111 protein-coding genes, 2 tRNA genes and 4 pseudogenes (2 of these 117 only partly in view) are annotated in these 115,343 nt (G+C 39.9%); 66 read left to right on the forward strand and 51 right to left on the reverse strand.

The window, feature by feature from the left end:
• Together BG00_RS10355 and BG00_RS10360 are read right to left on the reverse strand one after the other, a co-directional pair.
• A protein-coding gene (locus BG00_RS10355; protein WP_036982411.1) for a 2-hydroxyacid dehydrogenase crosses the window boundary here: on the reverse strand, positions 1-970 show its 5' portion. 11 nt of this gene lie to the left of the window's left edge; only the first 970 of its 981 coding nucleotides appear in the window; the start codon lies at positions 968-970; its stop codon lies beyond the left edge, outside the window.
• 88 nt (positions 971-1,058) lie between these two features.
• The gene (locus BG00_RS10360; protein WP_036982413.1) at positions 1,059-1,601 is read right to left on the reverse strand and encodes a glutathione peroxidase; all 543 of its coding nucleotides are present in this window, start codon (positions 1,599-1,601) and stop codon (positions 1,059-1,061) included.
• Positions 1,602-1,721: 120 nt separating this feature from the next.
• Between BG00_RS10360 and BG00_RS10365 the strand changes: the two genes are divergently transcribed.
• A complete protein-coding gene (locus BG00_RS10365; protein ID WP_036982416.1) occupies positions 1,722-2,603 on the forward strand; it encodes an NAD(P)-dependent oxidoreductase in 882 nt (293 codons plus the stop codon).
• Positions 2,604-2,815: 212 nt separating this feature from the next.
• Here the strand turns inward: BG00_RS10365 and sbcB are convergent, their stop codons facing one another.
• Entirely contained in the window at positions 2,816-4,261 is a 1,446-nt protein-coding gene (gene sbcB, locus BG00_RS10370) for an exodeoxyribonuclease I (RefSeq protein ID WP_036982417.1), read from the reverse strand.
• A gap of 249 nt (positions 4,262-4,510) precedes the next feature.
• Between sbcB and BG00_RS10375 the strand changes: the two are divergent.
• Positions 4,511-5,323: pseudogene (locus BG00_RS10375) on the forward strand (alpha/beta fold hydrolase).
• Positions 5,324-5,475: 152 nt separating this feature from the next.
• Here BG00_RS10375 and BG00_RS10380 read toward each other — a convergent pair.
• Complete coding sequence (locus BG00_RS10380; protein ID WP_036982419.1) at positions 5,476-5,721, reverse strand: hypothetical protein; 246 nt, start codon at positions 5,719-5,721, stop codon at positions 5,476-5,478.
• Positions 5,722-6,057: 336 nt separating this feature from the next.
• Here BG00_RS10380 and BG00_RS10385 point away from each other — a divergent pair, with 336 nt between their 5' ends.
• From BG00_RS10385 to BG00_RS10395, 3 genes are all read left to right on the forward strand, one after another.
• Positions 6,058-7,356, forward strand: a complete 1,299-nt coding sequence (locus BG00_RS10385) for a porin (protein WP_036982420.1) — start codon at positions 6,058-6,060, stop codon at positions 7,354-7,356.
• A 182-nt stretch (positions 7,357-7,538) separates the two neighbouring features.
• Positions 7,539-8,135 carry an HDOD domain-containing protein gene (locus BG00_RS10390; RefSeq protein ID WP_249929874.1) on the forward strand — a complete coding sequence of 199 codons (597 nt, stop codon included), beginning with the start codon at positions 7,539-7,541 and terminating at the stop codon, positions 8,133-8,135.
• Positions 8,136-8,547: 412 nt separating this feature from the next.
• On the forward strand, positions 8,548-8,958 hold the full coding sequence (locus BG00_RS10395) for a hypothetical protein (protein WP_013465125.1): 411 nt from the start codon (positions 8,548-8,550) through the stop codon (positions 8,956-8,958).
• Between the two features lie 74 nt (positions 8,959-9,032).
• On the opposite strand, the gene BG00_RS10400 is transcribed toward BG00_RS10395, so the two are convergent.
• On the reverse strand, positions 9,033-9,932 hold the full coding sequence (locus BG00_RS10400) for a LysR substrate-binding domain-containing protein (protein WP_036982422.1): 900 nt from the start codon (positions 9,930-9,932) through the stop codon (positions 9,033-9,035).
• Between the two features lie 124 nt (positions 9,933-10,056).
• Here BG00_RS10400 and BG00_RS10405 point away from each other — a divergent pair.
• The 3 genes and pseudogenes from BG00_RS10405 (at position 10,057) to BG00_RS10415 (ending at position 12,274) form a co-directional block, all read left to right on the forward strand.
• Positions 10,057-10,508, forward strand: a pseudogene (locus tag BG00_RS10405) (DoxX family protein).
• Positions 10,509-10,586: 78 nt separating this feature from the next.
• Positions 10,587-11,537 carry a glutathione S-transferase family protein gene (locus BG00_RS10410; protein ID WP_036982424.1) on the forward strand — a complete coding sequence of 317 codons (951 nt, stop codon included), beginning with the start codon at positions 10,587-10,589 and terminating at the stop codon, positions 11,535-11,537.
• A 29-nt stretch (positions 11,538-11,566) separates the two neighbouring features.
• On the forward strand, positions 11,567-12,274 hold the full coding sequence (locus BG00_RS10415; protein ID WP_036982427.1) for a pirin family protein: 708 nt from the start codon (positions 11,567-11,569) through the stop codon (positions 12,272-12,274).
• A 72-nt stretch (positions 12,275-12,346) separates the two neighbouring features.
• Here BG00_RS10415 and BG00_RS17865 read toward each other — a convergent pair.
• Positions 12,347-12,772, reverse strand: a pseudogene (locus tag BG00_RS17865) (methyl-accepting chemotaxis protein); the annotation flags it as partial.
• A 352-nt stretch (positions 12,773-13,124) separates the two neighbouring features.
• Between BG00_RS17865 and helD the strand changes: the two are divergent.
• Positions 13,125-15,257, forward strand: coding sequence for a DNA helicase IV (gene helD, locus BG00_RS10425; protein ID WP_036982431.1), 2,133 nt, complete (start codon positions 13,125-13,127; stop codon positions 15,255-15,257).
• A gap of 37 nt (positions 15,258-15,294) precedes the next feature.
• Here helD and BG00_RS10430 read toward each other — a convergent pair whose 3' ends face one another.
• Both BG00_RS10430 and BG00_RS10435 read right to left on the reverse strand, forming a co-directional pair.
• On the reverse strand, positions 15,295-16,464 hold the full coding sequence (locus BG00_RS10430; RefSeq protein WP_036982433.1) for an MFS transporter: 1,170 nt from the start codon (positions 16,462-16,464) through the stop codon (positions 15,295-15,297).
• Between the two features lie 316 nt (positions 16,465-16,780).
• A complete protein-coding gene (locus tag BG00_RS10435; RefSeq protein WP_036982435.1) occupies positions 16,781-17,728 on the reverse strand; it encodes a sodium-dependent bicarbonate transport family permease in 948 nt (315 codons plus the stop codon).
• 124 nt (positions 17,729-17,852) lie between these two features.
• Between BG00_RS10435 and BG00_RS10440 the strand changes: the two genes are divergently transcribed.
• Entirely contained in the window at positions 17,853-18,797 is a 945-nt protein-coding gene (locus tag BG00_RS10440; protein ID WP_036982436.1) for a LysR family transcriptional regulator, read from the forward strand.
• Between the two features lie 124 nt (positions 18,798-18,921).
• The gene (locus BG00_RS10445) at positions 18,922-19,338 is read left to right on the forward strand and encodes a hypothetical protein (protein WP_036982437.1); all 417 of its coding nucleotides are present in this window, start codon (positions 18,922-18,924) and stop codon (positions 19,336-19,338) included.
• 340 nt (positions 19,339-19,678) lie between these two features.
• On the opposite strand, the gene BG00_RS18110 is transcribed toward BG00_RS10445, so the two are convergent.
• Positions 19,679-19,837 (reverse strand): hypothetical protein, encoded by a 159-nt coding sequence (locus tag BG00_RS18110; protein WP_253861377.1) that lies wholly within the window; start codon positions 19,835-19,837, stop codon positions 19,679-19,681.
• A 181-nt stretch (positions 19,838-20,018) separates the two neighbouring features.
• On the opposite strand from BG00_RS18110, the gene BG00_RS10455 reads away from it, so the two are divergent.
• Together BG00_RS10455 and BG00_RS10460 are read left to right on the forward strand one after the other, a co-directional pair.
• Positions 20,019-20,522 carry an Mpo1 family 2-hydroxy fatty acid dioxygenase gene (locus BG00_RS10455; protein ID WP_036982438.1) on the forward strand — a complete coding sequence of 168 codons (504 nt, stop codon included), beginning with the start codon at positions 20,019-20,021 and terminating at the stop codon, positions 20,520-20,522.
• A gap of 25 nt (positions 20,523-20,547) precedes the next feature.
• On the forward strand, positions 20,548-21,339 hold the full coding sequence (locus BG00_RS10460; protein WP_036982439.1) for an SDR family oxidoreductase: 792 nt from the start codon (positions 20,548-20,550) through the stop codon (positions 21,337-21,339).
• 155 nt (positions 21,340-21,494) lie between these two features.
• On the opposite strand, the gene BG00_RS10465 is transcribed toward BG00_RS10460, so the two are convergent.
• From BG00_RS10465 to BG00_RS10475, 3 genes are all read right to left on the reverse strand, one after another.
• Entirely contained in the window at positions 21,495-22,040 is a 546-nt protein-coding gene (locus tag BG00_RS10465; RefSeq protein WP_036982440.1) for a DUF7010 family protein, read from the reverse strand.
• 317 nt (positions 22,041-22,357) lie between these two features.
• Complete coding sequence (locus tag BG00_RS10470) at positions 22,358-22,537, reverse strand: DUF6435 family protein (protein ID WP_036982442.1); 180 nt, start codon at positions 22,535-22,537, stop codon at positions 22,358-22,360.
• A 92-nt stretch (positions 22,538-22,629) separates the two neighbouring features.
• A complete protein-coding gene (locus BG00_RS10475; protein WP_036982443.1) occupies positions 22,630-23,790 on the reverse strand; it encodes a PQQ-dependent sugar dehydrogenase in 1,161 nt (386 codons plus the stop codon).
• 294 nt (positions 23,791-24,084) lie between these two features.
• Here BG00_RS10475 and BG00_RS10480 point away from each other — a divergent pair, with 294 nt between their 5' ends.
• The 3 genes from BG00_RS10480 to BG00_RS10490 all read left to right on the forward strand — a co-directional run bounded on the left by BG00_RS10480 (position 24,085) and on the right by BG00_RS10490 (position 27,404).
• A complete protein-coding gene (locus tag BG00_RS10480; RefSeq protein WP_036982445.1) occupies positions 24,085-25,128 on the forward strand; it encodes a flavin reductase family protein in 1,044 nt (347 codons plus the stop codon).
• Entirely contained in the window at positions 25,125-26,177 is a 1,053-nt protein-coding gene (locus BG00_RS10485; RefSeq protein ID WP_036982447.1) for a fatty acid desaturase family protein, read from the forward strand. The genes BG00_RS10480 and BG00_RS10485 overlap by 4 nt, the downstream gene beginning before the upstream one ends.
• A gap of 225 nt (positions 26,178-26,402) precedes the next feature.
• Positions 26,403-27,404: a branched-chain amino acid aminotransferase gene (locus BG00_RS10490; protein ID WP_301336084.1), complete on the forward strand. Its 1,002-nt coding sequence runs from the start codon at positions 26,403-26,405 to the stop codon at positions 27,402-27,404.
• 375 nt (positions 27,405-27,779) lie between these two features.
• Here the strand turns inward: BG00_RS10490 and BG00_RS10495 are convergent, their stop codons facing one another.
• Positions 27,780-30,335: a TonB-dependent receptor plug domain-containing protein gene (locus BG00_RS10495; RefSeq protein ID WP_036982450.1), complete on the reverse strand. Its 2,556-nt coding sequence runs from the start codon at positions 30,333-30,335 to the stop codon at positions 27,780-27,782.
• A gap of 177 nt (positions 30,336-30,512) precedes the next feature.
• Positions 30,513-30,824 carry an Mpo1-like protein gene (locus BG00_RS10500; protein WP_036982453.1) on the reverse strand — a complete coding sequence of 104 codons (312 nt, stop codon included), beginning with the start codon at positions 30,822-30,824 and terminating at the stop codon, positions 30,513-30,515.
• Positions 30,825-30,981: 157 nt separating this feature from the next.
• Between BG00_RS10500 and BG00_RS10505 the strand changes: the two genes are divergently transcribed.
• Complete coding sequence (locus BG00_RS10505; protein ID WP_036982456.1) at positions 30,982-33,138, forward strand: prolyl oligopeptidase family serine peptidase; 2,157 nt, start codon at positions 30,982-30,984, stop codon at positions 33,136-33,138.
• Between the two features lie 66 nt (positions 33,139-33,204).
• Here BG00_RS10505 and BG00_RS10510 read toward each other — a convergent pair whose 3' ends face one another.
• Positions 33,205-34,497, reverse strand: a complete 1,293-nt coding sequence (locus tag BG00_RS10510; protein ID WP_036982459.1) for an anti-phage deoxyguanosine triphosphatase — start codon at positions 34,495-34,497, stop codon at positions 33,205-33,207.
• A 181-nt stretch (positions 34,498-34,678) separates the two neighbouring features.
• Here BG00_RS10510 and BG00_RS10515 point away from each other — a divergent pair, with 181 nt between their 5' ends.
• Together BG00_RS10515 and BG00_RS10520 are read left to right on the forward strand one after the other, a co-directional pair.
• Positions 34,679-35,488 (forward strand): glucosaminidase domain-containing protein, encoded by an 810-nt coding sequence (locus BG00_RS10515; RefSeq protein ID WP_036982462.1) that lies wholly within the window; start codon positions 34,679-34,681, stop codon positions 35,486-35,488.
• Positions 35,481-36,149 (forward strand): DUF2987 domain-containing protein, encoded by a 669-nt coding sequence (locus BG00_RS10520; RefSeq protein ID WP_036982463.1) that lies wholly within the window; start codon positions 35,481-35,483, stop codon positions 36,147-36,149. Before BG00_RS10515 ends, BG00_RS10520 begins: the two co-directional genes overlap by 8 nt.
• Before the next feature lie 61 nt (positions 36,150-36,210).
• On the opposite strand, the gene BG00_RS10525 is transcribed toward BG00_RS10520, so the two are convergent.
• Complete coding sequence (locus BG00_RS10525; protein ID WP_036982464.1) at positions 36,211-37,389, reverse strand: GGDEF domain-containing protein; 1,179 nt, start codon at positions 37,387-37,389, stop codon at positions 36,211-36,213.
• Between the two features lie 135 nt (positions 37,390-37,524).
• A complete protein-coding gene (locus BG00_RS10530; protein ID WP_036982465.1) occupies positions 37,525-38,415 on the reverse strand; it encodes a TIGR01777 family oxidoreductase in 891 nt (296 codons plus the stop codon).
• A gap of 433 nt (positions 38,416-38,848) precedes the next feature.
• On the opposite strand from BG00_RS10530, the gene BG00_RS10535 reads away from it, so the two are divergent.
• Positions 38,849-39,892 carry an AI-2E family transporter gene (locus BG00_RS10535; RefSeq protein WP_013465095.1) on the forward strand — a complete coding sequence of 348 codons (1,044 nt, stop codon included), beginning with the start codon at positions 38,849-38,851 and terminating at the stop codon, positions 39,890-39,892.
• A gap of 40 nt (positions 39,893-39,932) precedes the next feature.
• Here BG00_RS10535 and BG00_RS17415 read toward each other — a convergent pair.
• Positions 39,933-40,428, reverse strand: a pseudogene (locus BG00_RS17415) (FAD-dependent oxidoreductase); the annotation flags it as partial.
• Here BG00_RS17415 and BG00_RS10545 point away from each other — a divergent pair.
• Positions 40,385-40,693, forward strand: coding sequence for a VOC family protein (locus BG00_RS10545; protein WP_253861378.1), 309 nt, complete (start codon positions 40,385-40,387; stop codon positions 40,691-40,693). The pseudogene BG00_RS17415 and the gene BG00_RS10545 overlap by 44 nt on opposite strands.
• Before the next feature lie 129 nt (positions 40,694-40,822).
• Here the strand turns inward: BG00_RS10545 and BG00_RS10550 are convergent, their stop codons facing one another.
• The 5 genes from BG00_RS10550 to BG00_RS10570 form a co-directional block, all read right to left on the reverse strand.
• The gene (locus tag BG00_RS10550; RefSeq protein ID WP_036982467.1) at positions 40,823-41,236 is read right to left on the reverse strand and encodes a hypothetical protein; all 414 of its coding nucleotides are present in this window, start codon (positions 41,234-41,236) and stop codon (positions 40,823-40,825) included.
• Positions 41,223-42,560: an ATP-binding protein gene (locus tag BG00_RS10555; RefSeq protein WP_028835133.1), complete on the reverse strand. Its 1,338-nt coding sequence runs from the start codon at positions 42,558-42,560 to the stop codon at positions 41,223-41,225. Before BG00_RS10555 ends, BG00_RS10550 begins: the two co-directional genes overlap by 14 nt.
• Complete coding sequence (locus tag BG00_RS10560; RefSeq protein WP_008109187.1) at positions 42,554-43,228, reverse strand: response regulator transcription factor; 675 nt, start codon at positions 43,226-43,228, stop codon at positions 42,554-42,556. Before BG00_RS10560 ends, BG00_RS10555 begins: the two co-directional genes overlap by 7 nt.
• A 3-nt stretch (positions 43,229-43,231) precedes the next feature.
• The gene (locus BG00_RS10565; RefSeq protein WP_036982469.1) at positions 43,232-43,492 is read right to left on the reverse strand and encodes a PepSY domain-containing protein; all 261 of its coding nucleotides are present in this window, start codon (positions 43,490-43,492) and stop codon (positions 43,232-43,234) included.
• Between the two features lie 161 nt (positions 43,493-43,653).
• Entirely contained in the window at positions 43,654-43,956 is a 303-nt protein-coding gene (locus tag BG00_RS10570; RefSeq protein WP_016900387.1) for a YciI family protein, read from the reverse strand.
• Positions 43,957-44,144: 188 nt separating this feature from the next.
• On the opposite strand from BG00_RS10570, the gene BG00_RS10575 reads away from it, so the two are divergent.
• Positions 44,145-45,569: a sodium-dependent transporter gene (locus tag BG00_RS10575; protein WP_036982471.1), complete on the forward strand. Its 1,425-nt coding sequence runs from the start codon at positions 44,145-44,147 to the stop codon at positions 45,567-45,569.
• Positions 45,570-45,622: 53 nt separating this feature from the next.
• Here BG00_RS10575 and BG00_RS10580 read toward each other — a convergent pair whose 3' ends face one another.
• Entirely contained in the window at positions 45,623-46,264 is a 642-nt protein-coding gene (locus tag BG00_RS10580) for a CPBP family intramembrane glutamic endopeptidase (protein ID WP_036982473.1), read from the reverse strand.
• A 231-nt stretch (positions 46,265-46,495) separates the two neighbouring features.
• On the opposite strand from BG00_RS10580, the gene BG00_RS10585 reads away from it, so the two are divergent.
• The 3 genes from BG00_RS10585 (at position 46,496) to BG00_RS10595 (ending at position 49,012) form a co-directional block, all read left to right on the forward strand.
• On the forward strand, positions 46,496-46,765 hold the full coding sequence (locus BG00_RS10585) for an HU family DNA-binding protein (protein WP_036954530.1): 270 nt from the start codon (positions 46,496-46,498) through the stop codon (positions 46,763-46,765).
• A gap of 221 nt (positions 46,766-46,986) precedes the next feature.
• Positions 46,987-47,565: a type 1 glutamine amidotransferase domain-containing protein gene (locus BG00_RS10590; RefSeq protein ID WP_036982475.1), complete on the forward strand. Its 579-nt coding sequence runs from the start codon at positions 46,987-46,989 to the stop codon at positions 47,563-47,565.
• Positions 47,566-47,680: 115 nt separating this feature from the next.
• A complete protein-coding gene (locus tag BG00_RS10595; RefSeq protein WP_036979639.1) occupies positions 47,681-49,012 on the forward strand; it encodes an IS4 family transposase in 1,332 nt (443 codons plus the stop codon).
• 61 nt (positions 49,013-49,073) lie between these two features.
• On the opposite strand, the gene trpA is transcribed toward BG00_RS10595, so the two are convergent.
• The 6 genes from trpA to BG00_RS10625 are packed head-to-tail and all read right to left on the reverse strand — an operon-like array spanning position 49,074 to position 55,661.
• Positions 49,074-49,895, reverse strand: coding sequence for a tryptophan synthase subunit alpha (trpA, locus tag BG00_RS10600; RefSeq protein ID WP_036982477.1), 822 nt, complete (start codon positions 49,893-49,895; stop codon positions 49,074-49,076).
• Positions 49,892-51,076, reverse strand: coding sequence for a tryptophan synthase subunit beta (gene trpB / locus BG00_RS10605; RefSeq protein ID WP_036983443.1), 1,185 nt, complete (start codon positions 51,074-51,076; stop codon positions 49,892-49,894). The genes trpA and trpB overlap by 4 nt, the downstream gene beginning before the upstream one ends.
• Positions 51,077-51,083: 7 nt before the next feature.
• Complete coding sequence (gene trpCF / locus BG00_RS10610; RefSeq protein ID WP_036982478.1) at positions 51,084-52,448, reverse strand: bifunctional indole-3-glycerol-phosphate synthase TrpC/phosphoribosylanthranilate isomerase TrpF; 1,365 nt, start codon at positions 52,446-52,448, stop codon at positions 51,084-51,086.
• Complete coding sequence (trpD, locus tag BG00_RS10615; protein WP_036982479.1) at positions 52,441-53,478, reverse strand: anthranilate phosphoribosyltransferase; 1,038 nt, start codon at positions 53,476-53,478, stop codon at positions 52,441-52,443. Before trpD ends, trpCF begins: the two co-directional genes overlap by 8 nt.
• Before the next feature lie 10 nt (positions 53,479-53,488).
• Complete coding sequence (locus BG00_RS10620) at positions 53,489-54,091, reverse strand: aminodeoxychorismate/anthranilate synthase component II (RefSeq protein WP_036982480.1); 603 nt, start codon at positions 54,089-54,091, stop codon at positions 53,489-53,491.
• Position 54,092: 1 nt separating this feature from the next.
• Positions 54,093-55,661 carry an anthranilate synthase component 1 gene (locus BG00_RS10625; RefSeq protein ID WP_036982482.1) on the reverse strand — a complete coding sequence of 523 codons (1,569 nt, stop codon included), beginning with the start codon at positions 55,659-55,661 and terminating at the stop codon, positions 54,093-54,095.
• A 444-nt stretch (positions 55,662-56,105) separates the two neighbouring features.
• Here BG00_RS10625 and rnm point away from each other — a divergent pair, with 444 nt between their 5' ends.
• From rnm to BG00_RS10650, 5 genes are all read left to right on the forward strand, one after another.
• Positions 56,106-56,960: an RNase RNM gene (rnm, locus tag BG00_RS10630; protein WP_036982484.1), complete on the forward strand. Its 855-nt coding sequence runs from the start codon at positions 56,106-56,108 to the stop codon at positions 56,958-56,960.
• Positions 56,957-57,577, forward strand: a complete 621-nt coding sequence (locus BG00_RS10635; RefSeq protein WP_013465078.1) for an L-threonylcarbamoyladenylate synthase — start codon at positions 56,957-56,959, stop codon at positions 57,575-57,577. The genes rnm and BG00_RS10635 overlap by 4 nt, the downstream gene beginning before the upstream one ends.
• 2 nt (positions 57,578-57,579) lie before the next feature.
• The gene (locus tag BG00_RS10640; protein ID WP_036982487.1) at positions 57,580-58,422 is read left to right on the forward strand and encodes a segregation and condensation protein A; all 843 of its coding nucleotides are present in this window, start codon (positions 57,580-57,582) and stop codon (positions 58,420-58,422) included.
• Between the two features lie 147 nt (positions 58,423-58,569).
• Positions 58,570-59,121, forward strand: a complete 552-nt coding sequence (locus BG00_RS10645) for a cytochrome b (RefSeq protein ID WP_024603087.1) — start codon at positions 58,570-58,572, stop codon at positions 59,119-59,121.
• A gap of 1 nt (position 59,122) precedes the next feature.
• The gene (locus BG00_RS10650) at positions 59,123-59,704 is read left to right on the forward strand and encodes a YceI family protein (protein WP_036982490.1); all 582 of its coding nucleotides are present in this window, start codon (positions 59,123-59,125) and stop codon (positions 59,702-59,704) included.
• Positions 59,705-59,754: 50 nt separating this feature from the next.
• Here the strand turns inward: BG00_RS10650 and BG00_RS10655 are convergent, their stop codons facing one another.
• Together BG00_RS10655 and BG00_RS17800 are read right to left on the reverse strand one after the other, a co-directional pair.
• Entirely contained in the window at positions 59,755-60,588 is an 834-nt protein-coding gene (locus BG00_RS10655; protein ID WP_036982492.1) for a transporter substrate-binding domain-containing protein, read from the reverse strand.
• A 122-nt stretch (positions 60,589-60,710) separates the two neighbouring features.
• Positions 60,711-60,878, reverse strand: a complete 168-nt coding sequence (locus BG00_RS17800; RefSeq protein WP_007375427.1) for a hypothetical protein — start codon at positions 60,876-60,878, stop codon at positions 60,711-60,713.
• Positions 60,879-61,291: 413 nt separating this feature from the next.
• Here BG00_RS17800 and BG00_RS18115 point away from each other — a divergent pair, with 413 nt between their 5' ends.
• The 4 genes from BG00_RS18115 to icd all read left to right on the forward strand — a co-directional run bounded on the left by BG00_RS18115 (position 61,292) and on the right by icd (position 64,401).
• The gene (locus tag BG00_RS18115; RefSeq protein WP_253861379.1) at positions 61,292-61,699 is read left to right on the forward strand and encodes a hypothetical protein; all 408 of its coding nucleotides are present in this window, start codon (positions 61,292-61,294) and stop codon (positions 61,697-61,699) included.
• 19 nt (positions 61,700-61,718) lie between these two features.
• On the forward strand, positions 61,719-62,093 hold the full coding sequence (locus tag BG00_RS18120) for a hypothetical protein (RefSeq protein WP_253861380.1): 375 nt from the start codon (positions 61,719-61,721) through the stop codon (positions 62,091-62,093).
• 585 nt (positions 62,094-62,678) lie between these two features.
• Positions 62,679-62,897: a hypothetical protein gene (locus BG00_RS17805; RefSeq protein WP_036982493.1), complete on the forward strand. Its 219-nt coding sequence runs from the start codon at positions 62,679-62,681 to the stop codon at positions 62,895-62,897.
• Between the two features lie 253 nt (positions 62,898-63,150).
• Positions 63,151-64,401 carry an NADP-dependent isocitrate dehydrogenase gene (gene icd / locus BG00_RS10675; RefSeq protein ID WP_036982494.1) on the forward strand — a complete coding sequence of 417 codons (1,251 nt, stop codon included), beginning with the start codon at positions 63,151-63,153 and terminating at the stop codon, positions 64,399-64,401.
• A gap of 11 nt (positions 64,402-64,412) precedes the next feature.
• Here icd and BG00_RS10680 read toward each other — a convergent pair whose 3' ends face one another.
• Together BG00_RS10680 and BG00_RS10685 are read right to left on the reverse strand one after the other, a co-directional pair.
• Entirely contained in the window at positions 64,413-64,859 is a 447-nt protein-coding gene (locus BG00_RS10680; protein WP_036982496.1) for a hypothetical protein, read from the reverse strand.
• Positions 64,860-64,968: 109 nt separating this feature from the next.
• Positions 64,969-65,916, reverse strand: coding sequence for a LysR family transcriptional regulator (locus tag BG00_RS10685; RefSeq protein ID WP_036982498.1), 948 nt, complete (start codon positions 65,914-65,916; stop codon positions 64,969-64,971).
• A gap of 117 nt (positions 65,917-66,033) precedes the next feature.
• Between BG00_RS10685 and aceK the strand changes: the two genes are divergently transcribed.
• The 4 genes from aceK to lepB all read left to right on the forward strand — a co-directional run bounded on the left by aceK (position 66,034) and on the right by lepB (position 70,564).
• On the forward strand, positions 66,034-67,815 hold the full coding sequence (gene aceK / locus BG00_RS10690; protein WP_036982500.1) for a bifunctional isocitrate dehydrogenase kinase/phosphatase: 1,782 nt from the start codon (positions 66,034-66,036) through the stop codon (positions 67,813-67,815).
• A gap of 406 nt (positions 67,816-68,221) precedes the next feature.
• Positions 68,222-69,184 carry a zinc-binding dehydrogenase gene (locus BG00_RS10695; RefSeq protein ID WP_036982504.1) on the forward strand — a complete coding sequence of 321 codons (963 nt, stop codon included), beginning with the start codon at positions 68,222-68,224 and terminating at the stop codon, positions 69,182-69,184.
• Between the two features lie 86 nt (positions 69,185-69,270).
• Positions 69,271-69,525: a DUF2999 family protein gene (locus BG00_RS10700; RefSeq protein ID WP_008113615.1), complete on the forward strand. Its 255-nt coding sequence runs from the start codon at positions 69,271-69,273 to the stop codon at positions 69,523-69,525.
• Between the two features lie 430 nt (positions 69,526-69,955).
• Positions 69,956-70,564 (forward strand): signal peptidase I, encoded by a 609-nt coding sequence (gene lepB, locus BG00_RS10705; RefSeq protein WP_081762904.1) that lies wholly within the window; start codon positions 69,956-69,958, stop codon positions 70,562-70,564.
• 74 nt (positions 70,565-70,638) lie between these two features.
• Here the strand turns inward: lepB and BG00_RS10710 are convergent, their stop codons facing one another.
• Both BG00_RS10710 and BG00_RS10715 read right to left on the reverse strand, forming a co-directional pair.
• Entirely contained in the window at positions 70,639-71,352 is a 714-nt protein-coding gene (locus BG00_RS10710; RefSeq protein WP_036982509.1) for a flagellar brake domain-containing protein, read from the reverse strand.
• Between the two features lie 155 nt (positions 71,353-71,507).
• Positions 71,508-72,008, reverse strand: coding sequence for a fasciclin domain-containing protein (locus BG00_RS10715; RefSeq protein ID WP_036982511.1), 501 nt, complete (start codon positions 72,006-72,008; stop codon positions 71,508-71,510).
• 242 nt (positions 72,009-72,250) lie between these two features.
• On the opposite strand from BG00_RS10715, the gene BG00_RS10720 reads away from it, so the two are divergent.
• From BG00_RS10720 to BG00_RS10730, 3 genes are all read left to right on the forward strand, one after another.
• Positions 72,251-72,781, forward strand: coding sequence for a GlcG/HbpS family heme-binding protein (locus BG00_RS10720; protein WP_036982513.1), 531 nt, complete (start codon positions 72,251-72,253; stop codon positions 72,779-72,781).
• Between the two features lie 180 nt (positions 72,782-72,961).
• The gene (locus BG00_RS18425; protein WP_282452041.1) at positions 72,962-73,096 is read left to right on the forward strand and encodes a hypothetical protein; all 135 of its coding nucleotides are present in this window, start codon (positions 72,962-72,964) and stop codon (positions 73,094-73,096) included.
• A 106-nt stretch (positions 73,097-73,202) separates the two neighbouring features.
• Complete coding sequence (locus BG00_RS10730) at positions 73,203-73,724, forward strand: DUF2937 family protein (RefSeq protein WP_036982516.1); 522 nt, start codon at positions 73,203-73,205, stop codon at positions 73,722-73,724.
• A 14-nt stretch (positions 73,725-73,738) separates the two neighbouring features.
• Here the strand turns inward: BG00_RS10730 and BG00_RS10735 are convergent, their stop codons facing one another.
• A complete protein-coding gene (locus BG00_RS10735; protein WP_036982519.1) occupies positions 73,739-74,281 on the reverse strand; it encodes a Tll0287-like domain-containing protein in 543 nt (180 codons plus the stop codon).
• A gap of 136 nt (positions 74,282-74,417) precedes the next feature.
• Here BG00_RS10735 and BG00_RS17810 point away from each other — a divergent pair, with 136 nt between their 5' ends.
• Complete coding sequence (locus BG00_RS17810) at positions 74,418-74,591, forward strand: hypothetical protein (protein WP_190276266.1); 174 nt, start codon at positions 74,418-74,420, stop codon at positions 74,589-74,591.
• A gap of 224 nt (positions 74,592-74,815) precedes the next feature.
• Positions 74,816-75,457, forward strand: coding sequence for a hypothetical protein (locus BG00_RS10740; protein ID WP_253861381.1), 642 nt, complete (start codon positions 74,816-74,818; stop codon positions 75,455-75,457).
• 113 nt (positions 75,458-75,570) lie between these two features.
• Here BG00_RS10740 and metG read toward each other — a convergent pair whose 3' ends face one another.
• Positions 75,571-77,595, reverse strand: coding sequence for a methionine--tRNA ligase (metG, locus tag BG00_RS10745; protein WP_013465054.1), 2,025 nt, complete (start codon positions 77,593-77,595; stop codon positions 75,571-75,573).
• Between the two features lie 177 nt (positions 77,596-77,772).
• Here metG and apbC point away from each other — a divergent pair, with 177 nt between their 5' ends.
• Entirely contained in the window at positions 77,773-78,849 is a 1,077-nt protein-coding gene (apbC, locus tag BG00_RS10750; protein WP_036982522.1) for an iron-sulfur cluster carrier protein ApbC, read from the forward strand.
• A 2-nt stretch (positions 78,850-78,851) separates the two neighbouring features.
• Entirely contained in the window at positions 78,852-79,436 is a 585-nt protein-coding gene (gene dcd / locus BG00_RS10755; protein ID WP_013465052.1) for a dCTP deaminase, read from the forward strand.
• A 17-nt stretch (positions 79,437-79,453) separates the two neighbouring features.
• Here the strand turns inward: dcd and BG00_RS10760 are convergent, their stop codons facing one another.
• Both BG00_RS10760 and BG00_RS10765 read right to left on the reverse strand, forming a co-directional pair.
• Positions 79,454-80,239: a CLCA_X family protein gene (locus BG00_RS10760; RefSeq protein WP_036982525.1), complete on the reverse strand. Its 786-nt coding sequence runs from the start codon at positions 80,237-80,239 to the stop codon at positions 79,454-79,456.
• Positions 80,240-80,260: 21 nt separating this feature from the next.
• Positions 80,261-80,854 carry a tRNA-uridine aminocarboxypropyltransferase gene (locus BG00_RS10765; protein WP_036982528.1) on the reverse strand — a complete coding sequence of 198 codons (594 nt, stop codon included), beginning with the start codon at positions 80,852-80,854 and terminating at the stop codon, positions 80,261-80,263.
• Positions 80,855-80,986: 132 nt separating this feature from the next.
• On the opposite strand from BG00_RS10765, the gene BG00_RS10770 reads away from it, so the two are divergent.
• Together BG00_RS10770 and BG00_RS10775 are read left to right on the forward strand one after the other, a co-directional pair.
• Positions 80,987-81,331, forward strand: coding sequence for an Hpt domain-containing protein (locus BG00_RS10770; RefSeq protein ID WP_036982530.1), 345 nt, complete (start codon positions 80,987-80,989; stop codon positions 81,329-81,331).
• 128 nt (positions 81,332-81,459) lie between these two features.
• The gene (locus BG00_RS10775; protein ID WP_036982532.1) at positions 81,460-82,677 is read left to right on the forward strand and encodes a pyridoxal phosphate-dependent aminotransferase; all 1,218 of its coding nucleotides are present in this window, start codon (positions 81,460-81,462) and stop codon (positions 82,675-82,677) included.
• A gap of 32 nt (positions 82,678-82,709) precedes the next feature.
• Here the strand turns inward: BG00_RS10775 and BG00_RS10780 are convergent, their stop codons facing one another.
• From BG00_RS10780 to mnmA, 5 genes are all read right to left on the reverse strand, one after another.
• Positions 82,710-83,168, reverse strand: a complete 459-nt coding sequence (locus tag BG00_RS10780) for a GNAT family N-acetyltransferase (RefSeq protein ID WP_036982535.1) — start codon at positions 83,166-83,168, stop codon at positions 82,710-82,712.
• 9 nt (positions 83,169-83,177) lie between these two features.
• Entirely contained in the window at positions 83,178-84,320 is a 1,143-nt protein-coding gene (locus BG00_RS10785; RefSeq protein ID WP_036982537.1) for a ribosomal protein uL16 3-hydroxylase, read from the reverse strand.
• An 80-nt stretch (positions 84,321-84,400) separates the two neighbouring features.
• A complete protein-coding gene (purB, locus tag BG00_RS10790; protein WP_036982539.1) occupies positions 84,401-85,771 on the reverse strand; it encodes an adenylosuccinate lyase in 1,371 nt (456 codons plus the stop codon).
• Between the two features lie 31 nt (positions 85,772-85,802).
• Positions 85,803-86,405 carry a high frequency lysogenization protein HflD gene (hflD, locus tag BG00_RS10795; protein WP_008113587.1) on the reverse strand — a complete coding sequence of 201 codons (603 nt, stop codon included), beginning with the start codon at positions 86,403-86,405 and terminating at the stop codon, positions 85,803-85,805.
• Entirely contained in the window at positions 86,405-87,505 is a 1,101-nt protein-coding gene (gene mnmA / locus BG00_RS10800; protein ID WP_036982542.1) for a tRNA 2-thiouridine(34) synthase MnmA, read from the reverse strand. The genes hflD and mnmA overlap by 1 nt, the downstream gene beginning before the upstream one ends.
• A 465-nt stretch (positions 87,506-87,970) precedes the next feature.
• On the opposite strand from mnmA, the gene BG00_RS10805 reads away from it, so the two are divergent.
• Positions 87,971-89,245: a sensor domain-containing diguanylate cyclase gene (locus BG00_RS10805; protein WP_036982544.1), complete on the forward strand. Its 1,275-nt coding sequence runs from the start codon at positions 87,971-87,973 to the stop codon at positions 89,243-89,245.
• A gap of 44 nt (positions 89,246-89,289) precedes the next feature.
• Here the strand turns inward: BG00_RS10805 and BG00_RS10810 are convergent, their stop codons facing one another.
• Genes BG00_RS10810 through BG00_RS10835 form a run of 6 tightly spaced genes read right to left on the reverse strand, consistent with a single transcriptional unit; the run spans position 89,290 to position 92,002 of the window.
• Entirely contained in the window at positions 89,290-89,979 is a 690-nt protein-coding gene (locus BG00_RS10810; protein WP_036982546.1) for an rRNA large subunit pseudouridine synthase E, read from the reverse strand.
• Entirely contained in the window at positions 89,979-90,308 is a 330-nt protein-coding gene (locus BG00_RS10815) for a TusE/DsrC/DsvC family sulfur relay protein (RefSeq protein ID WP_008112024.1), read from the reverse strand. The genes BG00_RS10810 and BG00_RS10815 overlap by 1 nt, the downstream gene beginning before the upstream one ends.
• Positions 90,309-90,311: 3 nt before the next feature.
• The gene (locus BG00_RS10820) at positions 90,312-90,578 is read right to left on the reverse strand and encodes a DsrH/TusB family sulfur metabolism protein (RefSeq protein WP_028835169.1); all 267 of its coding nucleotides are present in this window, start codon (positions 90,576-90,578) and stop codon (positions 90,312-90,314) included.
• Positions 90,575-90,931 (reverse strand): sulfurtransferase complex subunit TusC, encoded by a 357-nt coding sequence (gene tusC, locus BG00_RS10825; RefSeq protein WP_008112028.1) that lies wholly within the window; start codon positions 90,929-90,931, stop codon positions 90,575-90,577. The genes BG00_RS10820 and tusC overlap by 4 nt, the downstream gene beginning before the upstream one ends.
• Complete coding sequence (tusD, locus tag BG00_RS10830) at positions 90,928-91,281, reverse strand: sulfurtransferase complex subunit TusD (RefSeq protein WP_036982547.1); 354 nt, start codon at positions 91,279-91,281, stop codon at positions 90,928-90,930. Before tusD ends, tusC begins: the two co-directional genes overlap by 4 nt.
• Before the next feature lie 55 nt (positions 91,282-91,336).
• Positions 91,337-92,002: a Bax inhibitor-1/YccA family protein gene (locus BG00_RS10835; protein WP_008112034.1), complete on the reverse strand. Its 666-nt coding sequence runs from the start codon at positions 92,000-92,002 to the stop codon at positions 91,337-91,339.
• Between the two features lie 251 nt (positions 92,003-92,253).
• Here BG00_RS10835 and BG00_RS10840 point away from each other — a divergent pair.
• The 18 genes from BG00_RS10840 to rlmKL form a co-directional block, all read left to right on the forward strand.
• Positions 92,254-92,344 (forward strand) — tRNA-Ser (locus tag BG00_RS10840).
• Positions 92,345-92,395: 51 nt separating this feature from the next.
• Positions 92,396-92,486 (forward strand) — tRNA-Ser (locus BG00_RS10845).
• 174 nt (positions 92,487-92,660) lie between these two features.
• Positions 92,661-93,041 (forward strand): hypothetical protein, encoded by a 381-nt coding sequence (locus BG00_RS10850; protein ID WP_036982550.1) that lies wholly within the window; start codon positions 92,661-92,663, stop codon positions 93,039-93,041.
• Between the two features lie 128 nt (positions 93,042-93,169).
• On the forward strand, positions 93,170-93,628 hold the full coding sequence (locus BG00_RS10855; RefSeq protein WP_036982553.1) for a GAF domain-containing protein: 459 nt from the start codon (positions 93,170-93,172) through the stop codon (positions 93,626-93,628).
• Positions 93,628-93,906, forward strand: coding sequence for a hypothetical protein (locus BG00_RS10860; RefSeq protein WP_036982556.1), 279 nt, complete (start codon positions 93,628-93,630; stop codon positions 93,904-93,906). Before BG00_RS10855 ends, BG00_RS10860 begins: the two co-directional genes overlap by 1 nt.
• A 16-nt stretch (positions 93,907-93,922) precedes the next feature.
• Complete coding sequence (gene proQ / locus BG00_RS10865; protein WP_008112041.1) at positions 93,923-94,561, forward strand: RNA chaperone ProQ; 639 nt, start codon at positions 93,923-93,925, stop codon at positions 94,559-94,561.
• A gap of 27 nt (positions 94,562-94,588) precedes the next feature.
• The gene (gene prc / locus BG00_RS10870; protein ID WP_036982559.1) at positions 94,589-96,613 is read left to right on the forward strand and encodes a carboxy terminal-processing peptidase; all 2,025 of its coding nucleotides are present in this window, start codon (positions 94,589-94,591) and stop codon (positions 96,611-96,613) included.
• Between the two features lie 158 nt (positions 96,614-96,771).
• A complete protein-coding gene (gene nhaC, locus BG00_RS10875) occupies positions 96,772-98,256 on the forward strand; it encodes a Na+/H+ antiporter NhaC (protein WP_036982562.1) in 1,485 nt (494 codons plus the stop codon).
• A 50-nt stretch (positions 98,257-98,306) separates the two neighbouring features.
• Positions 98,307-100,901: an aminopeptidase N gene (pepN, locus tag BG00_RS10880; protein ID WP_036982565.1), complete on the forward strand. Its 2,595-nt coding sequence runs from the start codon at positions 98,307-98,309 to the stop codon at positions 100,899-100,901.
• A 3-nt stretch (positions 100,902-100,904) separates the two neighbouring features.
• Positions 100,905-101,126: a DUF2835 family protein gene (locus tag BG00_RS17430; RefSeq protein WP_081762920.1), complete on the forward strand. Its 222-nt coding sequence runs from the start codon at positions 100,905-100,907 to the stop codon at positions 101,124-101,126.
• Between the two features lie 253 nt (positions 101,127-101,379).
• Positions 101,380-103,476, forward strand: coding sequence for a DUF1302 domain-containing protein (locus tag BG00_RS10885; RefSeq protein WP_036982567.1), 2,097 nt, complete (start codon positions 101,380-101,382; stop codon positions 103,474-103,476).
• Positions 103,477-103,489: 13 nt separating this feature from the next.
• Positions 103,490-104,854 carry a DUF1329 domain-containing protein gene (locus BG00_RS10890; RefSeq protein ID WP_036982569.1) on the forward strand — a complete coding sequence of 455 codons (1,365 nt, stop codon included), beginning with the start codon at positions 103,490-103,492 and terminating at the stop codon, positions 104,852-104,854.
• A 124-nt stretch (positions 104,855-104,978) separates the two neighbouring features.
• Complete coding sequence (locus BG00_RS10895) at positions 104,979-105,974, forward strand: WD40/YVTN/BNR-like repeat-containing protein (protein ID WP_036982570.1); 996 nt, start codon at positions 104,979-104,981, stop codon at positions 105,972-105,974.
• Positions 105,974-108,295 carry an efflux RND transporter permease subunit gene (locus BG00_RS10900; RefSeq protein ID WP_036982571.1) on the forward strand — a complete coding sequence of 774 codons (2,322 nt, stop codon included), beginning with the start codon at positions 105,974-105,976 and terminating at the stop codon, positions 108,293-108,295. Before BG00_RS10895 ends, BG00_RS10900 begins: the two co-directional genes overlap by 1 nt.
• A 210-nt stretch (positions 108,296-108,505) precedes the next feature.
• Complete coding sequence (locus tag BG00_RS10905; protein ID WP_036982572.1) at positions 108,506-113,347, forward strand: NAD-glutamate dehydrogenase; 4,842 nt, start codon at positions 108,506-108,508, stop codon at positions 113,345-113,347.
• Positions 113,348-113,453: 106 nt separating this feature from the next.
• The gene (gene pyrD / locus BG00_RS10910; protein WP_033103389.1) at positions 113,454-114,464 is read left to right on the forward strand and encodes a quinone-dependent dihydroorotate dehydrogenase; all 1,011 of its coding nucleotides are present in this window, start codon (positions 113,454-113,456) and stop codon (positions 114,462-114,464) included.
• A 129-nt stretch (positions 114,465-114,593) separates the two neighbouring features.
• The gene (locus tag BG00_RS10915) at positions 114,594-115,124 is read left to right on the forward strand and encodes a cell division protein ZapC (RefSeq protein WP_036982574.1); all 531 of its coding nucleotides are present in this window, start codon (positions 114,594-114,596) and stop codon (positions 115,122-115,124) included.
• A 90-nt stretch (positions 115,125-115,214) separates the two neighbouring features.
• Positions 115,215-115,343: the 5' portion of a bifunctional 23S rRNA (guanine(2069)-N(7))-methyltransferase RlmK/23S rRNA (guanine(2445)-N(2))-methyltransferase RlmL gene (gene rlmKL / locus BG00_RS10920; RefSeq protein WP_036982576.1), read on the forward strand. The gene runs 1,989 nt beyond the window's last position; the window shows 129 of its 2,118 coding nt (coding positions 1-129); it begins with the start codon at positions 115,215-115,217; its stop codon lies off the right edge, out of view.

The raw sequence follows: 115,343 nt of genomic DNA on the forward strand, positions 1-115,343 counted from the left end.
GATTGGTTAGCGTTTGCCCTTGAGCAAGCTCGTTTGCATTTTGTAATGTTATATTAGCGATTTCGGTTAGAGCTTCTTGAGTAAAAAAGCCTTGATGCCCTGTTATTAACACGTTTCTAAAACTCACTAAGCGAGAAAATATATCGTCTTGATTTATTTCTTCACTGTGGTTTTTAAAAAACAGCTCTGATTCTTGTTCGTACACATCAAGCCCTAAATACCCCAGTTTTTGTGATTTAAGTGCTTTAATACACGCTTGGCTGTTTACCAGCGCACCGCGCGAAGTATTAATGAGCATGACCCCGGTTTTCATTTTATTAAATGCAACGTCATCGATTAAATGATGCGTGTCTTCGCTCAGCGGGCAGTGCAGTGAAATTATATCGCTTTGGGCAAGTAGGGTATTTAAATCGGTAATAGTGTAATTGCCTGGTTTTGCAAAAGGGTCACACACTAAAACGTTAGCGCCAAAACCATTTAAAATGTTACACAGTGCAAGGCCTATTTTACCGCAGCCTATAATACCTATGGTCTTGTTATGTAAGTTAAACCCAAGTAAGCCATTTAAATCAAAGTTGTCTTCGCGTACGCGGTTATAAGCTTTGTGTGTTTTACGGCTGAGGGTAAGCATAAGGGCAACACAATGCTCCGCGACTGCCTCAGGGCTGTAGGCGGGTACGCGTAATACGCTTAAGTTATGCTGTTTGGCAACGGGCAAGTCAACGTTATTAAACCCCGCACAGCGTAATAAAATAGCGCTAACACCCAATGTGGCAAGTTGCTCAATTACCGCTTTATCAACAGAATCGTTGACAAATACGCACACAGCGTCAAAGTTTTTAGCTAATATTGCCGTCTGCGCCGATAAACTTTGCTCAAAATAAGTAATAGTGATGTTAGAAAAGCCATTTAAACTTTGCTCAAAAAAAGGGCGCTCATATTTCTGAGCACTAAAAAAAGCAATATCCATTAACTAGCTCCAAGTAATCAATTATTTTATTACCATAAACTATTCTTACTATAGATGCTTCACTCTTGTTGTTTTAATTACGACAGGATTATTTTAATACAGCCGAACGGACTCCTAAACGAGCGGTCGTCGGTTTTATAACGGGCACTGATTCTAAGCAGCTTGTTATTACATTATGTAATGACTCCGGTTTAGTTCGCGGTGCATAGCGAGCAACCAGCTGCCCTTGTGCATTAACTAAAAACTTAGTGAAGTTCCATTTTATTGCTCGGTTTTGTGCAATACCCCGTGTATGAGATTTTAAATAACTAAACAGTGGATGCGTATCTGGGCCATTTACCATGACCTTATTAAACACCTCAAAATTAATTGAAAAATGTTTTTGATAATAGTCTTTAATGGCCATTCCCTCTAATGGCTCATTTTTATCAAATTGATTACACGGAAAGGCTAAAATAGTAAACCCATCGTTTTTGTATTGTTGATATAGCTTTTCTAGCGCGCATAATTGCGCAGAAAAATGACATTTACTGGCGGTATTAACAATAAGAACCGCTTTTCCTTTTAGCTGACTCAAAGAAAAATCATCGTTATTACAAAGTGGTGCGTTAAATTGATAAATACTATCCATAGATTACCTACCTAATTTCCGTATGAGGGAAATTTTAAAAGACTTTCATTCGCTTTTTTTGCGGCCGATTGACATAATCGAGCTTATGTTTCTAAGTTATCAGTTAAATAGGTCATTTTTATGTCAGTTAAAATTGCATTTATAGGTTTAGGCGTAATGGGTTACCCAATGGCAGGGCATCTAGCAAAAGCGGGGCATAGCGTATGTGTTTATAACCGCACAGCAGCTAAAGCACAAAAATGGGTTGAAGATTTTAACGGTAGTTTTGCACCTACCCCGCGTGAAGCTGCAAGTGGTGCCGATATGGTATTTATGTGTGTTGGCAATGACGACGACTTACGGTCAGTGGTATACGGCGATGATGGCGTTTTAGCTGGTATGGAAAAAAACACGATTTTAATCGATCACACAACTACTTCTGCTGAGGTAGCGCGTGAAGTTGCGGCAAAAGCGGCTTTACAGCATATCGACTTTATTGATGCGCCAGTATCAGGCGGTCAAGCAGGTGCTGAAAACGGGGTGTTAACCGTTATGGCCGGTGGCAACGAAACGGTATTTGCTAAAGCACAACCTATCATGGCGGCGTTTAGCCGTTTTAGCCAGTTATTAGGGGAAGTTGGCTCAGGGCAATTATGTAAAATGGTCAACCAAATTTGTATTGCTGGTGTAGTGCAAGGGTTAGCTGAAGGCTTACATTTTGCTAAACAAGTAGGGCTTGATGGCGAAAAAGTAATAGAAACCATTTCTAAAGGCGCAGCTGGTTCGTGGCAAATGGAAAACCGCTACAAAACAATGTGGGCAGGCGAGTACGAGTTTGGTTTTGCTGTAGATTGGATGCGTAAAGATTTAGGTATTGCACTCGATGAAGCTAAAAATAACGGTGCAACGCTGCCAATGACTGCAACGGTCGATCAATACTACGCTGATGTACAGGCACTTGGCGGCGGCAGGTACGATACCTCAAGTTTACTAGCGCGTATTGAAGCACTGCATAAAAAGTAATGTAATTGGTAAAAGTAAACTGTTCACAAAGAGGCTAAGAGGCGCTGCGTTTTTAGAGAAAGTGATACACATAAAAAATGAATGTTGGTTTTATGTTTTCTCATTCACCTCTCTTGTTGAGATAGTTTTTTGGTTTTTTACCTAGTAACAAAAAACGCGACACTTTTTGCTAAAGTGTCGCGTTTTTCATGGGTTATATACACTAAAGCAAATTACATGCTTTGCGCGTAGTTATACAGCGCTTTTAAAATTGTAAGATTTTTTTCGCTGTCGTCATGTTCATGCGCTAGGTTTTCAAGAGTGATCATAAAATCTTGCGCGCTGATTGATGGCTGATCTTCGCCATGCATTAACTTGCTTTGGCAATATTGACGCCATTGATCAAGCTCTTGCTGGTTTAGCGTTTGTGGCCAGTTACGGGCGCGGTATCTAAATAATAAAGTATTGAATTTAGGGTCTTCAAATTCAAGCTTTAAACTTGCCAAGTCTTCAGGTTTTGCATCACGAATAATCGCAAATTTAGCTTTATCAGCATGGCTAGTAAAGCCATCATATAATAAGTAATCCACGTTTGTGGTGGCGCTGTAATCGCCTTGCTCGTTAAATACCTCAGTGACTTTATCGCGAAGCTCAGTATTGGCTTTTAAAATGGCTAAATTAGCCAAGCATTGCTCGCGGTCAATACCCAAGCGAGCAGCGTTTTCAGGCAGTAGCGTTTTAGCTGGCGCTAAAATAGGGCACTTGTTTAAATGCACCAGCTTTAAACCTACGGGTAAATCACCCTCTGCTAAATCTGTACGTTTGGTGTATAAACGCTTGCGTAGCTCTTCTACATTTAAATCAAGTAATACCTGTGGGTTTTGGGTTAAATCAAAACAAATAACTGCGTTTTTATTAACAGGATGAAAGCTCATAGGTGCCACCCACGTGGTACAACCCTGGGTTGCTGGAATACGCGATGAGGTATGCACTAATGGGGTCATGTTAAACACGTCCACCAATTCAACAAGGGCTTTTTTATTGCGCAAACTAAAAAAGAAGTGATATAGCTTAGGTTGCTTTTCTTTTATTAATTTAGCCAGTGCAATGGTAGCCGTTACATCACTTAATGCATCGTGCGCAGCGGCATGTTCAATACCATTAGCGACAGTTAAATGCTCAAGTTTAAAGCTTGGGCTGCCATCTTCTTTTAATGGCCACTCAATACCCTCAGGCCGAAGTGCATAGCAGGCACGCACTAAATCTATAATATCCCAACGACTGTTATTGTTTTTATATTCACGCTCATATGGGTCGTAAAAGTTACGATAAAAGCTATATCGGCTTACTTCATCATCAAAGCGAATACTATTATAACCAGCCACACAGGTATTGGGCACGCTAAATTCGGCATGAATTTTAGCAATAAACTCAGCCTCAACTAAGCCTTTTTGCATCGCCACTTGTGGGGTAATACCAGTAATTAAACACGCCTCAGGATGCGGTAAATAATCCGCTTGAGGCTTACAGTACTCAATAAGCGGCTCGCCAATAATATTTAAATCAAGATCGGTGCGTACACCGGCAAACTGACTCGGCTTATCCTTTTGCGGGCTTGCCCCCCAGGTTTCGTAGTCGTGCCAATAGATTGTTGCTTGATTTTGCTCTTGATAAGCCATTTAAACACCCTATAAGTTAGCTTGAAACGGTTGGTATTCCGCCAAGTTACTAAATTTATGAATTATTTAGATTATGGCATAGGGTCACAGAGGTTTATAGGTTTGAATAAGGAAATCTATCAGCCAAAACATGATTTAAGCATGATTGACGTGATTATTTATTTTTAAGGGTATGCGTTAGAGAATTTATTTATAAACATAGTGCTTAATGTTATAAACTTAAGCTAACTACTAATTTGCTTTAACAATATGAAAATAATACTAAAAACGATTCTATTTTGGGTATTAATCACCTCAAGCGTTGTGTTTGCTGAGCTTGCTAAAGTGCAAGTAAATGGCTTTGATATTGAATATGAAATGGCGGGTAGTGGTAAACACACTGTTTTACTTGAGGCAGGTGGCTCTGCCGGTTTAAGTGATTGGGAACCCATTTATAAAGCGATTACCAAGCATGCAAAAGTAATTCGTTATTCTCGAATTGGCAATGGCGGCTCAGCGCAAATAAAGAAAAACTATAGCTCAGAGGAGTATGCTGCTGAGGCTTTACTATTACTTAAAGCATTAAAAATTGAAGAGCCGGTGATTTATGTGGCGCATTCTTATGGAGCTTATATCGCAAGAGTATTTGCAGCAAGCTAGCCTGATAACATTAAAGCGTTAATGTTAATTGAACCCGCCTCAGAGCATGATGTTGATATTATGCGTAAGATTGATTTATCGCGCACTGAAAAAGAAATTGCCGCTATAAAACGTGATGATATGAAAAACGGTATGTCAAATCAGTATGTAGACTTTTGGTCTAAGCGACCTTTGCCCGATTACCCACAAATAGCTGATATTCCTGTGACGGTTATTGCCTCAGTTAAAAAGTATGAAAATCCGTCGGTGTTATTTTTTACTGATAAAGGGCGTGAAATGTGGGGGGAACTGCATGCAAACTGGGCTAATGCTTTTCCTCAAGGTGTGACAGTGCTAACCGGTAAAAGTTACCACTATCCACAAAATAATGAGCCAAGGATGGTAATCGCGCAAATCCAAAAATTGCTAAAGCGTACTCATTAAATAAAAAGCTAAGGCAGTTTTTTAGATTGTTTAATCAGTTTAATTAAAATGATAGTGAGTACCGCTGCTGGAAGTAACCAAATAAAATCACTCATTGTTGTAACTTCTTATAGTAATTCACTTAAGCTTTAGTGCTTAAAAGTAAAGTTAGATCAAAACTTTGGACATAAAGCGTGGCTAAAGCCTTTTTCGGTTAGCAAAAAAGTGGCGCTGGGCGTCGAAAATATATATTCCTCATGAAGAAGAAACGCGATTGTTCCTTTTATTTGCTCACCTTGATGTTCTGAGGTGTCGCTAATTAATTGTTCAGGATCTAACTGGCTTGGGCTTGGAAAGTTATTATAAAGATGCTTAAAAATTAACGTAGCAATTGTGTTAAAGGTATCGTTATTTTTCATTTTTTGAGAGTCCTTAATTTATATATGTAGCAACAAACTGGCTGTTTTAAATATGATTTTTAAATAATAACACATTAAAAATAGGTACATGATCATCCTGCTATTTTTTAAGCTTTAATTTTGCTAGCTGCTGCTTTCATTTATTAAAATGATGATTAATTGTTATGCTTACCCCGCTAAAAAGTAGTGTGTGTGTTGCGCAAAATCATAAAGTGTAATTGAAGAGTTGTAAAAATACGTTATCATTGTAAAACAACATGTAAAATCAAGCAGGTACTTAGCTCACGCTGACCAAGTTCGAGTTAATAACATCAACAAGGCAAGCAAGGACAAATTATGACACCTATGAAACCTTTAGCACTGGCAGTGGCTATGGTTGTTTTTTCACATCCGGCACATGCAGATACAGATCTTGATAAAGTAAAGCAGCAATTAAGCAGCTTACAAAAACAAGTGGAAATGCTGCAAAAGCAACTTGCAAAAGCAGAGCAAAAAAGTGAAAAATTAATCGAGCGCACCATTGAACAGAAAGAAGATATAGCTGAAGTTAAAGTAGCTAAACATGAACACAAGCCTCAGGGAATTAAAATTGGCGGTGCTGTTCGAACCAACTATAGCCACACCTCGTATGATGACGATAATAAAAATCGCGGTGGCGATTTTGATTTTGATATTTTTCGTCTAAATTTCTCAGGCGATGTGGGTGATGTAAAATTAAACGCTGAAATTCGCTTTTTTGATTATATGACCGCTGTTAAATACGCTTATGCAGCTTACGATTTTGCTGATGATTGGCAAGTTCAAGCAGGTATTACTCAGGTTCCTTTTGGTAACTGGCCATACAACTCACATAACTACTTTTTCAGCACTAACTATTACGTTGGCCTTGAAGACGACCACGATTTAGGGGTGTTATTTAAGCGTAAAATTGCCGATAACTGGCAGCTTGATTTAGGCTTTTTCAAAAATGATGAATTAGGTGGTGTTGATGGTTATGTAGATAACCGCAGCGATCGCTATTCTTACGACATTGTTGGTTTTAGAGAAGCCGGGGATGGTGTTTACGCTGAGCCGACCAATCCAATTGGTGAATATAATACGTTCTCAGGTCGTTACGGCTACCACCTAGAGCATGAGGGTGGTAAAACTGAAATTGGTGTGTCAGCGCTTGCTGGTGGCTTGCATGATGGTGTTGACCGCGCAGGTGATTATAACGCATGGGCATTACATTTAAACAGTAATATGGGCCCTTGGAACTTGCAATTACAACATGGCGAATACAACTACGATATTGATAACGTAAACCGTATTGCTGTAGGCGCTTACTCGTTTTACGATAGCATGGCAGCGGAAGCAACTATGTCGAGTGCAAACATAGCATACAGTGTGCCGGTGCAATGGGGCGCAGTAACAAACTTACAGTTTTATAATGACTACAGCGCTATTTACGACAAATCAGACAACAGCAAAGATACCTGGATGAACGTAACCGGTTTCTCGGTCGCTGCAGGTGGTTTATTTACATACTTTGATTTAGTTCATGGTAAAAACATGCCGTTTGTTGGCGGTTCATTAGCGGGCGATAGCAGCGAAACTGAACGCCGCTTCAACATTAATATTGGCTATTACTTCTAATAAGCTAGTATTCAAAGCACACGTCTATATACCGGGCGTGTGCTGCTCTGGTTTTTAAAAATTATTTTACCCTACCAATTTCAGCACCTACAAATTGATAAATCTCTAATCAACTTCTAGTATAAAAGTTCAAATGGAATTAAATAAATAATCCATATAGCTTAGCTGGAGGCTAGACATCGATGATTGTCGTTAATGAGCAGGTATTATCAGATGTAAATAAAAACTTTATTATTCCCCCAAAACCACAAATTTTAAATGACCTTGAATTATTAGCATCTGCACAAGAGCCCTCGCTTTCAGACGCCGCAGAAATCATTGCTAAAGATGTGGCTATAGCGTCTGCTATTTTAAAAATTGTTAATTCACCCGCTTATGGCTTAGTACGTAGTGTGTCTGATATTAAACAAGCCATCATGTTTTTAGGTTGGAATGGCATAGAAGCACTTATTCCTGCGCTTAAATTAAAGCAAATGTTTTTACAAAAAACATGTTGTATTAGTTTAGAGCGTTTTTGGGATAACGCGTCTGAAATTGCTAATGTAAACATGATTGTTGGACAGCGAGTAAAAAATAAAATTCCAGTTGAATACTTATACACTCTCGGTTTATTTCATGATTGTGGCATAGTTCCGATGGCGATTAAATATGACGACTACGTCAATGTGCTGCATGGTTCAAATAGAAGCAGTAAAGAAAGTTTAGTTGATATTGAAGATCGTGTTTATGGCGCTAACCATGCCATTATCGGCTATTACTTAGCATCGAGTTGGCATTAACCAAGAGATATTTGCCAGCTTATTTTACGCCATCATGATTTAAGTTTACTTGAGGATACATCCGATCCTAATCAACAACTCTGTTTTTGTGTATTAAAGCTCTCTGAAAGCATAGTAAATAGTATTTTACGTGATGAAAAAATTAAAGATTGGGAGCGCCTTGAACCGTTTATACTTAAAAAGTTAAATATGTCTGAAGATGAATATATTGATTTACAAGAAGAAGCTATGTTAAACGAGCGGTTATTTGTCGCTTTTATTAAAACGAATATGCTCAGTTTAATTAGACTAAAGTCTATAGGTTAGTTTTTTTCACTTATTGGTTTGTTTTTAATCGTTTGTCGAGATTAAGTAAACACTCTAAAGTTTAGTTGTCGGCAACAAGCACGACTAACCAAATAGGAAACTAATCATGAAACGCTCACTTATCAAAACCATAGCTCTTGGCTCTTTATTAACTTGCTCAGCTGCTGTAATGGCTGATCAAAGTGACTACAAGTTAATGGTTATTGAAGAGGCTGCAACAGCCCCGCAAGAATTCGAAGTTGCATTTAACAGTTGCGCATTAAATGTAAAATCAAAAAACTACAGCCAAGCTGAAGAAATTTGCTCAAAAGCAATTACATTATTACAGCAAAGTACAGGCCCACGTTTTAAAGTACGTGAGCTGACTTCATTTGCTTTAAGTAACCGCGGTGTTGGCCGTTTAATGGCTAAAAACGAAACCGCAGCGTTATCTGACTTTTACGAAGCACAGCAAATATCAGGTAACGAGTTAGTGTCGCACAACTTAACACGTGCTAAGCAAGATCTTGCTCTATAACATCTATTAGTGATTAAAAAAGCCCATGCTAATTTTGTTAGCATGGGCTTTTGCATTTATGTAGTTGGCTTATTTCATGTCTGTAAATTATTGTCGATTAAAAGTTGAGTCAATTTTTTTAATCCTTTACCTTTGTTGGTTATTTTCCATGCAAGGTATAAGTCTTGAATAGGACGTGGTTCAATGAGCTCCACAACATGAAGTGTTTTAGCTTTAATATGTTCAGCAATAAGGTTTACTGGTAAATAACCAATCCCGATTCCCGATAAAATAGCGGTAATTTTTTGTTTTACGGAGCTTACATAAAAACGTTGACTACCTTCGATTAAATTAGCTGACCACGGAATACTTTGTTTTGCAGAATCATGAACTATCACAGTGGTGTATTGACCAAGAACACTAGGCTTGATTGGTTTTTGCTCTTTTACTAAAGGGTGGGATGGGTGAACCACAAGTACATTTTGAATATCCGTTATTTTCACTGCCCTGATCCCTTTTTGAGCAGGCACGGGGGCGGGTGCACCAATCACTAAGTCAACATTGTCTTCTATTAATGCCTCCCATGTACCGCTCATGACCTCTTCTTTTACATCAATTTCAATGCTTTTATGTTCAATTAAAAATTGTTGCAAAGCAGCAAAAACATTAGTTACGTCAATAATTGAGTCACAAGCAATCCGTATTCTAGGCTCCCAGCCATTAGCTATGGTTTGTGTTTGCTCCGATAAATTATTTATAGCATTGAGCACTTTACGCCCCTCGCTCAGTAAATGTTTACCTGCGGGGGTTAAAACTGCTCGCCGACCTTGGCGCTGAAACAAGGTTACATTTAATTGCTCTTCAAGTTTATTAACAATATACGACAGGGCTGATGGCACTTTATTAAGTTGTTCTGCAGCGGCTGCATAACTGCCACGATGCTCAATGGCGTCTAATACCAGTAAAGCTTCTATGCTAATAGGGGGTGTATTCATCATCATACCAAATATTAACTGTTCAAAATATTTGAACATATAAAGCAAATAATAGGAGTTATTTAATTTTAATTCAACTTATACAATAGCTGCATAATCAACAAAAACAATACAGGTAAACATTATGACGATTAAAAATATCCAGCTGCCATCACAAAAACTGAACAGTCTTTTGCAACACTACCATTAAGGCTTATTGCAGGATTAGTGTTTAGTGCTCATGGGGCACAAAAACTGTTTGCATGGTTTGGTGGCTATGGCTTGGAAGGTACAGGGCAATGGATGGAGTCGATTGGCTTAGCACCGGGCTATTTAATGGCATTAATGGCGGGTGGCGCTGAATTTTTTGGTGGATTACTACTCATCGTTGGTTTGCTGGTGCGTCCTGCGAGTTTTGTACTGGCTATCACTATGGTGGTTGCTATTTTTACCGTACATATAGATAACGGCTTATTTATGAGCAACAACGGTTACGAGTTTGGTTTATCGTTGTTGGCAATTACCTTAGCCTTATTTATTCAAGGAGCTGGAAAGCTATCCCTTGATGGAAAAATTCATAACAAATTAAACCAATAAGCTGATCATATAACTGATTGAATTTTAAGCTGCCAATCTGCGTAAGGTTGGCACATTCTACATACTTAGGAGACGGACATGGGATTACTTGTTAACGGTGAATGGGTCGATAAATGGTACGACACCGAAAAAAGCGACGGTAAATTTGTACGTCAAGACAGCCGTTTTAGGGATACTATTTCATCAGCGCCACAAAGCAAATTCCCCCCTGAGGCGGGGCGTTATCATTTATATGTATCGCTGGCGTGCCCATGGGCGCACAGAACGATTATTTTTCGTAAATTGAAGCAGCTCGAAGATATTATTTCTATGAGCATTGTTGAAGCGCCAATGATGGAAAACGGCTGGGAATTTGGCGAGCAGGGCGATCCACTTTATAACTTAGATTACGCCTATCAATTATATTTAAAAGCCGATCCTAGTTATGAAGGGCGGGTTACTGTGCCGATTTTATGGGATAAAAAAACGCAAACTATTGTAAATAATGAATCAATAGAGATCATTCGTATGCTTAATAGTGCGTTTAATGAGCTAACTGGCAATACTGATGATTATTATCCAGAACCACTTCGTGAAGAAATCGAAGCCGTGAATAACCGTGTCTATAACACCATTAATAATGGCGTATATAAAGCCGGTTTTGCTACTACACAAGAGGCTTACAACGAGGCTTACACCGCACTATTTGATAGTTTAGACTGGCTAGAAGCGCGTTTAGCTAAGCAGCGCTATCTCGTTGGTGATGTTATTACAGAAGCTGATTGGCGTTTATTTACAACCCTTATTCGCTTTGATGCGGTGTATCACGGGCATTTTAAGTGTAACCGTCAAAAATTAAGCGAGTTTCACCATATTAGCAATTACGTTAACGAGCTGTACCAAGTACCGGGTGTTAAAGAAACCGTCGATTTAGAGTACACAAAGGTGCATTACTATGTAAGCCACTTAACGATTAATCCAACACAAATAGTACCGCTGGGTGCAAAGCATCATTTTGATGCTTCACACGACCGTGAACGTCCATATTAATTAATGTTTATTCTTTTTGAGGAAAGACCATGATCAATCATTATCCAAAGAACAGTTTAGGCAGTGCCGATCACGGTTGGCTTAAATCTAAACATCATTTTAGTTTTGCACATTACTATAATCCAGCTCGTATGGGCTTTGGTACATTACGCGTTGTTAATGATGATTGGGTTGCACCTGAAATGGGATTTGGAGCGCATCCACACAAAAATATGGAAATTATTAGTTTCATACGCAGTGGTGCCATTACTCATCAAGATAGTATGGGTAATAAAGGTATAACCGAGCAAGGAGAAGTGCAGGTAATGAGTGCAGGCACAGGCATTGTGCATTCTGAGTATAATCGTACCAATAAGCCTCTTACTTTTTATCAAATTTGGATTCAAAGTAATAAACAAGATGTGCCGCCGCGTTGGGAAAGTAAAAAATTTCCGACCGACGTAGCTAACGAGCTTACGCTTTTAGTGTCGGGTTATGCAGAAGATGCGGGTAACTCCTTATTTATCAATCAACAAACACGCATTTATGGTGGAAAGCTTGCAAAAGGTACCACCATCACTCAGCGTATTGATCATCAAGCTTATGTACTTGCATCTGATGGTGTATTTACTGTAGATGACAAAAACAGTGTAATTACCATGAACAAAGGGGATGGTGCTGAGGTCACTCATGCTGATTTTATCACGCTAACTGCAACAACAGAGTGTGAAATAATTATTATTGATACACTAGCCTAGGCTATTCGGCTTAGTTGGGTTTATCTTAATGGCGCAGTAAACGCTGCGCCATTGTTTTACAAGCTTACAACACTATACCTTAAAGCTATCTACTTGCGATTTCATTTGCTTGTAAAGCGCTGATATATTTTTTGACGGTAGTGTTGTTTGCTCAGAGATTTGTTTCATTTGTGCTGCTTGTGCGGTTTCGGCCGACATTTGCTGCACTTTTTCAAAGGTGTGAGTTAGGTTGCTAAAAATACTAATAACGGCATCAAAATTACTTAGTGTGGCATTAGCATTTGTTTGACTGTTTTTAAAAGAATCTGATGACGCTTTTACATTGTTATTTAATCGTTGGATCATTGTATCTATTTCATCGGTGCTTTGTTGTGTGCGGGTAGCCAACATTCTAATCTCATCAGCGACAACGGCAAACCCTCGGCCTTGCTCACCAGCTCTGGCAGCCTCAATCGCGGCATTTAACGCTAATAAGTTAGTTTGTGAAGCGGTCTTTGACTTGTTCAGCGTTTTATAAAAACTCTGCTTTATTGGTCTCATTATCGCCTGTGGCACTGAGTAGATTTTCCAGTGCAATACGTGCTTGGTATATGTCTCTGTCAGCATTTAAAATAACGGTAACGGCTTCAAAAAAAGGTTTCGGTTTGCCTTTTCATCGCGTTGTCTTGTATGTAGAGTAAACATTAGTCACAGTAGGAAGTTATGCCAAGGAAATAGATAAATTGATTGGTTGTTTTTTGTTCTACTTTAACGCGTTGAAAATTTTACCGCCAGATTTATTATCCTTACAGCGCGTATTACCTTAAAATAGCGTTAATTAGTTCATTTTTATAAAGGAATTCTGCTGTTAATGAATTCTATTTTCCCCAGCGTATTTGGCCGCCTGTTTACCCCACACCTCGCTGTTGATATTAATCAACAAGGTTTAGTCATTAACAACAAAAAGCTCACAGATACACTGAATTGGTGCGATTTAACCTCGCCTATTTGTTATGAATATGGGGTGCTTGGACAAACACTACGTTTTTCAACACAGTCTGGGCAGTATCGAGTGTGGATGAGGGCTTATGGTAGTCACCGAATACTTAAAGCCAAGACGGATCAGCTATGGGTCACTAATAATATTGAACCATTAAATGAGCTGCTAGAAAATATTAACCAATTTGCACATCATCAATTTTTGCGTCAATCCTATGTGGCAGATATAAAACAGCGCGTTAAACAACAATACAACCGCTGGTTACCTTGGATAAAAAAGAGTGAGGCATTGGCAGTCGTTAGCACGCAAATAAAACTACTCGAACAATATAGTCAGTGGAGCGATTCATTAACTCGCTTTTTACAGCATAAATACACACAGACACAGTTGCAGCGTTATGCTGGTTTTTTCGATAACGTTGAAGCAAACCCACTTACTGAAAAGCAAAGACGGGCATGTATTATCGATGACGATAATAACCTCGTATTAGCCGGAGCCGGCACAGGTAAAACCAGTGTAATGGTGGCGCGAGCGGGCTATTTAGTTAACAGTGAGCAAGCTAATTACGATGATATTTTATTACTCGCCTATGGTAAGCAAGCTGCCAGTGAAATGGACGAACGTATTAAAACTAAGCTGAAAACACAGGCTATAAAAACCGCCACTTTTCACAGCTTAGGTTTAACAATTATTGGTGAGGTTGAGAGAAAAACGCCTAAAATATCTAAACTTGCTGAAAACGAAACAGCTAAAATAAAATGGGTTGAAAGGTGTTTTGAATCGCTTGCTAATGCTAAGCCACAGTATGCTAAAGCATTGGTAAACTATATAAATAACAATCTTAATGACGTTAAAAGTGGGTTTGAATTAAGCACTGCAAAGCCTAATCATATAGCGCTTCTAAAAGAGATAAAAGCTGGCGGTTATTTAACCAAATTAGCGACATTATTTAGTCAATTAATTAGCGTGTATAAAACAGCAAATATAACGCTTGAGAACGATTCAAAGCAGATACAGCAGGCTTGGAAATTATTAAAGCCATTATTAGCCAACTATAACCATTATTTAGATACTCAAGGTGAAATAGACTTTGACGATATGATCCTCAAAGCCCTCGATTATGTTAATACAGGAAAGTTTATATCACCTTGGCGTTATATCATGGTTGATGAATTTCAAGATATATCGCCTACGCGTGCGGCGTTGGTTAAAGCGCTGCGCGATAGTAAGCCTGGAAGCTCATTGTTTGTAGTAGGCGATGACTGGCAAGCTATTTACCGTTTTAGTGGTGCTGATATGCGCCTTACCACAGAATTTGCCGCACATTTTGGTTTTACCACACAAACCATATTGGATGTTACTTTTCGTTTTAATAATAAAATTAGTGAGGTTGCTTCATGTTTTATCATGAAAAACCCTGCCCAGTTAGCTAAGCAAATTAACTCGTTATCACAAGTGACAGAGCCCGCTATTAGCGTATTAAAAACAGCGAATGTTGTCTCAAGCAAAAATACAAAAATAGCTGAGCTAAATAATGGGGCACTTGCCCATTTACTCGACACTATCAACAAAAATAAGCCCGCTGTTGTGTATTTACTGGCACGCTATCGCTTTCAGTTACCTACTAAAGCCGATATTAACGCCTTGCAGCACACCTTTGCTTCATTACAAATTGAGTGTGATACCTTTCATGGTTCAAAGGGTAAAGAAGCCGATTATGTAGTTATATTAGGTATGCATGGCGGGCAATTTGGATTTCCAAGCACTAAGCCATCGCCTGCAATGTTAGAAGCTCTCTTACCCGCTAAAGATTTGTATGTCCATAGCGAAGAGCGACGCTTATTTTATGTGGCGCTCACTCGTGCTAAACACAAGGTGTTTATCATAAGTGATGACAACAACCGCAGCTGTTTTGTTGACGAGCTCATAAACGAGCATCAAATTGAGCTAAAAGAGTTAAAAAACATAAGCAGTACAGTGTTAGCGCAGGTAAAAACCGCTTAGTGGCAAACGAATAAGCTTAAGCGGTTTATCGCGTTAGTTAACCTGCAACAGGGGTGTTACCTGTAGGTATTTTTTTCATACTTTTTATGAGCATATAAATACAGGTGGTAATTAAACAACCACCTAAATAAATAAGCACACCATGGCTTGCATCAGAAAAATGCGTTGCCAACAACGGGCCTAATACAGAGCCGACACTGTAGCTGAGCAGCATTATTTCAGTGGCTGACACTATTTTTGCCATAGGTAAGGAGTCACACGCTAAAGTAATTGCAATCGGATAAAGTGCAAAACTACACGCACCTAATACAAAGTAACTTACAACTAATCCGCCAAAGCTATGTGCGTTTAATATTCCCATTACGCTGGCAGCACCAACAAAACAAAAAATAGCCATAAGTAAGCTTTTTATAATACGGGTTGATAAATAACTCACTAAAGGTTGCACCAGCATACCACCTAAAATAATCACCGCCATAAGTAAGCCGGTATATTGGGCTTGATCAGTTTGCGCGGCTATATAAACTGGTAATAACCCGTAAATAGGGCCTAGTAATAATCCCGATACTAAACAGCCTAAAATAGCAGGGCGGCTTAGAGTTTTTAACTCTTTAAGTGGCAGCTTTTGTAATTGCTGAGCATTAGGTTGGCCTGTGGTAATTAATAATGGAGCTAAAATAGCCAACGCCAAAAGGGCTACGACAAATAAATACGGTACGGCACCTTCAGTGCCAAGCGGTGTGATTGCTAATTGCCCCACAGCGCTGCCACCATATAAAGAGGTCATATATAAACCTAAGCGTTTAGCTCGCGCCTTAGGAGTATTTGCCATTAACAACCACGACTCAACCACGACAAATACTCCCGCAACAGCAATACCAGCAATAAAGCGAGCAGTTAACCACATAGTGGCTGTAGGGGAAATGATCTGTGCAATAACACTGATGATCAGCAACATTAAAAATGCGATAAATGCCATACGGTGGCCAATTTTTACTACCACACGCTCAATACACAGCGCGCCAATAAGTAAACCAAAATAAAAGACGCTGGCAAGCCAAGGCGCAAGATCAATACTTAACTTAAAAGCACTCAGTGATAACGGGATCAGGCTCATTAAAAAGCCCGAAGCAATAGCAAAAAAAGATAAACCAATAACAGGGGCTAAAGGATTATTTGATTTACTATTAGCGGCAAGTTCCACCATTAGATTATTCCGATAAAAAGGGTTTAAATAATTGCTGATTTAGGTGTGATAGTGGCGCGATTATTTGAAGCAGATTAATTTGGCTGCGAATTTATGCTGCTTTTTATACCAAGTAAAGTGTTTTTTAGTTGCTCAATCAAAATAATTTTTAAAATGTTTTTTTACGTAAACTAATCGCTTAATTGCAATCTGATTGTAGAAATAAGTTAGCGTTTTTGTTTTATATTTGTTGAGTTTTTAAAAAGGGTAATAACTTAATAATGGCGGGGCATAATTAAAAAATAAAAGCCCATGTTGGGCTTTATTGGTGTTTATTTTAGTGCATGGCAAGCGCAAACTTATGGTACAAACCAATACCAACAATCACATTAAACGGAAACGTTACCCCTAAAGAGCTCAGCATAGCTAGGCCAATATCAGCCTTGGGAACGGCTGCTTTAATCGCCGCAGGGGCTGCAATATAGGACGCACTAGCCACTAAACTACCGAGTATCACCACCGAGCCTAATTCCAATTTTAATAGTGTGCCTACAGTTACGCCGATAGTACCTAAAAATAGCGGAGTGACAATAGTAAATGCAGCGAGTCTCCAATGCTGCCAAGGAAATGGGCGCAGAGTTTGCGCAGCCACTAAACCCATTTCAAGTAAAAATAACGCCAGTACTACTTTAAAACTACTGGTTAAAAGACTGGTTACTTGGCTGCCTTGCTGTGTGCCGTACATCATTCCGATGATCACACCGCCTACCAATAAAATCACGCTTTTGTTAGTGAGTGTTTCGTGCCAAAGCGCTTTGAGCGACAGTGTATTACTTTGGCTATGTTGTTGGTCGAGTTTACGATACAGTATTAAACCGACAATAATGGCAGGTAATTCGAGCATCACTAAATACAGTGTAACCTCAGCACCTACCTCTAATTTAGCCGACTCTGCATAAGCCAATGCAACTGCAAAGGTACCTGCACTTACCGAGCCATAATGCGCGGCAATACTGGCGCTATTGGCCACACTGAGTCTAACAATATATTTTAAAATAGGGTAAAGAGTGAGGGGAATAAGGCCACCGAGTAACATAACCGAGGCCATTTCAGGAAGAAGCTGCCAGCTTAAGTTTCCATGCAGCACCATACCACCTTTTAACCCTATGGTGAGCATTAACAATAGACTTAGTGTGTCATAAGTGGCTTTAGGTATCGCTAAATCAGAACGTAAAATCCCCGCCACTAATCCTAAAATAAAAAACATTACGACGATATCAGGCACACTGTTCTCCTTTTTGTTATTAGTTACTCAATTTGTTAAACGGCGCTATTGTAAACCTATCTTTGTATAGTAAATAATAAAATGAATGATAGTATCTTATAGATAAAAATCTATGAGGTGAATAATGAACACAAGGCAGCTATCATTTAGGCTACTCGAAGTCTTTATGAGTGTAGTTAAAACCGGCTCCATTAGCGAAACAGCTCGGCAATTGCATTTAACCCAGCCTACCGTTTCTTTGCAAATTAAGCGCTTACAAGAAGCCGTTAATGAGCCTTTAATTGTTATGCAACAGCAAAAATTACAGGTTACCGAGGCTGGCTTACAATTATTTAGAACTTGTGAGCAAGTGTTTGGGCACTTTGATGATTACCAAGACTATTTAGCCGAGCTTAAAGGCGGGGAGCGCGGGCGCTGTAAAATTGCCATGGTAAACACTGCACAATATATTTTGCCTAAGTTACTTGGGCCTTACAGTAATGCCCATCCTCATGTAGAGCTGCCATTAGAAATTGGCAACCGCTCTGCAGTATTAGCGCGTTTTGAACGTGGAGAAGACGACATTTATGTGTTTAGCCACCCACCATCACTTGAACATGCCCAAGCTGCGCGTTTTTTACATAACCCCTTGGTCTTTATTGTGCCGCTTGATCATCCGCTTGCCGATGTAAAAGCATTAACATTAGCTGATTTAATGCCATATCGATTTTTATTAAGAGAGCCAGGCTCTGCTACGCGTATGCTTTTTGAAAGCGAATTACAAAGCCGTGGTTTAGTCCTTAGCGATAGCGTGCAAATGGCCAGTAACGAAGCCATACGAGTTGCTGTTTCCTCGGGAATGGGGGTTGCGGTGCTTTCCCATCATGTATTACCAAAAGGTGATAACAGTTTTAAAGTGCTCAATGTAACCGACACCTGCTTAGCAAGCCATTGGTATTTTGTAGTGCGCACAGACAGGCATATTTCTCATGCTGCGCGCAGCTTTTTAAAATTTGCCCAGCTGAATTTAGAGCAATATCTCGATAAGCAATGGGTGCGTAATGAGCTAAATGGGCTTAATTTAAAATAAAGAGTTAAAGCGAAGCGAATAACAAATATAAGTTGGTATTAAAGTTGCTGTAGTTATTCCATACACGTATCTAAGTGAAAATAGTTAAAGATAGATATTTTAACGCAAAAATGGATTTGAGCTGATGACATCAATAACCTTTAAATATCAATATAATACTTATGTTAGTACAATAAATAAACCGGCAAAAGCTGACGAAGTAGCGGCAACTTCTGGCCCTGTGGCAACAGCTAAAACCAGTGATAGCGAACAAACACAAATCGCAAGCACTAAGCCACAAGACAAAAGCTTTTCAGAAAATGCGCAAGAGGCGCTTATTTATCAACGATTAGGGGTTGATAAAGAAAAAATTGCTGAGTTAAAAGCAGCAATCGATGCATTGGCAGAAAAACTTCAAGAGCAAGGTGCTGATATAGAGACCATTAAAGAGCAGCTTGCAGAGTTACAAAAAATGCTAGAGCAAGAATACGAAAAAGGCACTGATCGAATGGTCATGCAACCTACGCATGAAAATGGCAAGCTTGTAACCGCGTTAGCTTAGATAACGACACGTTGCAAGCTCATTTACTTCTGATTTTAAATAGATTTTAAGAATTATGCACAAATAGGGCAAAGAGACGCTGCGCTTTTAGAGAAGTTATCTAAACCATAACTTTCATCTGCAACCAAAAAACCAAGCTTGGGCATATAAAAAGTATCAACATGCCTACACTAAGCAAGTTGCCTTTAAAGAGATTAAAGTCATCAAAAATTCTCTGTCACTTATATTTAAATAAATACCTACCCAAAAAAATATCTAAACTAAGCATTATCATTAGCCACACTAAGCCTAGCTTTAAAGAATCTAGGTAATTTGTAGGGGCAACCCATGGCAGGGCTAACTAAGTTATAGCAAAAATAATGGCGATGCCTGAGAATAAACTAAGTGTTTTAGCGCGTCGTTGCCCATATAATCGATGCAGAACTCGCACCCGAATGTTGCCATTAATTTTCTCGCCTAAAGCAAGTAATAAGCCTATGGCTAGGGCTTTTAATAACATGATGATTTCCTTAAATTACAAAGGCCAACAGTTAAACATTTATTTCAAATAGTTTACATCAATACCCAATTACAGAGCCATTAGTTAGCCTTTTAATTTATAACCATCGGTATTTGTTGTTATTGTGCGCACTTTTTTATAAGGTGAATTTTGCTTATAAAAATAACAACGGGATCAACCGATGAAAACTCTACAACAACAACTTGGCCAGTATGGCTTGTATCATCGTTCAAAGCGTAACGTATTAACTCATTTTTTTGGTATTCCACTCATTGTGTTTGCCGCTTTATGCTTACTCGCCCGAATTGAAATCCCTATTGCTAATTTTAGCATTGATGGCGCGCAAATTTTTGTATTAGCCTCTGTGGTTTACTATTTTATGTTGAGCTTTTCGCTTGGTTTAATCATGGGAATTATTTTCACTTTATTACTGGTAGCTGCACAACCAATTGCTGCTATGGCTTTGGTGCCATGGTTAGCAATTGGAGTTGGGGTGTTTGTATTTGGCTGGGTATTACAATTTATTGGTCATTATTTTGAAGGTAAAAAGCCCGCATTTGTTGATGATTTAGTTGGCTTAATTATTGGCCCTTTGTATGTCACTGTTGAGCTGTTGTTTTTGATGGGCTTTTATAAAAATTTAGAACAGCAAGTGAATGAAATAGCGGGCCCAACTAAAGCATAATCAGTTAATAAATATAAGGTAAACCATGGATTATAATAATAAAACAGTGTGGATAACCGGCGCATCATCAGGTATTGGTGAAGAACTTGCAAAACAATTTGCAGAGCAAGGTGCAAAGGTTATTTTATCAGCGCGAAATACCGATAAACTCAACCAAGTAAAAGACGAGTTAAAAGGCGAGGGGCATCGTATTATCCCGCTTGATTTATCAATGCCTGAAACCGTTTTGCACGATGTTTCAGCACAAATAGACAGTTTAGGCCCGATTGATATTTTAATAAATAACGGCGGTGTATCACAACGTAGCTTATTTTTAGAAAACGACTTTAAAGTGTACCGGCAACTTATGGAAGTAAACTACTTTGGCTTAATTGCACTCACTAAAGCGGTATTACCTTCAATGGTAGCGCGTAAAAGCGGCTCTGTAGTGGCTATTAGTAGTGTGGCAGGCAAAGTAGGATCTAAGTTCAGAACCGGATATTCAGGCAGTAAATACGCTGTAGTAGGCTTTATGGATTGCTTACGAGCAGAAGTGACAGAGCACAACATACATTGCTTAACTATTTGCCCAGGCTCCATTAAAACGGCTATTGCCCATAACTCATTAAACGAGCAGGGAGAGGCACAAAATAAGCCTGAACCCTCTATAGAAAATGGTATGAACGTTAATGTTGCCGCGTCAAAAATGATCACCGCAATTTACAATAAAAAAGATGAAGTAGTGGTTGGCCAAGGGTTAAGTGGTTGGGCACCGTTTATAAAACGGTTTTTCCCTAGTTTATTTAATCGCTTAACCGCCAAGGTAGAATATAAATAGGCTGAGAATTAGTGAACTGTTAGCAAAAATTTAAGTTAAATTTGTGCTGACAGTGTACTTCTATTTTTTAAATAATGGAGACGTTAAAGTTAATGATGCATAGTGTTAAGCTAAGAGTATCTTTATCTGTAACTTTCCTTTTAGATAACAATTCGTTACGAGGCTTTTACTGCTGACTCTTTTGATTTATTGAAGATCACAATAGAAAATATAACTTCTGTTATGCCGCCAACAAAAGCACCAATGACGAAGTTAGCATTTAATAATATACAAACTACTCCCGCTAGCATAAGCACAGCACCTAAAAGCCAATAAACTTTTGCACCATATAAAGTATTAAAAATTAAATAACGCACACCTATTGCCAACAGCATTATTGGATAAAACCATTGCAGATGCAGCTTAGAAACATAGAAGGCGAGGAAAAAACCAACAAATAAAATAACGGTACTTTCTAAAGCAAGTTTGCCTAATGGGTTTGTGGAGTCATGTTGTCCAGGGCGCTTAAGTACTTTTGATAGCAACATAGCCAGCGGGTGTATAAACATACCACCAATAAACAGGGTAAGCATACTCGCTTTAGTTGAGTACAGTACTGCAATTAAACCAGCACAACACCAAACTAACCCAGAAATAACAACACCTGTTGCGCCACCAAAATAGGCGAGATCCATGTCTTTTTGTGCTTGCTTAAATTCCATAAATACCCCGTGACCTAAAAGTGGATATCCCTCAAACAGAGGAAAGTAATTATTGGTTAATAATTCCACTAATTAACTTTAATGTAAACAACTGATTATTCGAGAAATAAAATGGCTTTTGAATGTCGCACCAATAGGGCTGTAATAACGTGATGGGGGAAATGCAAAGTGAACTTATAAGAAGTGTATTTAATTTTACTTAGTTGGGTAAATGTTTATCGAAGTTATTTAGTCGGGGAAATACAAACCCCGCACTGTTAATGCGGGGGATAAATTTAAACTTATTTGTTTAATGTTTAATGTTTAATGTTTAATGTTTACTGGGCCTTTTTGGCTTCGAGCGCTTCTATTTCATTCCAGATTTTTTCAGCCTCATCAGTTAACATCGCATAGCTTTTTATATCGCCTTTTCTTTGCGCTTGCATGCCTTGTTCTAATTTTACGTCGTATTCTTTACGTAATTTTTTGATTGGATCTGGCTTTAAAAATGAAAACATCAACACCCTCGTTGTTAATTAGCTAGTTACAGTAACAATACGCAGTGAAGACGCAAAAAGTTTGCTGTTACTGTAATTAGCGTATTAAAAGATTACTGTGGGTCAAGGCGCACAATGCCTTGGCCGTCTAATCCTAAGTAAATAGTGCCATCATCACTTTGTGCTAGGCTGCGAATTCGGCCAATGCCTTCCAGTAATTTACTTTGTTTAACGACATTGCCATCTGCTATTTCAAGTATGCTAATAAAGGCGTATTTCATTGAAGCGAGTAAAAATTTTCCTTTAAGCTCAGGATATTTGTCACCTTTTACGAGCAGCATGTCAGAAGGGGCAATAGACGGTGTCCACTGCAATGTGGGCGCTTGCATGCCTGATTTTTCGGTTAAATCGGTAAACGAGGTGCCGCTGTAGTTAATACCGTAACTCACCACTGGCCAGCCGTAGTTAGTTTTAGGTTTAATCATATTAAGCTCATCGCCGCCACGTGGGCCGTGTTCGTGTGCCCAAAATACATTATTTTCACCATCGAACCACATGCCTTGTGGATTACGATGCCCGTAAGACCAAATCGCTGGTTTTGCGTCTTTTTGGTTTACAAATGGGTTGTCGGTTGGAATTTTACCATCGTCGTGTAAACGATAAATTTTACCGCCATCGCGGCTTAAATCTTGTGGGTTAATATCTCGCGAGCCGCGATCGCCAATCGAAAAATACACATAGTTTTGGTTATCAAACACAATGCGGCTGCCGTAGTGCTGGCCTTTTTTAGAGTTATGTTCGCCTTTGTATAATTGTTGTGGCTCGCGCAATTGGCTGTGATCGTTAGTTAGCTTTGCACGCATAAGTGCGGTGTTACTGCCAGCACCGTCACCTTCACTGCTTGAGTAAGTGATATACAGCCATTGATTATTAGCAAAATCAGGATGCAGCTCTAAATCAAGTAGGCCGCCTTGGCCGTTGGCATCAATTTTAGGTAGCCCAGTGATTTTAGTTAAGCTGGTGGTATTTTTACGCAATAAATATAAGGTGCCACTGCGCTCGGTTATTAATAAATCACCGTTTGGCAGAGCCTCAATAGCCCACGGAATGGAAACCCCTTGGGCAACAGTGACTGGTTTTACATTAAGCGCTAATTTATCCAGTTCTTTAAAATCAACTGCATGAGCACTAAGGCTGGTAAGCGCCGAAAATGCTAATGCACAACTGGCTGTGGCAAGTATAGAAAATTTTTTACGCGTTGTTACTTTGTTCATAATGGCTTCCAAAATTAACTAAATTTTAACTACCTTAGCACGCTATTTATCATGGTGTTAAGTATTTGGGATAAGTACAAGTGCACGCAATTTAATCGTTCTCCAATAGGTACTTAAGCGTTGTTAACCTTTAAATACCGCTCTAGAGAAATTGAATAATTACTCTAATGGGGTTGAAATTTAAAAATTCGAGCGTACACTTGTGCGCTGAGGTTTGGGCTTACACGTGTATGCTCAAATATAAAGCCCAGCAGAAACTAATGGGTAGTCGATTTAAATAGAGAATTTATAACCATGTTAACTCCGGTATTAGACCAATTTTCAAAATGGTTTTTACACCATCAAAGCTTTGCAGCTTATATTGAGCCAATAATGCAAAAGTTTAAACCTGCGTGGCGCGCTGACCTTTTTCGAGCCAAGGTTGTTGATGTTCAAGCGCTAAGCGGGCGATTTTTAAGTATTTCACTTAAACCAAGTAAAAAGTGGCCTATACATATTGCTGGTCAACACATTAGCTTAACGGTGGAAGCTAATGGACGTTTGCTTACTCGAGTGTTTACTTTGGCATGCAGCCCCGCACAATATAAGGCGACAGGTTTACTTCGTTTATTAGTAAAAACAGATCAGCAAGGTCATTTTACAAGCCAATTGCAAAATGCATTAGCGGTGCAGGCATGGTGTAATATTTCTCCACCAAGTGGCGACTTTGTATTTAAAAGCTGGCACAAACCCAGCACGTTTATTGCTGGTGGTTCGGGAATTACGCCTATGCTTGCTATGCTTGATCAGCAGCTAGGTAATACTGAGCATCAGATAAAATTAATTTACTTTGCTAAAGCAGGTGAGCATCAATGCACTAATGAGTTAAAAATGCTGACACAGCAATATAATCATTTTTCTTACGTACTGCTTACACGGGATCGAAGCCCATATTTAACTACTCATATAAATACGGACGATAATCCTGATATATATTGCTGTGGTCCTGCTGGCTTTATGCAAGAAGTTGCAGATTTTACTCGTCTACTTAATTTAACCTATTACCAAGAATCGTTTGCTCTATCCATGCCTAAATTGACTGACGACAATCATTTTTCAGTAATAATAAATAAAGACACGCATGTAGTGACTAGTAATGAGGTGCTATTAAACCAGTTTGAAGCAAAAAAACTCCCTGTGCAGCGTGGTTGCGGCATTGGTATTTGCCATCAATGCCAGTGCATTAAAAAGTCGGGAGTGGTGCGTAATTTAAAAACTAATCAATTATCAGATATTGGTGAGCAGTTAATTCAACTGTGTGTGAGCCAAGCCGTTAGCGATTTGGAGTTACAGCTATGACAACTATAAATTATCAACAGTTAGCCGATGATTTAGATGAAATTAAAATGTCGACATTAGCTACAGTTGGGCAAAAGGATGCAAACTATATTCGTTCTATTGTGCGTAAGCAGCGGTTTTGCGAAATAGGCGGACGGATTTTATTGATGCTTGGCTTTGTACAGCCATTATTGTGGGTAGCGGGTGTTTTATTACTTGGTTTGGCTAAAATTCTCGACAACATGGAAATTGGCCACAATGTAATGCATGGTCAATACGATTGGATGAACGACAAACAGCTTAACTCTAAAAGCTACGAGTGGGATATAGCCTGCGATGGCCAAAGCTGGAACCGCGTTCATAACTTTGAACATCATACTTACACTAACATTATCGGAAAAGATCGTGACTTTGGTTATGGCTTATTAAGGTTGAGCAATGACTTTAAATGGCGACTAAAAAATACATGGCAGTTTATTACTTATTTAAATCTGAGCGTGCTGTTTCAGTGGGGCGTGTCGTATCACGAGCTCGCAGGCGAGCGAGTCTTTATAGGTAAAAAGAAACCAAACCGTGAAGGTGCTGTGGCGCATAGCACGTTAAAAAAACGCTTTTTTAGTAAAGGGGCGCGCCAACTAATTAAAGACTATGTGTTATTTCCAGTTTTGGCGGGGCCATTATTTTTGTGGGTATTAAGCGGTAATTTGCTGGCAAACTTAATTCGTAACCTATGGACCTCAACCATTATTTTTTGTGGCCATTTTACCGAGCAAACCCATACCTTTTATGAGCAAGACTGCAAAAACGAAAGCCAAGGGCAGTGGTATTATCGCCAAGCGCTGGGGTCGTCAAACATTAAAGGGGCACGTTGGTTTCATATTTTAACTGGGCATTTAAGCTTTCAAATAGAGCATCATTTATTTCCTGATTTGCCATCGTCCCGTTATCAAGAAATTGCGCCTAAAGTACAAGCTGCATTACAAAAGCAGGGCATTGCTTATAATACTGGCGGATTTTTTCATCAATACACCTCAGTGTTAAAGCGTATATTGCGTTATTCATTTAAATAGAGGTTAATAAAATAACCGCTACTATTATGTATGCATTAAATAATCAGCTAACCTTAAATTGTTAGCTGATTATTGCATTAAAGTGTTGGTAAACGCTTTTTTGATTAAATAACCATCAGTGCATGCAAAAAATTCGTCTAATTAATTTAAAAACAGCCTGTTTTGCTATGGTTAAATAGTAGCGGGTTGTCATACAATGGGGAAAAATAGACCACACAAGAGAGAATAAAAATGGCCGCATTTGGTACTGTGTTTATGCCGCAGATGGTTCAAGCTAAGTTTTCTGACAATCAGTGGGGCGAAAGCTCAATCGTTCCTTGCGATAAGCTTGAGTTGCATGCAGGTGCACACGTTCTTCATTATTCAAGTACATGTTTTGAAGGGTTAAAAGCCTTTCGCCATGAAGATGGTTCAGTAAATATTTTTAGAATGGATGCAAACATTGCACGTATGCAGCAAAGTTCTGAATTATTAAGTTTACCAGCGGTTGATGGCGAGATGCTAAAAACAATGATCATCGATATTGTTCGTGAATACGCCGATGAAACGCCGCTTCCTCCTGGTTCTATGTATATTCGCCCAACGCACATTGGTACTGAAGCTGCCATTGGCAAAGCGGCTGCGCCTTCAATGAGTTCACTGCTTTACACTTTATTATCGCCAGTGGGTGATTACTTTTCAGGTGGCGCTACCGCGTTACGTGTTTTATTAGAAGAAGACGGCATGCGCTGTGCCCCGCATATGGGTATGATCAAAAGTGGTGGTAACTACGCCAGTGCATTAGGACCAATTTCAGCAGCGCGCACTAAATACAAAGCGGATCAAATTTTATTTTGCCCAGGTGGCGATGTGCAAGAAACCGGCGCGGCCAACTTTATATTAATTGATGGCAACGAAATAATTACTAAAGCACTCGACAGCACCTTTTTACATGGTGTTACTCGTAATAGTATTTTAACCATTGCGAAAGATTTAGGAATGACGGTAAGCGAGCGTAACTTTACCGTAACTGAGCTTTTAGAGCGTGCAGCAAAACCAGGCACTGAAGCAGCACTTTCAGGCACTGCAGCAGTATTAACACCAGTAGGTACGTTTATCCATAACGATAAAGAATACAAAGTGGGTAATGGTGAACCAGGACCAACAACAGCACGTTTACGTCAAGCATTGAACGATATTCAATGGGGTAAAAGTGAAGATACACACGGTTGGTTAACTAAAATCTAATCGGGTTCTAGGGTCTGTTGACCTTGGCGGATTAAAATTTGTTCAAACTAGGGGCGGTTTAATCGCGGCGCGAGGTTTGTAACCTAGTGGGCTAAGTAAAAACCGAGCAAAGCTTCCGCGTCCTGCTCACGCCCCTTACCTACATCCATGTAGGCAACAAAGAGTAAATCGTCCCTAGGCAGAACCCTTCGGGCAGCGCCTGTTTGGCATTGATGCTGCGTTATCGCCTATTTATGGGGAATAACCACACCACATAGGCTCTGCCTTGCCTAAATACCAAACAGACTGCTGCAAATTTAACCTTGAAAGATCAACAGACCCTAATCTATTAAAAAGCCACACTAAATAGTGTGGCTTTTTGTTTTTAGCTGCAGCTTAAAATTTCATTTCAACTTTGCCGTAAACATAGCGGCCATTAAAACCAAATGGCGAAAAGCCCGAGTAAGAGAACAAACGAGAGAAAGTGGTTACATCGCTCACTAAATCACGAGTTGGATCTGGGTATACATCAAACACATTATTCGCGCCTAAGCTCAGAGTAATGTTGTTATTAAGTGAATAGGCAACATCTAAGTCGGTGATCCACTTTGGCTTGAGCACTTCGTTACGCTCTGGAATTTCTGATGGGTCTTGTGTTTCACCATAGCGAGTGCTGCGAAGTGTGGTACGCCATTCGTTTAGTGTCCATGTCGCGCTTAGGTTGTATTTATTACGCGGGGTACTTACTTCAAAACGGCGTAGTTCATTACCCGAAAACAAATTATCTTGTTCAACACCTACGCTTTGTAGCTCAGCGGGTGGGGCAATAATATTGGTCACTTCGTTTTTGCCGTAGTTATAGCCTAAATTAAACGCTACATCGCCGTAGTTATCGGTCACTAGGTTGTAAGAGGCAACCACATCAACGCCACGGGTTTTGCTATCAATCGCGTTTAAGAAAAACCGCCCTTGGTTAGCCCCTGTGCCCTCAAGTAAGCTTGCTACACCTGCGCCCGACAGGTTATTTGATAACACAATACGGTCATCAATTAATATTTGGTAATAATCAACAGATAAGCTGAAATTAAAGTCGGTTGACCAGGTAAAACCTACCCCGTAGTTGGTGGCTTCTTCTGCATCTAAGCCCGGTGATCCCAATGCAACGGCTACATCACTACTTGGGGCAAACGTCCCTGTTTGTGTTGGAATACCATCAACAAACACGGTCGCTACTGAAGTAAAATATTGTTGTTGCAGAGAGGGCGCTCTAAAGCCGGTTGATACAGAGCCGCGTAATGCTAAATCTTCTGTTAGCGTATAACGGGTAGCAATTTTACCATTAAGCGTATCACCAAAGTCAGAGTAGTCTTCGTAACGCGCTGCGACGGCAACGTTCCAGTTATCTGTAATAAAGGCTTCTAAATCAACGTAAAGGCTAACGTTATGGCGGCTGTTATCACCCGCAGACTCAGGTGTGAAACCGGGGAATACTTGCGAACCTGCAGAGCCAAATGGGCCATTAACTGGATCGGTTACTGCGCCACCAGGGCCAAAAGTGCCTTGTGCGTATGAGGCTTCTTCGCCTGCTTGAATTTCGTAGCCTTCACGACGATACTCAGCGCCCACTGCGACGTTAATTCCACTAGCTAAAAAGTCAGCATCAATCTCGCGGCTAAAATCAAGGTTAATAGTCAGCTGATCGTAAGTAAGTGTACCGGCATCAAAACTGGTTTGACTGCTAGGCCCATATGAGGTGTTTAAGCTATCAATAACACCAAAGTTAAAGGCATCTTGGCCGTATACAGCAGAAGCGTCGTAATTCCATTCATTAGCAAAACCTTTTACGCCAAGTGCTAACGAAAAATCGTCAATATCTGAGGTGATCACCGGTAAAAAGCCATCAGGATAAATATCTGCTATGTTACGGCTGTCTTGTGCGCGACGATAAAAACCTCCGCCCTCGCCTTCACGCTTGCTGTAAGAGCCAAACGAGTAGAGCTCGGCATCGTTAGTTAATTGATAACCAGCATTATAAAACAGCGCGAAGTCTTCAACGGTGCCATTGCCAAAGTTATGATTGTAACGATCCCATGTGAACTCACGCGGATCAAGAGAGCCATCAGGTAGGCGGGCGTAATTTTCGCGCTGGTCATAATCAGAGCGATTCGTTGAGCTACGATCGCGATATTCAGTAGAAATACTTAAAAAGCCGTTATCGCCCAATTCAAACCCCATATTACCTTGCAGGGTTAAGGTTTGGCCGTCGGTCAGCGAGCGGTCGCTGCCTTCATTAAAGGCTAAGTTGCCATTGGCGTCTTCAGAAACGGATTCTAGTTGAGGCACACCCTGCATTTCGGTTATGTTTGCTCCATATACAGCACCTAGGCTGCCGCCACTGCTATTACTTTTAAGGACAATATTAATCACACCGGCAATAGCGTCTGAGCCATATTGCGCTGCGGCACCGTCGCGCAATACTTCTATTCGCTCAATGGCATTGGCTGGAATAGCGTTTAAATCAACCGATGATGACCCACGACCGGTTGAACCGTTTAAATTAAGCAGTGCATTACTATGGCGACGTTTACCATTGACGAGCACTAAGGTGTGATCAGGTGCTAAGCCACGCAGTTGAGCGGGGCGCACATGGTCGCTGCCATCGGTGATTGATGGCTGAGGGAAATTAAAGCTTGGTAATAAAGTGCTCAGTAGTGCATTGGTTTCAGTTTGCCCTGAACTTTTTAGGGCATCACCGCTAATGATATCAATCGGAACTGGGCTGTCTTCAACTGTGCGGCCGAGTCGGCGAGAGCCAATTACACTAATTTGTTCAATATTTTCTTCTGCTTGTGTGTCTTGCTGTGCGGCATTTACCGACCAGGATCCAAGTAGTGCAATGGTAACACTGAGTGTAATGGTTTTTTTTGCTGTAAATAGCTGTTTTAGTTGCATGATTAGTTTCCCTCATTCAATGCTCTACAGGTAATTCAATTATTAATGAACTAATTGAAATTTCTGTTGTCAAGGTAGACCATTTTTACAACCAAGGTCAATTGAATTACATTCAATCTACAATTTATTTACAGTGGCAGGTGGAGTATTTGAGTAGCTTGTAGCGTAAGTCGCCATTTACCATTTGATTTTACCTGTGAGCATATCTTTAAACATTACCCAATCGCCCCATAAACTATACAACGGGTGCTTAAATGTAGCAGGGCGGTTTTTTTCAAAAAAGAAATGCCCAACCCACGCAAAGCCATAACCAATCACTGGTAATAACCATAACAACATAAGTTGTGAGCTAAAAAACGCATAGCCTGTTAGTAACAGTACTAAACTACTGCCTATAAAATGCAATCTACGACAGGTTTGATTACGATGCTCTTTTAAGTAATAAGGGTAAAAGCGTTTAAAGCTTGTAAAGGATTGGGTTTCTGTCATTACTTAGCCTATTGGTGTTTTAACGTTGTTCATTAAAGTATTTAAGCGTAACTAAGCGCAGGTTAACAGCGATAAATGACGTTTACCGCATCTTAATAGACACAAGCAGTAAAAGTTAATAACTTAGAGTGATTATCAACAAGGGAATAAAATAACAATGCTAAAAAAAACACTGACCTGTGCGGTTGTAATCGCACTTGCGGGTTGTTCACAACCTGCAGAAAACACCACTCAAAATGAAGTAAAAACAGCGATGAAAGCAGTTAACTATCTAAATTACCCTGAAACTAAAAAAGGCACAGTGGTTGACACTTACTTTGGTGAAAATGTGGCTGATCCGTATCGTTGGTTAGAAGATGATATGAGTGATGAAACGGCTCAATGGGTTAAAACACAAAATAACCTAACCTTTTCTTATTTAGAGCAAATACCGTACAGAGATACGTTAAAGCAGCGCCTTGAAAAGTTAATGAACTACGAAAAAATCAGCGCGCCGTTCACCGAAGGTGATTACACCTATTTTTACAAAAATGATGGCCTGCAAAATCAGTACGTTTTATACCGCAGTAAAGACGGAGGCGAGGCTGAGATTTTCTTAGATCCTAATACCTTTAGTGAAGATGGTACCACTTCAATGTCGGGCTTATCATTTTCAGAAGACGGCTCATTGTTAGCATACCAAATATCGGAAGGTGGCAGTGATTGGCGTAAAATCATTGTTATAGACACCGAAACCAAAGAGCAAGTAGAGCAAGCACTGGTTGATGTTAAATTTAGTGGCGTAAGTTGGTTGGCAAATGATGGTTTTTATTATTCAAGCTACGACAAACCAGAAGGCAGTGAGCTTTCTGCAAAAACTGATCAACATAAAGTGTACTACCATAAATTAGGCCAAGCCCAAAGCGAGGATACGCTAGTATTTGGCGATACCGCTGAGCAAAAACACCGTTATGTGGGCGCTAAAGCGACCAAAGATGGCCGCTATTTGTTTATTAGTGCTAGCGTATCGACCTCAGGCAATAAATTATTTATTAAAGATTTAACTAAGCCAGATAGCGAGTTTGTTACCGTAGTGGGTAATACCGACTCTGATACCAGCGTGATTGATAACGAAGGCAGCAAGCTATTTTTGGTTACTAACTTAAATGCTCCAAATAAAAAAGTAGTGACGGTTGATGCAAGCAACCCGCAACCTGAAAACTGGCAAGACTTTATTCCAGAAACCGAAAACGTACTTAATGTAACGCTTGGCGGTAACACATTCTTTGCCAACTACATGGTTGATGCTATTTCTAAAGTGAAGCAGTACAACAAGCAGGGCGAATTGATCCGCGATATTAGTTTACCAGGCGTTGGTACGGCGGCTGGCTTTGGCGGTAAAAAAGAGCAAACTACGCTTTATTACTCATTTACTAACTATAAAACCCCTGGCACGACTTACAGCTTTGATGTACAAAGCGGTGAGTCAAAAGTATATCGTAAGTCAGGGATTGATTTTAATAGCGACAACTACACCTCAGAGCAAGTATTTTATACCTCTAAAGACGGCACTAAAGTACCGATGATTATTACTTACAAAAGTGATATTGAATTAGACGGTAGCAACCCAACTATTTTATATGGCTATGGTGGCTTTAATATAAGCTTAACACCTCGCTTTAGCTCTACAACAGCGGCTTGGCTTGAGCAAGGAGGCGTATACGCAGTGGCAAACATTCGTGGCGGCGGTGAGTATGGTAAAGAGTGGCATAAAGCAGGTACGCAATTGCAAAAGCAAAACGTATTTGACGACTTTATTGCCGCCGCACAATACTTACAAGATAAAAAATACACCTCTAAAAAGCGCCTAGCACTGCGAGGTGGTTCAAACGGCGGGTTATTAGTCGGTGCCGTAATGACCCAGCGACCTGACTTATTTCAAGTGGCGCTACCTGCGGTAGGCGTACTGGATATGCTTCGTTATCATACCTTTACAGCGGGTGCTGGCTGGGCATACGATTACGGTACTAGCGACCAAAGTAAAGAAATGTTTGATTACTTAAAAGGCTACTCGCCAATACATAATGTAAAAGCAGGGGTTGAATATCCGGCGACGATGATCACTACAGGCGATCATGATGACCGCGTTGTACCGTCGCATTCATTTAAATTTGCAGCAGAGCTTCAAGCGAAGCAAGCGGGTACTAACCCAACGCTTATTCGTATTGAAACCAATGCAGGCCATGGTGCAGGTACACCAACCAGTAAAATTATTGATCTTTATGCCGACATGTACGGTTTTACGCTTTACAACATGGGCATTAAATCACTTTAATGTGACTTTATAAGCTAACAAAAAGCCGAGTTACTTAAGTGACTCGGCTTTTTTATGCTCACTACTTTATTGTATGGGTGAGAACAACCGTTGATAGGTTTTATAAGCGTATTCGTCACTCATACCGCTTAAGTAGTCACAAATAATTCGCATGCCTTGATGGTGTTTTTCGGCTTCTAGGTAAAGTGCTTGCGTGGTTTCGGGTAATAACCGCATTGGATCGCTGGCAAATGCGGTAAACAGTTCAATAAGCAGATTTTGCCCTTTAAATTCTATTTGTTGCATTTGTGGGTCGCGTATCAAGCGTTGAAATACAAAATGTTTAAGTATTTGTAATACGTTTTGGTATTGCTGATCTAATTTAACGGTGTGCTTTAAAATAGGGCATTCAAAGGCATCGTTTTGTATGTCTAAATGAATATGGATAATAAAGGTATTTACTAATTCACCAATGGCATCTTTGCGCTCATGTTCGTGTTTTGAAAATAATCGCTCTGTAAGTGAGTTAAGTAGCGTATTTAACCAATCATAGTTGAGTGCTAGTAAGTGCGGCAATGCATGGGTTAACCAATCGTCTAGGCTTAATACATCGGTGGCTATGGCATCTTCAAGGTCGTGTACGGCATAGGCAATGTCATCAGCCAGTTCCATAATGGCACTATCAAGAGATTTATAGCGTGTTTTAGCTCGGTATGAATCTACAATATTTTGGCTGGTTAATAATGCTTTATCGTTTTGGCTTAGTGGTTCAATGATCCAATTAAATATAGGTGCATCGTCGTTGTAAATACCTTTAGCAGGTCGCCAGTCGTCGGCTTTTATAAACGCGCGTTGTTTATCTACTTTGGGAATGTTGTACCACAGCTGGTTGATAAAACCAGGGTACTTTATAAACCCTAATAATGTGCGTCTTGTTAAGTTCATGCCATAGCCATTACTGTAAGGCTCTAGTTTGGCAACTATTCGTAGCGTTTGTGCGTTACCTTCAAACCCACCATGATGACGCATCATGTAGTTAAGCGCAATTTCTCCGCCGTGCCCAAAGGGCGGATGGCCGATGTCGTGAGCTAAACACAAGGTTTCGAGTAATCCGGTTGATGGAAAATGTTCAAAACGAGGGTGCTGGGCTTTTAAGTGACGTAATATGCCCGTGCCTATTTGCGATACTTCTAAAGAATGGGTAAGACGTGTGCGATAAAAATCATTTAAACCAATACTCATTATTTGAGTTTTGGCTTGAAGGCGTCTAAATGCTGCAGCATGAATAATTCGAGAGCGGTCTATTTGCCAAGGAGAGCGGTTATCGTTTGGGCGGTGCTTATATTGTTCAATTATTCTATTTTGCCACTGTTTATCCATGTCACAACCTATCTCTATATCTACGACTTTAACGCTTAGTATATTATAAATAACTCACAATAGGCGTATGAATTTTATTCAGTTGTTCGGTATTCGCGTTTATAAAGTGGCTTAGGTATAATGAGCGTTCGTATGTATGTGACTACACCATACATAACTTAGAGTTTAATTGAGATAATACATGTTAAAAACTATTTTTCAGTTGTTGTTAGCCGCCCTTGTTATTTGGGCACTTACTCATCCATTTATACAAACTGATGAGTTTGTTTCAGATGAACAAACACGTGCCGACGACATTAAAAAAGAAAAGAAGAAAGAAAAACCATTGCACAATGTTAAGTTGCCAAAATTCTCAGAATACACCGATGTAAAAGAGAAAAAGCATGCGTTTTTTAACTTCATTAAGCCTCATGTAGAAGCCGAAAACAAAAAGATTTTACAGCAACGTGCAAACATTGAAATTGCGCGCATGATGCTAGAACACGACGAGCCGTTAAGTAAAAAACAAGCGAGCGATATTAAAAAAATACTTAAATTATACCGCTTACCTGAAACCTTAGACACGCTTACACTAACTCAAGCGCTGCGCCGTGTAGATATTATTCCTAAAGAACTTGCGCTAATGCAAGCAGCTAATGAGTCGGCATGGGGTACCTCTCGCTTTGCCCAAATAGGCTTAAATTTTTTTGGCCAATGGTGCTACAAAAAAGGCTGTGGCATGGTGCCAAGAAGACGTAATAATGAAGCCGAGCATGAAGTGGCTGCATTTAAATCGGTTCGCGCTGCAGTAACGTCATATTTTAGAAATATTAATACACATAATGCTTATAAACAATTACGCAGTATACGTGAAGATTTACGCGCACAGCAAAAGCCAATTAAGGCGACTAAGCTAACCCTTGGGCTGATGTCCTACTCAGAGCGTGGTGAAGCGTACATTGAAGAGCTAAATACGATGATCAATCAAAACCGAGCGTACTTTGATGAATAAACCAGTATTAAAATTAGTGACGACTATAGCGACCTGTTTTTTAACAATAGCGGCAAATAACGCCTATGCCAAAGAGTTTGTTATGTCGTATGACGGTTTTTACGACCGGTTAAAAGTAGTAAACAAAGGTGATTTTCAATACGCCCGTGTAAACTTTTATATCAGCGATATTGGTACTAATGAGGTGTGTAGTATTAAAAGCGGCACTATTTTAACTGAAAAAAATGAGTACCCGCTTAATTACACCGACAAAGCGCAATTGTTATTACCGTATGATAAGCAGCTTGATACTGACAAAGCGGTGATTGTGGTTCAGCCTAAAAATCCGGTTCATGATTGTCAGTTAAAGCTTCAAATAGAGGCCAACGAGCTAGAAGGGCTAACCTTTTCAAAGCAATCATTATTAACCATTAATAATGAGCTTGAAGCGCTTTTAACAGACTTGTCGGGCTTTTTTGTTAGCAAGCTAATGTGGTTTTTACTGCCTGAGCAAAAAGGGGTGGTTGTTACTTTTAATGCGCCTAAACAATTTGATGATGAGCACATAACATGCGAAAAATCAGTGTGTTATTTTGAAGTAACAGACAGCTGGCAAAACGACACCAAAGTATTGGCTGATATTAACGAGGTAGTTAAAGTAACACCTTGGATCAGTAAGTAATAAATTAATTGGTTTGATTATAAAGCGGGGTCAGGTTTGCCCCCGCTTTTTTATTACTAAATTAAATAATAGCAGTGGGGCTATTCATGAGTGCGCTTTTTTCATCATGAGTAACAACTTTATTGCGACCCGTTTCTTTGGCAAGATAAAGGCGTTTATCAGCTTGTAATAGCAGCGCTTGCATATTTAAATCGCGAATAAGTGCGCTACTTACTCCGGCACTAACAGACAGTGCAATGCTATTACCATTAAAATAAAAGGGATATTGATCAATACTTTTGCATAGCTTTTGGGCTAACTGCCTTGCTTGAGTAAGATTTTTTTGGTTAAGGAAAATAGCAAACTCTTCTCCGCCAATTCGAGCGGTAATGCCTGCTTCAAAAAACAATTCGTTAATATGTTGTGCAATCCACTTTATTGCTTCGTCGCCAGTTTCATGGCCATATTGGTCGTTCACTTGTTTAAAAAGATCGATATCGAGCATAATTAACGACACTCTGCTGTCAAGCGGTGCAGTGTGGGTTATTTTTTTACACAGGCGGAAAAAGCCTCGCCTGTTTAATAATTGTGTAAGCGGATCGTGATACGCTAAGTTTATTAGTTTTGATTCTTCATTGGCAAAAGCAATAAACGGCAGAATTAATGCACTGGCTGTGGTTAAAAATAAATGCGAGACCAATAATAGTTGTAATCCCGCGGCTAAGTTCGCCTGACTAATTTGGCTAAAGTAGGGTAAAACAAGGAGTACAACTTGCAACAGCATTACTACACTGTGTAGTGAAAAGCAGGCAATTAGTAGTCGTTGCTGTACTTTAGCAACACTGGGGGTTTTGACCATTAAATAGGCCGCGTAGCTAAATAATACGGCAGTAATGATACTGGTAATAATTTGCCCCGCATCAATGAGATACACAGCAAGTAGCAATGTGCAACATATAGCACAGGCATAATATAAAGGCGTTAGCTTTACTGCAGGTACCGTGCTTTGTGGTATTAACCCTAAAATAAGCAGGAGTGGGGTTAAAATAATAAATAGGTAAGCAAAAAAGTAAGTTAAAAGTGGATAGTCAATCAGCCCTCTTGAACCAATTAGGGCAATAGCAGTTATAAACGAGCAGCAGGCAGTAGCAAAAAATAAAAAGCTAGGTTGTTTTTTATATGAATACACAGAAAAAAAGAACACCGCAATAAACAAGTTAAGAATAAAACAGAGGCTAATTAATGTGGGTAAATGAAGCATGTTTTAGTTGCTCTTTTAGCTGAATAAGAAATAACGCTTAACTCATTATTAGGTAGTAACGCTAAAATAGCAAGGGAGTAAAAAGTATTGACTTTATACTCCCTCGCTACAATCTTAACCCTTTAAGACCTCTCGTTAAACTAAACTTTTTAATGCGGCATCGATTTCAGAAAAGTGAAAACGGTAATTATTTTCTAATGCTTTTTTAGGCACCACAAATTGGCCAGTTGTAAGTAGATCTGCCATTTCTCCCATTAAAACATTGAGCACAGCTGCAGGCATGGGCATAAAGGCAGGGCGTGACAATGCTTTACCCAATGATTGGCTAAATTGTTTATTGCTCACCGGATGCGGGGCAGTTGCATTTATAGCACCAGAGATATCTTGGTTACGAATCAAAAATAAAATGAGCTGCACCATGTCATCAATGTGGATCCACGACATACCTTGCTCGCCATTGCCAATTGGCCCGCCTAAACAAAGCTTAAATGCAGGCAACATTTTTCCAAGTGCGCCGCCCTTTTTAGCCAGTACAATACCTGTGCGAAGTAAGCAAACACGAGTATCGTCAGACTCAGCTTTTAATGCAGCGAGTTCCCAATCCTTACAAAGTTGGTGACTAAATTCATCGTGGGGTTCTGTGTTGTTTTCATCAACTTGGGTTTTACCTTGGCGACCATAATAGCCTATTGCACTGCCTGAAATAAACGTATGTGGTGGTGTATGACACTGATTAATTGCATCACTTATGGCTTGAGTAATTATAATTCGGCTATCGCGTATTTTTGCTTTTTGTTTATCACTCCAGCGTTTATTAACGATAGGTTCGCCGGCTAAATTAATGACAATATCGACCGTATTTAAATCGACATCGTCTAAGCTGCTAACAGCATTTACTCTGTGGCCTAACAACACTTTAGCTTTGGTTGGGTTTCTACTCAGTACCGTAATGTCGTGGTGGTGCAACAAGAAAGGGCAAAGGTGCCTACCAATTAAGCCCGTGGCGCCTGTAAAAAATATATGCATTGCAACTCCAAAATTATAAATAAAGCGGGATGTTTAAAATTTATACTCTCCAGCTCAACGATTTGCAAATTTATACGTACTAATCATTATTATGATCACCTAGGGTCTGTTGGTCTTTGCGGATTAATATTTGTTCAAACTAGGGGCGATTTAATCGCGGCGCGAGGTTTGTAACCTAGTGGGCTAAGTCAAAACCGAGCAACAAAGAGTAAATTGCCCCTAGACAGAACCCGAAGGGCAGCGCCTGTTTGGCATTAATGCTGCGTTATCGCCTATTTATGGGGAACAACCACACCACATAGGCTCTGCCTTGCCTTAATACCAAAAAGACGGCTGCAAATCTAATCTTGAAAGGCCAACAGACCCTTTAACATTTCATTCTATTAGCTTTTGCCTTACACTGAAGCCAAATAACAGTAATAGGATAAGAGTATTGGCAAGTTTAACTGGGGTAAATAAAAGCTTAATTATTTTTGCAGCGTTGGTCATTGTATTGGCGGGCATTAAAGCCGCAAGTGCTATTGTTATTCCGTTTATTTTGGCAGCATTTATCGCCATTATTTGTAGCCCACTCATTAATTTTTTTGCTCGCTACCGTATTCCAAAAGGCATAGCGGTTGTGCTTGTGGTGCTTATTATTATGGGCTTAGGTGTCAGCTTAGGCGGTTTAGTGGGGCAGTCGGTTAACGATTTTTCAAAGCAGTTACCTGAATACAAAGCACAGTTAAAAGAAGAATTTGTATGGCTGGTTGATATGGCGTCGCAATACAATATCTTAATTAATAAAGAACAAATTTTGTCTATGTTCGACCCCGGTAAAATGGTTGATGTTGCCACCAATATGTTAACCGGCTTAGGTAGCGTAATGGCCAATATGTTTTTAATTATTTTAACGGTTGTTTTTATGCTGTTTGAAGGGCCCATACTTGGTAAAAAAATACATTTAGCACTAGACGACCCCGACAGTAAAATTAAGCAAATTGACCGCTTTTTAGACTCTATCAACTCTTATTTGGCCATTAAAACCCTAGTAAGTTTAGCCACCGGTGTAATTGCTGGTTTTTACTTGTGGATACTCGATGTTGATTACTTTGTACTTTGGGGCGTACTGGCATTTATGCTTAATTACATTCCTAACATTGGTTCAATCATAGCGGCTGTGCCAGCACTGTTACTGGCGCTTATTACTCAAGGTCCTTTAGTGGCAGGCCTCGTTGGCGCGGGTTATTTAACTATAAATACCGTAATGGGTAATATTGTAGAGCCAAAATACATGGGTAAAGGGTTAGGGCTTTCTACGTTAGTGGTGTTTTTATCGTTAATATTTTGGGGCTGGTTATTAGGCTCTGTGGGAATGTTGTTATCGGTGCCGTTAACCATGATTGTAAAAATAGCGCTAGAAGCCAGTGACGAAGGGCGTTGGTTAGCAACCATGCTTGGCACAGGTGAAGAAACCGTCATTAAATCTGAAGACTAATACCTTACAAAGGCGTGCTTAAGCACGCCTTTGTAAGGTATTAAGTATTTATTAAATTAGCTAAGGCGCTATCTACGGCGTTTATAGCCCCCTCTAAATAGCCAGCCTCCTGTTGTGCAAACTCACTCCCCACAAAATGCACTGTTAGCTGTTTAAGTTGCTCGCTGAGCCCTGAAAAATTAAATTCAGGATGCTGCGATTGCAGAGGCATCATGTATTTCTACCATTGGGCCAACACGGCTAAAACATTGCCCAGATAAGTTTTTATCTCGCCAAAAAGCGTGCTCAAAGGTGGCAACAAACTTTGCTTGGCCTGCCATCCACGTAGGCACCGACGTTAAACGCTGTGTTAAAACATTATCAGCCTATAAATTCGGGGTTAAATGTGTTGGCTGATCATTCTTGGGGGGTAACGCCAACAGTAACTGTTCGCAAGTAAAGTGCTGCGTACTCCCTTGGTAATTAGCGCTTATATGCCAGCCGTTGGAGAGCTTGTTCACTTCGCTAACAACGTGTTCTAATTTAACGGTGTTTGGCTGGTCATTTGTAGATTATGGCCCAGAATATTGTAGTTTTACCGCACAAGGGGTTGATGGTGGTTTCTTTAAATCTGACTTGGTTGTTTCTACTAAAAACGGAAGCCCGTTAATTGTGTTATACAGTAATGACCTTGAAGTGACTCAAAATAAAATTGAAAAAGCTGGAGGCAAAGTAATTAAGCCTACATTTTCATTTCCCGGTGGTAGACGATTTCACTTCAGCGGTCCTAATGGAAATGAATTTGCGGTATGGTCAGAGTAATCACATTGCAAACTATATAACTACTAAAATGAAGTCTTTAAGGCTGCAGTTCCCAAAACACCAATAAACTATTCACTTAATTACCAAATCAAACCAAACCTAAGCACACATCGCTTACCTATAAACTAATTAAAGCCCCATTTTAAGCTGCTGAATAAACTGCTCGGTCATTGCTATTTCACACTCTTTGTAGGTAACAACGGCTTGTTGTGCATTAGGTTGTTTAAGCATGTAGCGCCATTGGCAGCTTCTTTGAATGTAGTTGTCTTTTGCGTTAATACTTAGTTTAAATAATGACAAAATTTGGGTGTTGCCGGTTTCGCTTTCTAATGCCGATAATTCAAAGGTACGCTTTTGGATCCAGCTATCTTGTTCTTGCTGTACTGTATTTAATTTGGCATCTAAACATTGTGTATATGCTTTGATTTGTTCGGGTAGGGCGTTCTTTTCAAGTGTGCATTCTTGCGGCGCTGCAACGCTTGGAACAGCCCAAGCAAATAACAGGGCTAGAGTAAAACAAAGGATATACTTACTTTTTTTCATGGTAATTAAACTCGAGAATAAATTTTGCGCCGCCCAAACGTTGCGACTGAGAAATAGTTAACAACCCGTGATACGACTTCACCAAGTCAGATACAATCGCCATGCCAACACCATGGCCACTCTCGTAAGTATCAAGGCGAGTACCGCGTTGAAGCAATGACTCGCGTTTATCTGGTTGAATACCCGGGCCGTCATCACAAATACTAATGCTGAGCGTTTTAGCTTGTGAAACGTCAATACTTACTTGGGATCGACAGGCTTTGCAGGCATTATCTATTAAGTTACCTAATAACTCCATTAAATCGGTTTTATCGCCTAAAAAGTAATCTTTATCACTCACTTTGCAATTAAATATGATGTCTTTATCGCGATAAACCTTACCCATTGCACTTAAGATAGAGTCGATAACCGGTTTGATGGGGGTTTGCTTTTTCCATGTATCGGAAGCCCCAGTAGCAGCACGTTTTAATTGGTGCTCGATCATCACATTAATTCTGTCGAGTTGTTCTTGTGCGTCGGCATCGTTGGCCAGTGGGCTTGATTTTAATACCGCCAACGGCGTTTTAAGTGCATGTGCTAAATCGCTGAGTGAGGCGCGGTAGCGCTCTTTTTGGCGTTGCTGCGACTCTAACAATAGGTTGAGGTCGGCTTTTATTGTTTGTAGCTCAACGGGGTATAAGCCTTTAATTTCTTGAATATCACCCGATTCAATGGCTTTTATTTCTTTATCTAGGCGCTGCAGCGGCCTTGCACTCCAAATAAAACCAATAGCCATTAACCCTGCAATGGCAATCCCCATTATAAACATCCAATCGACTAAGGTTTGTTTAAACCCGTCCATTAAACGCAGTAGGGCATCGTTGCGTTTTAGTAAAATAAATCGTGCTTGTTCTGATTGGTCAATATTATTAAGAATGACCGTTAAGCTTAACTGCCAATAGGCGGTGTTGTTATAAACCACGCGTCTAAAGTCTGCGGCACCGGCTTTGGGCTCTATATACTGAGGTACAAAATTAACGTTAACCGCAGACTCAGAATGCCAAATAGGCACATCGTCACGGTAAATCATGGCATAAGTATCAGAATTTAAGTTGTTGAGTTCGGGCGTTAAGATAGAGCTGGGCATGATAATACCGCGCTCTGTAAAATCAACCTCGGAGATGAGTGAATACAGGTGCGCTTCGAGGTTTTTTTCGGTGGCATCAACAAGTGACGCGTAATACGCCTTACCTATGGAGTAAAACAAAATAGGTAAGGCGACTAATAAAACAAAGACAAGGATAAATCCTTGCCTTATTTTTAACGAAATCTGCGGTGCTACCACTGGCTTTTAAGCCTGTAACCACGCCCACGCAGCGTTTCTACTGGGTTAAGCACACCGTCTGGGTCGAGCTTTTTACGTAAACGCAGTACAAACACTTCAATGACGTTTGAATCAAGATCGAAATCTTGGTCATAAATATGCTCTGTTAACTCAGACTTTGAAATTACTTTTTGCGGGTTAACCATTAAGTATTCAAGTACTTTATACTCGTATGCGGTTAAGCTCAGCTCTTTGTCATTTACCCACACTTGTTGTGAACGCGTATGAATTTTAATTGGGCCGGCTGTCATTTCTGGGTTTGCTTTACCTGCACTTCGACGAATAAGCGCATTACAGCGAGCAATGAGTTCTTCAACATGAAATGGCTTAGTTAGGTAGTCGTCAGCGCCGGCATCTAGGCCTTCAACTTTGTCTTGCCAGCGATCGCGTGCCGTTAAGATTAAAATAGGGATAGTGATGCCTTGGGCACGGGCTTTGTTAATAAGCTCAATGCCGTCTATTTTAGGCAGACCTAAATCAACCACCGCCATGTCTAAAGGGTATTCTGTTATATGAAAAAGGCCCGCTTCGCCATCGTGACATAAATCAACACTGTAACGCTCTTTTTCTAATGCATTGCGCAGATTGTCTGCCAAATGTAGATCATCTTCTATTACTAAAATTCGCATTGGTTAATCCTTTTTCACTTCGCCAGTTTTTTTGTTTATCTTCAAATCGACGACGTGGCCGTCAGCTTTTAAAATTCGTACTGTATAAAATTGTGTTTCTTCAGAGATTTTTAATGTTGTACCGTCTGTGGTTTGTTTTGCAAGTATTACTGCTTTCTTTTTGCTTATCTCAATTTTATCGGGTGTGCTGTTAGTATTATTTGCATGGGCAAAACTAGCCAAACAAAAAACAGCGATTAAATTGAGTGTTAATAATACACGCATTACGAAACTCCTAGAACATACCTGCTTAGCCTAAAAACTAAGCCACTAAAATTTAAATACTCTACTGGGTATTTAAATTTTATAAGACAAAGTCTAATTAAAAATGAGTGAACAAACCCTGAATTACTGGTTGCAGTTAAACAGGGGATCCCACATTGATATTAAGCAGGGAACACTTTTTTGAATGGCTTAACGATTGAGTTTTCATATACGCCACCCGCAACATAAGGATCATCTGCGGCCCATTCTCTGGCATCTTCTAAAGAGTTAAATTCAGCAATCACTAAAGAGCCAGTAAAGCCTGCATCTTGAGGGTCTTCACTATCAACCGCTGGAAGGGGGCCGGCTGTTAATAGTCGGCCTTCGTTTTCTAGCGTTTGTAAACGTGCTAAATGAGCAGGGCGAGCGGCTTTTCTGTGCTCTAAGCTGTTCTGGACGTCCGTTGAATAAATCATATACAACATAAAAATACTCTCAAAATTTGTTAAATTTAATTAACTGCATACTAGCATAGCGTTGATAATTGGTGAATTAAAAGTGTTTATGGCGATGTTTACAGCAAGAATGTTTTTTTACGCGGTAATTGCTTGAAAAGCGTTGTGTAACACTGGTAGAGTCCCTTGGATAAAATAAATAATAACAAGGTTATTACATGAGTGAAAATAGAGAGCACTTTAGCTCCCGCTTAGGATTTATATTAGCAGCGGCGGGTTCTGCTGTGGGCATTGGTAACTTAGTAGGCTTTCCAGTTTCTGCGACTAAGAATGGCGGTGGTGCATTTTTGCTCGTCTATGCTTTGTTCGTCGCATTCATTTGTTTACCCGTCATGATGGCCGAAATGGCTATGGGTCGCCACGCACAAAAAGATCCTCTTGGTGCATACAAGGCGTTAGCCAATAACGACAAAAAATGGAAGTTTGCTGGCTTTTTAGCCGTGTTAACGCCATTTATGATTGCCGTTTTTTACATGGTGATCACAGTGTGGATTTTTGGTTACTTAAGCCAAACCGCATTTGGTAATTTGGATAAGTTGGCAAACCCTGGGCACTTTGATGAGTTTATTAATAGCTACACGGTGTTTGGCTACATGGCACTGGTTGTGGTGATTGTTAACTTAATATTGGTCGGTGGCGTAAAAGATGGCATAGAAAAAGCGGCTAAATTTTTGATGCCAGCGTTATTTGTCATGCTTATTATATTAGTGGGTTACGTACTCACCCTTGATAACGCAATGGCGGGTGTAAAGTACTATATCATTCCTGATTTTAGTAAAATGAATGCCAGTGTTCTTAATGGCGCATTGAGCCAAGCGTTTTTCTCGTTGTCGTTAGGTATGGGTATTTTAATTACGTATGCCTCTTACATTTCTAAAAAAGATGACATTGTGGGTAGTGCGAAAATGGTTGCCATTACCGACTCATTAGTTGCCTTTGTTGCAGGCTTAATGGTGTTACCGGCTATTTTTAGCTTTGACCCAAATACCGATCCAACAAAGTTATCTGACTCGTCAGTTTCAATGATTTTTGTGTACTTACCAAAAATATTATTAGCGTTACAACACGATATTGGCTACTTTGGTGCCTCTGCCGTGGCGTTTATTTTCTTTTTGCTGGTATTTTTTGCCGCAATTACATCATTGGTATCGATTGTCGAAGTGCCGACTGCCACACTAAGTGACCGTAAAGGTATTAGCCGTAAAAAAGCGCTAGGCATACTTACCTTATCAACCGGTGTGTTAACCATTATGTGTATTATGTCGTTTGGTATGATTGACAGCCTTACAACCCTTACTAGCTACGGCAGTGGTAACAAGAGCTTTTTTGATATTGTATATGACGTGTTCTACGACACTATTTTACCACTCAATGGTTTAATGGTGTGTTTGTTTGTAATGTATAAATGGAAGAAGGTTCGTTTAAGTGAAGAGCTAAGACAAGGTTCGCCTAATTATGCGAATAGCTTTATGGAAAAGTACGTTAACTTTTCACTGCAAACGTTTATTCCAGCGATTTTACTGCTTATTTTTGTAAACACCGTTGCGACCAAGTTTTTTAATATCAGTATTTTTGGTTTTTAATTAAACTTAATTTAATCAAGCCGCGCTTGTCGCGGCTTTTTTGTTGCGGTTAGTTAATTCAGTGCACCCGAATCTAAGTAGTCACCAATCCCTAGGGTAAACATCCAAATACCCCATAAGCTGTGCTCAATAACACAGGCAAAAGTTGAGCGGCTTTGCGCGTAGGTATAGGCAAATAGTAAGCCACCGACAAACGCTAAACTAACAGCTATCCAATTGGCGTATATAATATGTGCCAATGCGAATACACTGGCACTAATAATAATGCGCAACCATTTACTGGGCATAATGCGCTTATAGCGATGAAAAAAATACGTTCTAAATATTAACTCTTGCGGGATCACCGACAACAAAGGGTAGAGCAGCAATAGCATCAGCCAATCGGTGAGGTTTTCACGCGGTAAAGTAAACCAGTGTCCTTGGTAGAGTAGGTTATAAAACACCCCTGAAAATAATGCGCCAATAAAGAAAAAGCTAAACATACGGCGCTTCACAGCAGAAAAGTGCCCCATACTGGTTAATCTAATGCGCTTAAAGTGAATGTCGTTTAGCAGCAGCATACAGCACACACTCATTAAAATGATCAGTGCTGGAATAAGCCAGTTAGATAAATACTGGCGAATATTAAAGCCAATTAAAGGCAGGATGATAAAAATAAAGGTAAATTCAAACCAGCGGTATTGATTAGCGTTCACGTTTGCTCACGGTGATTTTTATTTCATCTTAGCAAGCGATTAAGTCATCTTTATGACTATAAAACAGCCAAACTGATTATATTTAACGCCACTCATTACCCCTTATGCACTTTGGGCTTGGTTAAGGTTGACTTACCCCCTTGTAACCCTTAGCCTGCCTGCTTTTATTTTTACATCATTGTATTGCCACGCTAGTTGGCTAAAGCCAGCGCGTGTATTTAGGAGCAAAAAATGAATAAGGCAGAACTTGTTACAGCCATGGCACACACGAGCGAGTTAACAAAAAAAGACGCACAAGCAGCGTTAACCAGCTTACAAAAGGTGATTACCAAATCATTGTCTGAAGGCGATCAGGTACAAATATCTGGTTTTGGCACTTTTGCATTAAGTTACTACCCAGCCCGTACAGGTCGTAATCCACAAACCGGCGAAGCAATAGAAATAGAAGGGGCTAATAAAGCCGTATTTAAGCCAGCCAAAGCGTTAAAAGACAGCCTTTAATTGTCAATGCCTGTAAGGGAGTTTTGTTATTCAAACAAAGCATGTACCTTGCAGGCTATTTTTATTATTCCTAAGTGGTCGTGTAGTATCTGCAACCACTGTAAATAATTTACATAGCACTCTAATCTCCTTATATAAAACGCCAATATTATCAGTATGTTATTTTTGGTATGTGGTATGCAAACTGCTCTGTGTATCAAAAATAAGATAAGGAGTATTTAATGAGTAATTTACATAGCAGCACCCGTTTACAAGGTAAAAAAATTGCCATTTTAGCCACCGATGGATTTGAACAAAGCGAGCTACTTTCGCCGCAAAGCGCATTACTAAAGGCGGGCGCCGATATAGAGGTGGTGTCTATTAAAGAAGGGCAGATCACTGGTTGGAATAAAGATAATTGGGGTGAAAAAGTAACCGTTGATAAATTAGCATCAGATGCCAATGCCACTGACTATGATGCACTTTTATTGCCAGGTGGTTTGTTTAATCCCGATAGCTTACGTCAAAATAAAGATGCCAAAGCGTTTGTTGATGGCTTTTTTGGAGCTAAGAGAAACAAACCCGTGGCCGCTATTTGCCACGCGCCGTGGTTATTAGCTGAAATTAATAAGCTCAGAGATAAAAAAGTGACTTCTTTCCCTAGTATTAAAAGCGATTTAATTAACGCCGGAGCTCATTGGGTAGATCAAGAGGTGTGTGTTGATAACGGCTTAGTCACTAGCCGCAGCCCTGAAGATTTAGATGCATTTAATGCAAAATTTATTGAAGAAATACTTGAAGGTAAGCACCAAGCGCATTAGCTGTGGGCTTTTAAATAGAAAAGGGCATATTACATTAATGCGGATCGTTTAAGTTAATTGAACGATCTTTCAGAGGCTTCATAATAGGCTACAACAAAAGTTGTGGCCTATTTTTATGTCTGAATTTATTAAAGAATTACACCTTACTACTGAGTTTAGCCAAGATCGTGATATTGATTCGTTTACTAAGCATATTCCCCTTGAGTGGATTGAAGCAGCCGTTACTCAAACAGGGAGAGCCTCTGTGCGTAAACGACGTTTCCCCGCCGAGCAAGCTGCTTGGCTTGTATTAGGGATTGGTTTATTAAGAAACCGCTCAATATCTGAAGTCTGTGACAAACTAGAGCTCGCTTTTCCTGACGCTAAAGGAGAGCTTCCACCATTGGCGACGAGCAGTATTATAAAAGGGAAAGAAAAGCTAGGCGCAGCGCCTATGAAACACCTTTTTAAACATACAGCAACGCAGTGGGAGCAGTCGCAAACTTTTGATGACGTGTGTGGTTTAAAGCTGCTCAGCATTGACGGTACACAATTTAAAACTCAAGATACACCGAGTAACCGTCACTTTGGCTATGCTAAATCGACAACAAACTTCCCCTCAGTACTTGCTGTGACCTTGATGTCGACAAGAACGCATTTAATATCCGATGCAGCGTTTGGCCCCATTACTCAAAGTGAAATTCATTATGCTCAACAGCTTGTTGGCTCAGCACCTGAATATTCATTGACGCTATTTGATAGAGGTTTCTTTTCGGCTGAACTATTTACGAGCTGGCAAGGCGTTAGCGAAAATCATCATTGGCTTACGCCCATCAAAAGCAAAATGCGCTATGAAATAACGGAGTCATTTAGCGATTACGACCACTTAATAACAATGCCTATTTCACCACAAGCTAAGAAATCAGCCCCTTACCTAGGTGATACATGGCAAGCAAGGCTTATTCAAATTCCGACACCTAAAGGGGAAATAAAAGGGTTCATCACCTCATGCGTCTGTCCAGAAAAGTACCCGCTGAAAGCGCTACTCGATGTGTATTGGCAACGATGGGAAATAGAGCGAGGCTATGGTGAGCTCAAGCAATATCAACTATCAAATAAACCAGCATTACGGAGCCTGAAACAGGAAGGTATTTATCAAGAGCTCTGGGGTATTCTGACATCATATAATATCGTGAGACTTGAAATGGCAGAGATGGCTAAAGCCCATAAAGTTGAGCCATTACGCATCAGTTTTATTAACGCATTATACCTCATACAAGACGAGTTTTTATGGTGTTCAGGTCGAAGCCCAGGGACAATCCCTAAAAAGCTAAAAGAACTACGTGAAAACGGTAAACGGCTAATATTACCGGAGAAAAGAAAGCGAAAAGCTTATCCGCGAGCGGTGCTGGCAAAGACACAAAAATATCCGGTTAGATATAAACGAAAAAACACCACTCGCTCTTAAACGAGTGGTGTTACATATTACATGCCCTTTTTTATTGATAATGATAAAACACAGCTTGCTATTAAAGTGCAGTAGCGGCTTTCATATCGCTTACAAATGTTTTTAGCTGCGTGGTCATTGCATCTAAATCATCTAAGTTTGCTTCAATAACTTTTACCACAGCAGAGCCCGAAATAGCCCCCGCAGCACCGGCTTTAAGTGCCGCTTTTACATCTTCAGGCGTTGAAATACCAAAGCCTAATAATGCAGGTGCACTGTGGTACTCTTGTAAGCGCGTAACCACATGGGTTGCTGGCATTTGTGCTTTGGTGTCTGTACCTGTTACCCCAGCACGAGAAAGCAAGTAGGTGTAGCCACGGCCGTATGATGCACATTCACGCAGGGTATCGTCACTGGCGTTCGGTGTAGCGATAAAAATCGGGTCGATACCATTGGCCATGGCGGCTTTTCTAAACATTTTAGACTCATGTAATGGCACATCAGCCACTAAAATAGAGTCAACACCCACTGCTTTTGCATCGGTGTAAAACTTTTCTAAGCCACGTTTAAATATTAAGTTTGAATACAATAACAAACCAATTGGAATGTCGGCGTTATATTCACGGATCTCTTTAATAATATCAAAGCAGTCTTGCGTATTAATATGCACGTTTAAGGCACGAATATTGGCTTTTTGAATGACAGGGCCATCGGCAATCGGGTCGGAAAAAGGAATACCTAATTCAAGCCCGTCAGCACCGCCGTCAATTAAGCTTTTAATAATTTCGATGCTTTGCGCTTTACCTGGATCGCCAATGGTCACAAACGGTACAAAAGCACCCTGGTTTTGCTCTTTAAGCGCGGCAAACATTTGTCCATAACGGTCAGTTTTTACGTGGCTCATAGTTGACCTTCCTCTGATAATACCTTGTGTACGTGGGCTAAGTCTTTGTCGCCACGACCACTTAAATTAATAACAATGATACTGTCTTGCGTTTGCTCTTCTGCATATTCGAGGGCATAGGCTAGCGCATGACTTGATTCAAGCGCAGGAATAATCCCTTCGTGTTTAGCTAATGCTTGAAAGGCATCAAGTGCTTTGGTGTCGGTAATACCGACATATTGAGCACGGCCAGTTTCGTGCAAAAAGGCATGTTGAGGGCCAACTGCGGGGTAATCTAGTCCCGCCGATACAGAGTAAGACTCTTCAATTTGGCCATCTGTATTTTGCATAATATAAGTGTAAGTACCGTGCAAAATACCTTTTGTTCCTTTACAGATAGTTGCGCCATGTTCGTGCGTGTCTAACCCTTTACCTGCAGGTTCAACGCCAATGAGTTTAACGCTTGGCTCATCAATAAAATCGCTAAACATACCAATTGCGTTAGACCCACCACCTACACACGCAATAACCGCATCAGGCAAACGGCCTTCGGCTTTAAGTACTTGTTGTTTTGCTTCTTCACCAATAATTTTTTGATATTCACGTACTATAGTCGGGAATGGGTGAGGACCCGCTGCAGTACCTAAAAGGTAATGAGCTTCTTGATAATTGGCAGACCAATCACGCAGTGCCTCGTTAACCGCATCTTTTAATGTACCCGAGCCTGCGGTTACCGGAATAACTTCAGCGCCCATTAGCTTCATTCTAAATACATTTGGTTGTTGGCGTTCAACATCTTTTGCACCCATATAAATGCGGCATTTTAGTCCAAGTAACGCACAGGCAAGTGCCGTTGCAACGCCGTGCTGGCCGGCGCCTGTTTCAGCAATCACTTCTTTTTTACCCATACGTTTGGTAAGCAGTGCTTGGCCTAAAACTTGGTTTGTTTTGTGCGCACCACCGTGGAGTAAATCTTCACGCTTTAAGTACAATTTTACTTTTGGGTTTTTAACTAAGTTACGCGTTAAAGTAAGCGGGGTAGGACGACCCGCATACTCGTTGAGTAATTTACTTAGCTCTGCCTGAAATTCAGGATCTTTTTGTGCTTTATTAAATTCGTTTTCTAACTGCTTAAGCGCAGGGACAAGCAGTTGGGGTACAAACATACCGCCAAACTCGCCAAAATAAGCTGGATTTTGCATTTTAACCTCAATAATTTCTGATACTTGTAAAAGCATGATGTAGTTTGTTTGCACACTTTTTACCTGGAGACTCTTCAACACCTGAATTTAAATCAAGCCCAAGAGCACCTTGAAAAAGTGCATCGCTAATATTGTCTGGGTTTAAGCCGCCAGCAAGCATAAATGGGGTCGTGGCATCGCGAAGTACAGACCAATCAAATGTTTTGCCTGTGCCGCCAGCCTGTGAATCACTGTGGGTGTCGTATAAATGGCGATCGGCTCCTGTAATCGGTTGAGGCAAAGCACTTTTGATGGCCTGTGCTTTCCATATTTCACAATGACGTGGTAGTTCATTACGTAAGGATGCAATGTAATGTTCATCTTCTTGGCCATGTAATTGAACAGCAGACAGTTTTAGTTGTTTTGCGTGCTCAGCAACCTCTGCTATGGCGGCATTAACAAACACCCCAACAAATTTTAAAGGGGCACTTTGGCTGATTTCTTTGGCGCAATCTAAATTGACAAAGCGCGGTGATTTTGGATAAAAAATTAATCCGCCATAAAGGGCACCGTTGTCGTAAGCCGCAATGGCATCTTGATTACGGGTTAATCCACAGACTTTGTTTTCGCCTAGGATTACGCGGCGGCACGCTTGTAATAAATCAGCCTCAGCCATTAATGAGCTGCCAATTAAGAATCCATTACATAAAGGCGCTAAACGTTTTACATCTTGATGGGTATAAATACCTGACTCTGAAATAACCACTTTATCGTTAGGAATAAGTTTACGTAGTCGTTCGGTTGTGGCTAAGTCGGTGCTTAAATCGCGCAAGTCACGATTATTAATACCTATTATTTGTGCATTGAGTGCCAGTGCACGATGCACTTCTTCTTCGTTACTCACCTCAGTTAGTACCGACATATTTAACGAATCGGCGACGGCATGCAGTGCTTTATACTGCTTATCGTCAAGCACTGATAGCATCAGTAATATAGCGTCACCACCATAAATACGTGCCATATAGACTTGGTATTCATCAATAAAAAAGTCTTTACAAATAAGTGGCTGCTCTACTTGGCTGCGCACAAACTCAAGGTAATCAAAGCTACCCTGAAAGTACTTTTCGTCAGTTAATACACTCATACAAGTGGCATACTGCTTATACGCTTGGGTGATTTCTGTTAAATCAAACGGCTGACGAATTAACCCTTTAGAAGGCGATGCCTTTTTGCACTCTAAAATAAACTGCGTGCCAGGTGCCGCTAACGCTTGATAAAAGCTACGTGTGGTGGGTTTAGCTTGATGCTTAAAGCTCTCAAGTGGGCGCGCTGCTTTGCGTTCAATGAGTTCTATTTTTTTATCGGCAATAATTTTGTCTAATACATTAGCCATGACTTACCTCAATAATTGCATTTAGTGTGTCCATGGCCTTGCCTGAACGTAATAATGAGTGTGTTATTTGTGCACCTTGTTTTAACGATTGTGCTTGGCCAGTTAAGTACAGCAATGCAGCAACGTTAACAATAATAGCGGCGTTATGTGCCTCGCTACCTTTGCCCTGTAAAATGGCAAGGCTGGCGTTTGCATTGTATTGTGGGCCTTCACCGGCTAATTGTTCAAGTGAATAGTTTGCAAGGTCAAAATCACTAGGGTTGAGTGTGTATTGGGTGATTTTGCCGTTATCCAGCTCAACAACCTGTGTTGGGCCATGCAAGGCGATTTCGTCGGTGCCAGAGCCGTGAACTATCATAGCGCGCTTAGTGCCCAGAGTATGAAGAGTTTGCGCCATAGGTAGGCACAAAGATTCATCGTATACCCCCAGTAATTGAACATCAGGGGCCGCAGGGTTAGCTAGCGGCCCAAGAATATTAAAAATAGTACGGGTTTTTAAAGTGGTTCGTACGTTCATCGCATGGCGCACGCCGCTGTGATAGTGCGGTGCAAATAAAAAGGTAAAATTTGTATGTTCAAGGCATTTAGCCGCTTGCGTGGGAGTCATATCAATATTGATCCCCAAGGCTTTGAGTAAATCAGCAGACCCTGAGTTACTCGATACACTGCGATTGCCATGTTTTACCATATTAACACCGGCAGCGGCTGCCACAACTGCCGCGGTTGTACTGATATTAATAGTGTTCGAACCATCGCCACCGGTACCACAGCTATCGGCAAGTTGAGTTTTATTGGTTATAAATGCCACGGCGTTTTCACGCATTGAGGCCGCGGCACCGGCGATTTCATCGCTTATTTCACCTTTCATTTTAAGGCTAATTAACAGTGCAGAGAGCTCAATATCGCTCATATTCCCTTGCATTATTTGATCAAAAAGTGTTTTTGCTTGTGCATAGCTCAATGATTGCTTGGCAATAACGTGCTCAATAGCCTGTTGAACATTAAGCGAGTTTTGTAATTGTGTAGTCATAATGTTCCCTTTATTTGGCACGCGTTAAATAGGCAACGCTTTGCTGCAGCAGCATAGCGCCATTGGGCGTTAAAATAGATTCTGGGTGGAATTGATAACCCAGCGCAGTGTCTTGATGATGATAAATAGCCATTGGAATATTTTGATACTTTGCAATAACCGCTAAGTTATCAGGTACTTTTGTGGCCATTAATGAGTGATAACGCGCCACTGGCATAGTGCTGCCCATTCCGTTAAACACCGGGTGATCGTCTAACTCAATAATTGATGATTTACCATGTACGGTTTCACCAGCATGACCGATTACTCCGCCGTAACTTTGTGTTAGTGCTTGTTGGCCTAAACAAATGCCTAGCATTGGAAATTTACCTTTGCACAAGCTAATTAATTCCATTAGGCAGCCCGCATCACTGGGTGCCCCTGGGCCTGGCGATAAAACCAGTAATACCTGCTTGTGCTCTGCCTGCATTTTGTTGAATATTACTTCAGCGCTAATGTTATTTCTGTAAACAACTAACTCAGCACCTAGCATTGTTAGTTCATCAACAAGGTTATAGCTAAATGAGTCAAAGTTATCTAAAAAGTAAATTTTAATAGGGTGTGCTTCACTCATTTTATACAGCCTCATATGTCGATTTAATCGCGGTGATCACCGCCTGTGCTTTTGCGCGGGTTTCGTTAGCCTCTGACATTGGGTCTGAATCAAACACAACCCCAGCGCCAGCTTGCACATAAGCAATATTATTTTTAACAAAGGCTGCACGAATAACAATACAGCTGTCCATTGCACCATCACCAGTTAAATAGCCAACTGCGCCGCCATAACTGCCGCGGCGCTTTCCTTCGGTTTGGCGCACAAGCTCTGCAGCTCTTACCTTTGGCGCGCCCACTAATGTGCCCATGTTCATACAGGCTTGATAAGCATGCAGGGCATCTAGTTCGGGTTTTAATTTCCCCACCACGCGCGACACTAAGTGCATTACTTGTGAGTAACGGTCTACTTTTAATAGCTCTTTGGCATGGCGCGTACCCGGCATGCTAATGCGCGCCACATCATTACGCGCTAAATCAACCAGCATTAAATGCTCTGCACGTTCTTTTTGATCGTTTCTAAGCTCAAGCTCAATACGGCTATCTAAATCAGGGTTGATTTTTCCATTAGCAAATTTGCCGCGAGGGCGTGTGCCGGCAATCGGATAAACCTCGACCTGTTGGGATTTAACTTCGTATTTAAGCGCGGACTCAGGAGATGCGCCAAATAATGAGAAATCTTCATCGCGCATATAAAACATGTACGGACTAGGGTTTTGTTTTTTTAGCTGGCTGTAGGCATGTAAAGAGTCAGGACAGGGTAGTGAGAAGGTACGAGAGGGCACCACTTGAAAAATATCGCCATCGACTATGTGTCGCTTGAGCTTAATTACTTGCTGGCAGTATTGCTCATCACTAATATCAACACTCACTGGGCAGTCGCCAGTTTGGCTTGGTGCGCTGAAATCAGCAGCATGGTTGCATAATGTATTCAAGCGCTCTAATTGTTTGCCTACTTCAAAGCAGTTTGCATGTACATCAGGGCCATTAAATACGTTACCAATTAATTCCGTTGTTTGTTTTTGATGATCAATAACAACCAGAGTTTCTGCTAAATAAAAAACATAGTCTGGACAGGTGTTTTCCCCGTCGGGTACATAGGTGAGTTGTTCAAAATTAGCCACCATGTCGTAGGCAAATACACCGCCTAAAAACACCGAGAATGGATTGTTAGTGGTACTTTTAATGCTGTTTAAACAGGTGCGTAATGCGCTAAAAGCATTATCTGCAATCAGCTTACTGGCTTGGTCTATTGTGTCATCTGTTGGGTGATACGCCAGTGTTAGTGTGGTATCGGATAACTGTGATGCGCAGTTTTTTACATTAGCTTGTAAATAACTGAGTAACTGCTGCCCGTTATTTGATTGTGCTGTTACGCTCACTTGATTGCCTTGGCAGACAATACGCAGTGCACAATCAACGAGTATTAAGCTTTTTACGCTATCTTTAGAATCTATCTCTGCAGATTCAAGTAATAGTGAGTTAGGTTTATCAAGTGCGGCATACAATGCAAGTGGGCTACTTATGTAGTCTCGTACTTGCGTTATGCTGGTCACTTCACCTGGTGTTGTTGTTATATGACTAAAAATCAAACCTCATCCCCTAAAAAAATAAAACCCCGCAATGCTAAGCAGTGCGGGGTTTGAATAACGATGTCTAAATTATAGATAGACCATTACCGTCCCGCTATGCCAGGCGCCACCACCAATGATGTGTAAGAGTGTTTACGTTATTCATGTTTTTAATTCCTGTTAATTTTGTATTGCAAAATTTAGTTATAAAAAAACCCGCATGGTAGCGGGTTAGAATTTTTTGTTTAGACACGACAATTCATCACCCTTGATTTTAAGAGTGCCACCACCAAATGATGTTGTGAATTGTATTTTTCATTGTTGTTAATTCTTTAATGTCTAAAAGTGGCTACAGTAAAACGTATCAACTGCTTTTGTGTCAAGTGTTTATTTAAAACAATTTAGTTAAAAAACTTGTTATACTGAGTAAAACACCGTTAAACCCTAAATTTAAGTAGTTTTCATTTGATAAAATACGACCTACATAGCCACACCACGCACTCAGACGGCCATTTAACCGTTGAGGAATTATTAGCGCGAGCAGTCGACAAAAATATTGATGTATTTGCTATTACCGATCACGATACGGTGGCTGCTATTGAACCTGCACGGGCTTTTATCAAAAGTGAAAATTTGCCGCTTAAACTTATTAACGGGGTTGAAATATCAACCAAGTGGGAAAGTTTTGAAATTCATATTGTTGGACTAAATATTGATACTAACGATAGTACCTTGCATATATTACTGAGCGAGCAGCAGCAAAAACGCGAAACCCGCGCAATAGAGATTGGCCATCGACTAAATAAAAACGGATTCGATGGTATTTACCAACAAGCTCGCGAGCTGGCCGAAAATGCACAAATTACCCGCGCTCACTTTGCCAGAGCATTGATTGAGCGTGGTGTAGCTAAAAACTTTCCTGGGGTATTTAAAAAGTATTTAGGGCGAGGTAAAACCGGTTACGTGCCAAGTAATTGGTGTAATATGCAAACAGCTATTGCGGCGATTCATGCCGCAGGTGGGGTGGCCGTTTTAGCGCACCCAAGTAGCTATAAAATGTCGAACAAGTGGCTACGTAAATTGTTAGTGGAATTTAAATCAGTAGGCGGAGATGCAATGGAAGTTGCGCAGCCGCAGCAGGCGCCAAGTGAACGTCAGTTTTTAGGGCTATTGAGCCAAGAATACGAGCTACTTTGCTCACAAGGCTCTGATTTTCATTTTCCGACTAGCTATTTAGAACTTGGAAAAAATTTATACTTACCTAAAGATTGCCAAGGGGTTTGGCAAACATGGGAAAAGCACGAAGGAGTTGCATTATGAGTCAATTATTTCATATACATCCAGATAATCCACAGCCTAGATTAATTTCTCAAGCTGTTGATATTATTAAACAAGGCGGCGTAGTTGTGTATCCTACAGATTCAGGATACGCGATAGGCTGTAATTTAGGTAATAAGCAAGCTAAAGAGCGCATTGAACGTATTCGTGGTATTGAAAAACATCACAATTTTACTTTGGTATGCCGTGATTTATCTGAGCTGTCTACTTATGCGCGTGTTGATAACCAAATGTTTAGGCTTATTAAAAATAATACCCCAGGGCCTTACACGTTTATTTTTAAAGGTACAAAAGAAGTGCCTAAGCGGTTATTAAACGACAAGAAAAAAACCATAGGCATACGTGTTATAGAGCACCCAATAGCGTGTGCTTTATTAGCTGAGCTGGGTGAGCCCTTAATGTCGTGCTCACTTATTTTACCGGGCGAAGAGTTTACTCAAGCTGATCCCGATGACATTTTAGAGCGCCTTGATAAACATGTGGACTTAATTATTCATGGTGGGTATTTACCTGAGCAGGCGACCACAGTGATTGATTTATCAGAAGATGATATTCAAATTCTTCGTGTTGGTTGCGGTGATACAACGCCATTTGAATAACAATGAAACAGTCTGAGACGCTATCATCAACGCCAACACCTGATATGCCAGTGCAGCAAAAGCTGCCTCTGGCTTTTTTACATGGTAAAGCCGTTGTTGATAAACCCGAAGATTTATATATCCCGCCTGATGCGCTTGAAGTTATTTTAGAAACCTTTGAAGGGCCTTTGGATCTGCTGCTTTATCTAATTAAAAAGCATAAGCTAGATGTTCTTGAGTTGTCTATTTTTAGCATTACTGAGCAGTATGTAAAATATGTAGAAATGATGAGCGAGTTCCAGCTAGAACTCGCGGGTGAATATTTAGTAATGGCGGCATTGCTGGCCCAAATTAAATCTAGGCTGTTACTGCCTGTTCATGAAGAGTTAGAAGAAGAAGACGATCCCCGCGCCGAACTTATAAAACGCTTACAAGAGTACGAACAATTTAAAAAAGCGGCCGAAAATATAGACAGCCTACCTCGTGTTGGCCGCGATATCTTTATAGCGCAGGCAAGTGTGCCAGAACTAGCAGAAAAAAACCAGCCATTACCTGAACTGGCAATTAAAGATTTATTGTTAGCGCTAAGCGATGTCATGGCGCGTGCAAAAACATTCGAGCATCATTTAATTAGCGCTGAAAGCCTTTCAACGCGTGAGCGCATGAGCTTGATTTTAAATACCTTATCCCAATCAAAAACGCCGGTTGCGTTTACTCAACTATTTACCTTTGAAGAGGGACGCAGTGGGGTTGTTGTTAGTTTTATCGCTATGTTAGAACTAATAAAAGAGGGCCTGATTGCCTGCTTACAGGTTGAACCTAATAGCCAAATATACGTGTCTCTTAACGAGTCAGCTGCTAGCTAATTCCTTCTCAACGTTATTTGCAATTATACTAACCTTATATCATTTACTGTGCGTATACGCACGATAAGTGTTTACATATGCTATTTTAATCACCACTTAATCATTATATCGTATTGTTATTACTAAATAAGAGATTGGCAGTAGGGAATGTTTAAAAACTCAAAAACCAGCTATGGCGTGGTGGCTATATTTTTACACTGGCTAATGGCGCTGACCGTGTTTGGTCTGTTTGGTTTAGGTTTATATATGGTTGAGCTGACTTATTATGATAGTTGGTATAAAGGATCATTAGACCTACACAAAAGCATTGGCCTTAGCTTAGCAGCGGTTTTTGTTTTTAGGCTGTTATGGCGACACTTTAGTGTTAAACCAAGTCCGATTGGCAGTAACAAGCAGTTAAATCAATTAGCCCAAACAGCACATATTTTAATGTATCTGTTTTTACTGATCATTATGGTGTCAGGGTATTTAATTTCGACGGCTGATGGACGACCCATAGAAGTATTTGGCTTTTTTTATGTAAAAGCTATCGACTTTGCGTTTGATTCTCAGGCTGATATAGCTGGGCAAATCCATTTCTATAGCGCATGCTTATTAATTGGATTTGTAGTATTGCACGTGTTAGGTGCGCTAAAACATCACTTTATCGATAAAGATAAAACATTAATTAGAATGATCACATTACAAAAGGATGATTAAAATGAAAAAATTATTTTTAACTTCAGCGTTATCAGCAGCGATGTTTATGACAGCGACCACTGCGAATGCCGCAGATTATGTTATTGACACAAAAGGTGCGCATGCTTTTGTAAACTTTAAGATTAAACATTTAGGCTATAGCTGGCTGCACGGGCGTTTTAATTCCTTTGACGGCAAATTTAACTACGATGCTAAAAATCCAAATGCGTCTCAAATTAGTGTAAATATTGATACGGCAAGCCTAGATTCAAATCACGCAGAACGTGATAAACACTTACGTGGTAGTGACTTTTTAAATGTAAGCAAATACCCACAGGCAAGCTTTAAGAGTACAGCGATTAAGTTTGACGAAGACGGTGAAGAAGCCACAGTAACCGGTGACTTTACTCTACACGGTGTTACGAAGACAATTACCTTTGAAATAGATAAAATTGGTGAAGGTAAAGATCCATGGGGTGGTTACCGTGTTGGTTTTGAAGGAGAAACTAGCTTAAAACTGGCCGACTACGGTATTGACTATAACTTAGGCCCAGCATCTACCCATGTTGATATTGGTTTATTTATTGAAGGTATTCGCCAGTAAGACTATTTTAAAAAAGCTAAGCGCTAATTAGTAACACGCTTAGCTTTTTATTATTGTAAATGCGCTTCTAATTTGGGTTTGAAATGACTTGGTAACCACCGAGTTAATATCTGTTTATAGTCTTCAGTCTGCTTAATCAGTTTGAGTTGTTGATTAAGCGTAGCAATATCCTCTGCACCTTGCTCGTTTTTAGTACAGCCAATGTAACCGTAACTTATTTCTGGTGCTTCAGTGAGCACCCGCTGGGTTAAATTATCAGTAAAGCCCATTGTTTTTGCTAAATAATAATGTTCACTTGGGTAACCTAATAAAATATCAATTCTTTTAAGGTTAAGCATATATGTTAACGTACTGAGGGTATCGCGGGTTGGCCGAATGACCAGATTTATACCGGGTGTGGTGTTGATTATTTTATCAATTTCACTGCCATAGGAGCGATTCATAGATACACCTAAGGTAAGCTTTTTATTAACTAATAAGTTGGTTAATGACACCGGTTTTGCGTCTTCAATCTCAAGCGCACTACTTAGCTTGGTATGCATGGCAATCGATGGCGAAAGCCCTGCTGTAGAGCTTTGATGTGTGAAATAAACACGCTCTTCGCGGTATTTATTCTTATAGAGCGACAAAGCACAGGCATTAGACTGCAGGTTTGCGAGTTCCTGAATCACTTTACCTGAGGGGATGATCACTTTTTCAAAGGTAATATGCGGCAGCTGTTGTTCTAAAAGCGAAATAATACTTTCGTCACGACCTTGGGATTTGTTGGGCCCGCTTATAATGTAGTAGGGCGCAAAATCATGTGTTAACCATTTTATTGTTCTGGCATTACACTTTGTGCTTAAAAATACACAGACTAACAGTATTAACCACGAAAACCGCATTGGCACTACAACGAATAAATAAACAAGGATTTAAGTGTAGTCAATAATACACCAAAAAGTAAAATGCCAGCTTCACGCTGGCATTTAGATTTATTTATAAGTGTTTAACTTATCAATGATAATTAGCTGGCTTTGAGCCACTTTACAAATTGACGTGCATCACTTGCTTTTTGAAACAATGCATTTTTCAAACCTTGTGTATCGCTAAAGATTACACGATGTTTGTTAACCGAAATTGATTGCACTGGATGTGCTATTTGGATCATAGATCCGTTATATTTGTATGACATAATAAAACTCACTTTATTTTTGTTATTTATTCTGGGCTTTTTCTTAAAGCACATTACAGATGATAAATAATCACATTGTGTTTAGCTTCATTACAGTGTTGACGATCTTTATGACACTTTTACGATGATATTAAAAATAAATCATCAAGGTATTAATAGGGGTTCTCGCCGTACAATAACTTAGCTTTTGAATATACGTTTTGCGGGGCTTACTGGATCAGGGTAAAGAGGTTAACCGCTAGGGCTTTTTATAGCCAAGCAGCGATACTACTTCACAACATTTTACTTTGCAAGTAATTTATTAAAATACTTTGAATCGAGTGGAATTCGCATATAGCCATAAATATTAATTTGCAAAGGTCAACAGACCAGAATATATCTGACTATACTCAGTTTTTAACTGAGGGGGTCAAATGAGCTCATTATCTACGCCATATCAACATTTTTTATCTGATCCAATAGCAAAGCCGCCTTGTCGTATGCACATTGCGACTATGTATGGTTTTTTTGCTGAGATAGAATTAGCTAAATCACAAAGATATATTGATTCAACGCTAAACGTAGGCGTTAAAGGGAATATTCGTTTTAAAATACTTGGCGAGTTTGCACTTATTACATTTACAGATATTGAAAAAATAGTCTCAATGACACCGCCTTTCGATCAGCATTGTTGGATGCAAGAAGCAGATATTATCATTTGGTTGCCTATCACTAAAGTTGAAGATGAGGATATAACCTACCTATATTTATATCCTGCATTTATCTGCGTTAATAACATTTATGCACTCATTAATGGTCGCGAAACGTGGGGTTATAATTAAATACTTATGTGATTACATTATGCCCGAGTGTGTAACTGAGCTTTCGAATTTTTCACTATCTTTAGAATGCTTTGATCATTTTTCGCCTGAATCAAAGCTACAAATGCATGAGCTATTTACAATTACAATAAATTCTCAGGGGCACGAAAATGATTTTTTCTCTGTCCTAGATGATTTTGGTGAGCAAGTAGCAAATTTGTTTTCTCGTAAACATTTAGGCATTGATTTGTCATTATTAAAGCAGCTATTGAGTGGGTTTGTTAATCCACAAATGGATCAAATATTGTTTAAGCAATTTCTCGATGGCAGTAGTGATTCAGCGGTATACCAAAGCGTAATGCACTCACCCTCTATGATTAAAAAAATACATCATTTTGAAATTTTTGAAACCTGAGTTTACTTTACATCTTAATAAATTAGATAGTTTCCCCCTTGCCGATATGTTTGGTCTGAAGTTAGGTAGTCAAACGCTGCACTTACCATTTTATGTTCAAATGGATTTTGACCAGTTAGCCACAACTAAAATTTAAATTGCTTAGAAGGATTTATCATGGGCCAAGAAAAAATTGTGATAATTGGTGGTGTATTGGCTATGACTGCTGCACTGTATTTAACTGAGCAGCGTGATTGGCAACAGCATCGAACTATTACTGTATACCAACAAGGTTGACGTTTAGGTGGTAAAGGCGCAAGTGGTCGTAATGCGGCTCGTGGGCAGCGTATTGAAGAGCATGGCTTACATGTTTGGTTTGGTGCTTATGTAAATAGTTTTAAAACAATAGAAACGGTTTACACTAAGTTACAACGCCCAGTCGATTCACCTTTATCTACATGGCAACAAGCATTAAAGCCGCATAGTTTTATAGCACTAGAAGAATATATTAATGATCAATAGCAAACATGGCCAATAGATTTCCTCTTATTACCTGGAAATCCTGCGGAGGATAGTTTAGATATTACGCCATGGGACTTTATCAAAATGACCCTAGCTTGGCTAAAAAAGTGGATACTGGATTTACAATTAGCCGCAAAAAAAGCCAATAAAAATATAAAACTGAGCACAAAAAAATCTCGTGATCAGTCTTTATTACGCCATGTACATCAACAAATTGCTGACTTGGATTTGTTATTGCGGTTATACAAAGCCAATATAGTTTTAATAAATACTTATTTGCCTATTACAAATAATCTCATTTAGCAGGTTAATTTTATAATTATCCGGTGGTTAAAATTAATCTGCACTTATGCTCTACTCAGTAATGTTCTATTTGGTCGGGTGTTAAATAAAATGTCTGATGCCATCTTGATTAAAAAATCGTTCCCTCATTTTTACTAATAGTGAATACCGTGCAGTTATTCGCTGCGGTGATATCAATTATAAAAATGCAATTACAGACACCTATTAACTAACATGCTTTAATGGAAAGAGGATGTTTTTCTAGGTGTTAACAATGCAATATCAACATATTACTGTGCCAGAATATGGTGAAAATATACTTATTGATGAACAAGGACAGTGGCATATACCCGAACACCCTATTATTGCTTATATTGATGGTGATGGCGTTGGGCTGGACGTGATGCCAGTGATGCGAAAAGTAGTGGATGCCGCCATAGAGCATAGTTATGGCGCAAGACGCAAAATTCATTGGATGCAAGTTTACAATGGTGAGCAAGCTGCCAAGCTTTATGACGGTGATTGGTTCCCTCAAGAAACGATTAATGCAGTACGAGAGTGTAAAATCGCGATTAAAGGCCCTTTAACCACACCGCTTGGAGGCGGGTTTCGCTCGCTCAATGTCGCGCTTCGTCATGAAATGGATTTGTATGTAAATATGCGAACCATTAAAGGATTTAGTGCATTACCGTCACCCTTAAAAAACCCATTTACCACGCATATTACTGTGCTGCGTGATAGCAGTGAAGATGTGTACTCAGGAATTGAGTGGCAAGCGGGCAGTGTTGAAAGTGAAAAGATGCTCGATTTTTTATGTGAAGAAATGGGCGTAACACGGCTTCGTTTTACCCAAGAATGTGGTTTAGGTATTAAAAATATCTCTAAAGAGGGATCAGAGCGATTAATACGCTATGCAATTAATTATGCCCTAAAAAATAATAGTGAATCACTCACTTTAGTTCACAAAGGTAATGTACTTAAGTTTACCGATGGCGCATTTAAGCGTTGGGGATTTGCACTGGCCAAACGTGAATATGCTGCCGTTGAGCATCAAAACGGGCGCTGGCTTGAAATACAACGTGCTGATTTACCGCCGCTGGTTATTAAAGAAGTAATTGCCGATAATATGCTTCAGCAGTGTTTAATGGATCCTGCTCAATTTGATGTGGTGGCCACCACTAATCAAAACGGAGACTTTTTGGCCGATATGCTCAGTGCACAAGTCGGTGGAGTAGGGATTATGCCGGCGGCAAACTTAAATACCGAAGTTGCGTTTTTTGAACCCACACATGGTACATTTGAGCGCATAGCAGGGCAAGATAAGGCAAATCCGAGCAGTAGCTTATTGAGTGCGGTGTTAATGCTTAAGTTTATGGGATGGAGTGAGGCTGCTTGTTTAATTGAAAACGCGCTTGAAAGCACATTTGCCAGTGGACAGGTTACATTTGATTTAGCTCAATCAAATCATAACTCGACAACCTTAAGTTGCAAACAATTTGCCAACAAGGTTATCGAGCACTTTTAAAGGGCAGCATTTTACGCTGCAGAGGCGTTAGCTGTTTGCTTGCGATGAACGCATGGACGCTCTGTCAGTTCTGCAGCTCTGTGGTAAAGTTTATGGGCGCTTGGCTCATCACAGAGTGTGCCACTAAGCGTATCCATTAAAGCAACCACAATAATTGCAGGCACTTGGCAACAGTATTCATCTAGAACCGCTGCGGTTGTTTGTGCATCTACATGACAATGTGGATGACTTTTACGTTGATATGCATTTAATAAAGTATTCACGTCGAGAATGTCGTTTTCTTGGTGTTTTGTTTTACGACATGTACACCCAAACTCATCAACTAACGTGGCTAACGCTTGGTAAACGTGTTGCGTTTGAAGTGTTGTTTTACGACACAATTGTTGTTCAATGAATTGATGTAAATTTGCATCAATGAATAATCCGTCTTGTTGTGTGAAGCTCGCTGATGTTTGCATAATTATTACTCTTAGTTTGTTGGCTTAACTTCACTGTAGCGCTAAGTGTAATATTAATGAAATTGTTGTTTTCAATAACTGATATTGATTTTATCAATATTTTAATTCTTTACCTATCAATCACTGTATTTGCAAACGCCAACAACTCGCGTCTAAGCCATTGGTGCGCTGGTGTATGGTGTAACAACGGGCTCCATATCATTTTTACTTCTATGGGGACGATTTGAAATGGCACAGGGCTAATCACTAAATTAGTATGGCTAGTTAAAAGCTTTGCTTGACGGCGCGGAAGGGTTGCAATGAGTTGCTCAGATTGACACAGTAAACTGGCAATCATGTAATGACGAGTAAACACTCTTATTTTACGTGTTTGTTCTAATTGCCATAATGCCTCATCGACCCAGCCTAATTTTTGTTTACCTGATTTATTGGTTACAGCGGGTTCGGGGCCCCAGCCGGCTCGATTAACCCAAATATGTTCACTTTTTAAGTATTGGTCTAAGTTTGCATCGTTTAAAAATGGATTATGTGGATGGGTTAAACAACAGTAGTTATCTCGCCATACAGTAGCTTGATGAAAAGAGCGCGGCAGACCATTAAAACGGTTTATTGCCAAATCGATAGTGCCTTTTTCCATATCCTGTAGGTTCACGTCGCTGGGGCTAAGTACATCGAAGTCAATGCCCGGATTTTTAGCTAGCTGCTCGCAAATAAAGGGGGCAATTAGCGTCGATTCTAAATAATCGTTTGCCATAATACGAAACGTCACGTGGGCGGTAGCCGGATTAAACTGCTCACTTGGTTGCGTGATCTCTTCTGCCATTTTTAACAGCGCTTCAATTTCGGGCTTAAGGGCAAGGGCTTTAGCTGTTGGGGTCATGGAGCCCGCAGCTCGTACCAGCAAAGGATCGTCAAATAAATCTCTTAGACGTTTTAACGCATTGCTCATAGCTGGTTGTGTTAATGCGAGTTTATTGGCCGCTTTAGACACACTTTTTTCATCAATTAATACATTTAAATAGACGAGTAGGTTGAGATCGACATTTCTTATATTCATATGATTAATTTTATTTATTTGCTGTATTAATTATCTAAATTAAAGCGTGCTTGCTAAGGTGTAAACCTCTAATAAAAAATAATCAGCATAATTGCTAAAAATAGAAGCGCCTATACTATGCCTAGCACGTCGTTAACGTCTACCCACAATCCTATACAAGTACTCATAGCCACTAAGTTAGCACGCGCTGTATTTGCTGGCTTTGAAGCTATGTTTGCACAGTTTTTAAATATTACTTTAGGGGCACAAAGTCGCTTTGAACAACGCCAATATCATGAGGTGCAAGCGGCAATGCGAGCGCGCTTGCAAGTATATGAGCGTCAAGTAAAGCAGGTGAGTGAGGCCGTTAAAGTGATTGCCTATGATGAATTAAACTGTCCGCAAACATGGCAACGTGCAAAAAATATTTATGGCGAAATGGTTAAAGAGCATGAAAACCAGCCAATTGCACATACGTTTTTTAATTCTACTTTTGGCGCTATTTGGGATGATAAAAAAATTCGTACGGTGCATTTATTTGTCTTAAAAGCAAAGTACCGTGGGCAACCACGTTCTTATGAAGGATTAGTGAGTCGTATTTCCTTAAAAGAAGGGTTTGATAGCGCAGTTAAAACCTTAGTTAATGAACAAGTGTTTAGAGTGCCATTTAAAAGTTTAAACGAAGACTTAGCTAAACTACAAGCAACGTTAACCCAAGGGGCGCAGCAACAATGCCGACAAGTGTATGAGCTAATAAGTTTAAATGACGGCTATATTGAGTACGCTAACTCACACTTTTACCGAAATAAAGCGTGTTATGTAATAGGACGATGTATTGCTAAAAATGGCGATAATATGCCCTTTGCAATTGCCATTTTAAATACCCCAGACGGGCTTACAATTGATGCTGTAATGATGGGCGCTGATCAGCTGAGCTTGTTATTTGGCTTTGCGCGCACGTACTTTATGGTAGATACCGACCAACCTGCACGGTATGTAGATTACTTAAGTGTGTTAATGCCTCACAAACAACGGTTTGAATTGTTTAATGCGATTGGTTTTATTAAACATGCGAAAACAGAATTTTATCGCTATAAGGTGGACACGACTAAAAGTAGCCCCGAGCAATTTAAATATCATTTAGCACCAGGTACACCAGGTATGGTGATGCTTGTTTTTACAATTGATGGCCTAGACTATGTGTACAAAGTAATAAAAGATAAGTTTAGTGCGCCAAAAACGGCGACAAAACAGCAGGTAAAAGATAAGTATAACTTTGTAAAACAGGCTGATAGAGTAGGGCGATTAGTTGATACTCATGAATTTAGATACCTAGCCTTTGATTTAAGTCGTTTTAGTGATGAACTGCTTACTGAAATGAAAAAACACATTGGTAATAGCTTAATTATTTCGGGCAAAGCGTTAATACTCAAACATGTCTATGTTGAGCGAAAAATGACACCGCTTAATTTATATATCGGTCAATGTAACAGTAAATCACTGCAGCAGGTGATGGTTGACTATGGTAAAGCGATAAAAGAGCTTGCCAGTGCAAATATTTTTGCCGGTGACATGCTAATGAAAAACTTTGGCGTGACACGTTGGGGGCGAGTGGTATTTTATGATTACGATGAAATTTGCCCTCTTACTGATTGTAATTTTAGAGAAGTGCCAAATACTGACAACGCGTTAGAGGAATTAAGCTCACATTCTTATTTTGATATAGACCAAAATGATATATTCCCGAGTCAATTTAAGGTGTTTTTTAGTGCCAGTAGCAGTGCCTTTAGCCATTTTAATCATTATCATAGTGATTTATTTACGGCAAAGTACTGGCAAATGACTCAGCAAGGTATTGAGCAAGGTCAGCTTCCTGATGTGTATCCTTATAAACAGAGCTGGCGCTTTAATAATTTATAGTTTTGTTTATCTTTCATAGTTAAATTCGAAGTTGTGTTTTTAGGCAAGGCTTCTCCTGCAATTGCTGATAACGCAGCATAAATGCAGAACATGCACTGCCCAACGAGTTCGGCCTAAATTGAACAAAGGTTAGTCCACAAGGGCCAATAAACTGATTAAATCAGCGCTAAATTTTTGTACTTTTTTGTACTTAAGGCGCTGTTAACTCCAAAAGGAGTATTATGAGGTTTATATTAGTTGGCTTCGCTTTTTTGTCAGGCTTTGTGTTTGCCAGTGCCAAAACCCCGAGGTTACATCAATAAAATTAATAACCGCTACACACTTTAATTACATTACACAGAAAATAACGAGTTAGTTGAAGCCGAAGTATGGCGAAAATCAAATAGAATAAAATACGAGGAGATTTATGCAGTACATTTCACATCAAGATCAGCAATTAACGTTTGAACAAACCGACAAGCCGAAGATTAGCAGTAATGAAGTACTGGTAAAAGTAGCAGCGATTGGCGTTAACCGCGCCGATTGTATGCAGCGCCAAGGTAAGTATCCTGCTCCTGAAGGGGATAGCCCTATACTAGGACTCGAATGTGCAGGTACCGTGTGTGAGCTTGGCAGTGAGGTAGACCCTAAATGGCAAGATAAGCGTATTTTTACTCTATGTGCCGGTGGTGCGTACAGTGAATATGTCGCGGTAGATGCGCAGCAATTAATGGAATTGCCAGATAATATTTCTATGGCACAAGGTGCTGCTATTAGTGAAGTGTATTTAACTGCCTTTGGCGCACTCTTTGAGTTAGGAAAACTACAATCAGGGCAAACGGCGCTTATTCATGCCGGTGCCAGTGGCGTAGGCGGAGCGGCTATTCAAATGGCAAAAAGTGCCGGTGCACAGGTGGTAATAACAGCAGGGTCTGATGAAAAATGTGAACACGCTAAAGGCTTGGGTGCTGACCATGTGATTAATTATAAAACCACTGATTTTGTTGAATATATGAAGGCACATAACTTAAGTGCAAACGCCATAGTCGATCCGGTTTCTGGCCGCTATTTGAATAAAAATGCCAAAGTGGCCGCAATGGATTGTCAGATTGTGATGCTCGCATTTTTAGATAGTCGCTTTGCCGAAGTCGATTTTGCACGCTTATTACAAAAACGCATTTCGTTTCATGCCTCCACATTGCGTAATCGCAGTATTGCGTTTAAACGCGCGTTAAAGGATGCATTTGTAGCGCGCTTTTATGATGATATTGCCAATCAAAAGTATGACTTTAATATTTATAAAACCATGCCATGGCAACAAGCTAGTGAGGCACATGCCATTTTAGAGGGTAATGAAAACTCAGGTAAAGTTGTATTATTGGTAGAGTGAAACAAGTAATGCCACAGGGATTAATATTGTTAATCCCCGTATGAGGCCATATACTTTAATAAACTATTTCGATTTTAAGGTTAATAATGAATCCAATTATTGCAATATTAAAAGAGCACAATGTCAGCGATGAAAAAGTAGCGGCATTATTTGAAGCATTTACCCAAAACCCAATGATGGCTATGGCTTTAGTACAAGAGCTGGGCATACCACCTGAAAAACTTCAGCAATTGATGGCGGTAGTAATGACCCAACCTCATTTAATTAAAGAAGCAACGGATGAATTAGGTTTAGATTTTGCAAAAGTACAAGAAGCGAAAGACAAGTTAAACCAGCAGTAAACTATCTTTAGAGGCATGTTTTATACATGTCTCTATCCCTAAACATGTTTTGTTACACACTCATTTGAACGGCTCTGCATTTATACAATCAAATAAATACTTAACCTATAGCAGGGACAAAGCATGAAGCGACTTTATAAATTTTGGAAAAATAACCGTTCTTAAGGGCCTGTTAACCTTTCAAGGTTGAATTTGCAGTAGTCTGTTTGGTATTTAAGCAAGGCAGAGCCTATGTGGTGTGGTTATTCCCCATAAATAGGCGATAACGTAGCATCAATGCCAAACAGGTATTGCCCAAAGGGTTCTTCCAAGGGGCGATTAACTCTTTGTTACTAGGTTTTTACTTAGCCCACTAGGTTACAAACCTCGCGCCGCGATTAAATCGCCCCTTGTTTGAACAAATTCCAATCCGCAAAGGTCAACAGGCCCTATTGTTTTTATTATTTTAATGAGCGTGCTTCGTAGTGCCGTCGCCGATTGGTACGAAGTACCAACAGGTTCAATGAAACCGACTATTGAAGAAGGCGACCGAATCCTTACCGATAAAATGGCGTATGATTTACGTATTCCATTTACGCATGTATCCCTGTTAAGACTGGCAGAACCAAAAACCGGCGATATTATTGTATTTGATTCTAAGGTGGCGGGTAACCGTTTAATAAAACGCGTTATTGGCACACCAGGTGATACAATTTCATTTCAAAACAACGAATTGACCATTAATGGTGAGAAAGTAAGTTATAGCACTTTAAACAAGAGTATTCAGTGGCTAGATAAAACTGAGCACTTAAAGGGGCATGCTCATACCATACGGCTTACCAAATCGGCAGCAAGCTTAGTGCAGTTTCCGGCAACATCGATAGCAGCAGATCATTATCTTGTTATGGGTGATAACCGCGATAACAGTGCGGACTCACGGGTTATTGGATTAATTACACGTGATGAGTTGCTTGGTCGGGCAGAGCGTGTGATTGTCTCGCTTGATTATGATGATTACTACTTGCCAAGAAGTGACCGATTTTTGAAGCGTTTAGAATAAAAAACTTACTATTATAATGGCCAAGCAAGATTGGTTAGCCATTGCTGTTTTTGCAGGTAGGATTATTTAAGGCATTAATCAATATCAATCGAGTAAGCTTCTAATAGCTTGTTAAGCTTAACTTGCTCTGAAGCATCAAACTCTATACCAACGCTAAGGCGGTTGCCTTTCATTTGGTTATTCCTAATGTAAGACGTAATAATAACAGGCTCGTTGTCTAATGGAGAAAGTATATGCACAAAAACTTGACGTTTTTTTAGTGCAACAAATCCAGAGCTTACGTGAATAGCAAAGCGACAACCACTCGGAGAAATATCAATAATTAAACCGTGCAATAAGCTTTTACTATCAGCATCAATATCGCTTTTATGTAAACTAATTTTAGCCGGAATGTGTGTAGGCAACCTGCTAGTTTCACGTAATTGTCGGCTTTCAATTTTTTTAGGGTAAGCTAAATAAATTAATCGTTCTGGGCGAAATGAAATCGCTAATATGCTGGTTGAAAAAGCAACACATTCGCCCCGTTCGTCTTCAATGATATAACGTACAATAGCCCCATTACCTTCAACTAAAATGTCGCTGTAATCATTTTTACCTGCTTGAGCAGGGTATTTTAATATTAAATATTTACCGGTGTCGTAGCCGATTAAAGTGAGTTTAAAGCGAACCTGAATGGGATTGTTAAATTGTATATCAATCATCTTTCCCGGGAGTAAATCGAGGAAAAACTTCTTTTGATCTTCAGTTGGCTTATCTTCAACAGTAGTATTATTTTTATTTGTTTCCACAAACACTTTCTCAATATTAACAGATGCTTAATTATCTTTTAATATAGTGTAAAAATCACTAGTATAAAAGAGGGCATTTAGTAAAAGAAATCGATATTTTGTGCTTATAATAGTGAGCGGAGTTAGTATTTTACTCCGCTGTTGAGATTAGGTTGTTACTCTTTTGGCAACAAAACAGTATCAATGACATGAATCACGCCGTTGCTGGCTTTTACATCTGCCATTACTACGTTGGCACTGTTGATCATGACAGAGCTATCATTGGTGGTTACATTCACAGACTGGCCTTGCACGGTCGTTGCACTGTCTAATTTTACAACGTCTGCTGCCATTACTTTACCTGATACCACATGGTAGGTAAGAATTGCAGTTAACTTGTCTTTATTTTGACTCTTAAGAAGGTTTTCAACGGTACCTGCTGGTAGCTTAGCAAATGCTTCATCAGTTGGCGCAAATACAGTAAAAGGGCCATCTCCTTTTAACGTATCAACGAGGCCTACCGCTTTGACAGCTGCAACGAGTGTTGAAAAAGAACCATTGGCAGCAGCTACATCAACGATATCTTTTTTCATACCATGGTGATCGGCATGAGCTGCTGAAGATAGGGTTAAACGTGCTAATACAAAAGTCAGAACAGACGCTATTTTCTTAAACATGATACTTTCCTTTAAATTGATTAGTTGTCGGTTAAATATTGCGCAGTGTTGCTAGCTTACGATCATTTTTTAAAAAAGGGTGCGTCATTGCCTTATCCCAATAAAGGTATTTAATAAAAAGCAAAGCCAGCTATTAACCCTCCTCGTGAAAGCTTTTATGAGTAAGCACGGTCTGTTTATTTTCAATTTTTTATATCCAGTTCAGCGATATAACGTCATTAATTAACAATAGGAAATAAACCATGAAAAAATGGGCTATTTTTACAGCGCTCATTACATCACTTTCTTCATTAGCGTCTGTTGCTGGACAAACTGAAATGCAGATAAATACTCATAATCAACAGCTTGAAAATGTGGCTATGATGGCACAATTAACGGGTAAAATGGCACAGCGTATAATCAATGCAGCGTCTGCAGCGGCGCACAAAGACAATTTAGCTGTATCAATAACTGTTGTGGATGCATCTGGACAAACGCTGGCGGTACTTCGCGATCATCGTGCCGGTGTTCATACTATTCGTGCCAGTTATAAAAAAGCCTATACCGCCAATTCGCAAAAGCATGAAACCGCAGTTATAGCAAAAGGCATAAAAGAGAGCACTATTCCAGCAGACCTTCGTTATTTAGGTGAAAACATTTTAATATTTGATGGCGGGGTGCCTATTTATATAAACGATACTGTGGTGGGGGCTGTGGGAGTTGGCGGTGCTCATGGCAGTGAGGATGTACCTGTTGCAAAAGCAGGGATCAAAGCGTTATGGTTAGCGCAGTAGAAAAACAGATCACGTTACTAAATATCCCCAAAAGTGATAGTAAAGGAGTTTACAGATTATGAACGAGACTGATTTAGCGCACTTAAAACGCACCGTAGCACTAGCTAAAGAGGCGTTAGAAGCAGGAGATGAACCGTTTGGCTCTGTGCTTGTTGATGCTAATGGGCATGTCTAAGTGAAATGCACGTTGCTACAGCACCGGTCAATCCTTTGCCTATTGAGGCTATTTCTCCCAATACGGCGGTTTATGGTCCAGTACCGGCACTTGCAGAGCAAGTTCATGCTTTGCACCGCCAATTTCACCAAGCAAGGTAACTAAAAAAGCAGCGAGCTGTCCTTTTATAATTCAATTAGCAAATAATGAGTGTATGTTATAGTTACCTGTACTCATTTTTAAATCAGAGCTGCAAAAGGCATAACTATGATTATTAAGATGTTTGATAAACTACTATTTGCTTGCGCTTTTATTGTTTCATTGCAACTACCGCAGCTGAGTGATCATTACCAACAACATTTAGCGGGCTTATACCATGCAACAAAATGGCAAGTCGACGGCTATGCAAAAACGGCCAAGCAATATAACTTTTCTAGCACGCAAGCGATGATAAACCGCCACTTAGCTAACGCTGAACCTAGCGTTAGAGCCGATGCAAATCAAAAACAGCAAACATTACTGCAATTTGCCGATTTAAAAAAAGGGATGGCTATTTTTGAACAAGGAAATCTACTGCAAAAAATGCTGTATATGTTCTCCCTTGAGCGCGTTGACAGATTACAAAATACACTTGATAACTTTAAGTTAGGTATCCCTTTAACCGCAAGTGCAGTGTTGTTTGCATTGGTATTAGCTATTTTATTAAATCAATTACTTATGCTGCCACATACTTTATATGTTTGGCGTAAAAAGCGTATTGCATCCGATGCAGTAAAATTTAATAGCTGATCGTCAATGAGTTATCATTGGTGATTTTCACTGTCCTTTTTAACAACAAATGCGCCACGAATGTCACCCAGTTTAAAATCAGTTGCCTGATCATTAGGGTATAAAGTCGCTATTTTTTTAGAAACAGTGGGGTCAACCTGACTGCCATGACACGCTAAACATGCTTTTTGAGTAGGAATCGCTTTTACAAAATACCAGCCATCCGGTCTTTGCTCTTGATATTCTATGCTTGCTACCGGCTCGCCATTGAGCTTACGTTGTTCAAAGTTTAATAAAACATTTTTGAGCCATGCATCGGGTTGATTATCTGAGTTACGAGTTTTCAAAGCACTACGGCTAATTTGCCAAGGACTATTGCTATGTTGTGAAGCGATAGCGGGTGCAGCTGTATTACATACACTTATTGCCGCTAGTGGGCCGCTTTGTTTCATAGTACTAACCAGTACCTGTTTTAAATCACTTGAAAATGCCTTAATGGTTTGTCGTGCCTCGTCGGTATTGTTAGCAAAAGCAGCGGATGAAAGAAATAAACTGGAAAAAAGCAAAATAATGCGCATAATACACCTCTTAATATTAGAATATTCTAATATACAGGGTATCAGGTGTTTTTCAAGTATATCGTTTAGCGTTTAAGCACTTTTTTTACTCAAGGCACCGCGCCTAAAATCGATAAACAGTTTCAAGAGAAAAAATATGCACAATAAGCACGGTGAGAGTAAAATAATAAACCAACAAAATAACCATGATGCTGGTGGACTTAATGCACAAGATCCATTAGCCGCTATTAAAGCAATTCGACTCGAACAGTTAGCGCAATGTAGGCTTAAAACACGAAAAGAAATACAACACATGCAAAACAAAAAATAGCCTTGGACGATAAAAACTTGCTAAGTTAACGTTATTAATTTTAAAGGTTGGATAGTGCAATTAATCCGTTATCTATAAAACATCCGCATCAAATTATTACTTTTATAGCTTGGCTTTGCGCTTTAGCTGTGATGTTAATAGGGCTACTTGCGCCTGAAAATAAACGTGTTTTAATGCTGTTGACTCTGAGTTCGCTCTGCTTACTTATGTATAATAGTGTAACGATGTCAGCTTGGGTATTTAAACGTTTTAAAGAGCAACAATTACGCTTTATTGCTCTTTTAGGCAGTGGCGCTTTTCTGTTGTGTATCGCGGGTGATGTGGTTAATTTTAATTTACCTCAACACTATTATCGCTATAGTACCTTGATAAAACATGATTACTTAGTTGATTCAATCTTATTTTTTGCACCTGGTTACAGCCTTTTATTTATAGCCTGTGTGTTAGCTTTTAATCTAAAACGCCGGGTGTCGCTTATAAAAAGTGCACTTTTTTTTGTTGTTGTGTTGGTGCTAAGTAGTGCGTCGCTCTCTACTATGTATCTTGAGGGGGCAGGAGATACTATTTTAGCTATGACAGGGGTTTATAGCTTAGTGATAACGGCTGTTGGACTTATGGGTCTGGTATTAGTTGTTGCCTATGGTGGGATTAACGCACCCAAATCAATAGTGTGGGTGAGCTTAGGGCTTTTTCTTGCTGCGTTGGCTGATGCTATTATTGGTGCTTTTTGGATTTATGGTAATCAGGGGCAAGGCTTTTACCCTCAAGTGCGCTATATAAACTGGTTTGTGTATATTAGCTCGCAAAGCTTGGTGATTCACTTAGCAAAAGTTGTTGCAGTAATACCAAATCGCAATAATGCTTAATTATTTTTCAGGGAGCAAACCAGAGAATAGCAGTGTTAAAAATTCTCATTAGAATAGCTAAATAACAAATGAAAAAAAAGCCGCTAAATATTAGCGGCTTTAAGCGATAATAATTACATTACGCGCATACCCGGCTCAGAGCCGTCGTCTGGGTTAAGAATGTAAATTTCTTTACCACCAGGGCCTGCCGCAAGTACCATGCCTTCAGACATTCCAAAACGCATTTTACGTGGTTTGAGGTTAGCAACCATTACCGTTAATTTACCTTCAATGTCTTCTGGTGCGTAAGCCGATTTAATTCCAGCAAACACTTGGCGAGTTTCACCGCCTAAATCAAGGGTTAATTTAAGCAGCTTGTCAGCGCCTTCTACGTGCTCTGCTTTGGCAATTTTAGCAACACGCAGGTCTACCTTTGCAAAGTCATCAAACTCAATCTCTTCGCTAATAGGCTCTTTTGCAAGTGGGCTATTAGGATCGATTTTGTCTTTTTCAGCAACTAAGCTTTCTTTTGATTCTTCAACCATTTTATTCACTTTATCCATTTCTACACGTTGCATTAACGGCTTAAATTTATTGATAGGGTGGTTTACTAGCGCTGTTTGCGCACCCTGCCAAGATAATTCATCATTTAAAAAGGCTTCAACATTACTTGCCATGCCAGGTAGCACTGGTTTTAAGTAAGTGATCAACACGCGAAATAGGTTAAGTCCTAGTGAGCAAACCTGATGCGCTTCTTCTTGCTTTGACTCATCTTTAATAAGCACCCAAGGCGCGGCATTATCAATAAACTGGTTTGCTTTATCAGCAAGTGCCATGATTTCACGAATTGCACGGCTGTATTCACGGTTCTCGTAATATTCGGTGATTGTCGCTGATGCGTTCTGGAATTCTGCAAGCAGTTGAGGTTGCATAACTGTATTGCTCAGCTTACCGTCGAACTTTTTAGTAATAAAACCAGCACAACGACTGGCAATATTCACTACTTTACCTACTAAGTCTGAGTTTACACGTTGTGCAAAGTCTTCAAGGTTTAAATCTAAATCGGTAATGCCACTATTAAGTTTAGCTGCGTAGTAGTAACGTAAAAATTCTGGGTCTAGGTTATCTAAATAAGTACGCGCTTTAATAAACGTACCTTTTGATTTAGACATTTTTGCGCCATTGACCGTAACAAAACCATGGGCGAATACGTTAGTTGGCTTTCTAAATTGAGCGCCTTCTAACATGGCAGGCCAAAATAGACTGTGGAAATAGATGATGTCTTTACCAATAAAGTGATAAAGCTCAGCGTCTGAACCTTCTTGCCAAAATGCATCAAAGTCGATGCCCTGTTTATCACATAAGTTTTTAAAGCTCGCCATATAACCAATAGGCGCATCTAGCCATACGTAAAAGTATTTACCTGGTGCGTTTGGAATTTCAAAACCAAAATAAGGTGCATCACGGCTAATGTCCCATTGCTGGAGACCATCGGCAAACCACTCATCTAACTTGTTGGCCATTTCTTGTTGAATTGTGCCTGAATGTAGCCACTCTTTAAGCATGTCTTCAAAGGCGGGTAAATCAAAAAAGTAATGCTCAGAATCTTTTAAGATAGGCTCAGCACCCGACATAACAGAGCGTGGGTTAATCAGCTCGGTTGGGCTATAGGTTGCGCCACAGGCATCACAGCTATCCCCGTTCTGATCTTCCGATTTACATGTAGGACACGTGCCAGTGACAAAGCGATCTGGCAGAAAAATGCCTTTTTCTGGATCGAATAACTGTGAAATAGTGTGCTTTTTAATATGACCTGCATCGTTAAGGCGATTATAAATAAGCTCACTAAATTCTTTATTCTCTTGGCTATGGGTACTGTGGTAATTATCAAATTTGATATTAAAGTCAGCAAAGTCGCGTTGGCGCTCGATACTAACGTTTTTTACCATTTCCTCAGGCGTGATCCCTTGCTTTTGCGCATTAAGCATAATAGGTGTGCCATGAGCATCATCGGCGCACACATAGTATGCTTCGTGGCCTTGTAGTTTTTGAAAACGCGACCAAATATCAGTTTGAATATACTCTAATAAATGCCCTAAATGGGTAGGGCCATTGGCATAAGGTAATGCGCTAGTAATCAGGATCTTTCGCTGTGCCATAATCATTCCGAATTAAGCGTTCCTAGTCAGGAACAGATGAAAATTATTACATTATCGATAAGCAAAGTGATAACAAAGCACACTGCTTATCGATATTTACTAATTGACTGGTGTTAATGCCCTGAATGTTACATAATTCCGTGGCACTTTTCATCAAAGAAACGCTATTTTATTGCTATGTTTGGACTGTCGAAACTATTCTCTGCAAAATCGGTGCAAAAACAACCGATTATTTCTGCTCTAGCGGCCTATCGCAGTGCCGCTTTCGCTGTGGGTATTGAGCAAGATTTCATTGCTGATATCACTCAAAACACTGATAAATCAATTACGGTTAAACTCAATCTCCCTTTTGCGGCGCAATCTGAAATGCCGCATGTGGCTCAATTTTTGACTGAGCGTTTAAAGATTGATGTAAACGTAACGGCTAGTGTTCACCTTAAAGAGGCTGCGAAATTTAAAGCCATTAAACATATTGTTTTAGTCGCCTCAGGAAAAGGGGGGGTGGGTAAATCTACTACGGCTGTAAATCTTGCGGGTTCGCTTAAAAATGAAGGTGCAAAAGTAGGCATACTAGATGCCGACATTTACGGTCCGTCAATTCCTATGTTGTTAGGATTAGTTGGCAGTGAGCCGGTTACAAAAGACAATAAACAATTACAACCGTTTGATGCCAATGGTATTAAAGCGCAATCTATCGGTTTTTTAGTCCCCAGCGATGATGCCACCGTATGGCGCGGTCCAATGGCCTCAGGGGCGCTTAGTCAGCTTTTAAATGAAACCGATTGGGGTGAACTTGATTATTTAATTGTAGATATGCCGCCAGGTACCGGTGATATTCAATTAACCATGAGCCAAAAAGTGCCAGCCAGTGGCACCGTGATTGTCACGACGCCACAAGACTTAGCGCTTGCTGATGCGCAAAAGGGTATTGCTATGTTTAATAAAGTAAATGTGCCAGTGCTCGGTTTGATTGAAAATATGAGCCATTACATTTGTGAGCATTGCGGCGAGGCCAACCATGTATTTGGTAAAGACGGTGCGCAAAAATTAGCCCTTAAGCATGGTGTGCCTGTGCTTTCGCATATTCCGCTTGCGATTGATATCAGAGAATCCTCTGAGCAAGGTAAGTTGATTGCCGATAATACAGATGCGGTTATTAGCAAAACTTACAGCGCGGCCGCGCGATTGGTTGCCAGCACGCTTTACTATCAACAACATCACAACGCGATTGACGTTGTGATTACGGAAGATTAAAAATGAGACTTTCAGATACACATATTAAAGAATACTTAAACGATGGGCGCATTGTTATCGAGCCCGCGCCAACGAGTGAAATGATTTCAGGGGTTACCGCTGATCTTCGCTTAGGTAATAAGTTTAGAACATTTCATGCCCATAATGCCGCTTATGTTGATTTAAGTGGTCCAAAAGATCAGCTTAATAAAGCGTTAGAATCAATCATGAGCGACGAGATTGTATTAGCTGAAGGCGAAGCGTTTTTTCTACATCCTGGCGAGCTTGCGTTGGCAATAACCTATGAAAAAGTAACCCTACCTGCAGACATTGTTGGTTGGTTAGACGGGCGTTCATCGCTGGCACGTTTGGGTTTAATGGTGCATGTTACAGCACACAGAATCGATCCTGGTTGGAGTGGTAATATTGTTTTAGAGTTTTATAACTCTGGTAAGCTGCCGCTTGCACTCAGACCTATGATGAAAATTGGCGCAATGAGTTTTGAAACACTTACCGGTCCGTGTGAAAGCCCTTATAACACCCGCATTGATGCAAAATATAAAGATCAGAATAGTGCGGTAGCAAGCCGTATCAGTGACGATAAATAACTGAGCTAAACAATAGCTTATTTTTCTAGTTGATGAAGCGCATAACCTAATAGTTGAAAATAATGGTTAAGCGCTTCATTGGCGTGTAACGTGTGATTTAGCTCAGGATAAATTAAGTTATTATTACTCAAACCGCCGACTAAAAAACTGTTTTTGATTGTTTGATGCTCGTTGATACAGGCTTCAAAACACCGAGCAGCAAGCTCCTCTGGCATACTCATATACAGCTGATTATGCGCTTTATCAAACGCAATGCATTTATTTACAAATTCATTGGCATGTTCACCGCTTTGCTCTAAAAACACCTGTTTATAAAATTGATTAAGTGCATCATTAAGTGGATGGCTTAAGTCGGGTGAGTTTGATAACCATAACTTAGAAGCGAAACCAAAGCGGGTTTTTGATTTAAACAAATGCTCACTAATATGATGATCAAAAGCATGAAACCATTCATGGGCTAAAGCGCCACCGCCTGCATTTTTAGCCAGTGCTAAGGTTTGGTCATACGCATTATAATGTGCTTGCACGCCTTTTTGTCCACCGTGACCAAAAGCGAAATTAAGCTTGCCACGCAGGCCAATGGCTGTGGGTGGTAAATGCAAAATCTGCGCTAAATCAGCCAGCGCATCATAAATTAAGTTGGCACTAATAAAGCGCTCTTCTTTAGTAACCCATTTACCAACCACCATAGAACGAAAACCAAATGTGGTTCTTATATCACTAAAATCGACTTGATCGTCAAAACGATAGTCGGGACCTTGGCGAGAAAACCCGCGTTTTAATCGAGATGTGGTATTACGCATCGGTTATTTTATTTCAGCTTATTACAAGTAACGTGCTTTTACGTGAGCGGGCATGTGTTGGGTTTGTTTTTTTATTAATTCCTCTAATAAACCATACAAGGGGGCAGGGTTTAGTGCTTCTATGAGCCATAAACTATGTGCTACTGCTTCTAGTGTCGATAAACTATCTGCTCTAGGGGCTTTACGAATAGCATAACGGTTGGTGGGGATATGGCTAAAGCTTACCGTTTTAAACTGTTGTAATAACGAGGTTAATTGCAAAATTTTAAAGGCTTTATTCCATGTACCATCAATCACAATTAAATGCGTAATCTCTTGTAGATTTTCTTTACTATTCGGTCGGTCTAATTTTACGGCGCTCTCGCTTGGGTAGAGTAATACGCTCGATTCAATAGGCAGGTCTTGTAAACTGGCGAAGTCCTGATTATTTTCGCCTCTAATAATTTTACAGTGGGTTAAACCCAAAGCTAATAGCTGCGCCGTATTTTTGCTAACTTTTGCTTCACTGGGGTGCTGCAAAATAATAACCTGAGTTTGGTTATTAACACGGGTAATTGCGCTGCAAATACAAGTGCTTAGCGAAAAGTTACACTGTTTACAAAGAGGGCGTGCCATTGAATACACTATGTCGTTAGTACATTTGGCGTAATTATACATTTTTGCACTAATAAAGTTGGTTTTTTTTGTGCTTAGATATAGAGTAAGAGATAAGAAGAAAATCGATGGACCGTATTGAAGGACATGAATATGACAGAGATCAATATTGACGAATCCGCTTTAGAAAGTATGGAATCGCTATTAGGAGAACAGTTTCCAGATACGCTGGAATTTTGTTGTGCGGAATTTGAGCGATTGGGTAACGAAGCAATTGCTGCGATTGGGCAAGATAAAGAGGCTGCTATTCGCCACTCTCATAGCCTTAAATCAAACGCCGCTCAATTTGGTGCGGCAAGTTTAGCCGAAGTTGCCCGTTTAATTGAATATAATTTAAATAACGGGAATGACGAGCAGGCTGTTAATGCAGCCCATGGATTAATGGCACAAGTTACTGGTTCACAAGCAAAACTAAATGCATGGTTAGCTGGACGCTAAGCGTGTTTTAACAGTAATAAAAAAGAGTGTTAACGTGAATTTTTTTCAGTTTTAAGCGCTTAATTTTTCTAGTAATTCACGGCTTTACTGCGTTAGTCTAATGACTAACTTGCTCTTTAGAGGTAACAATGTCAGAAATAAAAAAGAGTCATAAATTAGACGGCGTCTGTTATGACATCCGAGGTCCCGTTTTAGTGCAAGCTAAAAAAATGGAGGATGAGGGCCAAAAGGTATTAAAGCTTAATATAGGTAACCCCGCCGCATTTGGTTTTGATATGCCAGAAGATATGCATCGCGATATCATCCGTAATTTATATTCAGCTCAAGGGTACTGTGACTCTAAAGGTCTTTATTCTGCGCGTGTTGCTATTTATCAGCACTACCAACAGCGTGGCTTACACAATTTAGACGTTGATAATATTTACATTGGTAACGGTGTGAGTGAACTTATCCAAATGGTTACTCAAGCACTGTTGAATAATGATGATGAAGTGTTAATTCCTGCCCCAGATTATCCACTTTGGACAGCCTCGGTAAGATTAGCAGGTGGTAATCCGGTTCACTACTTGTGTGATGAAGAGCAAGATTGGTTTCCTGACATTGATGATATTAAGAGTAAAATCACCTCTAAAACCAAAGCATTAGTGCTGATTAATCCCAACAACCCAACCGGGGCTGTGTACAGTGACGCTTTGCTTGAAGAATTGATCAATATTGCTCGAGAGCACAAACTACTGCTGTTAAGCGATGAAATATACGAGAAAATTCTATACGACGGCGTTACCCATACTTCTATTGGTTCATTATGTGATGATCTCCCTATCATCACCTTTAATGGCTTAGCTAAAACATACCGTGCTGCTGGGCTGAGAATGGGCTGGATGGTGTTAAGTGGTCGCACGGCATTAATGACAGATTTAATTAAAGGCTTAGATATTCTTGCTTCAATGCGTCTTTGTGCCAATGTGCCCGCACAATATGCAATTCAGCAAGCACTGGGAGGGGTTCAATCAATTGATAGCTTAATAGACCCCGGTGGGCGTTTATATGTGCAGCGAGATATTGCTTGGCGCGGCTTAAATGCGATTGATGGAATTAGTTGTAAAAAGCCAAAAGGGGCGCTTTATGCTTTCCCTAAAGTGGACACCGCTAAATTCAATATTAAAAGCGATGAACAAATGATGTTTGATTTGTTAAAAGCAGAAAAAATATTATTAGTGCATGGGCGCGCCTTTAACTGGCCAGAGCCTGATCACTTTAGATTGGTATTTTTACCTAATAAAGATGATTTATCGAGTGCAATGATGAAAATGCAGCGTTTTTTCAAAGATTACCGACAAGAATAAAGGAAAAACGAGCCAAGGGGCTCGTTTTTTAGTTAATGCACTAAAGTAAATGGTCGTGTTTCAAAGCATGCAATAGGGCACTGCATACGTTGCCTTGGGATACCTGCTTCCATAAAGACGTGGCCTTGCACAGTAAACCCATTATTTTTGAATCGTTCTACTTCGTTTAAAATACAATTAATACTGATTGCTTCAATACCTTGCTCCGCTGCTAATTTAACAATGAAATTAAGCAGTGACTTATAAACATTGCGGTTGCGATGCTGCGGCAATACGGCGATTCTTCCAATTAAACCATCATTACATAATCGACCTGTGGCAACAGGTGAGTGCATATTATCGGTGACCAGAATATGTTGAGCGAGTGCATCTAAGTTGTCAAATTCAATACTTTTAGGAATATGTAACTCATATACAAACACTCGCTCCCTTATATGTTGCAGTTGGCTTTTTTCACTTTGCCAATCAACTTTGTCAACGGTATAAACCATGACCTCCTCCTAGCTAAACCAAATACCCTCATTAACCAGTGTAGTAAAAGTTTCGATAAAATCTAGGCTAGGTGTGGTTGCATTAAGCACGCTACTATCAAATTCAATAAAATCAGTAAGCTGTTTTACCGCTTCTAAATCAGATAAGGGTAAAGCGTAGTTTTCGCCATTGATACTTAGAAGTAACTCTGCATCCATACATTGATAAATAGCACGTGTGCCCCCTAAACGCTTAAATGTTACTTGGTTTTCAAGCAGTTGTTGTATTTGTGCGACACTAAATGGGTCTTCTTCAGGGGCTAAGTCCATATCATGCTTAGGTTGGCTAAGGGTGTTACCTAACCAGTGTTTAAATAAACTCTCGTCTTCAAGCAATGCTTGCATTAACGTTTTTACTTTATCGACTTCGCTTTGGGTTAGCTCACCTTTGGAATCACGCAGGGCGAGGGTATGGTCGGTATACCTTTTTTGGCCGCTTTCTGTGTCGATAATATGATCAGCAAAACTTGAAAGTAAATCTTGCTGATTAGGTGCTCTAAAACCGACTGAATAGTTGAGTGCATTTTCAACCGCATAGCCTTCATGGGGACAACCGGGTGGTATATATAAAATATCACCGGGCTCTAAAATACAATCAATCACAGCACTAAAAGCTTCAACTTGCAGTAATGTTTTATTTTGGGCAAATTGTTTTAGTGTTGGGTCGGGTAATCCTACCCGCCAATGGCGTTTACCTTCACCTTGAATAATAAATACATCGTATTGGTCTAGATGTGGGCCAACACCGCCACCTGGGGTTGAGTAGCTGATCATCAAATCATCTATGCGCCAATTTGGTATAAAGCGAAAAGGTTCAAGTAACTGAGCAGCCTCTGGGTGCCAATGATCCACTGCTTGCACGAGTAGCGTCGAATGCTGATCAGTGAGTATTTCAAAATCGTCAAATGGCCCCTGATGCGATTGCCATTGTTGGTTGTGGTTAGTAATAATGCGCGATTCTATGCTGTCTTCCATAGCAAGGCCTGCGAGTTCATTCGCATCAAGTGGGTCTTGAAAATCTTTAAAACCAGCTTTGATCAACAGTGGTTTTTTTTGCCAATATTGACTTAAAAACGCTTGCTCTGATAATTCATTTATTTTTAATTGATACATAGAATGCCTATAACGTTAAGACCTAAATGAAAAAAGCGAAAGGCAGGTACCTTTCGCTTTTTATTAGTAGATTTGAGTGATTAAACTAAATCATCAATAAACTTAACAGCGCGACCAATGTAGTTAGCCGGCGTTAGTTTTTTCATTTCAATTTTTGCAGCTTCTGGTAGGTCTAAACCATCGATGAAATCAGCCATAATTTCTTGATTTACACGTTTACCACGGGTTAAATCTTTTAGCTTTTCATATGGCTTTTCAATACCGTATTTACGCATAACGGTTTGAATTGGCTCAGCTAGAAGCTCCCAGTTTTGGTCAAGCTCATCTGCCAAACGTTGCTCGTTTACTTCAAGTTTGCTTACACCTTTAAGGGTTGATTGGTATGCAATTACCGCATAACCCATACCTACACCTAAGTTACGTAATACGGTTGAGTCAGTTAAATCACGTTGCCAGCGAGACACAGGTAGTTTTTGTGCTAAATGACCAAAGATAGCATTGGCTAAGCCTAAGTTACCTTCTGAGTTTTCAAAATCAATTGGGTTAACTTTGTGTGGCATAGTAGATGAGCCAATTTCACCCGCAATAGTTTTTTGCTTAAAGTGATTAAGTGCAATGTAGCCCCACATGTCGCGGTCAAAATCGAGCAAAATAGTATTAAAGCGTGCAATTGCATCAAAAAGTTCTGCAATGTAATCATGCGGTTCAATTTGCGTGGTAAACGGGTTGAGAGTTAAACCTAGGCTAGTTACAAACTTATCGGCGTGGGTATGCCAATCGTAGTCAGGGTATGCACTAAGGTGTGCATTGTAGTTACCCACAGCACCGTTTACTTTACCTAGCATTTCTACTTGTGCAATTTGGTCACGTTGACGCTTTAAACGCATGTAAACATTTGCAAACTCTTTACCCATAGTTGAAGGCGTTGCAGGCTGTCCATGTGTACGAGTCATCATTGGAATGGCTTTGTACTCAATTGCTTTTTCTTTAATAGCGCTTAATAACTCATCACAGTAAGGTAAAACGACGTTGTTACGCGCTTCACTTAACATTAAACCATGAGATAGGTTATTAATATCTTCAGAGGTACAGGCAAAGTGAATAAATTCATTAATTGCGTGTAGCTCAGCATTATCAGCTACTTTTTCTTTTAGTAAATACTCTACGGCCTTAACATCATGGTTTGTCGTGCGTTCGATGTCTTTAACTCGCTGAGCATCAGCTTCACAGAAGTTATCTACAATGGCATTCAACAGCGCATTCGCTTCGTCGCTAAAAGCGGGGACTTCTTTAATCTCGCTTGCTGCAGCTAACGCTTGCAACCAACGCACTTCAACGGTTACGCGGTATTTGATTAATCCAAATTCGCTAAAAATACTGCGTAGTTCAGTGGTTTTGCTGCCGTAGCGACCATCAACCGGAGAGATAGCCGTTAACGCTGAAAGCTCCATAATAACTCCTAAATTTTAGTTTGAACGATAATTAAATTTTTGTTTTAGCTATGGCGAGAATTTTTCTTTTTGCAAAAAAGAAATGACGACGTTTGCCGCCCATTTGTCGCCATAATACTGCACTGCGAATTCCGGCTAAAAGTAATGCGCGGATTTTATTTTGCGTGAGCTGCTGTTTTAATAACTCGGGTTTACCATAAACCTGAATTCGGTGCCCAAGGGGGCTTAGCACCGACGAGTATATATCTGCTAAACCGGCAACAACACTGTCATCGGTAATAGCAAAATGGTCTAAACGACGATGAATATCATCAATACGTTTACCTAATTCATTGAGGCTTTTACTGTTAGCACTAAGCGCACGCTCTAACTGCATTAAACCACCCACATATTTGACTATTTCTACATCTTTTTGAGCACCGGCACTCAGTTGTGCCATCAATGTTTTATAGCCATCACGTAAGTTATGCTCACCTTGATACACATCTTCAGGGGACGCTGGCGAGGTTTGCACAATACTCGATAATAAAATCGATAAATCTTGTTCATCAGCGCGACCATATTGAGCAACCTTCTGAACTTGCTTAGCCACTTGACACATGGCTGCAAGCGCCATGACTTGGTGTTGATTCATTATTTGATCACCGAGTCAATAATACCGCCACCTAAACATACTTCATTAGCGTAAAATACCGCAGATTGTCCTGGGGTTACCGCTTTTTGTGGCTCATCAAATAATACGCGTGCCATACCATCTTCACCGACTAACAAGGTACAGCTTAGGTCTTCTTGACGGTAGCGTGTTTTTACGGTGCAACGAGTAGTTCCTTGAGGACCAACACGATCTACCCAGTGTAATTGGTTGGCATTTAGGCCATTACTGTAAAGGCGAGGGTGATTTTTACCTTGGCCCACAATCAATACATTGCGTTCAACATCTTTGTCTACAACATACCAAGGTTCGCCTGAGCCCTCTTTCATACCACCAATTAACAAGCCTTTGCGCTGACCTAAGGTGTGGTACATCAAGCCTTCATGTTCACCAACGTTGTTACCATCTGTGTCTTCAATAACACCAGGTTGAGCAGGTAAGAATTTTTGTAAGAAATCTTTAAATTTACGCTCGCCAATAAAACAAATGCCGGTGCTGTCTTTTTTATCATGGGTAATTAAATCTTGCTCTTCAGCAATACGGCGCACTTCTGGCTTGGCAATATCTCCCACAGGGAACAGCGTTTGCGCGATGTGTTCATGACTCAATGTGTACAAAAAGTAGCTTTGATCTTTATTATCATCTAGGCCACGGCACATAACATATTTATCATCTCTGAGCTCACGACGTACGTAGTGGCCCGTTGCTATATAGTCAGCACCAAGTGCTTGAGCCGCAAATTCTAAAAAGGCTTTAAATTTAATTTCTTTGTTACACATGATGTCTGGGTTAGGTGTGCGACCAGCTTTGTACTCAGCTAAAAAGTATTCGAATACGTTGTCCCAATATTCTGCTGCAAAGTTAACGGTATGAAGTTCAATACCTAATTTGTCACAGACAGCTTGGGCATCTTTTAAATCTTCAGCGGCAGCGCAATATTCATCATTGTCATCTTCTTCCCAATTCTTCATAAACAAGCCTTCTACTTGGTAGCCTTGTTGTTTTAATAAATATGCAGATACAGAAGAATCAACACCGCCGGACATACCAACGATGACTTTAATGTGACTATTTTCGCTCATGAATAATTTCGCTTATACAGATTACTGTTAACTTGGAAAGGCCGCGATTATAGCATGTATTTTGTAAGTGCTTAAAGAGAGGAAGGGCTATTGAATAGATTTTGTTGCTTTTTTTTATGTTGGTTAGGGATGATTTACTCTTTGTTAGTCGATTTTTACTTAGCCGATTTGATTACACATTTTGCGGTGCTATTGTAGCCCTTTTGTTTGAACACATTTTAATTTGCAAAGAACAACAGGTCCAAATGTCAGGCCATTAAATTACAAACACTCATTTAAGTTATAAATGATGAGTAAATGTTGTTTATTTAAGGTGTTAGTACTATTTAAAGAATATCAAAGAATATATTTATTATTGTTATTAACAAACCTTTACAACCAAATGATTATGCAATACCTTTAGATGAGTTTAAATTGAATAAACACGCAAATAAGTATTTATAATATAGTCAATGGAATGAATATATGAATTATGCTTCTCAAGCACAAAAGGTAAAATCTTACGTTGTTGAGTTATCAACAAAGGTACAGCGCGATGATTGCTTAGTAGCAGAACAATTACCACATAACGTTAAAGAATCAGCCTACCAACTGTTTTATCAAACCATTAGGGTTCCTCGTCCTTACCGCTTTGAAGAACCCAACCCTATTTCAGCGCTATTTAGACTCATTGAACATTCTTTAGACTTTATTAATCCCTTTCAACAAGTCATTTTAAAGCAGCTAGAAAAGTGGTGGTTAGAATGGCATTTTGTTGCCACTATGAATGCTTCTCTTGAAATGAAACACGTTGAACAGCAGCGTTTTGTTAGTAGTGCAACTGAACATCCAATGCGAAAACATGAGCTGAGCCATTATGCAAAATTATTTACTATTTTGCCTTTGCCCGTGTGTAATGTTTGTATGGTAACCGGCGATATTTTAAAGCTTAATCAACGCTTTGTAGATGTATTTGGTTATACAATTGATGATATTCCTAATTTAAAACAGTGGTGGAAGGTCGCGTATCCTGAGCCTAGTTATAGAGAGTCTGTTCAAACGATGTGGGGTGAATCTTTGGCGCAGGCAAATAAAAATAATGACGATATTCCCGCTAATGACTATCAAATTGTATGTAAAGATGGCTCGAAAGTGATAATGCAAGTGTCAGGTATTAGTGTAGAAAGTGAATTTATTGCTGTATTTAACGATGCGACGGAGCGTTTGAAAACCCAAGAGATACTCAGCGATATGGCCTTTTTAGACTCATTGACTAAAATTGCCAACAGACGCCGTTTTGACGAAAAATTACATGCTGAATTTAAAAAACTGATAAAAGTAAATACTCAACTTTCTATGATCATTATTGATATAGATAATTTCAAAAAATTTAATGATAGGTATGGTCATATTGCAGGGGATAAGTGTTTACATAGCGTAGCGCAAAAGCTGGCAGAAACAGTCAGTCGTCCTGAGGACTTTGTAGCGCGCTATGGCGGAGAAGAGTTTGTTGTTTTACTCCCTCAAACAGATGATCAAGGTGCGCTCTTTATTGCCGAACAAATACAAAAATCTATTGAAGATTTAGCGATAGCTCATGAAGATAGTTTTACTGGCTTTCTCTCTGTGAGTATGGGCGTTCATACGGTAAAACATGGCGAAAAAACTAACCATGTCGATTTCTTTAAAGCAACGGATAGTGCGCTGTATTATGCAAAAAAGCAGGGCAGAAATTGTATTGCCTTAGGAAGGCATGAATAACACAGCATGTTTAACCTTTGCTTTTAATACCAGATAAGCAAAGGTTAACGTAAAGTATTACTGTTGGTTAGTGGTCCACTGATTTTATATTGACCTGTTTCAATTCCATCGAGTGTGTATTTACCAATACTATAGCGAATTAACCGTAACGTTGGGTGGCCAATGTGTGCGGTCATTCGTCGAACTTGACGGTTTTTCCCCTCGTTTATAGTGATACTCAACCAAGATGTTGGAATTGATTTACGTTCTCTCACTGGGGGAGTGCGTGGCCAAAGCGCTGGTTCATCGATTAACTTTACCTGTGCAGGTAAGGTTAATCCATCTTTGAGTTCGACCCCTTGACTGAGCGCATCAATAGATGCTTCTGTAGGCACCCCCTCAACTTGTACCCAGTACGTTTTGTTGGTTTTTTTACCAGGAGCGGTTAAGGTATTTTGTAATTTCCCGCAATTGGTCAATAATAACAAGCCTTCACTGTCTCTGTCTAAGCGACCCGCAGCATAAACATCTTTAATAGGAATAAAATTAGCCAGTGTTTGTCTATTTTGCTCGTCTGTAAATTGGCAAAGGACATCATAAGGTTTGTTAAATAAAATAACTTTTTTATCGCTTTGGGCTATCTGTGGCTTAATTGCTCTTTTTATCGGGCTCTTTTTTACAGCACTGCGCGAATATGTACGACCTGTATTGCGTTTACTTGTTGAAGATGACGTGTTTTTAGCTTTTTGTTTCATTAAATACACCGTGCAGGTTTAGGTAAGCCCGCAATTTTAGTGGCTTGTTTAGCTGGTCCCTTTGGAAAAAGTTTATACAAGTACATGCTATTACCTTTATCCTCACCGAGCGCTTTAGCCATCGCTTTGACTAACATTCTAATTGCCGGGCTGGTGTTGTATTCAAGATAAAATGCGCGCACAAAGTTAACAACTTCCCAATGCTGTTCGGTTAATATAATGCTTTCATGTTGTGCAATAACATCGGCCAATTCTTTAGACCAATCAGTATGATCTAGCAGGTAACCTTGCTTATCTGTGTCTATTGTTTGATTATTAAATTCCAGCATAAATCACCAAGTAATTGATTGTTTAGATGATAAACTTAGGGTAACGAACTCATCATAGCTAATCGCTTTATCATTCAAATTTAAAGAGATACCACGCGCCGCTGCATCGTCCTTTAAAATATAAAGCGAATCGGCAAATTGTCTGTATTGCCCTTTAGCAAAACAGGCATCACCCACTAATAAAACCGAGTCTGTTAGCATAATCAGATTATCGAGACTGTTTGCACTGTAGTAATTCAGTGGTTTTGAAAATATATGTAAAGTGCTCATAGCGTTACCACGTGCTGCTGATTTTGAATTAACTGTTTTTGGGCATTAAAGTTAACGGTTTTTACTTCAATAAGTAGCTCATTTTTACTTAAACCGTAGTCAATGAGTGACTTCTCACACACGTAGATATTGTCAACATCATATATTTCTAGGGTTTTAATATTTTTAAAAAAATCTTTAAGCCCCAAACTATTCGGGCTTTGATTTTTTTTAAGAGCTAGCACCGCAGGACCGCTAAACAACCAACTTATATTTTGATCAACTGCGGCAAAAATAAGCGTCATATCGAGTGCATCGCGAATATGCATGTCATCAAATGGGCTTGATTGACTAATAACGAGTACATTAATCATTTAAATTGTATCCATTTATCTGCTTCACTGGCTAACATAGCAAATTCAGCGAGGCCCGCTACAGCGAATACACCAGTATTTTGCATATCTAAGCCACGCTTTTCAGCTGCCGTAACGCACAGCATTAAATTAATATTTTTGTCGGCTAGCTGTTGCCAAAGTGAGGATAAATTGAGCTCATCTGAGGCAAGTTCAAAATGCGTAGAAGCATGATAGATAGCATCTTGGTATAAAAATATTGCATCAATACTATGCCCTTGTGCTAAACAGGCGTGAGCAAATTTAACAATACGCTGTGTGGTATCGTGATCCGATGGTGGAGTATGTAAAGAAAGTACAAAGCGTGCCAAAACTATTCCAATAAAAAAGCCCCAATAAAGGGGCTATTTTAACAGAACTATTTAATTAGTCATTATTTGCGCCAAGTAACGCAAGTAAAGACGTAAATAAGTTATAAACGCTCAGGTATAAAGAAACCGTTGCGCGGATATAATTCGTTTCGCCACCATTAATGATTCTGCTCGTATCGAACAAAATTAGGCCAGACATGATTAATACCACGGCTGCGTTTAGTACCATAAACATTAAAGAGCTACCTAGGAAAATATTTACAATACTTGCCACGATAACCACAATTAAGCCCACAGTTAAAAAACCACCCATAAACGAGAAATCTTTTTTAGTGTTAAGTGCATAAGCAGATAAACCAAAGAAGATTAACGCTGTAGAACCTAGCGCTTGCATAATTAGCATAGGGCCATTAGGTAATTGCGCATAGTGATTAAGGAGTGGGCCTAAACCAGCGCCCATTAATCCTGTAAACGCAAACACCCAAAATACACCAGATGCTGTGTCGGCCTTTTTGTTTACAACAAAAAGAAGGCCAAACGAAACCAGAGTGAACACTAGTCCCATGAAATAAGGTAATTGCAGTGCCATTGAAATACCAGCGGTGACGGCACTAAATGCAAGTGTCATTGCAAGTAGAAAATAAGTGTTTTTAAGCACTTTGTTTGTTTCAATGGTCGACATTACCGGCTTTGCAGTATTGTACGATTGATTAAATGCCATTGTAGAGCTCCTGTAAGTGAAACTAAGTAGTTCCTGTAATTTAACTAAAATTAGATTATCAACTCTTATGTGTTTGGGCAAACCTTTGTAGATCAATAGACAATTAAATTTAAATAAAAGTTCACTCGGCGTATAGGAATTGCTCTTTTGCTTTATGTTTAAACAAATTAGTTGTTTTTTAATCACTTGAACAAATAATTGAAAAAAAAGCTTCACAAAGCCCATGGGTTTCCCTATTATTCAGGCCGTGCGGAGAGATGGCAGAGTGGTCGAATGCACCGGTCTTGAAAACCGGCAGGGGTTTATAGCCCCTCTAGGGTTCAAATCCCTATCTCTCCACCACCTTATTAAAACAACTATGAGTACTCTCTTACTTGTAGTTTATGCACTTTCGGAGAGATGGCAGAGTGGTCGAATGCACCGGTCTTGAAAACCGGCAGGGGTTTATAGCCCCTCTAGGGTTCAAATCCCTATCTCTCCACCATTATATTAAAGCCCGCTTATTAGCGGGCTTTTTTGTGTCTAATTTTCGCTATACCTAACCTCAAAACCAAGTATATTTAGTTAAAAAATACGACCATAGTCTCTATTTATAAGCTACAGCGCTTAGGGCATGCTAAGAAATAAAATTTATGCTTGTGTATTTAAGGTTCTTACTATGAAACATCAACTTGCTAAAAGCGTCGCACTTTCATTATTATCTCCTGTTTTAATCGGCAGTATGCTAGGAATATATTACGCATTGACTATGCGTGGTGACGCGGTGTCTATCTTTTTAGGGCTGTTGATGACGGCCATTGCTAATGCCCACATTGTAGGGTTAACAATGGCTGCGTTTGTGGTGCCAGGCTACTTACTTATGTTTAAGTATTCTAAGGTGAATTATTCTGGGGTATTAACACTTGGCTTACTGGGTGGCGCTATTTTTAGCTATCTGCTTAGTGCGACTACTGGCGAGATATTTTTAATCAATAGTGTGATGTCGGGATTTGCTGCAGGACTGTTTTTATGTGGCTTGCGTAAATCGGTACAAAGCTAATTGCAGAATATTTAATCAAGTGTGTCGTAAAACTATGTAATTTCCTTTTTTTTACCCGCAAAAGGTTTCAATTTTTAGTGACAAAGAGTACCTTTAGCTACTGTATGTTTAATAAGAAGTAGTTTGGTATGCAAAAGCACGATTTTTACCAGTCATTAGTTAAGCAAACTGAATCGCTGATAGGCGGTGAATCAAACATAATTGCCAATATGGCAAATATTAGCGCGCTGTTATTTACCTCTTTAGAAGATGTGAATTGGGCGGGCTTTTATTTTATGGATTCACCAACTGAATTGGTACTTGGTCCATTTCAAGGTAATCCAGCTTGTATTCGTATTCCGGTAGGAAAAGGGGTATGTGGCACTGCTGCGGCAACCAAGCAAACCCAATTAATTTCAGATGTGCATGCGTTTGACGGTCATATAGCCTGTGATGCGGCGTCAAATTCTGAAATAGTTGTACCTATCATGAAAAATGGCTGTGTATTTGCGGTACTTGATATAGATAGCCCAAGTATTGGCCGATTTGATACTGATGATCAAGCAGGGCTTGAAGCACTTGTAAAATGCTTAGAGGCTAGCCTGTAATGAAAGATTTGCTAAATGTTCAAGATTACCTATTCGCCGTTCAAGATGTAGGTGATTGGGAAGGTGAAGAAGAACATGTAGCGGAAACGCTCAATACTTTGATTCACATGGCCTGGGATCGTCTACCTGATGATTTAGACTGTGATTCAATTGATGAAATTATAAATGGTATTTGGGAACATTTACGTGGTGATATGGCTGTGATTGAAACTGACTTTGAAGAGTTAGTTGATTGGAGCATCCACTATGTTGATTCTGCCCTTGATGAAAAGATGTGATTAAATAGGTTCTAAAATGGAAACCACAAACAAGCTAAAAGATATTAATGAAGTATTGGAGTTCTTATACCAAGAATTTCCACAATGTTTTAAACAAAAAGAAGGCATTCAGCCGCTTAAAGTAGGTATCTTTAAAGATATCGCTGAGCGTATTGAAGGGTCTGAAAAAGTTAGTAAAACACAAGTACGCCAAGCACTTAGAAAATACACATCTAACTGGCGTTATCTTGAAGCGGTTACTAAATCTGAGTTCCGTATTGATCTTGACGGAAATCAAGGCGAGAAAGTTGAGCAAGAGCATATCGACCACGCACAAAAAGCGTTGGAAGAAAGCCGTGCTAAAATGGCAAAGCGCAAAAAGCAGCAACGTCCACGTCAAGACTCAGATGCAAAATCTTTTAAGAAGAAGCCAGCGCATTCAGCTAAAAATCCATCAGCTGCAGCAAAACCTGCTAAAGCCGCTGCGCCTAAGCGTTCAGGAAAAGTTGAACCTTTACCTGCAGGCGAGGTCAAGGTTAATAACAAGGTTAAAGTTAAACTTGGCCAAGCACTTGTTAATGCAGTAATCACTGAAGTAAACAAAGACGATGTTCACGTTGAACTAGTGACAGGTATGCAAGTAAAAACCAAAGCCGACAGCTTATACATTATTTAAGTTGCGAAAAAAATTAAGGAGTTGTGTATGAGTAAAAAGTTTACGCTCATTCCGTTAGTTGCTGCGCTGTTTTCAGGTTCGTTATTTGCTGCAGTAGAACCGGTAACATTAGAAGACTTACCCTTGTTAAAACAAGAAAGTCAGCACGGTACAGCCAGCAAACGAGTGGCTAATCTATTTACTCGTTCACATTACACACCCGTTCGATTTAACGATGAGCTTTCGAGTAAAGTATTTGATCGTTACATCGAATCCCTTGATTTTAATAAAAGCGTGTTTTTAAAAAGCGATATAGACTCATTTGAACAATATCGTAACCGTTTTGATAACGCGCTTCTTAGCGGTCAGTTAGGGTTTACGTTTGATATTTTCAACTTAAGCCTTAAACGCCGTTTTGAACGTTATGAATTTTCACTGTCACTACTTGAAAACGAAATGACGTTTGACGAAGAAGATGAATATTTTTATGACCGCGAAGATTCACCGTGGGCAATTACTCAAGCTGAGCTTGATGAAATTTGGCGCGAACGGGTAAAATATGATGCACTGCGTTTAAAAATGACTGGCAAAGATTGGCCAGGCATTAAAGAGGTGTTGACTAAGCGCTATAAAAACGCAGAAAAACGCCTTGTTCAGTCAAAATCTGAAGACGCATTTCAAATTGTAATGAACTCGCTAGCACGCAGTATTGAAGCGCATACTTCATACTTGTCACCTCGACGTGCTGAACAATTTAAAATGGACATGGACTTAGAGCTTGAGGGGATTGGCGCAGTATTAACGCCTGATGAAGACTACACGGTTATTCGTAGTCTAGTTCCAGGAGGCCCTGCAGACAAATCTGAGCAGATTAAAGCCGATGATCGCATTATTGGTGTGGCTCAAGAGGGCGAAGAGTTTGTTGATGTTATTGGTTGGCGTTTAGATGACGTGGTTGATCTTATAAAAGGGCCTAAAGGCACTAAAGTACGTTTACAATATTTAAAGGGTGCTGATGCTCACGGTACGCCAAAGGTAGTTGAGATTACCCGTGATAAAATTCGTCTGGAAGACCGAGCAGCAAAATCAGAAGTATTTAAAGCCAGCTATTCGGATCTAACCAGTAAGATTGGAGTAATTGAAATCCCTGGTTTTTACAACAACCTTTCTAAAGATGTAAAAGTAGAACTTGCTAAATTAAAAGAGCAAAAAGTTGACGGTATTATTATAGACCTACGTCAAAATGGCGGTGGTTCGCTATATGAAGCGACGCAATTGTCAGGCTTGTTTTTTGATCAAGGCCCAGTGGTACAAATTCATACATTAAATAATCGCATTGAAGAGCAAAAAGACCGTGATGGCATTACCTATTACGATGGCCCACTGACGGTACTTGTTGATAGATACAGCGCGTCTGCATCTGAAATATTTGCAGCGGCAATGCAAGACTATGGCCGCGCAGTTATCATAGGTGAACAAACCTTTGGTAAAGGCACTGTGCAGCAGCATAAAGGCCTCGCACGCGCTTATGATTTATACGATAACCCGCTAGGCAGTGTGCAATACACCATTGCTAAGTTTTACCGTATCAACGGCGGCAGTACGCAGCATAAAGGTGTGATCCCAGATATTACGTTCCCATCTGCCATTGACCCAGCTGAGTGGGGCGAAAGCAAACAAGACAATGCATTGCCATGGGATAGCATAGTAAAAGCACAGTATAAACAATTAGGGCGTTTAGATCCGGTCATCAGTCATCTTGAAAAACAACATGATGAGCGAATTAAAACAGAGCCTGAATTTAATTATGTATTTGAAGATATTACCCGTTACAACGAAGAAAAAGATCGTAAAACGATTTCTTTAGTTGAGAAAAAACGTATTAAAGAAAAAGAAGAAAATGAGGCACGTGCATTAGCTCGTACTAACGAGCGCTTAAAACGTTTAGGTAAAGAGCCAGTAGAAAACCTTGACGATGTACCAGAGGTGATTGAAAAGCTCGACCCATTCCTTGAAGAAGCGGCACTAATAACGCAAGATTATATTAGATACGGTCGTATGGCTAAGCGCTAATTAAGGCTTTGCTCGTTAAAAAAAAGGCGCTTAGGCGCCTTTTTTACTATCGATAATTTGCTAAATTGTTATAATCGCGGATTACCAAAAGTTGAGCTAGATCAACACTGCTCAATAAATGCGCGTACGTGCTAATAAAAATAATCAACATGCATCGAATGTGTGTAGGAGTCTATATTTTGAAGCCCATTGAAGAAAAACCACTTAAAAGTGCCACACTTTTTGATGCACTCATTCCAATTACTGTATTAATTTGTTTGTTAGGTGCCGCCGTGTACTTATTTGGCGATGATTCATCATCAGGCCCGAATCAAATTGCATTACTGTTTGCAACTTTTGCTGCAGCACTGATTGGTTTAAAAAATGGCTACACATGGAAAAAATTAGAAGATGCAATGATTGAGGGAATTACCTTATCTCTTAGCGCTATTTTAATTTTACTCATGGTGGGGGCACTTATCGGAACATGGTTATTATCAGGAACGGTTCCGACCTTGATTTATTACGGCTTACAAATTATCAACCCTAGCTGGTTTTACGCCGCGAGTTGTTTAATTTGTGGCATTGTAGCAATGAGTATTGGTAGTTCGTGGACCACGGCAGCGACCATAGGTGTCGCATTACTTGGCGTTGCTTCTGGACTTGGCCTAGAGCCGACAGTTACCGCCGGTGCAGTTATATCAGGCGCTTACTTTGGCGACAAGCTTAGCCCATTGTCAGAAACAACTAATTTAGCACCGGCTGTTGCTGGCGCTGATTTATTTGAACACATTCACCATATGTTATGGACAACTGTTCCAAGCTTTGTGATTGCATTAATCATTTTTGTATTTATGGGCTTCAATGCCACCGCGGCAGGCGAGTCGGGTCAAATTGATGAAATAACATCAATTCTTCTACAAAACTTTAATATTGGTTTAGAAATGTTGGTGCCTTTAATTGTGTTACTAGTCTTAGCAATAAGAAAAATGCCAGCGTTTCCGGCTATTTCTATTGGCGCTGTAATAGGGGCTGTATGGGCATTGTTATTTCAATCTGATTTAATTGCTAACCAAATAGATATGACTCAAGGCGAGTTTGTTGGTTACTTTAAACTGGTTTGGACCACCTTTTTTGACGGTTTTACTATTAGTACCGGTGATGAAAAAATGAACTCGTTGCTCAGTGGCGGTGGCATGTCAGGCATGCTAACAACCACATGGTTGATCATGACGGCACTTATGTTTGGTGCGATTATGGAAAAAACGGGTCTACTTGATATATTTGTTAAAAGTATTCTTAAAATCGCAAAAAGTACCGGTTCATTAATTGCTTCAACTATTGCTACTTGTATTGGTACCAATATTATCGCAGCAGATCAGTATATTGCTATTGTTGTACCCGGGCGTATGTTTAAAGAAGAATATAAAAAGCGCGGGTTAAAGCCGGTTAATTTGTCACGCACACTAGAAGATGGTGGCACAATTACCAGCCCGCTCATACCATGGAATACCTGTGGTGCGTATATGCAAAGTGTCCTATTAATCAATCCGTTTGATTATGCACTATATGCATTTTTCAACCTTATAAATCCTTTCTTAGCCGTTATTTATGCTTACTTAGGTATTAAGATACTGCGTATCAAGCCTAAGCAAACGGCTTAATTTAAGTAGCTCCTTTTATCACTAAAAGGGGCTATTTTTTTGGAGTGATCATGACTGAACTACAAAAACCTCAAGCAGAATATTTAAAAGACTATAAAGCCCCCGATTTTTCAATCGAGCATACTGAGCTGACTTTCGACTTACAGCCATTAACGACTCAAGTAAATGCTTTATTAACGCTTAAACGCGTGGGTGATTCAAATGCCCCCCTGGTATTAGATGGCATCGACTTAACCCTGATCTCTTTATCGATTGACGGTGCAGAGCTCACAGATTATAAAATTATAAATCAGCAATTAATCATTAATAATCTGCCTGATGAATGTCAGCTAAGCATAGTGACGCAAACTTCACCGCAAACAAACACATCACTTGAGGGATTGTACTTATCGGGAGGCGCTTATTGTACTCAATGTGAAGCGCAAGGGTTTAGAAAAATAACCTACTACATGGATCGTCCTGATGTACTTTCAACTTTTGATGTCACTATTATTGCCGATACGGCATTTCCGCATTTACTCTCTAATGGTAACCAAGTAGACAGTGGCGAAACGCAAGATGGGCGTCATTTTGTAAAATGGCAAGATCCGTTCAAAAAGCCAAGTTATTTGTTTGCTTTAGTGGCAGGGGACTTTGATGTTTTACACGATAAATATACAACTCGCAGTGGTAAAGACGTCACCTTAGCGTTATTTGTTGATAAAGGAAATTTACCAAAAACAGAGCATGCTATGACGTCGCTTAAAAAAGCGATGGCTTGGGATGAGTCACGTTTTAATTTAGAGTATGACCTTGATATTTATATGATTGTAGCCGTTGATTTTTTCAATATGGGAGCAATGGAAAATAAAGGGTTAAACATTTTCAACAGCAAATGTGTACTGGCAAATCAAGAAACGGCAACTGATAAAGATTACCACACCATTGAGTCTATTGTTGGCCACGAGTACTTTCATAACTGGACCGGAAATCGTGTAACTTGTCGTGATTGGTTTCAGCTATCTTTAAAAGAAGGTTTAACGGTATTTAGAGATCAAGAGTTTAGCAGTGATTTGGGCTCTCGTGCGCTAAATAGAATTGACGCGGTAAAAGTGATGCGCACTCATCAATTTAGCGAAGATGCCGGCCCAATGGCACACCCAATACGCCCAGAAAAAGTCATCGAAATGAATAATTTTTACACCGTTACTGTGTATGATAAAGGGGCTGAAGTTATTCGTATGATGCATACATTGTTGGGTGAGGAAAACTTCCAAAAAGGCATGACACTGTATTTTCAGCGTCATGATGGCCAAGCGGTTACCTGCGATGATTTTGTTGCGGCAATGAGTGATGCATCATCAATTGATTTATCACAATTTAAGCGTTGGTATAATCAGTGTGGTACACCCCGTTTAAACGTCACCAAAGTGTATGATGAAAGTGCGCAAATCTTCACGCTCACTATAGAGCAACTTGCGCCACTGAATCAGCCTGATAATGCGATGTTACATATTCCTTTTGCAATTGAACTTTTAGATCAGCAAGGCCAAAGTATTGCATTGCAATACCAAGGTAAAAAGGTTGATAGCGTATTAAATGTTACTCAAGCTAAACAAACATTTCATTTTGATAATATTGAACACAGTCCAACCGCCGTATTGCTAGAAGATTTTTCAGCACCGTGTATTTTGAATCAACAGATCACTGAAGCTGATTTATTACATATTATGCGTTTTGCACGCAGTGACTTTTCTCGCTGGGATGCACAACAACAATTGTTTATTAATGCACTCAAGGCAAACGTTATTTCAGCTAGTAATGCACCACTAAGCGATGCCGTTATTGATGCACTTAGGGTGCTAATATCGCAACGAGAGGGTGATTTAGCGCTGATTGCTGAGCTGTTAAAACTGCCTAGTTTTGATACTTTAGCTGCGGAGTTTGACGTTATTCCGGTTGATGACATTATTGCCAATATTGAGCTATTCGAACAACAAATTGCCAAACAACTATATACTGAGTTTTTAAGTTGTTATCAGGCTATCACCGATGATGGTAGTGTGAGTGCCAAAGCGGTGGCTATTCGCGCTTTAAAACAACTTTGCTTGCACTATTTAGCAAAAACAGACAGTGCTGAGGCGGCAAGCTTAATTGAGCAGGCAGCAGCATCAACAAATATGACTAATGTGCTTGGCGCACTGAGCAGTGTGGTTAAAGCTGCGCACCCATTATCAAATAAATTACTCGCGCACTTTGACAGCCAATGGCGCCATGATGTGCTAGTAATGGATAAATGGTTTGCTTTACAAGCAATGAACAGCGCTGATGATGCCATTGAGAAAATTAAGGCCTTGTATACACATCCATGTTTTGATTTTTCAAATCCGAATCGAGTTCGTGCATTAGTGGGGAGTTTTTCGCACTTTAATACCGCACAATTTCATCGCTTAGATGGTCAAGGTTATACATTACTTGGCGATTTATTAATTAAGCTTAATGCGATTAACCCGCAAAATGCATCACGTATGTTAACGCCGTTTATGTCATGGCGCCGTTATGATGAAACCCGTGCCAGCGCAATGAAAGCGCAATTAGAACGCCTTTCGAATTTAGAAGGGTTAAGCGATGATTTATTTGAAAAGGTTGAAAAAGCCTTACAATAAATGATGATAGAACATTATTTTTATATAAATTTGGGCTATAACGAGTGCATGGATTATTACCATGGCCGGTATAGCTCTATTCAAGTAACAGCTGATAGCGGCAAAACAATTCGTTTTGCTGCGCATTATCTTCGGCCCTTCATGTCTAGTTTAGGTATTCGTGGTCGGTTTAGACTTATTTTAAGTAATGAAAACAAGTTCATCCGTCTCGAACGAGTAGCCTAGCTGTTGTTTTTTGTGATATAGATATACATAAATATTGCCTTTTTGTTAATTTCGATTTGTTCTATTGTTAATTTACGTGTATAAATTATCTGGTATGACGTCTTACCAATACGTAAACGTTAAACAAATAAAAAACTTATAACTGATTGAAGGCGACCATTTGTAATTTGTTTAATTCGCTTCTATCGTTACGATTACACTAAAAACAATAACTTGATCACACAAAAAATACCCGCGACAGGGGGGAACCAAAATGATAAGAAGATCGCTTTTTGTTAAAAATAAAATAGTACTCGGCTTAACAGCTGCGGCTATCGGTTTATCAGCAGCACAGACACAGGCTGCAACATTTGAGGTAGGCGGTTTTGATATCGCTTTCGACTCTACTTTTTCTTATGGGCAAAGTATTCGCGTAGAAGACCGTGACTTTAACCTCATTGGTAAAAGTAATAACCCATCTTTCGATTGGACTGGCTATAACCCAGCAATCAATACAATTTATTCATCTCAAGATGTCTGGGCTCAACCGGGCTCTTACTCAAATAATGGGGATGCAGGCGATTTAAACTTTAATAGCGGCGAAACTTTTTCAAAGCTATTAAAAGGCACGCATGACCTATCAATAAGTAAAGATAACTACGGCTTATTTACTCGTTTTATGTATTTTTATGATTTTGAATTAATGGACGGCGATCGTGCCTACGTTAATCCAACATCTGGTCAGGGTGTAGATCCGTGTGATGATGATGATACTAAAGAGCAAAGCTGTGCTGACATTCGTTTACTTGATGCGTATGTGTGGGCAAACTTTGATTTAAATGAAGGCAAAAACCCGCTTTCTATTCGAGTTGGTCAACAAGTGGTTAACTGGGGGGAAAGTACATTAATCTCTCATGGTATTAACGTAAATCCGGTTGATATTGACCGATTAAAAGCACCAGGTGCTGAACTAAAAGAAGCGTTTATTCCGGTTGGTATGTTGTGGGCCTCGTTAGGGCTTACAGAAAACATGACCTTAGAGGGCTTTTATCAATACCAATGGCATGAAACACGTTTACCTGCAGCAGGGACTTATTTTTCTACCAATGATTTTGCGGCTGAAAACGGTTATCAACAAAATGTACAGCTTGGTTTTACTTCAAACCCTGATATTGACTTAGCGTTTTTAACAGACAGCCTTAATAACCTTTACGCAACCTTTGCTCAAGCAGCCGCTGCACAAGGCGTTGACCCAACAAGTGCTGACGGCCAAAAACTGCTTGCAAATACGTATTTAGCTTATCCAACTAAAGTTGCGCTTAAAGGTAAAGGCGATAACGGTAAAACAGAGCCTGATGATGGCGGTCAATATGGTCTGCGCTTAGGTATGTTTTTGCCAGAGTGGAACGATACAGAAGTGGCACTTTATCATGTAAATTATCACAGCCGCCGTCCTCTTATTTCGGGCCGCGTATCTAATTTCACGCAAGCATCATTGCAACAAGATTTAGCCATGATTGACACCACTGAAATTACCTCTGATAACGTCTCTGACCTAACAGCATTTGCTAAAGCGACAAACGAATACCCTGAAGATATTAAACTATATGGTTTGAGTTTTAATACCTCGCTGGGTGAAACCGCGTTTGCAGGTGAATTCACTTTCCGTGAAGACGAACCACTACAAATCGATGACGTAGAATTACTTTATGCAGCTATGCCTGAGCAATTAGCGATTGCCGGCTTACGCCCTGAATTTGCGGGTATTTCGCAAATGAGTAAAGGTGATGCTGCAAGTGTTGTCGGCCCTGGTGAATTAGCCAAAGGTTATATTGAGCGCAATACATCACAATTACAGTTTACGGCCACGCATTTATTTGGCCCGTCATTAGGTGCTGATAGCTGGGCAGTTGTCGGTGAAATTGGTGGTGTTCGCATCAACAATATGCCTGAATACGATGAAATGCGTTTAAATGTTTCTGGTACTGGTCGAAGCGGTATTATGCAAGGCCCAGGTAGTTCAGACTATTCTGCATTGCATATGGCTTTATCAAATGGTCCTGAGCAAAAATCGTTTGCTACGGCGTCGTCTTGGGGTTATCGCTTAATTGCCAAAGGTGATTACTTTAATATTTACAATGGTATTAACTTCTCACCTCGTTTTGTGTTCTCGCATGATGTTAATGGTAATACGCCTGATCCAATGTTCTTATTTATTGAAGATCGTAAGTCACTAGGTGCTACTATGAGCTTTAATTACCAAAATGCATGGTCTTTAGATGTAAGTTACAACTCATTTTGGGGTGGTGGCGACACCAACACTTTCTCTGACCGAGATTACGTTTCTTTTAACTTAAAATATTCTATCTAGGGGTAACATTATTATGATTAAAAAACCTACCCTCATTGCTACAGCGTTTTGTAGTTTGTTTGCAAGCCACACAGCACTGGCTAAAATTAGTACAGAAGAAGCTGCGCGTCTAGGTAAAGACCTAAGCCCAATTGGGGCAGAAAAAGCAGCTAATGCAGATGGTTCAATCCCAGCGTGGAACGGTGGTATTACTGCTGCACCAGCAGGTTATGAGCCAGGTATGCACCACTTAGACCCTTACGCAACTGATGAAGTATTGTTTACTATAGATAAAAGCAATATTGATAAGTACAAAGAAAATTTAAGCCCAGGGCAAATAGCATTATTTGAAGCGTACCCAGATACGTTTAAAATGCCTATTTACAAAACACGTCGTTCAGCGTCATACCCACAGTTTGTATACGATGCGACAAAGAAATTTGCTACTACAGCTGAATTAGTTGAAGGTGGTAACGGGATTAAGAACACAGCAATTGGTATTCCATTTCCAATTCCTAAAACAGGTTTAGAAGCAATTTGGAACCATTTACTTCGCTATCGTGGTCAATCAATTGAGCGCTTCGGTGGTCAAGCAGCGCCAACAGCATCGGGGTCGTACAACTATGTTGGCTTTGATGAGCAACTCTTAGTTAAATATTCTGATCCAAGTGCAACGCCGGCTGAACTACAAGACTCTAATATTTTGTTTAAGTTTAAACAGCAAGTGACAGAGCCAGCACGTTTGGCAGGTACGGCATTGTTAGTACATGAAACCATGGATCAAATATTAACACCACGTCAAGCGTGGACGTATAATTCAGGTCAGCGTCGTGTTCGTCGTGCACCTAATGTAGCGTATGATGCTCCGGGTACAGCAGCAGATAGCTTACGTACTACCGATGATTTTGACATGTTTAACGGCTCACCAAATCGTTATAACTGGACGCTAAAAGGCAAGCAAGAGCTTTACATCCCATACAATAGCTACAAGCTTCACAGCGATAAGCTAACCTATGATGATATTTTAAAGCCGGGCCACATCAACCCAGAGCATACACGTTATGAAAAGCACCGTGTGTGGGTTGTTGAAGCAAACTTAAAAGATGACACACGCCATATTTATAAAAAACGTGTGTTCTACATTGATGAAGACAGCTGGCAAGTACATGTTACCGATATTTACGATAATCGCGACCAACTGTATCGTGTAGCAATGGCTTATGGCCTTAACTACTACGAAGTACCGACTCAGTGGAGTACGCTTGAGGTTTACCACGACCTTAACTCACGTCGCTACTTAGCCATTGGTTTAGATAACCAAGAAAAGATGTATGATTTTTCTCAGTCATTTAATGATAATGAGTTCACATCGAGCGCTTTACGTCGCGCTGGCAGATAGTATAAAAGCAGGCACCTAGTTTCCTAGGTGCCTTTTTTCTTTCACATCGCGTTTGTCTATTAACGCACAGGTTTTCCTCTTTATAACAGACAAACAAATCCTCACTTCAAGGCGAATTTAATTTATGAAGTATTTGGTTTATGCCAGCCTGATCCTAAGCGGTGCGAGTTTTGCACAAGACGCACCTTTAAGTGCGATTAGCGCGATTAATGCAGATAAAACACTCCTTACCGATATCACACAAACCTCAGCAGGGCTCATTGCTGTGGGTAAACACGGTACGGTAATTAAAAGTGTTGATGGTAACAATTGGCAACAAGCACAATCAGTGCCTACACAAGTATTACTAACGGCGGTTGAATTTACTAATGATTCTCACGGCTGGGCATGTGGACATGACGCCACAATTATAAATACCACCGACGGTGGTGAAAACTGGCAGTTACAACAAGCAAAGCCCTCACTTGATAAACCCTGTTTAGATATTTATTTTAAAGACGATTTACATGGTTATGCCGTGGGCGCCTACGGTATGTTTTATCAAACCAGTGATGGCGGCGAACATTGGCAAAAACGGTTTTTAGATTCACTGTTATTTAGTGAAGATAGAGATTATTTAAATGACTTAAAAGAAACCGATCCCGAAGGGTATGAAATAGAAACTTCGTCTATTTTGCCACATTTTAACCGCATAGAACCGACTAGCACGGGTTTAATGCTAGTGGGAGAGATGGGCTTAATGGCAAAAAGTGATGACGATGGCCAAACTTGGCAACGGATAGATGAAATTTACCCTGGCTCGTTTTTTGGTTTTGCTTCTGATTCATCGCAACAAATCGTCGCGGGGCTACGCGGTAATATTTTCGTAAATAAAACCGACAGTGGACAATGGCAGCATTTAGAAAATGACAAAACCGCCACTATTAATAGCATTATCAACTACAACAATAAACAATGGCTATTACTGGCTAATAGCGGTGTTATTTTTCATCTAAAAGATGATGAGCTGTCATACGAGCAATTGGCCGATGGTAAAGCAATACTTGATGGTGTAATTGTTAAAGATAGACTTATTATGGCGACAGAAAATGGCATTAAAGTGAAGGAGTTGACCCCTTAATGCAAGCAATTTTAGATTTCTTAGAAAAAGCGATTTTTAGGCACCGCACAGTAGTACTCATAAGTTTTGTGCTAATTACCTGTTTGTTGGTTTTTAAAGCAACACAGATTCAACTTGATGCGTCATTTAATAAAAATATTCCGCTCAATCATGAATACATGAAGGTATACACTAAACATGAGAAACAGTTTGGTGGTGCAAATAGTATTTTAATTTCCGTATGTGACGACAGCGGAGATATCTTCAATCCTGAATTTTTTACTCAATTAAAAGCAGTGCACGATCAGCTTTATTTTATTCCTGGGGTAAATCGTCCTTTAGTAAATTCTATCTTTTCACCCAGTGCCCGTTTTGTTGAAGTTGTTGAAGACGGCTTTGCTGGGGGCCCTATCATTCCAGCTAACTTTAAAGCAGACAAGCAAGGGTTAGGCGTTGTAAAAGAAAACATTGAAAAGGCAAAAGTAGTGGGTCGTATGATAGCAAGCGATTATTCGTGTGCCATGGTCACCGCCCAACTGTTAGAGACTGATCCGCAAACACAAGAAAAATTAGACACCCTCGCGTTTGCAAAAAAATTAGAAACCGAGATTCGTGAACCTTTAAGTACTAATAATATCAGTATTCATATTATCGGTTTTGCAAAAATGGCTGGCGATATCGCTGAAGGCGCAAAAGGGGTTGTTTTATTTTTTGCCATCGCGATTGCGTTTACATTCGTCATGGTATGGCTGTTTTGTGGCAGCTTGAAACTCACTATTTTACCAATTGTGTGTTCTATTATTGCCGTTATTTGGCAGTTAGGCTTATTGTCTAGTTTAGGCTTTGGCCTTGATCCTATGTCAATTTTAGTTCCTTTTTTAGTCTTTGCAATTGGTGTAAGCCACGGTGTGCAGATGATCAACGCCATTGGTAAAAAAGTCACTGAGGGCAAAACCACCGCCGTGTGTTGTCAATCTAGCTTTAGAGCTTTGCTGGTGCCAGGTGGGATTGCGTTGTTATCAGATACGGTTGGCTTTTTAACACTTTTAACTATAGATATCGGCATCATTCGTGAACTAGCTATTACAGCAAGTTTAGGGGTGGCCGTTATTATATTTACTAACCTTATTTTATTGCCTGTATGGGCATCGTATATGCGTTTTGAAAACAGCATCCATATTCAATCGGGTGATGCCAACAAACCGAATATACTCGATGCAATGCGCGATTTATTAGTTAAAGCAACTGACCCTAAAACAGCAAAAATGATCATAGGTTTCACCTTGGTTTTATTTGCATTAGGGTATTGGCAAGCGGATAAAATGCGTATTGGTGATTTACACGCAGGTGCGCCATCGTTGCACCAAGATGCACGTTATAACCAAGATACCTTTTTAATATCGGACAAATACACCATTTCGTCTGACATTTTAAAAGTGATTGTGGAAGCATACCCTGCGGCCTGTACAGAGCACGATGTAATGGAACGTATATCGCGTTTTCAATATAAAGTTGAAAACTTAGCGGGCGTGCAGTCAGCGGTGAGCTTAAGTTCAGTGGCACAATCAGTTAATGCCGGTTACAACGAGGGCAATTTAAAGTGGCAAAGTTTGCCGCGCAATTCTGCCAGCTTAGTGCAATCAACGTCACGTGTAGAAACCAGTACAGGGTTATTAAACGGTGATTGTTCGGTAATGCCGGTGATTATATTTTTAGACGATCACAAAGCACAAACAATTGATAACGTGATTGCAAAAGTAAAACAATTTGCCGATGAAGAGGGTACAGATAAACTTGCCTTTAAATTGGCATCTGGGCCAGTTGGTGTTATGGCTGCAACGAATGAGTCTGTTTCAGCAGCGCAAATACCCATGATGCTCTATGTTTACGGTGCGGTTATTATTTTATGCTTACTTAGTTTTAAGAGTGTAAAAGCTACCATTGCGGTGGTATTACCCTTGTACATAGTATCAACATTGGCACAAGCACTGATGGTGCAGCTTGAGATTGGTCTGACTGTTTCAACGTTACCAGTGATTGCTCTGGGTGTAGGTATTGGTGTTGATTACGGTATTTATATTTTGTCATCGATGATGGGGCAGTTAAAACAAAACGTACCATTGAGTATTGCTTATCGTAATGCATTAGTTGAACGTGGTAGTGCGGTGTTATTTACCGGTATTACATTAGCGATTGGTGTAAGTACGTGGATTTTTTCTGATTTGAAGTTCCAAGTTGATATGGGAATTCTGCTTACCTTCATGTTTTTAGTAAATATGTTGGGCGCAGTGTTACTTTTACCTGCAATTGGCAGCTTGCTCTGGACTGACCAGAAAAAATAAGGTGAATAAATTTGCTCCAAAATGGCCAGTAATGGCCATTTATATCTATATTTTGTGAATAGATGACCAAATAGCTGAAATGCTTAAAATGTTTTCATCGAAAAGGCTGTTTATTAGTTTCAAAAGGGTTAGAATTTAACTGACTCCACGCTAATAAATGGCTGTACAAATACTCTGCTAAACTAGCAGTGATAGATTAAGGAACATACAATGACACGAAATGAAGGCCAAGCCTCGGTTATTTTAGATAACGTCTGTAAGCTTATCCAGAAAAAAGTTCGCGCTGATAATGTGTTACTCGTTGAGAAATTCGCCAAAGCCTTGTACAGCAATATGTCTAAAGAGGATTTGGCAAATCGCAACGACAGTGACTTATATGGTGCTGCACTTAGCCTTTGGAATTCGCTAGAAAAAAATACATCAGATGACGCAGTTATTCGCGTTTTCAACCCTGAAGTGGCAAAAGATGGCTGGCAGTCATCGCATACCATTGTAGAGATCATTGCTAAAGATATGCCATTTTTAGTTGACTCTGTGCGTATGGCCATGACACGAGAAAACATTGCCTCTCACTTACTTCTACATAGCCCACTGAAAATTCAACGTGATAAAAAAGATAAAATATCAGGGTTATCAAGCTTAAAAGCAGAGCAAGAATCAACATCAACAAAAACAGTATTCTTCATAGAAATTGACCGTCAAACAGATGCTACTGTTATTGAGTCTTTCAAAAAAGAACTTGAATCTGTACTCGTTGATGTATCGGTTGCGGTTGAAGATTGGCAGCCTATTCGCGAAAAACTAATCGCAGTTAGCAAAAGCTTACCTAAAAGCCACAAAGATAAAAATGATAACGAAATAAATGAAACCGTTGAGTTCTTAGATTGGCTAGTAAAAGACAACTTTACATTAATGGGTTACCGCCAATATGAGCTTTCGCCAGTCCAAGGTGATTATCAATTAAAAGGTAAAATGGATACCAGCTTAGGGTTAATGAAAAACTCAGATGCTGAGCATACACGTTTGCTTTCTGAGTTACCTGAAGTGGCTCGTCAAGAAGCACGTAGTAGTAACTTATTAATTTTAACAAAAACCAATTCATTATCTCGAGTTCATCGCCCAGCCTATATTGATTATGTGGGTGTTAAGCGTTTTGATGACAAAGGTAATGTGATTGGTGAAGACCGTTTTATAGGTTTATTCTCATCTAACTTTTATAACAACAGCGCTGCTGATGTCCCGGTTCTTAAAAGCAAGATTAATCGCATTATGGATATGTGTGATTTTGCTAAGGGTACACATGCATACAAAGCGGTATTAAACATCTTAGAAACCTACCCACGTGACGAATTAGTGCAAGCTCGCGAACATGAGCTACTTGAAGTTGCTATGGGCGTGTTACAAATTCAAGAACGCGACATGTGTCGTTTATTTGTTCGCAAAGATGCATACGGTCGCTTCCTATCTTGTATGGTGTATGTACCACGTGAACGTTATAACACGGCGCTGCGCCGCGAAACGCAGGCTATTTTAGCGAATGCATTTAATTCTGACGTTAAAGTCGAATTTACTACCTATTTCTCAGAGTCAACACTGGCGCGTACTCATTACACCGTTCGTGTGACCGATAACAATATTGAATATAACGTGAAAGACATAGAAAATAATCTAATTGAAGCCGCTCGTACCTGGGAAGATAAACTCCAATCAGCCTTACTCGAATCTGCTGGTGAAGCACGTGGTAACGAATTAAACCGTAAATACTGCAACGCTTTTGCACGTTCATACAAAGAAGAAGTACTACCAAGTGCCGCTGTTGTTGATATTGAAAAGCTAGAAATGCTAAACGATGACAACAAACTTGAGATGTTGTTTTATCGTCCACAAGAAGAGGCGAGCAGCAATATTGTTCGTTTAAGCTTATTCCACAAAGATGAGCCAATTCACCTATCAGATGTGATGCCAATGCTGGAAAACTTTGGTTTACGTGTTGTAGGTGAAACACCTTACTCAGTTAAAACCAGTGATGGTGGCATTAATTGGATTATGGACTTCTCAATGCTGATTGATAGCAAAGGGATGGCCGATTTTGATAAAATTTCCGCACGTTTTCGTGCCGCACTAACCAGTGTGTGGGCAAATCGTTTAGAAAACGATGGTTTTAACCGTTTAGTGTTAATGGGTGGGTTAACCGGTCGCGAAGCATCAATTTTACGTGCGTACGCTAAATACATGCGCCAAATTGGGGTTACTTTCTCGCAAACGTACATCGAAAGCACCTTTGCTAATTACCCACACATCGCGGCTAAAATCGTTAATTTATTTGCTAAAAAATTCTCAGTTAAAAGTCCTGCAAGTGCTAAAACACTTGAAAAACTAGGCTTAGAAATTTATGCAGAGTTAGAAAACGTAGCGAATCTTGATGATGACCGTATTATCCGTTTATACGTTGATATGATTGTTGCAACGCTGCGTACAAACTACTTCCAAAAAGATGCTGAAGGTAAGTTTAAGTCTTACATCTCACTTAAAATTCAACCAAGTTTAATTCCAGAAGTACCACTGCCTGTTCCTGCGTTTGAGATTTTCGTTTACTCGCCGCGTGTTGAAGGTGTGCATTTACGCTTTGGTAAAGTTGCGCGTGGTGGCCTACGTTGGTCAGACCGTCGTGAAGACTTCCGTACTGAAGTTTTGGGCTTGGTAAAAGCGCAGCAGGTTAAAAATACCGTAATTGTACCGGTTGGTTCAAAAGGTGGCTTTGTATGTAAACAACTGCCTAGTGAGCGCGAAGCGTTTATCAAAGAAGGCCAAGAATGTTACAAAATCTTCATTCGTGGCTTATTAGATATCACAGATAATATTGAGCGCGGCGAAGTTGTACCTGCTGTTGATGTTACTCGTCATGATGAAGACGATGCATACCTAGTGGTTGCAGCGGACAAAGGAACTGCGACTTTCTCTGATATCGCGAATGGTATCGCAATCGAATATAACTTCTGGCTAGGTGATGCGTTTGCATCAGGTGGTTCAGTAGGTTACGACCATAAGAAAATGGGTATTACTGCGCGTGGTGCATGGGAGTCTGTTAAGCGTCATTTCCGTGAAATGGATATTAACTGTCAAACCACAGACTTTACTGCCGTTGCCATTGGTGACATGGCCGGTGATGTATTTGGTAATGGTATGTTGTTATCAAAGCACATTCGTTTGCAAGTGGCGTTTAACCACTTACATATTTTTGTGGATCCAAACCCCGATGCAGCTGCTTCTTACCCAGAGCGCGAGCGTTTATTTAATTTGCCACGTTCATCATGGGAAGATTACAACAAAGAGTTAATTTCAAGCGGCGGTGGTGTGTTCTCTCGTGCAGCTAAGTCGATTACGCTAAGCCCAGAAATGAAAAAAATGTTGGGCACTAAAAAAGCCAGCATGACGCCTAATGAATTGATCAAAGCCTCACTTATGATGGAGTTTGATTTATTGTGGAATGGCGGTATTGGTACATACATTAAGCACTCTAAAGAAACAGATGCGGATGTAGGGGACCGTGCAAACGATGCACTGCGCATTAATGGTAAAGACCTTGGCGCTAAAGTCTTTGGCGAGGGCGGTAACTTAGGGGCAACCCAGTTAGGTCGTATTGAATTTGCAGCTAAAGGTGGCCGTGTTAATACTGACTTTATCGATAACGTAGGCGGTGTTACGTGTTCAGATAACGAAGTAAACATTAAAATCTTACTTAATGGTTTAGTTGCCGAAGGTGATTTAACACGTAAGCAACGTGATGAGTTACTTTACTCAATGACCGACGAAGTATCTGAATTAGTGCTTAAAGACTGTTATCGTCAAACACACACTTTATCGATTACCCAATCAAAAGGGACTTCAACGCTTAAAGAAAAAATTCGTTTTATTCATGCGCTTGAAAAAGAGGGCAAGTTAGACCGTACGATTGAGTTTATTCCGACGGATGAGGAGTTAGCAGAGCGTGCTGCCGCAGGCAGAGATTTAACACGTCCTGAGCTTTCAGTGTTGGTCTCTTATGCGAAAATGGTTCTTAAAGAGTCATTAGTAACCGACGAAATTACCGAAAACCCTTACTATCGTCAGTTATTGGTTAAATCATTCCCACGTCCATTACGTGAGAAGTTTAACGATGCTATGAATAATCACCCACTACGCAAAGAGATCATTGCCACTAAGTTAGCAAATAATATTGTTAACGATATGGGCTTAAACTTTATGGTGCGTATGAATGAAGAAACAGGTGCAAACGAAGCTGAGATTGCATTATGTTATTCAATCGCAAGTGAAATATTCCAAATGCGTGAAACTTGGTTATCGATTAGTGATTTAGATAACAAGATACCGTCTAGCGTACAAACAGAAATGTTGTACCAGTTACGTCGTACTGTTCGTCGTGCAACTCGTTGGTTCTTACGTCACCGTACGAAAGCACAAACAATTGAGCAATCAATTGAAGCATTTGCACCTACGTTTGCCGATTTAAGTGAAAACTTAACTAAATACATTGTTAAAGCAGAAAGCGATCGTATAGAAAGTGCACGTGAAGAGCTAACGCAAAGCGGTGTTCCGGTTGAGATTGCTCAGCGTATTGTATCGTTATCAAGCTTGTTCTCTGTAATGGACTTGACACAAATTGCGCAAAACTCTAACCGTAAAATTGATATGGTATCGCACACTTACTTCAAACTTGGTGCGCAAATGGGACTACATTGGTTCTTAGACCAAATTACTAATCAACCTGTTTCAAACCATTGGCAAGCACTTGCGCGTGCTTCATATCGTGAAGAGTTAGATTGGCAACAACGTACATTATCTGAAGTAGTGTTAAACAGCTTTGAAGGTGATAGTAGTGATGTTGATGGTCAAATTGAACAGTGGATGGATAGCCAAGATCTGTTGTTACAGCGCTGGAAACAAATGCTAACTGAATTTAAAACATCGCAAAGTCATGACTTTGCAAAATTCTCAGTTGCACTTAGAGAGCTTATGTTACTAAGCCACAATTGTGATACCTCTGCAAAGTAATAAACTGCAACTGATTAAAATTAATCGTTAAACAGTTTTTTGTTATATAATACCTCAGCCTTGTCTGAGGTATTTTTTTGTCTACAACTTTAAGAGGATTATATTCATGTTTTACGATTTAGCTCGCCGTTTTATGTTTACCCGTGATGCGGAGTGGGCCCATGATTTTGCTCTTAATAACTTACGTCGCTTTGCTAATACACCGTTAAGTGCCGCGTGGTCACAAAGCGTGGCAAATAAGCCTGTGAACTTTTTAGGCCTCGAATTTAAAAATCCCGTAGGGCTTGCCGCTGGTCTTGATAAAAATGCCGAGTGTATTGATGCATTCGCCCAAATGGGGTTTGGTTTTGTCGAAGTAGGCACAGTAACACCGCGTCCACAAGCAGGTAACGATAAGCCTCGTATGTTTAGATTGCCACAGTCGAATGCAATTATTAATCGCATGGGCTTTAATAATAAAGGCGTTGATAATCTAGTAAATAACGTAAAAGCAGCAAAGTATGATGGCATTTTAGGTATTAATATTGGTAAAAATAAAGATACGCCGAATGAACAAGGCAAAGATGATTACATTCACTGTATGCGAAAAGTGTTTGAGTATGCATCTTACATAACCGTCAATATTTCATCACCTAACACACCAGGATTGCGTGACTTACAATATGGCGCAGCATTAGATGACCTATTGCAAAGTTTAAAAAATGAACAGTTAGATTTAATTGCCAAGCATAATAAAAATGTACCTATGCTGGTTAAAATTGCGCCAGACTTAGATCCTATTCAAATTGAACAAGTGAGCGAATCACTATTAACGAATAAAATTGATGGTGTGATTGCCACAAATACCACCCTTGAGCGTAGCCTAGTGCAAGGTCAGCAGTATGCTGATGAAGCAGGGGGGTTATCGGGTGCTCCTGTTAGAGAGCGTTCAACTCATATTGTTTCTGAACTAAAACGTTTAACTAATAATCAATTACCTATCATTGGTGTAGGCGGTATTGATGACGTTCAATCGGCTAAAGAGAAGATGAACGCAGGGGCTGATTTGATTCAAGTTTACACTGGATTTATTTATAAAGGACCACAATTGGTCAAGTCGATCATCAACGGCTTATAAGGATCTTTTATCTAAGCTTTTGATCGTTCGATAAATGTTCTAAAAAGACATTTTAAAAATGGTCAAAATCAGCTATACTCTAAGCTTATCGTCTTATTTACATATTAAGTACTAGGAAGGGAGGAGCATATGTTACAAGCGTCAAAGCAATGGCAGTGGATAGTGTGCGCTAAAAAAAACCGCTTATTGCTAGATTTAAATGACGATATGCAACTATGCACCCCTTATAAACTAAGGCAATTAACGGATTGTACCTTTAAAAACCCTTACTTTAGTTTAGAAGATGCCGCTTTTTATGAGCAGGTATATTATTACCTCGAGCAGTTTAACTTGTGGAACCCAGCGCAATTATGTCAAATAGCGCTTAATGCCACCGCGGTTAAGTTTCAATTAAAGCCCGTTTTAGCTAAGAGTTGGTTTTTTAAACCTTACACGGGTAAAACACCTAGTACTGAAGCCGTTATCAACTTGAGCTCTGAATCTCAAACTGGCGAGTTTTTAATTGTGGAGCATTGCCCTGATGCTTCTGTGTGTATTAATTTAAGCGAAACCTTTGCGCTTGACGATAATTTATCACTCTCACAGTTCGAAGTTATCCGCGTATTGAACAACCGTGTTCACCCGCTTATTATCTCACAGTACGATAGTCAAACCGCTTAATCTAATTTAGTTTTCCCACCGTGTTTATGGCGTATTTGTACGCGAACCTATGTTATAATCCCGTGCAATTAGCTATTAAGGGTTTTTACTTTGCAATTTATCGCACTTACTTCTATCGGAATCGAAAATTTATTGGTTGATGAACTTACAGAGCTTGGCGCTACGGTGTCAAAACAAACTGTGGGTTCTGTTCGCTTTGAGGCTGACTCATTGCTAGCG

The sequence above is a fragment of the Pseudoalteromonas sp. SCSIO_11900 genome, from assembly GCF_000576475.1.
GTDB lineage: Bacteria > Pseudomonadota > Gammaproteobacteria > Enterobacterales > Alteromonadaceae > Pseudoalteromonas > Pseudoalteromonas tetraodonis.

What these genes read in the sequence shown, in the direction of transcription:
- BG00_RS10700 (WP_008113615.1), top strand. Translation starts at nt 69,271, where the DNA reads ATGAATCCAATTATTGCAATATTAAAAGAGCACAATGTCAGCGATGAA.
- BG00_RS10765 (WP_036982528.1), bottom strand. Translation starts at nt 80,854, where the DNA reads ATGGCACGCCCTCTTTGTAAACAGTGTAACTTTTCGCTAAGCACTTGT.
- BG00_RS10585 (WP_036954530.1), top strand. Translation starts at nt 46,496, where the DNA reads ATGAATAAGGCAGAACTTGTTACAGCCATGGCACACACGAGCGAGTTA.
- BG00_RS10365 (WP_036982416.1), top strand. Translation starts at nt 1,722, where the DNA reads ATGTCAGTTAAAATTGCATTTATAGGTTTAGGCGTAATGGGTTACCCA.
- BG00_RS10500 (WP_036982453.1), bottom strand. Translation starts at nt 30,824, where the DNA reads ATGACAGAAACCCAATCCTTTACAAGCTTTAAACGCTTTTACCCTTAT.
- BG00_RS10475 (WP_036982443.1), bottom strand. Translation starts at nt 23,790, where the DNA reads ATGAACAAAGTAACAACGCGTAAAAAATTTTCTATACTTGCCACAGCC.
- apbC (WP_036982522.1), top strand. Translation starts at nt 77,773, where the DNA reads ATGTTTGGACTGTCGAAACTATTCTCTGCAAAATCGGTGCAAAAACAA.
- BG00_RS10635 (WP_013465078.1), top strand. Translation starts at nt 56,957, where the DNA reads ATGAGTCAATTATTTCATATACATCCAGATAATCCACAGCCTAGATTA.
- BG00_RS10885 (WP_036982567.1), top strand. Translation starts at nt 101,380, where the DNA reads ATGATAAGAAGATCGCTTTTTGTTAAAAATAAAATAGTACTCGGCTTA.
- BG00_RS10680 (WP_036982496.1), bottom strand. Translation starts at nt 64,859, where the DNA reads ATGCAAACATCAGCGAGCTTCACACAACAAGACGGATTATTCATTGAT.
- BG00_RS10775 (WP_036982532.1), top strand. Translation starts at nt 81,460, where the DNA reads ATGTCAGAAATAAAAAAGAGTCATAAATTAGACGGCGTCTGTTATGAC.
- BG00_RS10685 (WP_036982498.1), bottom strand. Translation starts at nt 65,916, where the DNA reads ATGAATATAAGAAATGTCGATCTCAACCTACTCGTCTATTTAAATGTA.
- BG00_RS18115 (WP_253861379.1), top strand. Translation starts at nt 61,292, where the DNA reads ATGAGCTCATTATCTACGCCATATCAACATTTTTTATCTGATCCAATA.
- BG00_RS17430 (WP_081762920.1), top strand. Translation starts at nt 100,905, where the DNA reads ATGATAGAACATTATTTTTATATAAATTTGGGCTATAACGAGTGCATG.
- BG00_RS10440 (WP_036982436.1), top strand. Translation starts at nt 17,853, where the DNA reads ATGAACACAAGGCAGCTATCATTTAGGCTACTCGAAGTCTTTATGAGT.
- BG00_RS10620 (WP_036982480.1), bottom strand. Translation starts at nt 54,091, where the DNA reads ATGAGTGAAGCACACCCTATTAAAATTTACTTTTTAGATAACTTTGAC.
- BG00_RS17800 (WP_007375427.1), bottom strand. Translation starts at nt 60,878, where the DNA reads ATGTCATACAAATATAACGGATCTATGATCCAAATAGCACATCCAGTG.
- BG00_RS10445 (WP_036982437.1), top strand. Translation starts at nt 18,922, where the DNA reads ATGACATCAATAACCTTTAAATATCAATATAATACTTATGTTAGTACA.
- prc (WP_036982559.1), top strand. Translation starts at nt 94,589, where the DNA reads ATGAGTAAAAAGTTTACGCTCATTCCGTTAGTTGCTGCGCTGTTTTCA.
- BG00_RS10565 (WP_036982469.1), bottom strand. Translation starts at nt 43,492, where the DNA reads ATGCGTGTATTATTAACACTCAATTTAATCGCTGTTTTTTGTTTGGCT.
- BG00_RS10470 (WP_036982442.1), bottom strand. Translation starts at nt 22,537, where the DNA reads ATGTTTTCATTTTTAAAGCCAGATCCAATCAAAAAATTACGTAAAGAA.
- BG00_RS10780 (WP_036982535.1), bottom strand. Translation starts at nt 83,168, where the DNA reads ATGGTTTATACCGTTGACAAAGTTGATTGGCAAAGTGAAAAAAGCCAA.
- BG00_RS10640 (WP_036982487.1), top strand. Translation starts at nt 57,580, where the DNA reads ATGAAACAGTCTGAGACGCTATCATCAACGCCAACACCTGATATGCCA.
- BG00_RS10575 (WP_036982471.1), top strand. Translation starts at nt 44,145, where the DNA reads ATGAGTGAAAATAGAGAGCACTTTAGCTCCCGCTTAGGATTTATATTA.
- BG00_RS10530 (WP_036982465.1), bottom strand. Translation starts at nt 38,415, where the DNA reads ATGCATATATTTTTTACAGGCGCCACGGGCTTAATTGGTAGGCACCTT.
- BG00_RS17805 (WP_036982493.1), top strand. Translation starts at nt 62,679, where the DNA reads ATGACCCTAGCTTGGCTAAAAAAGTGGATACTGGATTTACAATTAGCC.
- BG00_RS10360 (WP_036982413.1), bottom strand. Translation starts at nt 1,601, where the DNA reads ATGGATAGTATTTATCAATTTAACGCACCACTTTGTAATAACGATGAT.
- BG00_RS10515 (WP_036982462.1), top strand. Translation starts at nt 34,679, where the DNA reads ATGTTAAAAACTATTTTTCAGTTGTTGTTAGCCGCCCTTGTTATTTGG.
- BG00_RS10410 (WP_036982424.1), top strand. Translation starts at nt 10,587, where the DNA reads ATGGGATTACTTGTTAACGGTGAATGGGTCGATAAATGGTACGACACC.
- BG00_RS10695 (WP_036982504.1), top strand. Translation starts at nt 68,222, where the DNA reads ATGCAGTACATTTCACATCAAGATCAGCAATTAACGTTTGAACAAACC.
- BG00_RS10855 (WP_036982553.1), top strand. Translation starts at nt 93,170, where the DNA reads ATGCAAAAGCACGATTTTTACCAGTCATTAGTTAAGCAAACTGAATCG.
- BG00_RS10915 (WP_036982574.1), top strand. Translation starts at nt 114,594, where the DNA reads ATGTTACAAGCGTCAAAGCAATGGCAGTGGATAGTGTGCGCTAAAAAA.
- BG00_RS10495 (WP_036982450.1), bottom strand. Translation starts at nt 30,335, where the DNA reads ATGCAACTAAAACAGCTATTTACAGCAAAAAAAACCATTACACTCAGT.
- hflD (WP_008113587.1), bottom strand. Translation starts at nt 86,405, where the DNA reads ATGAATCAACACCAAGTCATGGCGCTTGCAGCCATGTGTCAAGTGGCT.
- BG00_RS10550 (WP_036982467.1), bottom strand. Translation starts at nt 41,236, where the DNA reads ATGAAAAAAAGTAAGTATATCCTTTGTTTTACTCTAGCCCTGTTATTT.
- BG00_RS10395 (WP_013465125.1), top strand. Translation starts at nt 8,548, where the DNA reads ATGAAACGCTCACTTATCAAAACCATAGCTCTTGGCTCTTTATTAACT.
- BG00_RS10460 (WP_036982439.1), top strand. Translation starts at nt 20,548, where the DNA reads ATGGATTATAATAATAAAACAGTGTGGATAACCGGCGCATCATCAGGT.
- BG00_RS10900 (WP_036982571.1), top strand. Translation starts at nt 105,974, where the DNA reads ATGCAAGCAATTTTAGATTTCTTAGAAAAAGCGATTTTTAGGCACCGC.
- BG00_RS10465 (WP_036982440.1), bottom strand. Translation starts at nt 22,040, where the DNA reads ATGGAATTTAAGCAAGCACAAAAAGACATGGATCTCGCCTATTTTGGT.
- mnmA (WP_036982542.1), bottom strand. Translation starts at nt 87,505, where the DNA reads ATGAGCGAAAATAGTCACATTAAAGTCATCGTTGGTATGTCCGGCGGT.
- BG00_RS10645 (WP_024603087.1), top strand. Translation starts at nt 58,570, where the DNA reads ATGTTTAAAAACTCAAAAACCAGCTATGGCGTGGTGGCTATATTTTTA.
- nhaC (WP_036982562.1), top strand. Translation starts at nt 96,772, where the DNA reads ATGTGTGTAGGAGTCTATATTTTGAAGCCCATTGAAGAAAAACCACTT.
- pepN (WP_036982565.1), top strand. Translation starts at nt 98,307, where the DNA reads ATGACTGAACTACAAAAACCTCAAGCAGAATATTTAAAAGACTATAAA.
- BG00_RS10905 (WP_036982572.1), top strand. Translation starts at nt 108,506, where the DNA reads ATGACACGAAATGAAGGCCAAGCCTCGGTTATTTTAGATAACGTCTGT.
- BG00_RS18425 (WP_282452041.1), top strand. Translation starts at nt 72,962, where the DNA reads ATGCACGTTGCTACAGCACCGGTCAATCCTTTGCCTATTGAGGCTATT.
- BG00_RS10520 (WP_036982463.1), top strand. Translation starts at nt 35,481, where the DNA reads ATGAATAAACCAGTATTAAAATTAGTGACGACTATAGCGACCTGTTTT.
- BG00_RS10720 (WP_036982513.1), top strand. Translation starts at nt 72,251, where the DNA reads ATGAAAAAATGGGCTATTTTTACAGCGCTCATTACATCACTTTCTTCA.
- BG00_RS10570 (WP_016900387.1), bottom strand. Translation starts at nt 43,956, where the DNA reads ATGTTGTATATGATTTATTCAACGGACGTCCAGAACAGCTTAGAGCAC.
- BG00_RS18120 (WP_253861380.1), top strand. Translation starts at nt 61,719, where the DNA reads ATGCCCGAGTGTGTAACTGAGCTTTCGAATTTTTCACTATCTTTAGAA.
- BG00_RS10595 (WP_036979639.1), top strand. Translation starts at nt 47,681, where the DNA reads ATGTCTGAATTTATTAAAGAATTACACCTTACTACTGAGTTTAGCCAA.
- BG00_RS10380 (WP_036982419.1), bottom strand. Translation starts at nt 5,721, where the DNA reads ATGAAAAATAACGATACCTTTAACACAATTGCTACGTTAATTTTTAAG.
- BG00_RS10525 (WP_036982464.1), bottom strand. Translation starts at nt 37,389, where the DNA reads ATGCTTCATTTACCCACATTAATTAGCCTCTGTTTTATTCTTAACTTG.
- BG00_RS10770 (WP_036982530.1), top strand. Translation starts at nt 80,987, where the DNA reads ATGACAGAGATCAATATTGACGAATCCGCTTTAGAAAGTATGGAATCG.
- BG00_RS10505 (WP_036982456.1), top strand. Translation starts at nt 30,982, where the DNA reads ATGCTAAAAAAAACACTGACCTGTGCGGTTGTAATCGCACTTGCGGGT.
- BG00_RS10715 (WP_036982511.1), bottom strand. Translation starts at nt 72,008, where the DNA reads ATGTTTAAGAAAATAGCGTCTGTTCTGACTTTTGTATTAGCACGTTTA.
- BG00_RS10455 (WP_036982438.1), top strand. Translation starts at nt 20,019, where the DNA reads ATGAAAACTCTACAACAACAACTTGGCCAGTATGGCTTGTATCATCGT.
- sbcB (WP_036982417.1), bottom strand. Translation starts at nt 4,261, where the DNA reads ATGGCTTATCAAGAGCAAAATCAAGCAACAATCTATTGGCACGACTAC.
- purB (WP_036982539.1), bottom strand. Translation starts at nt 85,771, where the DNA reads ATGGAGCTTTCAGCGTTAACGGCTATCTCTCCGGTTGATGGTCGCTAC.
- BG00_RS10820 (WP_028835169.1), bottom strand. Translation starts at nt 90,578, where the DNA reads ATGAGCACTTTACATATATTTTCAAAACCACTGAATTACTACAGTGCA.
- BG00_RS10480 (WP_036982445.1), top strand. Translation starts at nt 24,085, where the DNA reads ATGTTAACTCCGGTATTAGACCAATTTTCAAAATGGTTTTTACACCAT.
- BG00_RS18110 (WP_253861377.1), bottom strand. Translation starts at nt 19,837, where the DNA reads ATGTTATTAAAAGCCCTAGCCATAGGCTTATTACTTGCTTTAGGCGAG.
- BG00_RS10805 (WP_036982544.1), top strand. Translation starts at nt 87,971, where the DNA reads ATGAATTATGCTTCTCAAGCACAAAAGGTAAAATCTTACGTTGTTGAG.
- BG00_RS10390 (WP_249929874.1), top strand. Translation starts at nt 7,539, where the DNA reads ATGATTGTCGTTAATGAGCAGGTATTATCAGATGTAAATAAAAACTTT.
- BG00_RS10650 (WP_036982490.1), top strand. Translation starts at nt 59,123, where the DNA reads ATGAAAAAATTATTTTTAACTTCAGCGTTATCAGCAGCGATGTTTATG.
- BG00_RS10860 (WP_036982556.1), top strand. Translation starts at nt 93,628, where the DNA reads ATGAAAGATTTGCTAAATGTTCAAGATTACCTATTCGCCGTTCAAGAT.
- trpB (WP_036983443.1), bottom strand. Translation starts at nt 51,076, where the DNA reads ATGCAAAATCCAGCTTATTTTGGCGAGTTTGGCGGTATGTTTGTACCC.
- BG00_RS10560 (WP_008109187.1), bottom strand. Translation starts at nt 43,228, where the DNA reads ATGCGAATTTTAGTAATAGAAGATGATCTACATTTGGCAGACAATCTG.
- BG00_RS10590 (WP_036982475.1), top strand. Translation starts at nt 46,987, where the DNA reads ATGAGTAATTTACATAGCAGCACCCGTTTACAAGGTAAAAAAATTGCC.
- BG00_RS10415 (WP_036982427.1), top strand. Translation starts at nt 11,567, where the DNA reads ATGATCAATCATTATCCAAAGAACAGTTTAGGCAGTGCCGATCACGGT.
- trpCF (WP_036982478.1), bottom strand. Translation starts at nt 52,448, where the DNA reads ATGGCTAATGTATTAGACAAAATTATTGCCGATAAAAAAATAGAACTC.
- BG00_RS10850 (WP_036982550.1), top strand. Translation starts at nt 92,661, where the DNA reads ATGAAACATCAACTTGCTAAAAGCGTCGCACTTTCATTATTATCTCCT.
- trpD (WP_036982479.1), bottom strand. Translation starts at nt 53,478, where the DNA reads ATGACTACACAATTACAAAACTCGCTTAATGTTCAACAGGCTATTGAG.
- BG00_RS10785 (WP_036982537.1), bottom strand. Translation starts at nt 84,320, where the DNA reads ATGTATCAATTAAAAATAAATGAATTATCAGAGCAAGCGTTTTTAAGT.
- BG00_RS10890 (WP_036982569.1), top strand. Translation starts at nt 103,490, where the DNA reads ATGATTAAAAAACCTACCCTCATTGCTACAGCGTTTTGTAGTTTGTTT.
- tusC (WP_008112028.1), bottom strand. Translation starts at nt 90,931, where the DNA reads ATGATTAATGTACTCGTTATTAGTCAATCAAGCCCATTTGATGACATG.
- BG00_RS10760 (WP_036982525.1), bottom strand. Translation starts at nt 80,239, where the DNA reads ATGCGTAATACCACATCTCGATTAAAACGCGGGTTTTCTCGCCAAGGT.
- aceK (WP_036982500.1), top strand. Translation starts at nt 66,034, where the DNA reads ATGCCTAGCACGTCGTTAACGTCTACCCACAATCCTATACAAGTACTC.
- BG00_RS10740 (WP_253861381.1), top strand. Translation starts at nt 74,816, where the DNA reads ATGTCAGCTTGGGTATTTAAACGTTTTAAAGAGCAACAATTACGCTTT.
- BG00_RS10400 (WP_036982422.1), bottom strand. Translation starts at nt 9,932, where the DNA reads ATGAATACACCCCCTATTAGCATAGAAGCTTTACTGGTATTAGACGCC.
- BG00_RS10655 (WP_036982492.1), bottom strand. Translation starts at nt 60,588, where the DNA reads ATGCGGTTTTCGTGGTTAATACTGTTAGTCTGTGTATTTTTAAGCACA.
- icd (WP_036982494.1), top strand. Translation starts at nt 63,151, where the DNA reads ATGCAATATCAACATATTACTGTGCCAGAATATGGTGAAAATATACTT.
- BG00_RS17810 (WP_190276266.1), top strand. Translation starts at nt 74,418, where the DNA reads ATGCACAATAAGCACGGTGAGAGTAAAATAATAAACCAACAAAATAAC.
- BG00_RS10815 (WP_008112024.1), bottom strand. Translation starts at nt 90,308, where the DNA reads ATGCTGGAATTTAATAATCAAACAATAGACACAGATAAGCAAGGTTAC.
- BG00_RS10430 (WP_036982433.1), bottom strand. Translation starts at nt 16,464, where the DNA reads ATGGTGGAACTTGCCGCTAATAGTAAATCAAATAATCCTTTAGCCCCT.
- BG00_RS10510 (WP_036982459.1), bottom strand. Translation starts at nt 34,497, where the DNA reads ATGGATAAACAGTGGCAAAATAGAATAATTGAACAATATAAGCACCGC.
- proQ (WP_008112041.1), top strand. Translation starts at nt 93,923, where the DNA reads ATGGAAACCACAAACAAGCTAAAAGATATTAATGAAGTATTGGAGTTC.
- BG00_RS10730 (WP_036982516.1), top strand. Translation starts at nt 73,203, where the DNA reads ATGATTATTAAGATGTTTGATAAACTACTATTTGCTTGCGCTTTTATT.
- helD (WP_036982431.1), top strand. Translation starts at nt 13,125, where the DNA reads ATGAATTCTATTTTCCCCAGCGTATTTGGCCGCCTGTTTACCCCACAC.
- BG00_RS10810 (WP_036982546.1), bottom strand. Translation starts at nt 89,979, where the DNA reads ATGAAACAAAAAGCTAAAAACACGTCATCTTCAACAAGTAAACGCAAT.
- BG00_RS10385 (WP_036982420.1), top strand. Translation starts at nt 6,058, where the DNA reads ATGACACCTATGAAACCTTTAGCACTGGCAGTGGCTATGGTTGTTTTT.
- dcd (WP_013465052.1), top strand. Translation starts at nt 78,852, where the DNA reads ATGAGACTTTCAGATACACATATTAAAGAATACTTAAACGATGGGCGC.
- BG00_RS10485 (WP_036982447.1), top strand. Translation starts at nt 25,125, where the DNA reads ATGACAACTATAAATTATCAACAGTTAGCCGATGATTTAGATGAAATT.
- BG00_RS10895 (WP_036982570.1), top strand. Translation starts at nt 104,979, where the DNA reads ATGAAGTATTTGGTTTATGCCAGCCTGATCCTAAGCGGTGCGAGTTTT.
- pyrD (WP_033103389.1), top strand. Translation starts at nt 113,454, where the DNA reads ATGTTTTACGATTTAGCTCGCCGTTTTATGTTTACCCGTGATGCGGAG.
- BG00_RS10735 (WP_036982519.1), bottom strand. Translation starts at nt 74,281, where the DNA reads ATGCGCATTATTTTGCTTTTTTCCAGTTTATTTCTTTCATCCGCTGCT.
- BG00_RS10835 (WP_008112034.1), bottom strand. Translation starts at nt 92,002, where the DNA reads ATGGCATTTAATCAATCGTACAATACTGCAAAGCCGGTAATGTCGACC.
- trpA (WP_036982477.1), bottom strand. Translation starts at nt 49,895, where the DNA reads ATGAGCCACGTAAAAACTGACCGTTATGGACAAATGTTTGCCGCGCTT.
- metG (WP_013465054.1), bottom strand. Translation starts at nt 77,595, where the DNA reads ATGGCACAGCGAAAGATCCTGATTACTAGCGCATTACCTTATGCCAAT.